We start from the raw sequence: 109,762 nt of genomic DNA, 5'->3' as shown, positions 1-109,762 counted from the left end.
GACCGTGAAACGACTCTACGCCGATGATAGTGCGGATTCCCGTGTGAAAGTAGGTAATCGTCAGGCTCCCTAAGCCAGAAACCCCCGCCCGAAAGGCGGGGGTTTTTGCATTTCAGCGGCGGAAATGTACGTGGGATCGGGGGATGGGCGGCAGGCCGAACACAGCTCCGCGTCACTCATATCTCCAGGCACGTTCCGCAGCGCGCCCCATCAATCTGGTTGGAATCGGGGCGTCGAATGCGCCGACTCAGCCTCCATTGTTCTTGAGCGACCAACGGCGCATCAGTGTCGTACTTGGTCGACCAGAACACGTCGCAAATACCATCTCATTCCACCTCAATGCAACCATCGCGGAAGCGCAAAAAATTTAGGTGCTGTGCGCCAAATTGCATGGTTCCCGAGAATGCAGACGTAAGGTATGGCCTGCCTCCAGGCCGTCGTGGCAATGTCATGCCGTAATATCCGGCTTCCGAATGAGACGATCGTACATGCAAGGATCACGGTCTTACGACGTCGCGCGCCCTATGTCGCATTTACGAATGACGTGTGCGATATAGACTGGGGATGAGTACCGGGAACGCTCGAATTGCGAGAATGTTGACGTCCCGATTACGCTCAGGAGCGAGTGATTGATTCGAGTCCAACGCGCAGTGCCGGCGCTGTCTGGATTGAGCTGTCATCATTGGGAACACGCACGTGCGACGGCACGCGAGCCGGCTATCCGGTATTCAGCGTGGTAACGGAACGTTGCTCCGCCATATCGGTTATCCATTTAAGTTCGTAATCCTGATTGACTGATGGGTTATATCCTCATCGGACAGTCTTGTTGCGCGAATGCTCCGTAGTCGTCATCTGGCCATTATGGGCAAACGCGCGAGTGAGAATATCCATGGAAAAGTCATTTGGCGTACTCGGTTCGAGTCGAGTTTTCCTCCTGATTTGCACTGCATGTTTCGTCTCATCGTCTTCTGCAGTATTCGCGTCGGGAGGCACGTGGCAAGCACGCATGGCTCGCATCGCGCAGGCACTTACGGTTGTGACTGTCCGGCCAACGGCAAACGGCGGCGATCAGACCGACGCGTTGCAGGCCGCGTTCAATGCGTTGCTGCCGGGCCAGCGCTTGGTGCTTGCGCCGGGAACCTATGCCGTCAGCCGGTCATTGAACGTCGCGCAGGCGAACGTCGTGATATCAGGCTATGGCGCGACGCTGGTCGCCAGCAATCCGAATGACCAGACACTCGTAATGAGCGGCCGGGGCTCGACACTCGTCGGCGTCACGTTGATCGGTACGGGCACGACGCGGCTGGCGACGCGCGAGTCGACCAAGGTCGAGGTAACGGGCACGGACATTCAAGTGCTGGACGTGACGATTCGCGGCGGCGCCAGTGCAGGGATCTTCGTGTATGGCGGCACGAACGTCGCGATCGTGAACAATACAGTGCAGTCGACGCTGGCGGACGGCATTCATACGACCTATGGCTCGACCAACGTGCGAGTGGAGGGCAATACCGTGAAGGACACCGGCGACGACCTGATCGCCGTCGTCAGCTATCAGGCCGACGGTCGCATTAGCGGCAACGTGCTGATTGATCACAACTCGGTATCGGGCAATTACTGGGGGCGCGGTATCGCCGTGGTCGGCGGGCAGTCCGTGACAATCTCGAACAACACCATCGACGGCGTGCAGAAGGCGTCGGGCATCCTGGTCGCACAGGAAGCGAGCTGGAACACATACGATGCGACGAACGTGATCGTTAGCGGCAACACCGTGTCAAATATCCAGAACTCGAATGTGAACAATGGGCTACCGCCGACACAGCTGGGCGCGCTCCGCCTGAGCGCGTGGCCTGGAACGGTCTCGTCGGTTGCAGTGACCAACAACAAGGTGTCCGGCTCGGGATATGCCGGTTTCCAGGCGGAGGGGAATATCTGCCAGTTCAGCCTCACCGGCGACGCGTTTTCGTCGATTTCCGGCGTAGCAGTAGCGGTGCTGGCGAGTGGATGCACCCCCACGCAGATGGTCGTCGCCGGCAACACCCTGGATGGAGTCGCACTTGTGCCGCCGGTCGGAACCTCCAAGTCCGGGTTGATTCAGGTAAGTGGTGCGGCAACGGCGACGCTGCCGACGGTGCGTTGGAGCCTGATGCAGACAACAGGATCATCGGCGCGGATGCGGGAATGAGGCCGCTTTGACCTTACCCGAGATTCCCCGCCGCTATCCCGATCCTGGTGTTTTGAGGCAAGCCGATCATCGTGAGATACGATCGAGAACAGACCGCAGCACGGTGGGGGCTGGTGCGCCTTCGATACGACTCGACGTTTTACCGTGCTGAATCTGGATCGAGCCGGATGGCATGTCGGTCGCGGCTGGCGCCTCGACCGCTGTCGACGGCTGAGCTGGCGGCCTCGATTCTGTCGAGCTCGGCGCGGCACGGTGAGTCATGTCGCTGCGATTTCCCTCACGAGTCCATCGTGATCCGCAAGATCGGGAAAAACCTGCCCGGGACGACGCTCGATTCCTTTTCGCCAATTTTTTCAGCTCCGAGCGCCAGATAGAACGGAACCGCATTGGGATCTGCTTCGATCACGAAGCTTCTGATCCCTCTCGCGGCGCTCTCCCTGCGGACCGCTTCCCACAGTGCACGGGCCACTCCCCGCCCCATGTGGTCGGGATGGACGAACAGCCATCCGGGAGTCGGGTGATCCGATTCCGATGACGCCCTGACCCAGAACCCGATGATTGTCTCGCCGGATTCCACGACGTAACCGATCGACCCATCGATCGTCTCCGGTGCGATCGTGAGATCGCTCTGCCACAAGTCGAGCCAGTCCTTCGGATAGCCCCAGTGTGCCTTCGAAATGCGAGCCAGTCGCGTGAGTTCGTCCGCGTCTGCGGTACGGGCAGCACGTACGGTAAATGGTTTGTGCATGTCGTCTCCTGTCAGGGTCGACACTTTCGCCGAGGTATCGTCTGGCCCGCACCGATCCAACTCCGGATTCGCGGCTTACCGGTTTACCGGCTCGAAGGAAGGTCAAGCTCGACGCGGCTACATGACCTGCGATGCATGCCCGGCGACGACGCACCAGCCGGCACTTGATCGACGCCACAGCCGAGTATAGGCAAACACGCCGTCGAATGCCGTGCCGTCGAAATGGCCGGCAAGTGTCGCCTTCGTCGTGGTCAGGATCATTTCGCCTATCGCGCATGCACGCGTTTCCTGCACATCGAGCTTGTCGAGACGCAGCAGCTTCTCGCGATGCGCGGCCAGGTCATCTTCCTTCGAGATGACCTGGCCGGTCGGAACGGTGAACACCAGGTTGTCGTCCAGCAACGCATCGAGCGCCGCGACATCGTTGGTCAGCATCGCGCCACGAAGCGCGGCTTCGCTGGGTTCGATGGCGGTACGGATTGCATCCATTTAATGGCCTCGCATCGTCTCTGAAGGTTGGTGGTTCCGCTCATGCCGGCGAGCAACAGCAGCAAGCAACATACCTCACCGACGGCTACCGTCTACCGCGCGTTCGACAGCGATTGACGCCGGACGAGCATCACCGCGCAGATGCCGATCGACGCGATGACGTTGACGGCCGGATAGAACGCGACCGCGACACTCCACGTGCTCAGTGCCAGCAACGCAAGCGCGTACTTGAACACGCACAGCACGAAATACGCGAGGCTCTCGCTCCACGGATCGCGGATCGTCTTGCGGACGGTCGGGCCGAGGCCGGCAAGCTCGATCAGCGTGACCAGGCAGATCGAGATCGTCGGGTCGTCGGTCAGCATCCACAGCGGAATGGCCCACAGGGCCGCGACCAGGAAAAACCAGTCGACGCGGGTCCAGCCGCGTTCGCCGCGAAAGATGCTCGCCACCAGCGTCAGGAAACATGTAACGGCAATTGCTGCCGTGCACCACGCGGACGGCCCCGCACCCGCGACGAACTGGCCGGCAGCCGCGATTGCCGTGACGACCGACCACACGAGCCACGTGAACAGGTGCGGACGAACGGTGCGCCGGTAGATCGCGAACGCGTACGGAATCGCCGCCAGCAAAGACACGGCCGTTCCGATCACGCCAAAGATCGAAGCGGCGCCCTGATCGACATTCACCATCGACGCATCCTTGTTCGCACCGGCCGACCAGTATGTGGTCGGACGGGCCGTGGCGCAATGTCGTGCCGGCCAGATGTTGCCGCCGGCGCTACGTCGCGTCGCGCCGGCGAGCCGATGCGATCGCACGCAAACAAACGGCACCGGAACCGTAACGTGGCAGGAAAACCCACTGCGCGACCGAAGGATGAATAGAAATAACCTCTTCAATGAGAAGAAAAACTGTTCTTTCGAATCTCTTTTTGATGACCGACAGTTTGCCAACCGGACGACTGCGACGATGTACGGCGGTCATGGGCATCGGTCGTGCTCGCTGGCGTCTTTCGTCGGGTCGAGTTCAGGCGGAGAACAACGCACAAACGCCTGGTCGTCAAAAACGGAGTCTTGAATGAACCCAACTTCAGCAGACAATCATCAGCACGCGGACTGGAGACGTCTCGCGGCGCAAGTCGTCCCGAGAACGCTCGCGCATATCGGCGGCCGCAGCGTACCGGCTCGAAGCGGCCGGAGGTTCGCCGCGATCAATCCGGCCACCGAGGCCGTCATCGCGGAAGTCGCGTCGTGCGATGCACAGGATGTCGACGACGCGGTGCGTGCCGCGCGTCACGCATTCGAATCCGGCGTCTGGTCGCGCTGTGCGCCGGCAGAACGCAAGCGCGTGCTTTGCCGGCTTGGTGACCTCATCGCATCGCATGGAGCGGAGCTTGCGCTGCTCGACTCGCTCAACATGGGCAAGCGGGTGGCGGATGCGTTCAGCATCGACGTGCCGGCCGCGGGCGGTCTGTTCAGCTGGTACGGCGAAGCCGTCGACAAGCTGCATGGCGAAGTCGCATCGACCGACCCCGGCAACCTCGCGGTCGTCACGCGCGAACCGTTGGGGGTCGTCGGCACCGTGGTGCCGTGGAATTTCCCGCTCGACATGGTTGCGTGGAAGGTGGCGCCGGCGCTGGCGGCAGGCAACAGCGTCGTGCTGAAGCCGGCGGAGCAATCGCCGCTGTCCGCATTGCGTCTTGCGGAACTGGCGCTCGAGGCCGGCCTGCCGCCGGGCGTGCTGAACGTCGTGCCGGGCTACGGCGAGACAGCAGGGCGCGCGCTCGGGTTGCATCCCGACGTGGACGTGCTTGCATTCACAGGCTCGACGGCCGTCGGCAAGAAATTCCTCGAGTACGCCGCGCAGTCGAACATGAAGCAGGTGTGGCTCGAGTGCGGCGGCAAGAGTCCGAACCTCGTCTTCGACGATGCGGACGATCTCGACATGGCCGCGCGCAAGGCGTGCTTCGGCATTTTCTTCAACCAGGGCGAGGTGTGTTCCGCCAACTCGCGGCTGCTGGTTCAACGTTCGATTCACGATGCGTTCGTCGATCGGCTGATTGCGCATGCCGCCGCGTTCATGCCGGGCGATCCGCTCGATCCGTCGAGCGGGATGGGCGCCATCGTCGACGAGCAGCAGCATCGGCGTGTGCGCGAATGGATCGCGCGCGGCCGCGATAGCGCGACGCTCGCAATAGGCGGAGGCGCGCCGCGCGTCGACGGCAAGGGCTACTTCATCGAGCCGACGATCTTCATCGACGTGAAGCACGGCGATGCCATCGCACGTGAGGAGATCTTCGGGCCGGTGCTGTCGGTGATGGCGTTCGACACCGAGGACGAGGCCGTCCGGCTCGCGAACGATTCGATCTATGGCCTTGCCGCGTCGGTATGGACCGGCAGCCTGTCACGCGCGCATCGTGTGTCGGGCCGGCTGCGCGCCGGCACGGTGTCCGTCAATACGGTCGATGCGCTGAGCGCGCAGACGCCGTTCGGCGGGTTCCGCCAGTCGGGCTTCGGCCGCGATCTTTCGCTGCATGCGATCGACAAGTACACGGGCCTCAAGACGACCTGGATCAGCTACTGATTCGAAGCGGCGGGCCGCAGGCGGCTGCGCCGCGCAGCACGACAACGCTTTTCATCCACACAACGAACCGGAGACTCGCCTATGAATGCGCCCAACTTTCCGCATCGTACGACGCAGGACTATCAACGCAGCGACGCCGCGCATCACCTGCATGCGTTCGTCGACCAGAAGGCGCTGAACGAGGAAGGCGCGCGCGTGATGGTGCGCGGCGAAGGTGTCCATTTATGGGATAACGACGGCAACCGCTACCTGGACGGCATGTCCGGGCTGTGGTGCACCAACGTCGGCTATGGGCGGCCGGAGCTGGTCGACGCCGCCGCGCGGCAGATGAAGGAATTGTCCTACTACAACATGTTCTTTCATACGACGCACCCGTCGGTGATCGAACTGTCGGAGCGCCTGTTCGCGCTGCTCGGCAACCGCTTCAGTCACGTCGTGTATACCAATTCGGGATCCGAATCGAACGAAGTGCTGATTCGCACCGTGCGGCGGTTCTGGGACGTGATGGGCAAGCCGGAGAAGAAGGTGCTGATCGGCCGCGTGAACGGCTATCACGGGTCGACGGTGGGCAGCGCGTCGCTGGGCGGCATGGCGTTCATGCATGAAATGGGCGACCTGCCGATTCCGAACATCACGCACGTGGACGAACCGTACTGGTACGCGAACGGCGGCGACCTGAGCCCCGAGGCATTCGGCAAGCAGGCGGCACTGTCGCTCGAGCGCAAGATCCTCGAAATCGGCGCGGACCGCGTTGCCGCGTTCGTCGCGGAGCCTTTCCAGGGGGCAGGCGGGATGATCTTTCCGCCGGACGGCTACTGGCAGGAGATCGAGCGCATTTGCCGTCAGTACGACGTGCTGCTCTGCGCGGACGAAGTGATCGGCGGTTTCGGCCGCACCGGCGAGTGGTTCGCGCACCGTCACTTCGGCTTCGAACCGGACCTGATCTGCATGGCCAAGGGGCTGACCTCGGGCTATGTGCCGATGGGCGGGCTGATCATGAGTCGGCGCGTCGGCGATGCGCTGGTCGACAAGGGCGGCGTCTATGCGCACGGGTTGACCTATTCGGGGCACCCGGTCGCGGCCGCCGTCGCGCTGGCCAATCTCGACGTGCTCGAGCGCGAAGGCCTCGTCGAGCGCACGAAGACGGATACCGGCCCGTACCTGCAGAAGGCGCTGCGCGATGCGTTCGACGGCCATCCGCTCGTCGGCGAGATTCAGGGCGTGGGCGCGGTCGGTGCGATCCAGTTTGCGAAGAACAAGGCGACGCGCGAGCGCTTCGCGAACGAGGCCGACCTGACCTGGCACAGCCGGACGGTCGGGTTCGAACTCGGCGCGATCGTGCGTTCGACGAACGGCCGCCTGATCGTTGCGCCGCCACTGGTGATCGATCACGCGCAAATCGACGAACTGGTCGGCACGATGCGCAAGGCGGTGGATGCCACCGCGCGCGAAGTGCTCGGGATCGACTGCTGACAGGTTGAGCGACGCGCTTTCGTCCGGTGAGAGCTGGGCGGGAGCGCACCGAGCCACAGGATCCGCTTCGGAGACGGGCTGGCTGCGTGCGGCCACCGGAGCGGCCATCTGACAGGTTGAAGATTGGGCGTCGTGGGCGGTGGTCGCGATAAAGCAATGTGCTTTAGGCCGCTTATTGATAAGGAATGCAAATAGTGTGAATCGCATATTGAAGCGCACGCGCTTTGAGTCGGCCACGCATTCCCGATCACCCGTCAGCCCCAGAATCCACGCACATCACAATAGAAACAAGGAGACGAAATGAGTCAGGGCGAGTCCATTGCTCATCTCGAGGAAAGCACCATCCAGCCGATTCCGCTGACCGAGCGGCACGGCAGCGCGAAGGATCTGTTCACGATCTGGTTCGGGTCGAACATCATGATGCTGACGATCGTCACCGGTTCGCTCGCGACCACGGTGTTCAAGCAGCCGTTCTGGTGGGCGGCGCTCGCGACGCTCGTCGGCAGCCTGATCGGCGCGGTGTTCATGGCGCTGCATTCCGCGCAGGGGCCGCAACTCGGCGTGCCGCAGATGATCCAGACCCGCGGGCAGTTCGGGTCGTTCGGCGCGCTCCTCGTGGTCGCACTGGTCGTCGTGATGTATGTCGGCTTTTTTGCGTCGAACTGCGTGTTCGGCGGCCAGGCACTGCACAGCCTGAGCGCCGACATGCCGCTCGAGGCGGGCGTCGTGGTGATCGGCCTGATCAGCCTGCTCGGATCGATCTATGGCTACAAGCTGATCCACGCGTATGCGCGGCTGTTGAGCTGGTGCTCGGGCAGCGTACTCGTGCTGGCATTCGTGTGGATCATCTTCGTACATGGATTGCCCGCCGACACGTTCTCGAAGCATTCGCTGAACCTGTCCGGCTTCCTGGGTGCGATGTCGGTCGCCGCGCTGTGGCAGATCGCCTATGCGCCCTACGTGTCGGACTATTCGCGCTACCTGCCGCCCGATACCGGGCCGCGCACGGCGTTCTGGTCGAGTTACTGGGGCTGCGTGCTCGGCTCGTTCTTCCCGATGCTGCTCGGCTGCCTGGTGGGCCTCGCGACGCCCGACGGCAATGTCGTGAGCGGCCTCACCGGCCTCACGCAAGGGATCAGCGTGCTGGTAATCGTCGTGCTGTCGTTCGGCATCGCGGCCAGCAATGCGATGGAGCTGTATTGCGGCGCGCTGTCGGCCATCACCGTGCTGCAGACGCTCTTTCCGTCGTGGTCGGGCAAGGCGCGTGCGCGGGCGATCACCGCGATCGTCCTGTGCGGCATCGCGCTCGCGATCGCGCTGTTCGGGCACGACAATTTCCTCGCCGGCTACACGAACTTCATCCTGCTGCTGCTGTACGTGCTCGTGCCGTGGACCGCGATCAACCTCGTCGATTACTACCTCGTCTGTCACGGCGAGTACGACGTCGATTCGTTCTTCCGGCAGGACGGCGGCATCTACGGACGCTTCAATTCGATCGCGGTTGGCTCGTACTTCATCGGCATCGTTGCGCAGGCGCCGTTCATGGCCACCGATCTCTATACGGGTGAACTGGCGAGCCGGCTCGGCGGCGCGGACGTGTCGTGGATCGTCGGTCTCTCGCTGACGTCGCTCGTCTACTACGCGGGTTGCAAGCTGTTCTCGCGGCCGATGCAGGGTGTTGCCGCGAGTGTTGACGGGGCTTCCCGGTGAGTACGCGTCACGTTACGGCACGAATGTCCGCAGGCGTTCAGCGTGGGCTTCGAGTCCGTCGAGGCCGAGATAGTGGCTGAGCTTGCCGGTGCGGACTTCAGCGATGTCGGCGGTGAACGTGCGCAGCAGCGTTGCACTCGCCGTGCGGTAGGCGGCCGCCGCATCAACGCCTTGTGCCGCCAGTGCCGCACCGATCAGGCGCGCGCTGTCGGCGCCGCCGCCGGCGACACAGCGCGCCATCGCGTCGGCATCGGGTCGTACGCCGGCGTCGAGCAGTGCGCGCATCAGTGCGGCCGGCACGTTGCCGGACGCGGATGCCAGCGAATCGGGCGCGACCGGCGCACCGGATTCGAGCAACGCGGCGGCGGCGGCAAATTTCTTGCGCCGCAGCGCATAGTCGGTCGGAATCGCGCTGCCTGCGAGCGCGGTGCCGAGATTCGCGACGAGCGGTGCCAGTTGCACGGTGAGCGCTGCATCGTCGTGGTCGATCGCATGTCGCAACGCCTGGCGCGCGAGCACCGGCTGCGCGGCGAGCGTGCCGTCGGCGAGCGGTGTGCGCCAGTCGATCATGGCGCGGCGATAGAACGCGATCAGCTTGTCTGCCAGCGGCGCCGGCAGGCCATGCTCCGTCCGGCGTTCGTCGACATACTCAAGAAACGTCATGCCGGTTCCACTGTCGCCGGGTTCCAGCGGATCCGCATTGAGCTGCAGTGCGCCGAATGCCGCGTACAGGTCGGGGGCGACCGTCGCGAGGCCATCGTCATGCATCGCGCCGCGCCACGCGGGCGGCAGCCCCTGTTTCCAGGCGAGCACGTGGCCGCAATCCTTTGCGTCGGGCTCCGTCACGATGTAGATGCGATCGCAGTACTCGAATCCGCCGAACGGCAATACGTCGAGCTTGCCGCTCCAGGGGCGTGAATTCTCCTCGACGGCTTCTTCGGCCAGTTCGAGTTCGTGGTCGATCCAGCCTTCCAGGTCGCGGTAGCCGTTGCTGCCGTTGTAGAACAGCTCACCCCAGCTGATCCCTTCGATATGCCCGTTCATCTCCAGCGTCAGGTCGTAGTCGAGGCTGCCGCCGGCCGTCGTGCGCCACAGGTCCAGCAGCGCGGGCGGGAGGTCGCCGTGGCAGCGGGCCTGCACGGCCGCGATCTGGTCGGCCGGCATCGGCGGCTGAGCGTCGAAGATCACGCGGCCGGCAAACAGCACGATGCCGTGCGCGCGCAGGTCGGCCAGTTCAGCGTTGGAAAAGAGGGTGGCTTGCATCGGTGCGGGAGCGGTGATGGTGGGTCGGGTGCTTGCCGTCGACTATCGATAACGAACGGCAGTTGGCAGATCGCATCGTATCAGCGCCGCGTGAGCGTTTCCGTGTCGGCCGTGCACGCCGGTTGACGACGGCCTTCGGCATCATCCGCTCGCACCCCCCGGTTCCGCCTCCGCCGCATGCACGTCCCGCCGGAACGCGCCGGGGCTCGTGCCCGTCCATTTCCGGAACGCGCGATGAAACGCGCTCGGCTCGGTGAAACCGAGCTCGACTGCGATCTCCGCGACGCTGAGCGCATCCCCGCGCAGCAGCGACTGGGCCAGCGCGCCGCGCAGCTCGTCCTTGATTGCCGCGAAGCTTTGCCCTTCACTGCGCAGACGCCGCCGAAGCGTCGCGGGCGTCGTGCCGAGGCGCACGGCCAGCGTATCGAAGTCGGGCCATTCCGCGGCCGGCAGCGTTTTCAGCTGCGCGCGCGTCTTCGAGACCCAGCCCGTATCGTGCCGGTAGCGGACGAGCAGGTTGCCGGGCGCGCCGCGCAGGAAGGTCTTCAGCGCCTGCTCGGAGCGGATCGTCGGCAGCGCGAGGTACGCGGCGTTGAACGTGAGCCGGCTGTCGGGCCGGTCGAAATGCACGGGCACGCCGAAGAACTGGTGATAGTCGCTGCGCTGGTCGGGGCTCGGGCACGCGAAGTCGATGCGCTGCAGCGGGATGCGTCGGCCGATCAGCCAGCATGCGACGCCAAGGAGGATCAACCAGAACGTCCGGTACGCGAACGCCGGGTAGGGCGCGCCCGTTTGTGTCAGCACGATCTGCGCCTGCCCGTCGGCCACGACGAGCTCACCGTGCGGCTCGTCCAGCACCACGCGCAGGAATTGCAGCGCGCGCCGCAGCGCCTTGTCGAGCGTGCCGGCGTGCAGCACCGCATGGCACAACAGCGTGAAGCTGCCGCGCCGCATCGGGCGCGCGGCGAGCCCGAAGAACTCGTCGTCGAGCGCACCGGCGATCGCGAGCCACAGCCGGCCGTACTGCTGCGGCGTGACGGGCTCGCGCACGGCGGCCGGCAGGCCAGCGGCGCGCAGCACGGGCTCCGTCGGCAGGCCTTGCCGGCGCAGGCACGCGAGCGCGTCGTCGACGAAATCCGGCGAAATCATCTGCGGCCCCATTTTCCTGCATCCTCCCGACATGGCAAAAGCGATCACGATTCTAGATTCTGTTTGTCATTGATTGCAATGTACGGGCTGTCTACTATCGAACTATCCCCGTCGCGCCCCGGCTCGACGGCGGCCATAACGCACAGGAGACACGCATGCCTGATGGAGCTACCGCCCGGGCGGTGCCGGCCTACGCCGACGCCGTCGCCCGGTTCAGTATCGAGACCGCCGCGCTGCAACTGCACGGCGACCTGGAGCGCGGCCTGAACGCGTGCGTGGAATGCTGCGACCGGCACGCATCGGCGGACGCGATTGCGCTCGACTGGATCGACGCCGGCGGGCAGCACCGCAGCTACACGTTTGCGCAGATGAAGGCGCTGTCGGCACGCGTCGCGAACCTGCTGGTCGCACAGGGCGTGAAGCCAGGCGACGTGGTGGCGGGCCTGCTGCCGCGCACGTCCGAACTCGTCGCGACGATCCTCGGCACGTGGCGCGCGGGCGCCGTCTACCAGCCGCTGTTCACCGCGTTCGGCCCGAAAGCGATCGAGCACCGGCTGCGCATGAGCGACGCGCGCCTGGTCGTGACCAACGTCGCGAATCGCGCGAAGCTCGACGAGATCGCCGGTTGCCCGCCCGTTGCGACGGTGCGCGAGCCGGGCGAGACGCTGCCGGAACGCGACATCGATTTCCGCTCGGCGCTCGAGGCGCAGTCCGACACGTTCGAACCGGTGCCGCGCAAGGGCACGGACCTGTTCATGATGATGTCGACGTCGGGTACGACGGGTTTGCCGAAAGGCGTGCCGGTGCCGCTGCGCGCGCTGCTTGCGTTCGGTGCCTACATGCGCGAAGCAGTGGACCTGCGTGCTGGCGACCGGTTCTGGAACATCGCCGATCCGGGGTGGGCGTACGGCCTCTATTACGCGATCACGGGCCCGCTGCTGCTCGGCCACGCGACGACGCTCTACGAGGGCGGTTTCACGGTCGACAGCACGTACGACGTGATCGAACGCCTCGGGATCACGAGCCTCGCCGGCTCGCCGACTGCCTACCGGATGCTGATGGCGGCCGGGACGGAAGCGGCGGCGAGGCTGAAGGGCAAGCTGCGCGTGGTCAGCAGCGCGGGCGAACCGCTGAATCCGGAAGTCGTGCGCTGGTTCGACGCGGCACTCGGCGCGCCGATTTACGATCACTACGGCCAGACTGAACTCGGGATGGTCGTGAACAACCACCACGGCCTCGCGCATGTGGTCCACGCCGGCTCGGCAGGCTTTGCGATGCCCGGCTATCGTGTCGCGGTGCTCGACGAGGCGAGCCGCGAGCTCGGCCCCGGCGAGCCCGGCAACCTCGCGATCGACATCGCTCGCTCGCCGCTGCTGTGGTTCCACGGCTACTGGCAGCAGGACACGCCGGCGATCGCGGGCGGCTATTACCGGACCGGCGACAACGTCGAGCTGGAGCCGGACGGCACCGTGAGCTTCATCGGCCGCGCGGACGACGTGATCACGTCGTCCGGCTACCGGATCGGCCCGTTCGACGTGGAAAGCGCGCTGATCGAGCATCCGGCCGTGAGCGAGGCCGCCGTCATCGGCGTGCCCGATGCGGAGCGCACGGAGATCGTCAAGGCGTTCGTCGTGCTGTCGAAAGACTACGACGGCACGCCGGCACTGGCCGAGGAACTGAGCCTGCACGTGAAGCGGCGGCTGTCCGCTCACGCCTATCCTCGCGCGATCGACTTCGTCGATGCGCTGCCGAAAACCCCGAGCGGCAAGATCCAGCGCTTCGTATTGCGCAAGATGGAAGCCGAGAAGGTCGCTCAACCCTGAATACAACCTGTACGGACTGCGAATGGATATCAAGGATCGTGTTTTTCTGATCACGGGCGCCGGTTCGGGCCTCGGCGCCGCGGTGGCGCGCATGGTGGTCGCGGAAGGCGGCAAGGCCGTGCTGCTGGACGTCAACGAAGAGGCTGGTGCGGGCCTCGCGCACGAACTCGGCGCTGCCGCACGCTTCGTGAAGACCGACGTGACGAGCGAAGCCGACGGCCAGGCGGCCGTCGCCGCGGCGCATGACGCGTTCGGTCGCATCGACGCGCTCGTGAACTGCGCGGGCGTCGCGCCGGGCGAGAAGGTGGTGGGCCGCGACGGCCCGCACTCGCTCGATCGTTTCGCGCGCGCGGTGTCGATCAATCTGGTCGGCACGTTCAACATGATCCGGCTGGCCGCCGAAGCGATGTCGAAGCAGGACGCCGACGCGGAAGGCGAGCGCGGCGTGATCGTCAACACCGCGTCGGTCGCGGCGTTCGACGGGCAGATCGGGCAGGCCGCATATGCGGCGTCGAAGAGCGGCGTGGTGGGCATGACGCTGCCGATCGCGCGCGAGCTCGCACGGTTCGGCATTCGTGTCGTGACGGTCGCGCCGGGCATCTTCGCGACGCCGATGATGGCCGGCATGCCGCAGGACGTGCAGGACGCGCTCGGCAAGAGCGTGCCGTTCCCGCCGCGGCTCGGCCGCCCGGAAGAATTTGCGGCGCTGGTGCGCCACATCGCCGAGAACACGATGCTGAACGGCGAAGTTATCCGTCTCGATGGCGCGTTGCGCATGGCACCGCGCTGACACTGGAGGAAGCGAATCATGACGACTCAGGATCCGATCGTAATCGTTGGTACGGCGCGTACGCCGATGGGTGGTTTTCAGGGCGACCTGGCGGCAGCCAGCGCGAGCGACCTTGGCGCGGTAGCGATTCGCGCGGCGCTCGAGCGCGCGAACGTGCCGGCCGAGCGTATCGATGAAATCGTGTTCGGCTGCGTGCTGCCGGCGGGCCAGGGCCAGGCGCCGGCGCGGCAGGCCGCGCTGAAGGCCGGGCTGCCGCTCGCGGCGGGTGCGACCACGGTCAACAAGATGTGCGGCTCGGGGATGAAGGCCGCGATGTTCGCGCACGACCTGCTGCTGGCGGGTTCGGCAGGTGTAGCCGTCGCGGGCGGGATGGAGAGCATGACGAATGCGCCGTACCTGCTGCCGAAGGCGCGTGCGGGGATGCGGATGGGTCACGGGCAGGTGCTCGACCACATGTTCCTCGACGGGCTCGAGGACGCGTACGAGAAGGGCCGCCTGATGGGCACGTTCGCCGAGGATTGCGCGCAGGCGTACCAGTTCACGCGCGAGGCACAGGATGCGTTCGCGATCGCATCGCTGACGCGCGCGCAACGCGCGATCGCCGAAGGGCATTTCGTGTCGGAGATCGCGCCGGTGACCGTGAAGGCGGGCAAGACCGAAACCGTCGTGTCGATCGATGAACAGCCGGGCAACGCGAAGCTCGACAAGATCCCGACGCTGAAGCCGGCCTTCCGCGACGGTGGCACGGTGACGGCCGCCAATGCGTCGTCGATCTCGGACGGCGCGGCCGCGCTCGTGATGATGCGCCGCTCGGAAGCCGAGCGCCTGGGCCTCACGCCGAAGGCCGTGATCGTCGGGCATTCGACTTACGCGGACAAACCGGGCCTGTTTGCAACCGCGCCGATCGGCGCGCTGCGCAAGCTGTCGGAGAAAACCGGCTGGAACCTCCGCGATGTCGACCTGTTCGAGATCAACGAAGCATTCGCGGTGGTGCCGATGGCCGCGATGCGCGATCTCGACTTGCCGCACGAGAAGGTCAACGTGCACGGCGGCGCGTGTGCGCTCGGCCATCCGATCGGCGCATCGGGTGCGCGCGTGATGGTGACGCTGCTGGCCGCGCTCGAAACGTACGGCATGAAGCGCGGCGTTGCGTCGCTGTGTATCGGCGGTGGCGAGGCGACCGCGATCGCGATCGAGCGCATCGCGTAACGCATCACGCGTAGCCGCACGCAGCGATGCGTACGACGGGTATCGAACGGGAAACACCTGTGCGATACCCGTTTTGTTTTGGGCGGATCGCGTTGTCGCGCTACGCCTTCGCGTGCGGCGACACCGCCCCGCACGCGCGAATCACAAGCTGCACGACCTGCTCGGTCTTCTCGTCGAACGCTTTCTGCGTGAACGTACGCTTGCCGCTCAGCGCGCGGATCTGCGCATCGAAATCCGCGTAGTGCTGCGTGGTTGCCCAGATCAGGTACATCAGCGCATGTGCGTCGATCGGCGCGAGCAGCCCGCGGGCGATCCAGCCGTCGATGACCTTCACGCGCGTATCGAACCACGGCTTCACGCGTTCCGACAGGATGTCCTGCATGTGCTCCGCGCCGTGGATGATCTCGTTGGCCCAGACCTTCGAGCCGAGCGGGCGCCGCCGCGACAGCGCCATCTTCGCGCGCACATAGCCGCGGATCGCTACCACCGGATCGTCGTCGGCTTCGAATGTGCCGGCCGCGCGATGCCAGTCTTCGAACAGGTCGTCAAGTACGCGGCGGTACAACGCGAGCTTCGTCGGGAAGTAGTAATGCAGGTTGGCTTTCGGCAGGCCGGCGCGCTCCGCGATCATCGCGGTGCTCGCACCGTCGAGCCCGCGTTCCGCGAACACGGCCTCCGCACAGGCGAGCAGATGCGCTTCGTTGGACTCGCGGATGTGCGCCTTGCGTCGCCGCAAAGGCGCGGGCGTTTCGTCGCTGTCGGTGGCGTCGGTTGCCGCCTCGTCATGTGTCATCGTTGCCCTCGCGCGGCGGGCGTGCCGCGTTGGGCTTCATTCTAGCCGCTGATTCGCATCGAACGCACGTGTGCGGACATGGCGCATTCATTGTCATGCTGCGTTGCGATGGCACGTTTCTCGCTCTATTCACTCACGCAAGAAAGACATTGATTTGGTCATTTTGATCGTCTAAAACCTGTCCAATCGGACAGGATTCGACGAACGGCAAAAACCTTTCATCCCGATTCGTCGGACGATCTTCGCGAACGATCTGGGCATGCACCGCGCTTGGGCGGCGTTGCCCCGAAACAGGCAGGACACGCACCGGCACAGACCGGGCTGACGACATCACCGACCCCACAGGAGCGATACGAATGGACGCGGTATCGGAAACAGTGAAGCGGGCAGCTTTCGACACGTCGATCAAGGTCGACGGCAAGCGGTTGTGGGAAAGCCTGATGGAAGTCGCGAAGATCGGCGCGACGCCGAAGGGCGGCGTGTGCCGCCTCGCGCTGACCGATCTCGACAAGGCCGGCCGTGACCTGATCGTCAGCTGGGCGAAGGCCGCCGGCTGCACGGTGACGGTCGATACGATGGGCAACGTGTTCATGCGCCGCGCGGGCCGCGTGGCCGATGCGGCGCCGGTCGTCACGGGTTCGCACGCGGATTCGCAGCCGACGGGCGGCCGCTTCGACGGCATCTACGGCGTGCTCGGCGGCCTCGAGGTGATTCGCAGTCTCAACGATCACGGCATCGAGACCGAGCATCCGGTCGAGGTCGTGATCTGGACCAATGAAGAGGGCTCGCGCTTCGCGCCCGCGATGGTCGCCTCCGGCGTGTTCGCGGGCGTGTTCCCGCTCGAATACGGGTTGTCGCGCAAGGACGTGGACGGCAAGACGATCGGCGAGGAACTGGCGCGCATCGGCTACGCGGGTGACGTGCCGTGCGGCGGGCGCAAGCTGCATGCGGCGTTCGAACTGCATATCGAGCAGGGGCCGATTCTCGAGGCGGAGTGCAAGACGATCGGTGTCGTGACCGACGCGCAGGGCCAGCGCTGGTACGAGATCACGTTCACTGGCCAGGAAGCGCACGCGGGGCCGACGCCGATGCCGCGTCGCCGCGACGCGCTGCTCGGCGCATCGCGTGTGGTCGATCTCGTCAACCGGATCGGCCTCGATCATGCGCCGTTCGGCTGCGCGACGGTCGGCATGATGCAGGTCTACCCGAACTCGCGCAACGTGATTCCCGGCCGCGTGTTCTTCACCGTCGATTTCCGTCATCCGGACGACGCGGTGCTCGCGAAGATGGATGCCACATTGCGCGATGGTGTGGCGCGCATCGCAGCCGACATCGGGCTCGAGACCGAACTCGAGCAGATTTTCTATTACAAGCCGGTCGCGTTCGACGCTGCCTGTGTGGAAGCCGTGCGCAGTGCGGCCGACCGCTTCGGCTTCTCGCATCGCGACATCGTGTCCGGTGCCGGCCACGATGCGTGCTACCTCGCGCAGGTCGCGCCGACGTCGATGGTGTTCGTGCCGTGTGTCGACGGCATCAGCCACAACGAGATCGAGGACGCGACGCCCGCATGGATCGAGGCCGGCGCGAACGTGCTGCTGCACGCGATGCTGTCGCGCGCATGCGAGCCGGCTTCATGACGCCAGGACCGTAGCAGCCGGCAGGCTGCTCGACGCCTGACAGCCTGACCGTAGCATTCCTAAGAATGACCGCCCCGACTGTGCATTCACAGCCGGCGGGGACGGCTTTGTCTCCACCCAGTCGAAGGAACGCGTATGACCACCAAGCCAACCGGTGATATCGCCGCGCATCGCCTGTCGTCCACGCAACTCTCGTGCGAATTCACCGATATCGCGCCGCTGCTCGATCCGACGGCCGCCGCGGCCGCCGCCAGCCGCTGCCACTACTGCTACGACGCGCCGTGCGTGCAGGCCTGCCCGACGCAGATCGACATCCCGAGCTTCATCCGCAAGATCGGCAACGGCAACCTGAAGGGCGCCGCGACCGACATCCTGTCGGCGAATCCGCTGGGCGGGATGTGCGCACGCGTGTGTCCGACCGAGATCCTGTGCGAGGGCGCATGCGTGCGCAACCACCAGGATGCGCAGCCCGTCGCGATCGGCGCGCTGCAGCGGCATGCAACCGACTGGGCGATGGAGACCGGCGCGGTGCGCTTCACACGCGCGCCCGACACGGGCCGCCACGTCGCGGTGGTCGGTGCGGGGCCGGCCGGGCTCGCGTGCGCGCACCGGCTCGCGCTCGCCGGGCACCGCGTCACGCTGTTCGACGCGCGCCCGAAGGCAGGTGGCCTCAACGAATACGGGATCGCCGCCTACAAGACGGTCGACGATTTCGCTCAGCGTGAAGTCGAGTGGCTGCTGTCGGTGGGCGGCATCACGCTGAAAGCCGGCGTCGCGCTTGGCCGCGACATCACGCTCGACGCGCTGCGCGAGCAGCACGACGCGGTGTTTCTCGCGATGGGCCTCGGCGGCGTGCGCGCGCTCGCGATCGACGGGGAGCAACTGGCCGGCGTGATGAATGCGGTCGACTTCATCGAGCAGGTGCGGCAGGCCGATGCGCTGGAGAACGTGCCGGTCGGGCGGCGCGTGGTCGTGATCGGCGGCGGCAATACGGCCATCGATGCGGCGGTGCAGAGCCGCAAGCTCGGCGCCGAGCGCGTGACGATGGTGTACCGGCGCGGTGTGGACGCGATGAGCGCGACGTGGGCCGAGCGCGAGTTCGCACAGAAGAGCGGCGTCACGCTCGTCACGCACGCGAAGCCCGTGCGCATGGCGGGCGCGAACGGGCAGGTGACGGGTGTCGAGTTCGAGGCGGCATCGGGCGAGCGCTTCACCGTCGATGCGGACATGGTGCTGAAGGCGATCGGCCAGACGCTGGTGCCGGACGCCATCGACGCCACGCTGCTGACGGCGGACGGCGCGCGCATCGCGGTGGACGCGGACGGGCGCACTGGATGGCCCGATGTGTGGGCCGGCGGCGACTGCGCGGCGACGGGCGGCGTCGACCTCACGGTGCAGGCCGTGCAGGACGGCAAGCGCGCGGCCGCGTCGATCGACGCGGCACTCGCGCAGCGCGACGCGAAGGCTGCGTGACCGCGCAACGCGCGTCACACGCCACGAGCACAACGAACACGACCCCACTCTCACGGAGCCGAACATGGCCGACCTTCGCTGCACCATCGCGGGCATCACTTCGCCGAATCCCTTCTGGCTGGCATCCGCGCCGCCGACCGACAAGGCCTACAACGTGAACCGCGCGTTCGAGGCGGGCTGGGGAGGGGTCGTGTGGAAGACGCTCGGGCTCGATCCGCACGTCGTCAACGTCAGTTCGCGCTACGGCGCCGTGCAGTGGAACGGCCAGCGCATCGCTGGACTGAACAACATCGAGCTGATCACCGACCGTCCGCTGGACGTGAACCTGAGAGAGATCGCGCAGGTGAAGCGCGACTGGCCGGATCGTGCGCTGATCGTGTCGCTGATGGTGCCGTGCAACGAGCGCGACTGGAAATGGATCCTGCCGCTCGTCGAGGATACGGGCGCCGACGCGGTCGAGCTGAACTTCGGCTGCCCGCACGGGATGAGCGAGCGCGGGATGGGGGCGGCAGTCGGACAGGTACCCGAATATGTGGAGATGGTCACGCGTTGGGTGAAGGAAGGCACGAAGCTGCCGTGCCTCGTGAAGCTCACGCCGAACATCAGCGACATCCGGATGGGGTCGCGCGCCGCGTACAAGGGCGGCGCGGACGGCGTGTCGCTGATCAACACGATCAACTCGATCGTCGCGGTCGATCTCGACCACATGGCGCCGATGCCGACCGTCGACGGCAAGGGCACGCACGGCGGCTATTGCGGCCCGGCGGTCAAGCCGATCGCCCTGAACATGGTCGCGGAGATCGCGCGCGATCCGGAAACGCCGAACCTGCCGATCTCGGGCATCGGCGGCATCTCGTCATGGCGCGACGCGGCGGAGTTCATGGTGCTCGGCGCCGGCAGCGTGCAGGTGTGCACCGCCGCGATGCATTACGGCTTCCGGATCGTGTCGGACCTGGCCGACGGGCTGTCGAACTGGATGGACGAGAAGGGCTACGCGACGCTCGACGACATCCGCGGCCGCGCGGTGCCGAACGTGACCGACTGGAAATACCTGAACCTGAAGTACGACATCAAGGCGCGCATCGACCAGGACCGTTGCATCCAGTGCGGGCTGTGCCATATTGCGTGCGAGGACACGTCGCACCAGGCGATCACGGCGACGAAGGACGGCGTGCGGCACTTCGAAGTGGTCGATTCGGAATGCGTCGGGTGCAATCTTTGCATGCACGTGTGTCCGGTCGAGCAATGCATCACGATGGAGCGTGTCGATTCGGGCGATTACGCGAACTGGACCACGCATCCGAATAATCCGGCGAGTGCGGACGCGGGTGCGGGTGCAGGCGCGGCGGCACCCGAGAAGCACGCGAAGAAGGCTGCTTGACGGCGTCCGGCGGCGCGGGGCATCCCGCACCGTCGCTTTTCGTTCCACCCGGGCCGGCATCGCAGGATGCCGGCGCTGACGTTTTCGTGGAGTGAGTTCGATGAATCACGCAGCGAATCCCGCCGATCCCGACAGCGCCGCGGCGCAGGGCGGCAGCCTGTACAACGACGACCTCGCGCCGACGACGCCGGCGCAGCGCACGTGGAGGTGGTATCACTTCGCGGCGCTATGGGTCGGGATGGTGATGAACATCGCGTCGTACATGCTCGCGGCCGGGCTGATCCAGGAAGGCATGTCGCCGTGGCAGGCCGTGACGACCGTGCTGCTCGGCAACCTGATCGTGCTCGTGCCGATGCTGCTGATCGGCCATGCGGGCGCGAAGCACGGGATTCCGTACGCGGTGCTCGTGCGTGCGTCGTTCGGCACGCAGGGCGCGAAGCTGCCGGCGCTGTTGCGCGCGATCGTCGCGTGCGGCTGGTACGGGATCCAGACCTGGCTCGGCGGCAGCGCGATCTATACGCTGTTGAACATCCTGACCGGCAACGCGCTGCACGGCGCGGCGCTGCCGGTCATCGGCATCGGGTTCGGGCAGCTCGCGTGCTTCCTCGTGTTCTGGGCGCTGCAGATCTACTTCATCTGGCACGGCACCGATTCGATCCGCTGGCTCGAAAGCTGGTCCGCGCCGATCAAGGTCGTGATGTGCGTGGCGCTCGTGTGGTGGGCGACGTCGAAGGCGGGCGGCTTCGGCACGATGCTGTCGGCGCCGTCGCAGTTCGCGGCGGGCGGCAAGAAGGCCGGGCTGTTCTGGGCGACCTTCTGGCCGGGCCTGACCGCGATGGTCGGCTTCTGGGCGACGCTCGCGCTGAACATTCCCGATTTCACGCGCTTCGCGCATTCGCAGCGCGACCAGATGATCGGGCAGTCGATCGGGCTGCCGCTGCCGATGGCGCTGCTGTCGGTGGTATCGGTCGTCGTGACGTCGGCGACCGTCGTGATCTACGGCAACGCGATCTGGGATCCGATCGACCTGACGAGCCGGATGACGGGTATCGGCGTGGGCATCGCGCTCGTGATCCTCACGCTCGACACGATGTGCTGCAACCTCGCCGCGAATCTCGTCGGCCCCGCGTACGACTTCTCGAGCCTGTGGCCGAAGGCGATCTCGTACCGCACGGGCGGAATGATCACCGCGACGATCGCGATCGTGATGATGCCGTGGAAGATCCTCGCGACGACGGACGGCTACATCTTCACCTGGCTCGTCGGCTATTCGGCGCTGCTCGGGCCCGTGGCGGGGATCCTGATGGTCGACTACTTCCTGATTCGCGGCACGCGGCTCGACACGCGCGCGCTGTTCGACGAACGCGGCGGCTTCAGCTACGCGCGCGGCTGGAATCCGGCCGCGCTGGCCGCGCTCGCGGTCGGCGTGCTGCCGAACCTGCCCGGCTTCCTGCACACGGCCTTTCCGGCGTCGTTTCCTAACGTGCCCGCGTTCTTCAACACGCTTTACACGTACGCGTGGTTCGTCGGCCTCGTGCTGGCGTCGTGCGTGTACGGCACCTGGATGAAGTGGCGCGCCGGACAGCGCGCGCAGATCGCGAGCGCATGACGCACAGGATGCGTGCGATGCATGTGATGCGGCACCCGACAGTCAACGAGGAGGCAACCCAATGGCAATCCTGATTCGTGGCGGCACCGTGGTCGATGCGGACCGTTCCTATCGCGCGGACGTGCTCTGCGCAGCTCCGGAATACGGCGGCACGATCCTGCAGATCGCCGAGCAGATCGATGCACCGGCCGGCGCGACCGTCGTCGACGCGCACGACCAGTACGTGATGCCGGGCGGCATCGATCCGCATACGCACATGGAACTGCCGTTCATGGGCACGACCGCGAGCGACGATTTCTACTCGGGCACGGCCGCCGGGCTCGCGGGCGGCACGACGAGCATCATCGACTTCGTGATCCCGAGCCCGAAGCAGCCGCTGATGGACGCGTTCCAGGCATGGCGCGGCTGGGCCGAGAAGGCGGCGGCCGACTACGGCTTTCACGTGGCCGTGACGTGGTGGGACGAGAGCGTGCATCGCGACATGGGCACGCTCGTGCGCGAGCATGGCGTGTCGAGCTTCAAGCACTTCATGGCGTACAAGAACGCGATCATGGCCGACGACGAGGTGCTCGTGAACAGCTTCTCGCGTTCGCTCGAACTCGGTGCGCTGCCGACCGTGCACGCGGAGAACGGCGAGCTCGTGTTCCAGCTGCAGAAGGCGCTGCTCGCGCGCGGGATGACAGGGCCGGAGGCGCATCCGCTGTCGCGGCCGCCGGAGGTCGAGGGCGAGGCCGCGAACCGCGCGATCCGCATCGCGCAGGTGCTCGGCGTGCCCGTGTATATCGTGCATGTCTCCGCAAAGGATGCGGTCGACGCGATCGCGCGTGCGCGCAGCGAAGGGCTGCGCGTGTTCGGCGAGGTGCTGCCGGGCCACCTGGTGATCGACGAGGCTGTGTATCGCGATCCGGACTGGACGCGTGCGGCCGCGCACGTGATGAGCCCGCCGTTCCGCTCTGCCGAGCATCGCGAGGCGCTGTGGCGCGGGCTGCAGGCGGGGCAGCTGCATACGACGGCGACCGACCACTGCGTGTTCTGCGCGTCGCAGAAGGCGATGGGCCGCGACGATTTCACGAAGATCCCGAACGGCTGCGGCGGTGTCGAGGATCGCATGTCGGTGCTGTGGCATCACGGCGTGAATCATGGCCGCATCACGCCGAACGAGTTCGTGCGGATCACGTCGACGAACGCCGCGCAGATCTTCAACCTGTATCCGCGCAAGGGTGCCGTGCAGGTGGGCGCCGATGCCGACCTCGTCGTGTGGGATCCTGCCGCGACGAAGACGATCTCGGTGAAGACCCATCACCAGCAGGTCGACTTCAACGTGTTCGAGGGGATGACGGTGCAGGGCGTCGCGACGCACACGCTCACGCGCGGCGCACTCGCGTGGGCCGACGGCGATCTGCGCGCCGTGCGCGGCGCGGGCCGCTACCTGAAGCGCCCGCCGGCGGCCAGCTACTACGAGGCCGCGCGGATCGCGAACCGGCTGCGCGAACCGCATCCGGTCGAGCGCGCCGGCTGAACCTCGCGTATCGCGCGGGGCGTGTCGGGTCGAACGGCACGCCCCACGCTTGAATCTGCTTTCCCGTTCGTGCGGGCACCCGTCCGGCCCGAATCTCCCCTCTCCGCATCCCGACAATTCTCTCAATATTTGGGACGGATTGCGTGTGATCTCGTCTTTCCGATCCACCAGTACATAGAAGAACTGAGCAAGTTGATGCAACACGCGACGGCGCGCAAGCGCGGCCATTTTGTTTGCGTTGTCGGCGTGCATGACGGCGAGTAATATCCACCGACGGCGTTGCGCAGGCGTGCCGGGCCGCCCGCCGAACAGTCCAACAACATTGAGAGCAAGGAGTACGAGGTGGATATTCTGCGCAGTCTCCTGGGTATGCTGTTCCTGCTGCTGGTTGCCTATCTGCTGTCGAACAACCGGCGCGCGGTGAGCCGCCGGACCATGATCGCCGCACTGTGCACGCAGCTGGCGATCGGCGCGCTGGTGCTGTTTGTGCCGTCGGGCCGCACGGCGCTGGCGGCAGCCGCGAACGGCGTCAATCGCGTGCTCGACATGGGCAATCACGGCATCGCGTTCGTATTCGGCGGGCTGGTCGACAGCCGGATGTTCCAGCTGTTCGGCGACGGCGGGTTCGTGTTCGGCCTGCGCGTGCTGCCGATGATCATCTTCGTGACCGCGCTGATCGCGGTGCTGTACTACATCGGCGTGATGAAGTGGATCGTCGCGATCCTCGGCGCGGCGCTGGCGAAAGTGCTCGGCGTGAGCCGCATCGAGGCGTGCTCGGCGGTGGCGACGATCTTTCTCGGGCAAAGCGAGATGCCCGCGCTCGTGAAGCCGTTCGTGCGGAACATGACGAGCGCCGAGATCTTCACGGTGATGGCGAGCGGCATGGCGTCGGTCGCGGGCTCGGTGCTGGTCGGCTACGCCGGTCTCGGCGTGAAGATGGAATACCTGCTCGCCGCGTCGTTCATGGCGGTGCCCGGTGGGCTGCTGTTCGGCAAGCTGCTGTATCCGACGGTCGAGCCGAGCCGCGTCGTGGTCGACGGGCTCGACTTCGACGACAAGCGCGCCGCCAACGTGATCGAGGCGGCGGCGTCCGGTGCGGCGGTCGGGATGCGGATCGCGATCAACGTCGGCGCGATGCTGATCGCGTTCGTGGGGCTCATCGCGCTGATGAACCTCATCGTCGGCGGCGTGGCCGCGTTCGCGGGCTTTCCGCAGATCACGCTCGTGGGTATCATCGGCCACCTGTTCGCGCCGCTCGCGTGGATCATCGGCGTGCCGTGGCACGACGCGACACTGGCCGGCAACTTCATCGGCGAGAAGCTGATCTTCAACGAGTTCGTCGCGTATGGCGACCTGTCGCCGTACCTGAAGGGCGGTGAGCACGTCGCGGCCGCCGGCCTGCAGGTGCTCGACCCGAAGACGCTCGCGATCGTGTCGTTCGCGCTGTGCGGCTTCGCGAACTTCTCGTCGATCGCGATTCTCGCGGGCGGCTTCAGCGCGGTCGCGCCCGAACGCCGCTCGGAAGTCGCGCGGCACGGCCTGCGCGCGCTGACGGCCGCGACGCTGTCGAACCTGATGAGCGCCGCGATCGCCGGCCTGTTCTTTTCCCTGCATTGAGCCCGACGCGGCCACTGACCGATCAAGGAGAGGCAACGATGTTTTTACCGCAGGAATTCATTCGCCAGAAGCGTAACCGGCAGCCGCTCGATCGCGACGGGATCGCCGCGTTCGTGCGCGGTGTGACCGACGGCAGCGTGACCGAGGGCCAGGTGGCCGCGTTCGCGATGGCGGTGTACTTCAACGACCTGAGCGTCGACGAGCGCGTTGCGCTGACGCTCGCGCAGCGGGACTCGGGCGACGTGCTCGACTGGCGCGCGCTCGAGCTCGACGGGCCGGTGATCGACAAGCATTCGACCGGCGGCGTCGGCGATGTCGTGTCGCTGATGCTCGGGCCGATGGTGGCCGCGTGCGGCGGCTACGTGCCGATGATCTCGGGGCGCGGGCTCGGCCATACCGGCGGCACGCTCGACAAGTTGAGCGCGATTCCAGGTTACGACGTGACGCCCGATACGGACGCGTTTCGACGCACGGTGCGCGACGTCGGCGTCGCGATCATCGGGCAGACCGCGCGGCTGGCGCCGGCCGACATGCGCATCTATGCGATTCGCGACGTGACGGCGACCGTCGAGTCGGTCGCGATGATCACTGCGTCGATCCTGTCGAAGAAGCTCGCGGCCGGTCTCGACGGGCTCGTGATGGACGTCAAGGTCGGCTCCGGCGCATTCATGCCGACCGCCGAGCAGTCGGCGGAACTGGCCCGCAGCATCGTCGACGTCGGCAACGGCGCCGGCATGAAGACGACCGCGATCCTCACCGACATGAACCAGTCGCTCGCACCGTGCGCGGGCAATGCGCTCGAAGTGGCATGCGCGATCGACTACCTGACGGGCAAGTCGCGTCCGGCGCGCCTGCACGACGTCACGATGGCACTTTCCGCAGAGCTGCTCGTCACCGGCGGGCTGGCACGCGACGTCGCGGACGCGCGCGCGAAGTTGCAGCACGCGCTCGATTCGGGTGCGGCGGCGGAACGCTTCGCGAGGATGGTCACGGCGCTCGGCGGCCCTGCAAACCTGATCGATGCGCCCGCGCGTCATCTTGCGCGGGCGGAGGTGGTCGTGCCGGTTCCGGCGCGCGCGAGCGGCGTGGTGCAGCGGGTCGATTGCCGCGCGCTCGGGCTGGCGGTCGTCGCGCTCGGGGGCGGCCGCACACGCGCGGCGGATGCGATCGACTACAGTGTCGGCCTGACGGCGCTCGCGGAGATCGGGCAGCGTGTCGACGCCGGCCAGCCGCTCGGTTACGTGCATGCCCGCGATGCTGCCTCGGCGGCGCACGCGGTGGACGCGATCCAGCGCAGCTACGTGCTGGGCGAGACGGGCGACGCGCCACCGACCATTTATCAGCGGATCGGCTGATCCGATCGCCGGTGCCGACACTGGCGATCGCTTCACGTCACGGGCGCATCGTGACGGCCGGGATTCGGCCGCGCCGAACTATCCCGGCACACAATCGGAGGCACGACGAGATGGAACGACATGAACTGATCGAAGCGGCGAAGGCGGCGCGTGAACGCGCGTATGCGCCGTATTCGCGCTTTAAGGTCGGCGCGGCGCTGCAGGCGCGCGACGGGACGATCTTTCACGGCTGCAATGTCGAGAACGCGTCCTACGGACTCTGCAATTGCGCGGAACGCACGGCGATGTTTTCGGCCATCGCCGCCGGCTATCGTCCGGGGGATTTCACGCGGCTCGCGGTCGTGGGCGACACCGACGGCCCGATCGCGCCGTGCGGCGCGTGCCGCCAGGTGATCATCGAAATCGGCACGCCCGACATCGAAGTGATCCTGGCCAACCTGAAAGGGGCCGTCGAGGTCACGACGGCCCACGCATTGCTGCCGGGCGCATTCCGGTTGTAACGGCGCGCGCGATGGCACGCCGCACGCATCACGCGCCGTCGCGCGCGTCGCGGATCGGAATCACCGTGCGCGCGCCGCACTGGCGCAGCAGGTCGCGCAGCTCGTTGATGACCGGAAACACCTCGTGGTTCCAGTCGGCGCCTTGGGCGTCGTGCGCTTCCTGCTCGCGCTCGACGATCCAGCGATCCTCGCGGAAGATGCGCTCGGTGAACCAGACGAGCAGCGGCCACGCGAGATCGAGCGCGAACGGGATGCCGGGCTTGTGGATCGACAGCAGTCCGAACGTGCGGTTGGTGCGTTGCTCGGCGTCGAGCGGCACGTAGACGATCCACAGGTCCATCACGAGCGTGCCTTCGCTCGAGCGGATCTGCAGTGTCTGGTACGGATAGCCGGTGCGTACCGTCATCACGCTCTTGTCGGCCTGGTCGGCCGGCTTCTTGCTCGCGCCGAACACGAGCGCCTCGCCGACCGGCTGCTTGCCTTCCATCCGCGCGAACGTGTAGTCGACTTCGACCCAGTCGTCGCCGCGGCGCCGGCCGACCGAGCGCGCGCGCATCTGCCCCATCTGCTTGCGATGCAGGAACTGATGGTTCATGTCCATCAGGTTCTCGTGCATGAACGAGTAGTGGCACTTGACCTCGCGGCCGAAGCGGCGCGTCTTGAACGCGCGGTCGTCCGCCGATTCGAGTGCGGGGAACGGCCGCGTGTCGGCGAGCGTCGCGTCGCCCGGGAACACGAAGATCAGCCCGTGCGCTTCGCGGCACGGATACGCGCGCACGCCGTTGGGCAAGCGCTCGCGGCCGAGGTACGGCACGTCGACGCAACGGCCGCTGTCGCACGCGTAGGTCCAGCCGTGATAGCAGCAGCGCAGCGTCTCGCCGCTCACGACGCCCGCGTGCAGCGGCACCTGGCGGTGCGCGCAACGATCCTCGAGCGCGTACACGGCGCCGGATTCGGTGCGCACGAGCACGATCGGATCGCCGGCGAAGCGCACGCCGAGCGTCTTGCCGCGTTTCAGCTCGCGCGACCACGCGAGCGGGTACCAGTGATCGGGATGAATCGGCACGCGGCGCAGGTCGCGCACGGCCGCGCCGGAAGAGGTTTCACCAAGGGTGCCGCTGTCAGGAAAGGGCACTGCGCGCATGCGTGACGCCTCCGGGCTGGACTGGGATTCCGGGCGCCGCATGATGCGGCGGGGATCTGGAGAAGTCTACGCGAAGTTGCCGGTCGCGGCGGACGCGATGCGGGTTTGCCCCGGCACGGCGGCCGCGGTTTCGTTGATGCAACGCAAACCGGGCCGAAGGCGGCGCGTGCTGGCCGTGCGTAGCCGCACCGGCCCCGGCCCGGGCCGTGCGGCGGGCGTCACCCCGTCACGCGGCTGCTTGCCGGTCACGAGTGCGCATCGCGCCACAGTACCGCGTCGGTGCGGTACAGCGCCGGGAAGTGCTGCTTCAGCCCGGCGATCTTCGGCATGTCGTTGTACGCGATGTACGGTGCGTCGGGATGCAGCTCGAGGTAGTTCTGGTGATAGGTCTCGGCCGCGTAGAAGCCCTTGTAGTCCTCGACGCGCGTGACGACGGGTGCCGGAAACACGTGCGCGGTGCCGAGCTGCGCGATGTACGCGGTCGCGACCGCACGTTGCTGCGCGGTGGTGGGGAAGATCGCCGACCGGTATTGCGACCCTTCGTCGGGGCCCTGCCGGTTGAGCTCGGTCGGATCGTGCGCGACCGAGAAGAACACCTGCAGCAGCCGGCCGTACGTGATCTGGGTCGGGTCGTAGACGATGCGAACCGATTCCGCGTGCCCGGTCAGCCCCGAGCCGACGAGCGCGTAGTGCGCGGTTTCGGACGCGCCGCCCGCATAGCCGGCCGTGACCTGCTTCACGCCCTTCACGTGCTCGAATACGCCCTGCACGCCCCAGAAGCAGCCGCCGGCGAGCACGGCCGTCTCGTCGTGCGACGCGCCGGGTGTTTCGTCGAGCGTCGGCGCGGGCACGGTGCGCATCGGCTCGGCGGAATTGACGATGCGCTGGTAGCCGAACACGGCGGCGGCCGCGATGGCAATGGCGCCGATGCGGCGCAGCATCGCCGTGCGCCGTTGCGGCGCGGGACCGCGGGGGGAGGTGGTGTTCACGGTGTGCTCCTTCGAAAGGCGGTGTGGAAAGCGGGTGGTCCGGAAGCGGCACCGGTGCGCCGCGTCCGGCCCGGATCAGCCGAACGTGAACGCATACGCATTCACGCCGGGATCGAGAAACTCGATCGCAAACGTGCGGTCGGCGATCGCGCCGGGCTGCCGGACCAGCTGGTACAGGCGTTGCGCGGTCACGGTGCCGTAGCCTTGCGCGTCGACGTCGGTGCCATGTGCGGCACCGGGCGCCGCGCCGTCGATCGTCACGCGAAAGCGCACGGGCTGGCCGTCCGCTCCCGGCCCGAGCACGAGGTGCAGGTCGCGCGCGTGGAAGCGGTAGACGATCCGTCCCGACGGCGCGGCGAGCGACGCGCGTTCGGCGCCGACCTGCCACGTGCCGGCGAGGCCCCAGTCGTTGAGATCGGGGTGCGCCGGCGCGTCGTAGCGGTGCGCCGCATCGCGCACGACGCCGCCCGGCGACGTGAAGCTCTCCGCACGCGCATAGCCGACATAGGTTTCGGGCGAACGGACGTCCACGGCGTCAGCCGCCGCGAGCGCACCCTTCGCCGGTGCGCCGGCGAGCCCGAGCGGCACGTTCAGCGCTTCCGGATGGCCGGCCTCGGCGAGCAGCGACTGGATCGCGCGCTCCGACTGAGCGTATTCGCCTTCGCCGAAGTGGTGATGGCGGATGCGCCCTTGCGCGTCGATGAAGTAGTGCGCGGGCCAGTATTCATTGCCGAACGCACGCCAGATCGAATAACCGTTGTCGATCGCGACCGGGTAGCCGATGCCGAGGTCGTGCACGGCTTTCTTCACGTTGCCGATGTCGCGCTCGAACGCGAACTCGGGTGCGTGCACACCGATCACGACGAGCCCGTACGGCGCGTACTTGCGTGCCCAGGCGGTCGTGTACGGCAGCGTGCGCAGGCAGTTGATGCACGAATAGGTCCAGAAATCGACGAGGACGACCTTGCCGCGCAGGCCGGCCGCCGTCAGCGGCGGCGAGTTCAGCCACTGCACGGCGCCGTCGAGCGACGGCAGCGTGCCTTCGACGGGCAACGCGGCCGGCGTCGCGCCGGCCGCGCGCATCATCGCGCTGCCGGCCATCGCTCCGCCGCCGGCCTGCGCGCCATCGGCAGCCGCGGTCATCATCGCGCCGCCGCTCGTGTCGTCGGTGGCGTTGCCCGTCGCTGCGGCCGCCGCCGGCGCGCCGTTCGAACGCCCGCCGAGCCGGTCGACGAGCTTCGTTTCGAGCCCGCCCGTCGTGACGGTCGACAACTGGGCGAGCGCACCCGTATCGAGGCCGAGCGCGATCGCGCCGACGCCGGCCAGGAGCGCCACGCCGATCCCGCGCTTGATCCATTCGCCGGCGCCGAGCGAGCGCTTCATCGCGGCGAACACCTTGCCGCCGATCACGAGCGCGACGCCGAGCGACGTCGCCGCGCCGGCCGCATACGCGACCAGCAGCAGCGTCGTGCCGACGCTGGCGCCGCGCAGCGCGGCACCGGTCAGCACGAGCCCGAGGATCGGGCCCGCGCACGGTGCCCACAGCAGGCCGGTCGCGACGCCGAGCAGCAGCGACGACGCGGGGCCGGCCGGGCGGCCGTCGCGTTGCGCGAAGCCGGTGAGCCGGTTGCCGGCGGCGACGAGCGGGCGTGTCAGGTGCTCCGCGAGGCGCGGCATCAGCAGCGTCAGGCCGAATACCGCCAGCAGCACGATCGCGACCCAGCGGCCTGCCTGGTTGGCCTGCGCGACCCACCCGCCGCCGACGGCGGCGAGCGTCGCGACGACGGCGAACGTGAGCGCCATGCCGGCGAGCAGCGGCAGGCCGGAGCGCACGAACGGCTGGTCGGCGCGCGCGAACACGAACGGCAGCACGGGCAGGATGCACGGGCTCAGGATCGTGAGTACGCCGCCGAGGTAGGCAAGGACGATGAGCAGCATGGTGCGTTCTCCAGTCGGTCGGGAGTGGGGCCGGATCAGGCGGCGACGGGGTGGAAGGCGAGCGCGAGGCCGTTCATGCAGTAGCGCAGGCCGGTTGGCTGCGGGCCGTCGTCGAACACGTGGCCGAGATGGCCGCCGCAGCGGCGGCAGTGCACTTCGGTGCGGATCATCCCGAACGACGCGTCGGTGTGGGTGCCGACCGCGTGGTCGAGCGGCTTCCAGAAGCTCGGCCAGCCCGTATGGCTGTCGAACTTGGTGGCCGACGAGAACAGTGCGAGGTTGCAGCCGGCGCACGCGAACGTGCCTTGCCGGTGCTCGTCGTTCAGCGGGCTGGTGTACGGCCGTTCGGTGCCGGCTTCGCGCAGGATCGAGTACTGGGCGGGCGTGAGCCGGCGATGCCATTCGGCGTCGCTGAGGGTGACCTCAAAAGGGGCGGCCGTCTGCGGGGTGGCTGGCGGCGCGGCAAACGCACGGCCGACCAGCGCGCGGCGGCCGACGGACGACAGGGTCGCGAGCACGGCGAGGCCGGTGGCGCCGGCGAACAGCAGATGTCTGCGGGTGGGCATGATGGGCTCCTGGCGGCAGGTCCTGAAAACATGCGCCCATCGTAGTCAGCGGTCGGTGTCGAAGTCCTCACGGAAAGTTAAATGAATTGTGAAGATTTTCCGGATGATCCGATGTGATCCGCTGAAATCCATCCAATCCCCGTCGGACAAGGGTTTGCGGGGAATTGATGGTCTGCCGGCTTTCTCTGAAATCCGCCACGAGCCGTGACTTTCTAGTGTCTTAGTCGTGTACGTAGTGTTGGGAGGCTCTGCTTTGGAGGCAAGGGCCAATCGGATGTCGTTGAGTACCAGTCCAACCCGAAGGCAAGGACTTACGAGGTTCCGAAGAAGTGGAACTGCGCGAGTGGCCCGGCGTGTATTCAATACGTTCACTGCCGGCGCAAAGCAGGCGGTTTGCCCTATCGCACCAATACCGCCTTCACGCAGACCGGACCAAGTGGCTCGCCGTTATCGGAGAACGCCCGGAGAGGGTATACCGCGACATACATGCGTTGCCGCTCGAAAGAATCGAAGATCCTCCGACTGTGTTCACCATAATGGGTGTGGCGACTGAACCCCATCGATTCCAGTGCCTCCGTGAATTGAGCGAAATTGGGTTCACACGTCGTCAACGGAGATGCCTGCGTACCGGGAATCGGATCAAACATCAGATCCACACGCGGACCGATCTCACCGATCGTCACCCGCTGGATACTGAATGCCCAGTTGCCCGGCAAGCGTTGACCATAGCCGAACTGATCCTTGCCAATCGCTGTGGTCTGCACGCCAAAGATGCGGTGTACCGTTTCGGGCGTGATGTCGGTAACCTGGCTGCTTGCCTGAATCAGCGCCAGCATGCGTTGTAGCGCTTGCGTCGTGCTCAGGTTCGCCGGCGCTTGAGATTCGACAGGCGATTTGCCTGCGCGGTCTGCCGTGGCCGCGTCCGCAGGTTGTCCGTGCACGCTGCCAAACGGCATGCATAAACTCAATGCCGCCACGACAATCCGCGTCGTGACGAACATGCTGCCAGTGCGCCTGACTGCAAATTCGAGACTTCTGCTTCGTGTCTGCATCATGCCGAATCCTTGTCATGGTTTTCGTTTCTCAACGCTGACGGACGCGCCCGATGCGCGCGGTTTTCAGCGCGTTGCGCGAGGGTAGCGGCTGTCGGTCAGGCAGGCACGTAGCCAGCCCGTGTCTTCCGTGCCAAGTTCGGCTTCGGCATCCAGCTTGGGTAGCGCCGTTGGCGCCAGGGCCGGGCGGCCTGGATGGAGATTCCAGCCGGCGGTCGACTTGCGCGGCTCATCCGCATCCGGACACGGGCTGCCGCCTTCGGAACCGTCGCCGCATGTCGCAATGGTTTCCAGCCTGTCCTGGACCACGATACCGACCAGGCGCGTCTCGTAATAGCCGCCGCTCGCCCAATCGTCTTGCAGCGTGCAGATCCTGTCCTGGTGCTGATAGCGGCGTTCGCTGAAGCATCCGTAGCTCAGTTGACCATCGTGGGGGAGGAAGTCGCATCGGGTTTCGAACCCGGCGAACGGGCCGCCCGTGAATTGCGTCAGAAATTTGCGCTGCGCAAGGGCCGTTTCAAGCAGGCGCGGCGCGGCCTTGCCGCGTTCGCTCAATGTCTCGGTGCGCTGGCGGATCGCCTGGAGCAGGCTTGCACGCAGGGCCTTGGTATTCGGTGCGCCGGGAAAATCGACCGGATCCGCGAAACGCTTGTCACGAGCCTCGAGCCAGCGTTTCTGACTGCGTACCAGCATCGCGCGCAATTCGCCATCGTTGCCCGCTTGCTGCATGATGGCCGTATAGGTTTTGCCCATTTCCGCATCGGCGGCCTTGAGTTTTTCATCGGCACAGATCGTGTGCTCGACGCGGTTACTGGCCTTCTTGCAGTCGATTGCATGTGCAGAAGCCGCGGTGAAGAGCAGGGCGACACAGGTGACGTGCTGGATGGTGGGTTTCATGCTGGTTTCCGTGCTGATTCAGTTGTTCAAGGCCCGGGTGAGGCCGCGCTTCATGTGCGACTCTTCCGCGCAGTCGTGACCCTTCGGCGATACCCGCGCGAGGGTTTCACGACGTGACGCAGTGTCGGACGGCCAGCATCGTCGTGCCGATCAAACGGCCAGTCTTGTCGAGCACGAGCAGATCGAGACGGCCTTCCGATTCGCCGAGCGTCGCATCCTTGACGAAGGGCACTGCGGCGAGCATCAACTCGGGGTGGTCGGGCCAGATGCGGCACACGATGTGTGCGGTTTCGCCGTCGGGGTCGCCTGCGGGCGTCACGATGGTCAGGCCATCGAGCGTAAAGTTGCCGTTGCCGGGCCTGGCGTTCGGGTACGCGTTGCGCACGATGGCAGCGGCGCGATTGCCGCACGTATCGCTGTCGGCACGCGCAGCCTGTGCATTGAGCAGCAGCGCGGCCATCAGGAACAGGCTGCGTGCAATGGACGGTTTGGCGGTCATGGCAATTTCCGGAGCGAGGTTCGGGGCATGCGCTCAACGCACGCCGAGCGAATAGTCCTGGCCGTACACCGAGCGAAGTTCACCCGGCTTGCCCAGGAGCTTGAGCGGGCGATACCTGGCGTTGGACAGAATGCGCGTGGCGCGCGGGTAGAACCCCGGGTCGGATGCCAGCCCCTGTACGTGCGCCATGTCGGCCGGGATGCGAGTGAGGGTATAGCGCGTCAGGTCGCACTGGATCTGGCCGCTGACGATCTCGCAGGCTTGCTTGTCGTAGTCCGCGTTGGGCGGCGTGGGGTACAGCCCGTCAATCACGATGGCTTCGCCCGGCGCGACGCTGAACGAAGCAAACTCGCGCTTGAGCCTGGTCGAGACCGCCAGCCCGTCGACGGACTTCTCCCGGGTGACGGACTTCCATCCGGCAGGCTCGGTCATCTCCGATACCGTTCTCTTCTCCGTCGCCCAGAATGCGCAGCCGCCACCCTGGACGAAGATCGACGAGCAGTACGTATCCGTGACCTCACGGTCACGATACTGCGCGTTGAACCATTCCTGCGACTCGATGAAGTCGGTGTTCTTCTTGGGCAGCAACGAGATCTGCCCCAGCGGCGAACGCCCCGGCTTCTGCCGGGTGCCGAGTTGCGACATCGCGTCGGAGGTCGTCTCGTAGGTGTTGCCGGCGACGGTGTAGGTGCCCGGATTGACGATGTAGACGAAGTACTGGGCGTTGCCCGCCACGAAGGTCGATACATAGCCGTGCAGCCCCACTTCGTTGAAGGGTTCGTCCGGCCCCACTCGTATCACGTCATGGGCATTGGCCTTGTTTTGCCAGATGGTGGTGGCCGTCACGTCGGTACGGAACGCCCATTTCTTTTGGCTGACGGCTTCGTCGCCGGTGTACTTTCTGTCGAGGTTGATGGCGGGCACGATCACGAGGGACTTGCCGGCCACCACGGCGCGGTTGATCAACCAGTCGATGCCGGCGTGCCAGGTTGCCAGCTTGCGCTCGCGGGGCAGCGCCGGGGGCTCTTTCGATTCGCCCGGTGGTGCCGCGGTTGCGGCCGCGACAAGCGAGCAGATTTCCTTGCGCAGCGTTTCGTCGTCCATCTCCTGCTTCGGGTTGAGTCGGGCGACTACGGAGATCACGCCCAGCGACTCCTCCAGCATGAAGCGGATCGGGAATGAGCGCTTCTCCCCCTGGTCCGGGAGCGGCTGGACGATCGTGACTTCGGTCAGCGTGCCGTGTCGTTCGTTCGACGTCACGCTCAGCTTTGCTGCGGTGGCAGCTTGTGCCAGCCGAGAGGCCGCGTCCGCCGGGTTCAGCGCCTTGATCGGCAACCAGGTGGTGTAGTGGCGGCCGGTGACGCCATCCAGCGCGGGGCGGAAGTTGTAGGTGCAGGTGGTAAAGGCGGGCGCCCCCGGAAAGGCGTCGTTGGACGACGCGGGCGCCGTGGCAGCCACGCCGGTGCTCGCTGCGTTGCGGCTCATGTCGACGCGGCCGAGCATGCCGCACATGCCGCCCCGGATGGCTTCGGGTGCTGCCTGCATGCCTGGGGGCAACGTCGTAGCGACGGAAATGGTCTTCGTGTCCTGATTGGCCGTTAGCGTAATGGCGAATCCGCGGGCGCGGTCACTTTGCTTTTGCTGGATCGTCAGCTGGCCGGCGGAACCGGTGTAGTTCTCGTCGCCGATCAGGAAGCCGTCGCCCGCGGCAATCTGCTTGAGTTGCGCGATGGCGTTGCGTGCGTCCAGGCCCGGCACCGTGGTGAACGTCGAGAAGCGTGTGCCGGCACCGGTGTCGGCTTCACTCTTGAAATTGGCCTCGCAGCCGGCCGCGGCCGCGGCGTGGTGCGAGCCAAGGCCGAGCATCAGCCCAAGGAGGGCCAGGCGCAGGTGTGCGGAACGCATGATGCTGCTTCTCCCGTGTAGTGACGGCGTCAAGTCGATGTCTTCCATTCGATCAGCAGTCCGGATGGGTGGTGGAGTGCCCGAAACTTCGCTGCTTCGGCCGCCTTTGCGGCGGCAAGCAGGCCCTGGCATGCACTGCTCGTGCGAGCGTCCTGATGCCGAGCGCTCCTGCTCAGGCGCCTGCGCCCTTGCACTGCATGCGCGCGATACGTTGGTCCGGCCTGGTGCGGTAAAACACGAAGTTCGTCGCCCCCGGCCCCTGATTGCCGCCATCTTCATCGACGTAGGTTTCCGCGAACACCTGCACGGCAGCGTTGGCGATGCTGACCCGGTAGAACACATTCCTTTGTGTGTTCGGTGCAGTGGTGCCGTAGTCGAGCGCGCATCTGCCGGCGATGCGCTTGACCGCGGCATTGCCGCCGAACTGGCGCAGCAGAATGTCCTGCGTGTCGTCGCTCGGGTAGAACTTCCGCAGCGCAATCGACAGGACGGTAGCTGCATTGCCGTTGAGTACGACGCCGACGCGACCTTCGTTGTCCTTCTTGACGCCGGCTGCCTCGCCGACCTTGCCGTCCGGCACATCCACGTCGCCGAAGCCGGTGAGCAGCATGCTGCCGCCACGGTAGTGCGTGGCCTCGGGAGAATGGCTGTCGGGATTGCCTAGCGGCTTCGCGTCGCTCCAGTGCACGCCGGGCACGTTGTCGAACGCCGGCCAGGTTGCGGCCTTCGTCCTTCCGAATACGCCTAGCAGCGTTTGCAGCGGCGATACCGCAGCCGTTTCAGGCACATGGGCGGCCGGCAAAGGCGCAGCGGACGCGGGTGCCGCCGTCGGGCTGGCGGGCGGCGTGGTGCGCTCGCACGCGGTCAGGCCGATCAGCAGGACGCCGGCGGAGAGCGCAGGCCAGATGTGGGGCGGGGTTCGCATCGGCAGACGTTGCATGAGGCGCTCTCGGTTTTTGTGGTGGGCAGGGCGACGCAGCCAACGATGGATGATCAGCGGCACTTGACGTCGTAATCCGTGACGGATGGAAGGTCGCCGTCGCCTACGGTGGTCAACGTCGGCTTGCCGGCAGGGGCCGCGTACCCGAAGTCGCAAAAGCCGATGCCGGTGCCGGCGCAGAATCCGGTCTTGCCTGTCGCCGGCATCGCGAGTGTGTATTAACCGCCGAGCAGCGCTTTTGTGAAACGTGTTCATTTCCCAAATATTAGGAACGGGAAATATATCGCGAAGTAACAACACGGCGACCGTTGTGCCTGCGCCGATTGCTTCGACCTCACTGATCGCGATTCTAGTCAAAGTAGATCGACTAGTATACATTCATCATATCGTTCTTCTCGCTTCGTAAAGATGTGGATCTGATGCCACGCGGTGCGGGGGCGTCCAGTTCGGTATACGCAGGAATTTCACGATGACACTGACTGGCAGTATCAATGAGATTGCCCGTAGCCTGAACGGATTGGAGCCACCTTGGTTGCCCGCCTACGACATGCGGGCCTATGTAGAAAAGGTGGATTCGGAATGCGGATATAGCTCAGAAATGATGGTCGCCATCGAGATCAATACGAGAATGTTCGAGGAAGTCGTTGCGTTCGTGCATTTGTGCGGCGCGTTCGCTTCGCTGCATCCATCCACTGCGCGGCAGTACGAGTGCGTGCGCAACGACAAGGCCGAAATCGACGACGTGCTTGCACGCAATGCGACCGCGGCATGCCCGACATACACGGGGTTGCTGACGTCGCTCGTCGATCGGGGCATCCTCGCGCGATGTGCGCTGGACTGACGTTCAGCGCTCTATGAGCGCTTTGTGCCGATTTCATTACTACTGCGACGCATCGCATTCACAGTCGCGATCAGGACCTAGCTAAAAATGACCATGCCTTCCAGATACCGTGCCATGCAGACAAGCGCGATCAAGAAAACCACTGTTTTGTTCGCCTTGGTCAACCAGGTGATCGCGGATACGTCGCGTCAATGCCCGTCGGCTGTGCGCGCGACAGTCGGGCTATTGCTTGTCGCCAGCGTGCTTTCGGGGTGTGCGCCCCTATCGGCGTCTGCGCCGACGGATCCTCAACAACAGTTCGCCGCAGAGCAGCGGAATGCGAATGCGTTGTATAGCCGGAAGGTGTTGGCATATAAGCCGATGTTCGAGAATCCTGGCGGCTATGGTCGAGCGCAGATACTGGAAGCGTACGAGGCGGTGCTGCAGCAGTACTCCGTCGCCGCAATCGCCTATGCCCGCACCATCTATCCCGAGGCTCGACAGACGCTGCCACCTTCCCTGCAGCCATTGCCGGCGCCGTCGGGGCCGGTCACGCTGGCGGTCGTCAATCGCGACTACGAACATGTGCTCGGAATGGACGCCGCCTTGTGGGAGATGGATATGGCGGCGAACTTTGGCCGGCCATCCAGGTTGCCGATACCGAAATACACCGGCCCTGTGCTCATCATGCCGCCTGCGCCACCGTTTCCGCCCCTGCAGGATGTTCGCGATCCAAAGTTCGCACGGCTCGTGACCATGACGAAGAAACTGGACGATGCGCAGAAGGCAGATCTGGCACGCGAGCATGCCGCGATCGAGCAACAGTATGCCGAGCAGGCCGCGTGGAGGGCTCGACACCCCACGGGTCAGTATGATCACATCGATCCGAGGACCGGACTACCGTATGCGCCCCCGCCACAGGAGACGCAGCGATGGTGCATGATGGGCGGTGGCCGGGTGCCTTGCTGAAACATCTGCGAGCAGCGGCAATTGCGATCCGATTGGATGCCAGCCGGGCTGGCACACACTCCCGCGTGGAGTCATCTGCGTCAAAACCCGTACTCGATGGTTGTGTCGGCTCGGGTGACGATGTTCGCTGACGGCGTATCGGTTGCGAGTCTTGATCCGTTGGCGCCGTCGCGGTGAAGTGATCCCGTGTTGCCGAAGCCGGCAGTTTCCCTTGACTTCGTGGTGGCTGACGATGTCTGCCGATTCACCCGGAACGTCATGTCGCAGCGTTCCTGCCCGCGGACCCTCCGGACATCGTGCGTGATAGCGTTTCCCGAGTACTCGGAGCCGACTGCTTGCTGTCTATCCCACGCCCCCGGCGTATCGCACGAACAGGCACTAACGTTGCCGCGTACAACTTTTCGCCGGGATTCCTGAGCGCCCCGGTTCTTGTCTGGCGCAAGACGAATGAGAGGGGCGTGGAGGACGCAGCATTCACTGCGCTGAATCGCGAGAGCGTATCCGGCAGTCGGCAACGCTTGCCCTACAGGCTGAAAGGAGCCGTGCTGGCGGCGGTGCTAAGATGCCGCCCTGTAGTCAGGAGATGCATGAATGCGCGCGAGCAAACGCCAGCAGGTGGTCGACAAGGCAGGGGAGTTGTTTTCCCTCCATGGTTTTCATCCGGTCGGCATCGACTGGATCATCGCCGAAGCGGACGTTGCCCGCATGACGCTCTACCATCACTTCGCGGGCAAGGACGATCTCATCAAGGCAGTGCTGGAACAGCGCTACACCTTCATCATGGAGAGCATCGCTGCCAAGCTCGGCCCCATGCCGCACGCCACTGCGCGCCTGAAGGGGATTTTCGACTGGTACGGCACCTGGTTCAGTAGCCCGGCGTTTGCGGGCTGCCTGTTCGAGCGCGCGCTGGCCGAGTTCGGTGCGACCTGCCCCAAGGTGACCGACGTGGCGGTGCGCTATCGGGATGACTTGCTGGCCCTCATGGAGCAACTGCTCTCCGAGATCGTTCCGCGTCGCCGGGCGCGTCAGCTTGCAGGCGTGTACGTGATGTTGCTGAGCGGGGCGACCGCGGATGCGCGTGCGATCGGGGATCCGCGTGCTGCCGCAAGGGCGTGGCAGGCGGCGGAGATGCTGCTGAACGAGTCGAAAGTCGCAGCTGAAAGCATGCGCAAAGCCCGTAGCCGTCAGGCTTGATCGTTTGTGGACCCTGCCTTTGGCTCTAGCAAGCGACGCGTCACAACCTCTGTGTCGGAGAAGCAGTCGCCGTAGGCGGCACGTCGACAGACGTCGTGGCGCCAGGGGCGCTGAGACCGAAGCAAGCACCACGGATTTTCATCGGGATACGCGGGCTTGCTCCATCGCTCAGAACGTGTCGCGTCTGCCTTTTAGTGCTCGAACCGGGCAACGCAACGGTGTGTTCGTGCCGCGTCCCGACCTTTCATTTCCTGCGGCGAACGCAGTTCATTCAAATCCTTCCACGATCATCAGATCGGCGACCGCCTTGCCATCACGATAAGACTTTGCCGCTTGATATTCAGGCGAGTTGTAGCACGCCAACGCAGTTTCCATGCTGTCAAACTCGATCACCACGTTTCGCGGCCGCTGCTGTCCTTCCAGATGCCGAGTGAATCCTCCTCTCGCCAACGGCTTCCCGCCATATTTCTCAAAACTCTCCGTCGCTCCCTTTGCATAGATCGCATAGGATTCGGCGTCGAAAACTTCCACATGCGCAATCCAGTAGGCCTTGGCCATGACAGTCTCCTTGCTTAGTCGGGTTGTGGGTTTCTGTAGTAAAAATTCTGGATGCTGGATATGTCGAGAAGCGAGTTATCGTCATTCGCTTCGTCATGCAAGGCAAACAGGTTTCGTGCCAATGCCCCAAGCGGAACGCTCGCCTGTGCTGTCTGCGCGCAGTTCAATGCCAGACCCAGATCCTTGAGCATGAGATTGACCTGGAAGCCGCCGTTGTATGCATGACTGGACGGTACGTCCGGCAGTACGCCGGGCCACGGATTCCACCGGTCCACCATGAAGTTGCGACCGCTGCTATTCCGGATCACATCCGACAGGATGCGAGGCGAGAGCCCATTCCTGGCGCCCAATGCCAACGCCTCGGCAGTACCGGCCATCAAGACGGCTGCGAGCAGATTGTTGCAGATTTTCGCCAGCTGTCCCGCGCCATGCTCGCCTGCATGGATCACGGTCTTGCCCATTGCACGAAGAATCGGATCGATTTTCTCTACGGTTTCCGTTTTGCCGCCGACGATGAAACATAGCGTTCCTTCCCGGGCGCCCATGATCCCGCCGGACACGGGCGCGTCGACTACCTCGCGGCCGTGCCGATTTGCTGCGTCTGCGATCGTCCTCGACGAGCTCGGGTCGATCGTCGAGCAGTCGATATAGACCGGATTGCGGTTCGCAGTCCATAGTATTCCGTTTTCGCCGAGGTAGGTCGACTCGACGATGTTGCCGTTCGGCAGCATGGTGATCACGGCGTCCACATCCTGTGATGCATCGATGGCATGTGCTGCGACCTCGGCGCCAAATTCTGCGGCCGCTTCCAACGCAACCGGATTCAGATCGAACACCTTCAAACGATGGTTGGCCCTGAGCAAGTTCTTTGCCATCGGCAGTCCCATATTGCCAAGCCCAATGAACCCGATGTCCGACATGGATGTGTCTCCGTATGTTGAATTCATCGACTGGCGCGACAAAATTGCAGTACGTACCTGAATTTTGTATTGCGCATATCAGCCCGTATTTCCGTCATGTGATTGAACGTATCATGAGGAAAACGTCGGAGGCAGATGGGTAGGGTGCACAATCGATGTGCAGAATTGCACGCCGCATCATGTGGAGCGTGCGTTGAATCGGAATGACCTCAGATTCTTGCTGGCGCAGGCGCGCACCGGGAAGCTCACCTTGGTGTAGAGCACTCGCCGCTGGTGCGGCGAATTCAGGCGTTGGAAAAGGCGGTCGTTCGAGCGCCTTTTGCCCGCGAGGCAAGTGGCCATGAGCTCAAGGAAGGCGGAGCTGAACTGCTCGCGAAAGTGGAAGACAGGGAGCGGGCGGGTGTAGCGGTGGAGGCAAGTCTGCCTTCATCGGAAATCAGGGGGCTGATCGACGTCGTTGCGATTCGGAAAAGCGACCGGATCACGGCGCACGCCGAACGGCGAAACATCCGGAGATCCCAAAAAGTCAGGCGGATGTTGCGTCATGACGCTCGGCGCGACCGACATCCGCTGCTGCGATGAGTCGCGGATCGCTCCCGCCATCCGCTCGCGTTGTCGAGTGCCGTGGGTCAAGCGTCGCTACCGCTGTCGCCCTTGTCGGTTTGCCGGTATTCCAGGATCGCTTGCTCATGCGCGGCACCCCAGTCGCGCATCGCGCTGATCAGCGGAGCCAGCGTCTGGCCGAGCGGCGTCAGCGAGTACTCGACCTTCGGCGGTACTTCCCGATAGACCTCTCGTGCAACGACGTTGTCGGCTTCGAGTTCACGCAGCTGCAGGGTCAACATCCGCTGCGTCACCTCGGGCATCAGGCGCCTCAACTCGTTGAATCGACGCGTACCCGACATGAGGTGATAGAGGATCAGGGACTTCCACTTCCCGCCGATGACCTCGACGGTAAACGTAACGGGACAGGCGAATGCCTCAACCTCTCCATGCGGAATTCCGAGCTTCATCTGACGCGCCTCACGTGACTAGTGGTATCCAAACTGTGCCTACTGCACAAAACTGTGCGTACTTACGAAAACTGCGGGTTAAGTTTAGCATCGGCTCCACATCAAAACCTGACGGAGTCGTCGAGATGAGTCTGTTGTTATCGCCCTTTGAAATCAAAGGTCTGAAGCTGAAGAATCGCGTCGTTATGTCCCCGATGTGCATGCATAGTGCGGGGGAGGACGGGTTGGTCACCGCATGGCATCACGTTCACTATGGCGCCCGCGCGTTGGGTCAGGCCGGCCTGATCTTTTTCGAAACCCTGGCCGTGCACAAGGACGCCCGCATCGGTCCCGGTGATCTCGGAATCTGGAGCGACGATCATGTCGCCGGGTTGCGCGACCTGGTTGATCTGCTGCATGGATACGGCGCCAAGGTCGGTGCCCAGATCGGACACGCGGGCCGAAATGCGGATTTGCCGGGCGTGGTTCGTATCGCCCCTTCGTCCATTCCCTTTACGCCGGAAAGTCCGGTTCCGCGCCAGATCGCGCTCGATGAAATTCCGGAACTCGTCAAGTCGTTCGGCCGTGCGGCGCGGCGCGCCCGCGAAGCCGGTTTCGATGTGCTGGAACTCCACACCGCGCATGGCTATCTGCTGAACGAGTTCCTTTCGCCACTGGCAAACACACGGGATGACGAATACGGTGGCGATGCGCAGCGGCGCTATCGGATCGTGCGCGAGATCATCGAAGAGGTGAAGCTTCATTGGGGTGATCGTCCGCTGTTTGTCCGAATTTCCAGTACCGACTACACCGACGGCGGCAACACCCCGGAGTCGTTCCTGGAATATGGTCGCTGGATGAAGGAACAGGGTGTGGATCTCATCGATTGCAGTTCCGGCGGTATCAAGATGGTCAAGGTGCAGACCTATCCCGGATATCAAGTGCCGGCTGCCGAGCTGCTTCGCAAGGAGGTCGGTATTGCCACCGGAGCGGTCGGGATGATCACGAACGGCCGGCAAGCCGAAGAGATCCTGCGGAACGGGCGAGCGGATCTCGTTTTCGTCGGTCGGGAAATGCTGCGAGATCCGTTCTGGGTGCGTAGTGCTGCGGACGATTTGAAGGAGTACATAGAAATTCCCCGTCCGTACACCCGGTACGGGTCGGTCTGGCTGGATACCAGAGAGGCTGCGTAACGCCGGCAGCGACCGAGACAAGATCGGTACTCCAAATGGCTCGCCTGAGAACTGGCGGGCCATTTTTTTTACACGCGCGGCCGTCGACGGATCGAGCCGCCACTTCCGGCATTTCTGCACAGCCGTTGGCCGCTCGTGCGCTGTGCACCCCATATTCCCGATCCTAAGATTCCTCACAGGCTCGGAGCATGCCCTTGTCCAGGAGACGCAGGGACCGAGCGATTCAGACTTCGTTGCGACTACCCACATCGTTAGAAAAGGAGCACCGTCATGCCCACTATTGCGTGGATCGGCCTCGGCCTGATGGGTAACCCCATGTCCAGACACATGGTCAGATCGGGCTATACCGTTCGCGGCGTAGACATCGATGCCACTGCGCGCCGGAACGCCGCTGCCAATGGCGTACAGGTAAGCGAATCGATCGCGGACGCATGCAAGGACGCCGACGTGGTGTACACCATGCTGCCTTCGGGCGCAGACGTCCACGATGTCATGACGGCTGCCGATGGTGTATTTGCAAGCGCGCGTCCCGGCACGATCGTGATCGACTGCTCGACGATCGGCATCGACTACGCGCGCAAGCTGCATGCCGCCGCGGCAAAGGCCGGTATCGTCTTCGTCGAGGCACCGGTATCGGGTGGAACCGAGGGCGCGCGCGACGGCACGCTCACGTTCATGATCGGCTGCGACAACGCGTATGCGGGGCAGGCCACCGAATTGCTGCAACCGCTTGGCGACTACATTGCGTACGTCGGTGGCCCGGGTGCAGGCCAAGCCGCCAAGGTTGTGAACAATCTCATCATGGCCGTCAGCGTCACGGTCAACTGTGAGGCAACGGCATTGGGACAGCGGCTCGGCCTCGACATGAAGGCATTTTTCGAGATCGCGACGCGTTCGTCTGCCGACAACTGGTCTTTCCGTCTGTGGAACCCCGCACCCGGTGTCGTCGATGCATCGCCTGCGTCGAACGGGTACAAAGCGGGCTTCAAGACCTGGCTGCTCGCCAAGGATCTGAGCCTTGCCGTCGAAGCGGGGCGCGAGGTCGGTGCGCGCCTCGAAACCGCAGAAACCGCATACGCGCTGATGACGAGGCATGCGGAAACAGGCGGTGCCGATCTCGACGCGACATCGCTCGTTCTTCATTTGTCAAAAAACGCCTAGCGATTTTCCAGCGCCAACGGCGGCGATCGGCGCCAAGCGCCGTCCGCCGTCGACGCTGAGATTCAGCGAGCATCAGGCGCGCTGCGTCAGCCCGTTTGCGCGCCTGATGCAAGCCATCGCGCACAGGCCGCGACGCGGCATCTAAAGGAAAGTGACTCATGAAAGTCACTTCCAATACGGAGACACACCATGATCAGCACGGCAATCGACAGGTCGGCACGGCCCGAAGAGATGACGGTCCGCAGCCGAACCGTAGTGTTCGCGTCATCGTTGGGGACCATCTTCGAGTGGTATGACTTCTTCCTGGCGGGCGCGCTTGCGCCCTTCATCAGCAAGGCCATATTTTCCGGAGTCAGCCCGTCGGCTGCTTTCATCTTCACGCTGCTCAGCTTCGCCGCGGGCTTTGCCGTGCGGCCGCTCGGCGCCGTCGTGTTCGGTCGTCTGGGCGACAAGCTGGGTCGCAAATATACGTTCCTGGTGACCATCCTGCTGATGGGGGCGTCAACGTTCTTCGTGGGGCTGCTGCCGGGGTACGCCACGATCGGCATTCTGGCGCCGATCCTCTTCGTTGCCATGCGGCTCGTGCAGGGGCTGGCACTGGGTGGAGAGTACGGCGGCGCGGCAACGTACGTGGCCGAGCACGCGCCGGCGAATAAGCGGGGCACCTGGACGTCATGGATTCAGATGACCGCCACGCTGGGCCTGTTCCTTTCGTTGCTCGTGATTCTTGGTGTGCGCACCTTGATCGGAGAGGAGCGATTCGGTGCCTGGGGTTGGCGCATTCCGTTCCTGCTTTCGATCGCATTGCTGGGCATCTCGGTATGGATTCGCATGAAGCTCAGCGAGTCACCTGCATTCCAGAAGATGGTGAACGAAGGCAAGACGTCAAAGGCTCCCGTCAAGGAGGCCTTCGGCCAGTGGAAAAACGTCCGGTTGATGCTCATTGCCCTGTTCGGCGTCACGGCAGGGGAAGCCGTGGTCTGGTACACCGGGCAGTTCTACACGCTGTTCTTCCTGACCGAAACGTTGAAGCTGCATGGGGCGATGACGAACACCATCCTCATTGCCGCGCTCCTGATTTCCGCGCCGTTCTATGTCGTTGCCGGGGCGCTTTCCGATCGAATTGGCCGCAAGCCGATCATGTTCGTCGGTTGCCTCCTTGCCGTGCTGACTTACATGCCGTTGTTCAAGGCGTTGACGCACTACGTCAATCCTGCACTGGAAGCCGCGCAGACGCGTTCGCCGATTGTCCTCATCTCCGATCCGAAGGCGTGTTCGTTCCAGTTCAATCCGGTCGGTACCGCGAAGTTCACGAGCGCTTGCGATGTGGCAAAGGCAGCGTTGTCGAAAGCGGGGGTGAGCTATGAGAACCAGGTAGCGCCGGCAAACCAGCCGGCCGTGATCGTGGTGGGCTCCGTCCGGATTGAATCCTATGACGCGACGTCCGCGAATGGCACGGCCAGGGCGGATGCGTTCAACTCCGCACTTCGAAGCGCGTTGACCGACGCCGGCTATCCCCATGCGGCAGATCCGGCGCGTGTGAACGTGCCGATGACCATTCTCGTCCTCGTGGTGCTCATGCTGTACGGCACGATGGTCTACGGGCCGATGGCTGCCATGCTGGTCGAGTGCTTCCCTGCACGCATTCGCTACACCTGCCTGTCCGTGCCGTACCACATCGGCAACGGCTGGTTCGGCGGCTTCCTGCCTGCATCGGCATTTGCAATCGTCGCGGCGCGAGGCAACGTCTATTCGGGATTGTGGTACCCGATCGTGATCGCTGCGATGAGCTGCGTCGTTTGCCTGTTCTTCGTTCGCGAGACACGTGGCGCGAGTATCGACTAGGTGCACCGTATTAGCGGCTCGTGCAGACCAGCGGGGCGCTTGCCCGTGCCGGTTTCGTCACGAGCCTGACCGAGCGTTCATCATAAGGAGTGCGTCGTGAATATCGCTGTTGAAACCAACCACCGTGCCGCGCAAGGCCTTCGCAGCGCAAAGCTGCTGATCGACGGCGTGTTCGTCGAATCGAAAAGCGACGAATGGCACGACATCGCTAACCCGGCGACGCAGGAGGTCATTGGCCGCGTGCCTTTCGCCACCACGGCCGAACTGAATGATGCAGTAGCGGCCGCAAAGAAGGCGTTCCGTACGTGGAGCGTGACGCCGATCGGCACGCGTATGCGGCTGATGCTGAAATTCCAGGAGCTGGTTCGCCAGAACATGAAGCGCCTTGCGCAGACGCTGACTGCCGAACAGGGCAAGACGCTCGCCGATGCCGAGGGCGACATCTTCCGTGGCCTCGAAGTCGTCGAGCACGCTTGCTCGATCGGCACGCTGCAACTGGGGGAGTTCGCGGAGAACGTCGCGGGCAAGGTGGACACGTATACGCTGCGGCAACCGATCGGCGTGTGTGCAGGCATTACGCCGTTCAACTTTCCGGCGATGATTCCGTTGTGGATGTTCCCGATGGCGATCGTCTGCGGCAATACCTTCGTCCTCAAGCCGTCGGAGCAGGATCCCCTTTCCACGATGGAGCTGGTGGAGCTTGCGATCGAGGCGGGCGTTCCGGCGGGCGTCCTCAATGTGGTTCATGGCGGGAAGGATGTCGTGAATGCCATTTGCACGCATCCCGATATCAAGGCGATTTCGTTCGTGGGATCTACTCACGTCGGTACGCATGTCTATCAGCTCGGCAGCCAGCACGGAAAGCGAGTCCAGTCGATGATGGGCGCGAAGAACCACGCGGTGGTTCTGCCGGACGCAAACAAGGAACATGCGCTCAATGCGCTGGCGGGCGCCGGCTTCGGTGCGGCAGGACAGCGGTGCATGGCTACGTCAGTGGTGGTGCTGGTCGGGGCATCGAAAGAATGGCTGCCGGAGCTCGTGGATCGCGCGCGTCAGCTCAAGGTCAATGCCGGCACGGTTCCGGGTACCGACGTCGGGCCGGTCGTATCCCGTGCGGCCAAAGCGCGGATCCTCGGCTTGATCGAGGCCGGCGTGAAGGAAGGCGCGACGCTCGCGCTCGACGGGCGCGATATTGAAGTCGAAGGCTACGGGGACGGCAACTTCATCGGCCCGACGATCTTCTCGGATGTGACGCCGGGCATGACGATCTACGAGACGGAGATATTCGGCCCGGTGATCTGCGTCATGGAGGCGGATTCGCTGGACAGCGCCATCGATCTGATCAATCGCAATCCGATGGGAAATGGCGTCAGCATATTCACGCAAAGCGGCGCGGCGGCGCGCAAGTTCCAGAGTGAGATCGATGTCGGGCAGGTCGGCATCAATCTTCCCATTCCCGTGCCGGTGCCGATCTTCAGCTTTACGGGATCGCGCGGCTCGAAACTCGGCGATCTGGGCGCGTACGGCAAGCAGGTGATCCACTTCTATACGCAGACGAAGACCGTGACGGCGCGCTGGTTCGACGACGCGGCGGTCAGCGAAGGCGTGAACACCACCATTGCACTGAAATAACGGAACGCAGCAAGGCCGGGGGGGCGGGCGAACGAACCGCTCGCGCGGGTTGCGTTGCCCGGCCCACTGCTACGAAAAGGAGCGACATCATGCATTTCGTCATCTATTGCCTGGATGATCCGGCGAAGCCGTACGCACGTGACCAGCACTATGCGGCGCATCGTGCCTATCTTGCGTCAGCACCCGTTCCGATCGTTGTTGCCGGACCGCTGACCGACGTGGCAGGTGAGCGGCGGATCGGCAGCATGCTGCTGGTCGACGCGCGCGATCTCGATGAGGCGCGTGCCTTTGCGGCAGGCGACCCGTTCCACGTCAACCAGGTCTGGAAAGACGTCGCCGTGCATCCGTTCATCAAGGCGATCTGAGCCATTTCGGCGGGTATCGCGCGAACCGTAATCGTCTCGCGACGCCTGCCGGCATCCCGGCTCTTCGATCAGACTCGGGACGGATACGACGGCGTGCTCCCGCGCGCCCGACTCGAGCGGCATTCCTGCAACACGTGCAGCACAACCCTGCATGGGCTGCTATTGATCATCGCGGTTCGAGTGCTTACTGTAGATGCAGATGGCTTCATTCACGGAATACAAGGAGCAGACGAATGGCAGTGACGGTTCGGATCGCTGGAACAGGCGACGTGGAAGTGCTGGAATGTCTCGAGGTCGGCCGCGAGAGCCCGGGGCCGGGTGAAGTCTGGCTCGAGCAAGAGGCGATCGGCGTCAACCCGCTCGATCTCAGTCAACGCCGGGGAGATGCGCCGGTGACGCTTCCGTCGGGCCTCGGTCTCGAGGGGGCCGGCATCGTTGCTGCGGTGGGCGATGGCGTCGTCGATTTCCGCGTGGGGGACCGTGTCGGTTATGCAACCGGCCCGCTGGGCGCCTATGCAAGCGGCAGACGATATCCGGCGGAGCGACTGGTTGCGCTTCCGGACGCCGTCAGTTTTGACGACGCGGCTGCCGTGCTGTTCAAGGGGATCACCGCGCAGTATCTGCTGACCACGACCTTTCCGGTTCGCGACGGCAGTGTCGTCGTCATCTACGGCGCAGCCGGAGCGCTCGGCCAGATCATGGTGCCTTGGGCCAAGCATCTGGGCGCGCATGTCATTGGCGTCGTGTCGCGACCCGGGAGTGTCGAGCGTGCGCGCCAGGCCGGTTGCGATCATGTGCTGGTGTTCGACGCGGCGACGCTGGGCGAACAGGTGACCGACCTCACCGAAGGCCGGAAAGCGGAGGTGGTGTACGACGGTGTGGGGAAGGTGTCTTTCGATGCATCGCTCGACTGTCTTCGTCCGCGAGGGCTCATGGTTTCGTTCGGCGCGACCTCCGGTGCACCGTCGCCCGTCAGCGTGTCGACGTTGAACGCAAAGGGTTCCCTGTACCTGACTCGCCCGTCGCTGGCAGCGCATACGGCGTCGGCCGACGTGTATCGCCAGCGTGCGCATGCAGTGCTCGATGCGATCCGGGCGGGATTCATCCACGCCAATCCGCGGCACCTATTCCCGCTCGCCGATGTGCGGAAAGCCCACGCACTGCTGCAGCAGGGTAAGACGGAAGGGGCCGTTATACTGAAACCCTGAAATCACCGGGAGCCGATTCAACGGCGACGTATGACATCTGCCACAACGATGAGTGCATTCGGAAGTCAGTACGCGGATCAAATCGGAGCGCTGCTGGCCTTGCATGACGGCGGTACGTTTGCGCAGGCCGGGAAGATTCTGCAACGACATCCGACCGTGATTTCGAAGCGTGTCTCGGAGCTCGAGGCGAGGCTCGGCGTCCGGCTGGTCGAGCGATCGACACGGCATGTCCGCTTTACCGAAGCGGGCGCGCGCTTCATCCAGCGATTGCGCGAAGCGGAGGCGGTACTGACGGACGCTGAACGGGAAGTCTCTGAATCGGCGATACGGGCGACGGGGTCGCTTCGTCTCGCCTTCCCGAGCGCGCTCGGGCGGATGTGGCTGGCGCCATTGATTGCCGAGTTTGCGTTGGCCAATCCCGATCTGATCGTTCACGTGGAATACTCGGAGCAGTTCGCGGACATCATCGGCGAGGGTTTCGACGCGGCGATTCGTGTAGGCAGCCTGAGCGACAGCCTTCTACGCGCCAGGAAGCTCTGCGACCACCAACGGATCCTCTGTGCTTCGCCGGCGTATTTGCGGGCGCGCGGTGTACCGGAAACGCCGCGTGATTTGAGTCGCCACAATTGTCTCGGGTTCACCGGTCTTGCCACCTATCCCGCTTGGAAGCTCTCGAACGGAAGCCAGACGGAGACGGTCACCGTGCGCGGCAACCTCTCCAGCAACGAGAACTCGACGTTGCTTCTCGCCGCGGTGCGAGGGGTGGGCATCGTGGCTGGCGGCGACTGGCTGATGAGCAGAGATCTTGCATCGGGGCGGCTCGTCAGGGTGCTGCCGCAATGGCATCTCGACGAGCGTTCGGGCGTGTACCTGGTGACGCCGTCGATCAAGCACACGCCGGCGAAGTTGAAGCTGTTCAAGCAATGGATCGAGGCGCAGTTCACGCCAAAGCCGCCGTGGGCATCGACGTGAAATCGGCGGGACGCTGCCTCGGGAACGACCGCGTAGTCGACGAAGGTGCATCGTGGCAGCCAGAAAGTTATCGGAAAACTGGGACGACTATCGCTACTTTCTTGCCGTCGCGCAAACCGGAACGCTTTCCGCCGCTGCGGAGCGACTCGGCACGGAGCACACAACGGTGTCCCGAAGAATTCGCGCGCTGGAAACCGTACTGAACAGCCGGCTGTTTCACAAAAGCACGACAGGTTATGTTCTCACGCCGGAAGGGGCGCGTGTACTCGAGGTCGTGCAGGGAATCGAGCGTGCGTTTCATGCGTCGCGCGCGATCGCGGCTGCCGATACCGATGGGGTGGAAGGGATCGTGCGTATCGGCGCCCCTGATGGTTTTGGTTCGATCTTCCTTGCGCCGCGCGTTCATGAGCTGACCGCACTGCACCCGCGTCTGGAGATTGAAATCCTCGCCGCGCCAAGGATCTTCAGCTTGTGGAAGCAGGAAGCGGATATTGCGGTCAGCCTGTCCGGCGCGCAGCATCTCCGGGTGGCGTCACGGCGGCTCACCGATTACCGGATGTTCGTGTACGGTTCCAGAACCTACCTCGATCGTGCGGGACCAATCAACGCAATCCAGGACTTCAGGAAGCATCCCTTTATCGGCTACGTCGAAGAGGGCCTTTTCGCGCCGGAGCTGAACTATCTGCACGTCATGGATGCAGATATTCAGCCACGGATACGGAGCTCGGCACTGTTACCCCAAGTCTTCGCAACCGCGGCCGGACACGGCCTCGGGGTCCTGCCGGCCTATGTTGCCGAGTCGCTTCCGAATCTCGTGGCGGTGCTTCCCGCCGAGTTCAGCCTGACGCGTTCGTTCCACATGCACGTGCATGAGGATCATCGCAAGGCCGCGCATATTCGAGTGGTGGCCAACTTTATCGCGAAGGCGGTCCAGGAAAACGCAGCACTGTTCATGCGAGATGCATAGCCGTGGTGCCTGGCGCGATGGTGAGGCTTCGAGCCACCTCGACTTCGCGGGGGCGTGACATTTCGCGGATTTCCGGGCTGAAGTCGCGACGTCGTTGCTCGTTCGCGGACATCCTCCGCGACCGTGACCGGACATCGCCGGGATCCGGGGATGTCGCGGCGCGGCTGCGGCGATGTCGACGACTGCGCGGCTTCGCGCCTGTCCGTTTTGCCGCCGGAGCGACATTTACTTCGAAACGGCTGCGGTCGCGTCGAGGATCACTTTGGCGATGTCGGACGGCTGCGACAAGTGCGGCGCATGGCTTGCGCGCAGCGTCGTGACATGCGCTGAAATCTTCTTCGCCATGGCAACCTGCAAAGCCGGGTCAAGCATGTGGTCTTGCTCGCTGACCACGTACCAGGACGGCTTCGTTTTCCAGGCCGCGGCCGTCACCTTCTCCTCGAAGTTCTTGCCGCGGGTAGGCGTTTGCGTTGCATACATCAGCCTCGTTTGTTCCGCCGGAACGTCCTGCGCGAGATGCTTTTGCACGCCCTCCAGGCTCAAGGTCAGAAACCCGTCCTTATCCGCAACGATGTGGCTGAAGCCGGACGGAGTCGGGTAGTCCTTCGAAACATCGGCAACCGACTGTCCTTCGGACGGAGCGAATGCAGCTACATAGACGAGGGCTTTGACGTTGTCCCGCTCTCCTGCCTGAGTAATGACCGCACCGCCCCACGAATGAGCCACGAGAACGACCGGGCCCGTTTGCTGGTCGAGAACGCGTTGCGTTGCCTTGACGTCGTCGGCCAGCGAACTCAGCGGATTTTGCACGGCAACGACGTTCAGTCCTTTTTCCTGAAGCAGGGGAATGACCTTGTTCCATGTCGAACCGTCCGCAAACGCCCCATGAACGAGTACGACGGTGGGTTTCTGTACTTCTGCCGCAACGGCGGACGTGGAATTCGAAACGACTGCTGCGCTCCCGAGCGCGGCAGCGACGATCGCTGCCTTTGAGATGGACATCTGATTTCCTTGGAGATGGGTCTGAGGAAGCCGCCGGGCAACATCGCGCCGACAGCGAGATTGCACTTTAGACATGAAACAAATTGAGTACAATTTGCGTATCATTTCCATACTAGAAACAAAATATTTCTAATGGACAGACTGGCATGCATGAAGGTCTTCGTCAGGGCCGTCGAAGCGGGTTCGATCTCGTCAGCCGCCAACGAAATGAATATGTCGCCGCAACTGGCCGGCAAACAGATACGCGCGCTGGAAGAAGGGCTGGGTATCAAACTGCTGAGTAGAACGACACGCCGGCAAAGCCTTACCGACAGTGGCCAGCTGTTTTACGAGCGTGCGAAAAGCATCCTCGCCGAGATGGAAGCGGCCGAGGCGCTCATGGCGGAAACGCGATCGGAACCGAGAGGCAGGCTGCGCATCAGCGCGCCCATCACCTTCGGGAGTCATGGGCTCGCGCCCGAGATTCCCGAATACCTCCGACAACATCCGGAGGTTTCGGTGGACCTCAACCTTTCCAATCGCACGGTCGACCTGGTGGAAGAAGGTTTCGATGTCGTCTTCCGAACGGGCGATCTTCCCGACAGCAGCTTGATTGCGAGGCGCCTGGGTTGGTATCGCCTGGTGCTCTGTGCGGCACCCGATTACATCAGGTCTGCGGAAAAGATACGCAGTCCGGAGGATCTTGCGAAGCACGAATGTCTCGTGTTCTCGCACACTGCGCTGCGTACCCAGTGGACCTTCGACGGCCCGGATGGGCGGGTGTCCGTGCCGATCAAAGGCCGCTTCTCCACCAATAGCGGAGAAGCGCTGCGCTCGACGGCAGTCGCAGGCATGGGCGTCCTGCTGCAGCCGTATGAACTGGTGGAGGACGAAATTGCGGCAGGACGACTGGTACGGCTTCTGCCCGAGTACGAGCCGCCGGCTCGTGCGCTGCATGCGCTGTACGCATCAGACCGGCAGATGACGCCGAAGCTGCGGAGCTTTCTGGAGTTTGCAGTCCAACGGTTCGGCGAGAGGCGGTAGCCGCAAGGACTGCATGGCCGTGTTCGAGTTGGGGCTGCCTTTTTATCCACAGCAGAGGATTTGTGGCGAGGCACTGCGGCGTAGCAGGCCTTGAAATCTCGCGGACTTTCGCCAGCGCTCACTGTTTCCGCTACTTGGTGTCCATTTAGTGATTGTGCTGGCGGACGAAAATCATCCTCGAAGCGGCAGATCGAAGGGGCGTGCCGATATTGGCTCCCGGTATGCGGGGCAACCTTGGTTAAATGAAATGTGATGGTTGGCGGCGTGGTCAACTATCCGTGGCAGTAGCGCGGCGCTTTCCAACGCCGCGCTGAACGCCGAGTTACAGTGTGGATCGATCTCTGTCGTCGTAGCGACGGGCGCAGCGCCTTCGAGCGGCTACGAGCTGTCGCGAAACCGTGATGTCGTATCGAAGGTCGATCGGGCGTTGTGCGTGCGCCAGTCGTCGAGGGGGTCGATGCCGGCCACACTCAGCAAGCCGGCATCGACAACGCATCAAACGTCAATACGTCAAACCGTATCCAAACGGATACAACGGATGCGCGGTATCGTGCGGCACGTCTTCCCGCTGCGCCGCGACTTCCGCCATCGACGACGGCAACTCGAACGGCAGCTTCCCTTGCGGTTGACCTTTCCCCGTCAGCACGTCGAACAACGCGGCATCGGTCACGCCGAAGTTGGCGAGGATCGCGGTGGCCTTGTCCTGAACGTTGGTCAGGATCGCGGGGCGATCCATGTACACGGAGACGATCGACTTCGGCGCAAGCGCGGCCTGCTTGATTGCCTCGTAGTCCGCACTGCCGTCGACGAACGCGAGACTGCCTTCATGCTGCATCGAGCCGAACATGTAGTTCGGGTGCAGCGTTTGATAGGGCGTGCTCACGCGGAGAATTGCAACGTCCGCGGCTTGCGGCGTATCGACGACCTGATACCCATATTGGCGTGCGACCGCGGGATCGATGCCGTACAGCCAGGCTTTCTTGCCGGACGCCCTCATCGGCAGCAGCTTGCCGTTGTTTTGCAGCAGCACCATCGAGCGGCGCTGCGCATCGAGTGCCTGGGCCTGGAAGTCGGCGTTTCCGACGATCTTGCCGGCTGCGTCCGCATCGACATACGGATGGTCGAACAAGCCTTGCTGGAATTTCTGCAGCAGGACGCGATAGGCGGATTCAGACAAACGGTCTTCCGACAGCTGCCCGCGGTTGACGGCGTCGATGAGGTCGCTCGGATCGTCGTCTCCGCCGAACTGGTCGATGCCGGCGGTGACCGCCCGCGCGAAACGCTGCACGCGGGTCGCGCCTTCCATCCCCCAGGGCATGCCCAGTCCGACGAACGACGGGGACCCTGACGACACGCCGTTGATGCAATTCGCGTCGCAGTCGTCGGCGATCAGCCAGTCGGACACGATCACGCCCTTGAAGCCGTATTTCCCGCGCAGCAGGTCGGTCAGCAACGCCTTGTCGTAAGCGCCGCCGACGGGCTCCAGCGTGATGCCGTCGACCGTTACCGTCATGTCCGGTTCGGAATAGGTCGGCATGACCGAGCCGACGTTGGCGGCGAACGCGCCTTCGAACGGCTTCAGGTGATACGCAAAGTTGTTGCCCGGGTAGGTCGCGTAGCGGCCGTAGTAATTGTGGCTGTCGAAGCCGAGTTTCTGCGCGCCATATCCGGCCCAGTGCTTGACGACGGCGATGACGCTATTGGCCTGAATGCCGTTGCTGCCGCCCTGGAAGCCTTCGATATAGGCCTGAACCTGCGTGCGCGCGAGATCGGCGTCTTCGCCGAAGGTGCCGTTGATGCGTGACCAGCGCGGCTCGGTCGCCAGGTCGGCTTGCGGCGACAGCGCTTCGGTCATGCCGACCGCGCGATACTCCTGGCGCGCGATATCGCCGAATTTTCGCGTGAGTGCCGCGTCGCCGATCGCGGCGAAACCGAGCGTTTCAGGCCACTGCGAGAAACCGCTGCCGCCTGCGCTTGCGCCGAGCGTGTACTGGAAATGGTTGCGCGGGTCGGAACTGATCGACACCGGGATGCCGAGCCGCGACTGCTCCGCCAGCGTCTGAATCTGGTTGGCCTGGTCGGCCATGGTGTGCGCATCGGCACTCATGCGCGTGATATAGGTGTTGACACCCCGCTCATTGATGAGCGTCTTGAGCGCTGCCAGATCGTAAGCGGAGCCGGTGCCTGAACCGGTCGTGTCGTTCAGCACCGGCGCGGTGCCGTGCATCATCAGGCCTGCTTTCTCGGCCAGCGTGAGGCGGCCGACCAGGTCCCGTGCCCGCACTTCGGCACTCAGTCGCCAGTCTTCGTACGGCTCGAGCTGACCGCTCTTGTTCATGTCCTTGAACTTCAGGCCGTCCTTGGCGATCAGGTTCAACGTCGTATAGCCGAAGTCCTGTTGCGTGACAGGCGTGGAAGGCGAGTCGACGCCGCCGCAGGCAAACAGCCCCAGGGTGAGCGCGGTGCCCGACGCGGTCAATGCCGACCGGCGCATGGCGGATCTCGTGAAGCGTTGCATTTACGTCTCCTGAATCGGTTGTTTTAGGCGCGGCCGTGATGCATTACAAATAGCCGCTGGCCACTTTACCGATCTGTTTCAGGGGACGTTTTGCCGCCGGGTGCAGTTTTTGCCCCGATGGAGCACGATGTGTCAGGCAATGCGGGGCGTCGGGATTTCAAGGCCGGCAGGTGCGCCACCCGACGCGCCCTTGCGTTCGTCCGAGATCCAGCCGCCGAACAGCTGGATCTTCTGCTGCTGTTCGGCCCCGTCCGGATACACGAAGTAATAGCCCATCCCCGTCGGCAACGAGATGTCGAACGGCATCACCAGCCGGTGCGCCGCCACGCTTTCGTCCGCGAGCGTCCGGTCGCCGATCGCGACGCCGTAGCCGTCGATCGCCGCATGCGTCGCGAGATCCAGCGTTTCGAAGCTCAAGCCGCGCGTCGAGTCGACGTGCGGTGCGCCCGCATGGTCGAGCCACCGCTTCCAGTCCCGGTGATCGCGGGTCGGATGCAGCAACGTGTGACCGGCCAGGTCGTCGAGACTCGCGAGCGGCTGCCGGTCCGGCAGGCTCGGGGCGCAGACCGGCGTCAGTCGTTCTTCGAACAACGGGATCGCATGCATGTCGGGGCCGGCGCCGGCCGCGTAGATCACCGCGGCGTCGAACGGCTCCATGCGGAAGTCGACCTGATGATCCCAGGTGGTGGTGATCTGCACCTGGAGTTCGGGATGCTCGGCCTGGAACCGCATGATGCGCGGCAGCATCCACTGCATCATGCAGGTCGGCACCTTCAGGGCGAGTTCGGTACGCCTGCGCGAGAGGTGCATCGATACCTCCTCGATGCGCGCGAAGCTTTCGCGCACGGTCGGCAACAGGAGTTCACCTTCGGCCGTCAGCGTCAGCCCCTTGGGCGTGCGCTTGAACAGCGCGAACTGATAGAAGCTCTCGAGCGCGAGGATCTGCCGGCTCACGGCCCCCTGGGTCAGGCACAGGTGCTCGGCGGCGCGCGTGAAGCTGCCGTGACGGGCAACGATGTCGAAGACCTGCAGCGCGTTGAGGGAAGGAAGTCGTTTCATCGGGAGAGTCGGGGTGGAACGGGCGCGTGACGGCGCGCCGCGGTATCGCTCAGTGCAGGATCTTCGCGAGGAAATCCTTCGCGCGTTCCGATTTCGGATTCGAGAAGAAATCGTCCTTGCGGTCGTCCTCGACGATCGCGCCCTTGTCCATGAAGATCACGCGATGGGCGACCTTCTTCGCGAAGCCCATCTCGTGCGTGACGACCATCATCGTCATCCCTTCCTGCGCGAGTTCGACCATCACGTCGAGCACTTCGTTGATCATCTCGGGGTCGAGCGCGGACGTCGGCTCGTCGAACAGCATCGCGATCGGATCCATCGACAGCGCGCGCGCAATCGCGACACGCTGCTGCTGGCCGCCCGACAGCTGGCCCGGGAACTTGTGCGCATGCGCCTTCAGGCCGACGCGGTCGAGCAGCTTCAGGCCCTTCTCGTTCGCCTCGTCCTTGCCGCGGCCGAGCACCTTGACCTGCGCGAGCGTCAGGTTCTCGGTGATCGACAGGTGCGGGAACAGCTCGAAATGCTGGAACACCATCCCGACCTTCGAGCGCAGCTTCGACAGGTTCGTCTTCCTGTCGCCGACCGACTGGCCGTTCACGAGGATTCCGCCCTGCTGGAACGGCTCGAGGCCGTTCACGGTCTTGATCAGCGTCGACTTGCCCGAGCCCGACGGGCCGCACACGACGACCACTTCGCCTTTCTTGACCTCGGTCGTGCAGTCGGTGAGGACCTGAAACTGGCCGTACCACTTCGAAACGTTGCTGATGGAAATCATGGGAATCCCTGGATCGTAATGACGCGCGCGGCGCCGGTTCAGCGTGCCTTCGCGACGCGATAGCGACGTTCGAGCACGCGGGCATACCACGTCAGCGGGAAGCACATCGCGAAGTAGAGCAGTGCGACCATCGCGTAGATCGGAAACGGCTTGAATACGGCGTTGGTGATGATGTTGCCCGTCTTGGTCAGCTCGGTCAGCCCGATGATCGACGTCAGCGCGGTGCTCTTCACCGCCTGCACGAGGAAGCCGACGGTCGGCGGCAGCGCGATCTTCCATGCCTGCGGCCACACCACATAGCGCAATTGCTGGGTCCACGTCATGCCGAGGCTGGCCGCCGCGTTCCACTGGCCGCGCGGTACCGCGTCGACGCAGCCGCGCCAGATGTCGGTCAGGTACGCGCTCGCGTTCAGCGTCAGCACGACCGACGCGGCAACCCATGGCGTCACGTCGATGCCGACGAGCGGCAGTCCGAAGAAGCCGAGGAACAGCTGCATCAGCAGCGGCGTGCCCTGAAACAGCTCGACGTACAGGATCACGAAGCGGCGCAGCGCGACCGACGCCGAGATGCGCATCGCCAGCAGCGCGAACCCGGCGGCGCTGCCGCCGACGAACGTGATCAGCGACAGCAGCACGGTCCAGCGCGCGGCGAGCAGCAGGTTCCACGCAATGTCCTGGAAGGTGAATTCGATCATCGTGCACGCTCCGTGGGAAGGCGGGTGTCGGGAGAGCGGGCGCGCCACGTGAAGCGCGCAAACCGGGTGCGCGGCGGCGTGGCTGCCGCGCCGCGCTGCGTGCGGCCCGAGAACAGCCGCCGGCCGACGCGATTGAGCAGCATGCGCAGCGCGATCGACAGCAACAGGTAGATCGCGGTCACGACGATGTAGATCTCGAACGCACGGAAATTGCGCGACTGGATGAAGTTTGCCGCATACGTCAGGTCGGGTACCGAGATCTGCGAGACGACCGCAGAGCCGAGCATCACGATCAGCACCTGCCCGAGCAGCGCGGGATACACGTTCGCGAGCGCCTGCGGCAGCACGACGTGACCGAACACCTGCCGGCCGTGCAGCCCGAGCGCGCGCGCGGCCTGCACTTGCCCGTGCGGCACCGATTCGATGCCGGCGCGCAGGATCTCGACCGCGTACGCGCCGAGGTTGACCGTCATCGCCAGCACGGCTGCCTGTGCTTCGTCGATGTGCACACCGATCCCGGGCAGTCCGAAGAAGATGAAGAACAGCTGGACCAGGAACGGCGTATTGCGGATCAGCTCGACGTAGGCCGCGACGAGCGCGCGCGCCCACCGCGGCCCGGCGAGCGCGACCCACGCGCCGGCGGTGCCGATCAGGCCGCCCAGCACGGTGGAGGCCGCGGTGAGGCCGAGCGTCACGCCGATGCCGCGCGCGAGCATGCCGGCGTACAGGCCGAAATCGCTGAAGTCGAACACGTAGGTCATCGCGATGCCTTTCGTCGTGAATGCGGGGCGGGGGCGGTGCGCATTACAGGTCGGCCGGCAGTGCCGCGTGCAGCCACTTCTGCGACAACGTATTCAGCGTGCCGCTCTTCCGGGCGCCGGCGATCGCGTCGTTGACCTTCTGCATCAGGCGCGGCTCGTTCTTGTTCAGGCCGACGTGATCGGGCGAGCTGAACAGCGAGAACTTCTGCTCCGGGTCGATCGACGGATGGCGCGCGATGATCGTCGCGCCGACGTCGTTGCCGACCACGAGCAACTGCGCCTGTCCCGACAGGAACGCGGCGATCGCGCCGTTCGGGTCGTCGAAGCGCTTGATCGTCGCGGTCGGCGGCGCGACCTTGCTGACGCTCAGGTCCTCGAGCGTGCCGCGCGCGACAGCGACCGACTTGCCGGCGAGATCGGCGTTGCCCTTCACGGCCAGCGACTTCGGGCCGAACACGGCGAGGTAGTACGGTGCATACGCGTTCGAGAAGTCGATCACCTTCGTGCGTTCCGGCGTCTGTCCGACCGACAGCAGCATGTCGGTCTTGCGGTCGGCGAGATAGGCCATCCGGTTGTCGCCGGTGACCTGCACGAGTTCGACTTTCGCGTTGAGCGCCTTGCCGATCAGGTTCGCCATGTCGATGTCGTAGCCTTGCGGCTTCATGTCGGGGCCGATCGAGCCGAACGGCGGGTAATCCTCGAACACGCCGATGCGTACGACGCCCGATTTCGCGATCGTGTCGAGTGCATCGGCATGCGCGAGCGGCGCGAACGCGGCCAGGGCCGCGGTGCCGGCACAGGCGCAGAGGAGGGCGGTACGGGCGAGCAGGCGCTGCACGTGGCGGGTGGCTTGGGACGTTGCGTTCATGGTGAGATCCTCGTTGCTGCGCTGGAGAAAGGAACAGACATCAGGCGCCGCGGGCGGCGATGAGCTTGCAGGCATGGGCGGGTAGTTCCGCGAGTACCGGCATGCCGACATGGAGGTCGGGCGTCTCGCGCGGCGTCGTCGCGGCCGTCAGCGTGAAGCCCTGGCAGTCGATCGTCGCTTCGATCGACGCGCCGACGTCGCGCACGAACGTGATCGTGCCGGCCAGCGTATTCGGTGCCGAAGCCGGTTGGCCCGGACGCACGCAGATATCCTCGGGACGAATCAGCAGGCGCACGTCGTCGGTCGCGCGTGGCGTGTCCGGCGCGCGCCGGATCGCGAGACGCTGCCCGCCCGGCAGGACGATGGCGTCGTCGCCGTCGCACGCGATCGGCAGGATGTTGCCGAGGCCGATGAAATCGGCGACGAATTCGTTGACCGGATCGCGATAGATGTCGAGCGGCCGGCCGACCTGCTGGATCCGGCCTTGCTCCATCACGACGATCTCGTCGGCCATCGTCATCGCTTCGCGCTGGTCGTGCGTGACCATGATCGTCGTGATGCCGAGCCGTTGCTGGAGCAGCCGGATCTCGACCTGCATCGCCTCGCGCAGCTTCGCGTCGAGTGCCGACAACGGCTCGTCGAGCAGCAGCAGGCGCGGTGACGATGCGATTGCACGCGCAATCGCGACACGCTGGCGCTGCCCGCCCGACAGTTGCGTGACGAGCCGGTCGGCCATGTGCGGCAGCTGGATCAGCTCCAGCAGCTCGGCCACGCGCCGTGCCTGCGCGGCCTTGTCCGTCTTGCGCAGCCGCAGCGGATACGCGATGTTCTGCGCGACCGTCATGTGCGGAAACAGCGCGAGCGACTGGAACACCATGCCGAAGTCGCGCCGGTTGGCGGGCACGTGCGTGAGGTCGCGGCCGGCGAACGTCAGCGTGCCGGAGGTCGGCGTTTCGAGGCCGGCGATGATCCGCATCAGCGTGGTCTTGCCGCAGCCGGACGGGCCGAGAAAGCAGACGAGTTTGCCGTCCGGTACCGACAGATCGACGTGATCGACCGCATACGCCTGATGGAAGCGCTTCGTCACGTTCTGGAGGATGAGCTGGTTCATGAGGGTTCCTTGCACGGGCGAGGGCGGGGCAGCGTGCGCGTCAGAGCGCGACACCCTTGTCGCCGACGAGTTTTTCGAGCATCCAGATCAGCGCGAAATCGATCGCGACGGTGAACACGGCGAAGCAGAACACGGTCGGGTCGAGCGACGAGACGGTGCGGCTGTAGAGCCAGACCGGCAGGGTCATCGTGTCGATGCTGTACAGGAAGAACGTCACCGTGAATTCGTTGAACGACACGATGAAGGCGAACAGCATCCCCGCGAGGATGCCGGGCCGCATCAGCGGCAGCACGACGTCGACGAGCGCGCGGCGCGGGCTCGCGCCCATCAGGCACGCGGCTTCCTCGAAGTCGGGGCCGATCGACGCGACCGAGGCCGCGCAGTTCTTCACCGTGAACGGCAGCGTCAGGATCACGTGCGCGACGACGAGCCGCACGATGCCGAGCTCGACCGGCAGCGCGTTGAACACGATCAGCAGCGCGAGGCCGAGCATCACGAGCGGGTAGACGATCGGCAACGCGACGAGCTGCTCGACGAGCGTCTTGCCGCGGAAGCGGTAGCGGGACAGCGCGTATGCCGCGGGTACCGACACGGCGGTCGCGATCAGCATCGTCGCGACCGCGACGACGAGGCTCGTCGTCAACGCGGCGCCCATCGACTGGGCACTACCCGCATCGGACGACACGAACGTCTGCCACGCAGTGCGATACCAGTGCAGGCTGAATTCGCGCGGGGGGAATTCGAGCGTGCCCGATGCGCCGAACGACATCGTGATCATCGTCAGGATCGGCAGCGCCGCGAGCAACAGCACGAGCGTCGCGAGCGCGCCGGTCACGCGTCCGAGGCGGCCGGGCATCGGCGCGCGCAGGAGCAGGGCATTCATCGGTTCACCTCGTCGGCACGTTGCAGGGTGCGCACGAGGCGCTGCGACACTGCCATCACGACGAGCGTCGCACCCATCAGCACGACGCCGGATGCCGACGCGGCGGGCCAGTTGAGCAGCGGTGCGACCTGGTCGTGCACGAGCACCGCAAGCATCGGCACGCGCCGGCCGCCGAGCAGCAGTGGCACCGCGAATGCGCTGGCGTTGTACGCGAACACGAGCAGCGCGCCGGAGACGAGGCCGGGCATCGCGAGCGGCAAGGTCACGTGCCGTAGCGTCTGCCAGCGGCTCGCGCCGAGCGTCGCGGCGGCTTCGTCGTACGCGCGGGACACCGCGCGCAGCGCGCTCGACAGCGGCAGCACGGCGAGCGGAAACGCGGTCTGGATCAGTCCGAGCAGCACGCCGTGCTCGCGGTACAGCAACTGCAGCGGCCGCCCGATCACGCCGGTGGCCAGCAGCGCGCGGTTGAGCAACCCGGCCGGGCCGAGCATCACGAGCCAGCCATAGCCTTGCAGCAGCAGGTTCACGAGCAGCGGCAACAGGACACCGGCGAGCAGCAACCGGCGCGCGAGCCGCGATTCGGTCCGTGCCATCGCGAGCGCCACCGGGATCGCGAGCAGCACCGCGCACACCATGCTCTGGAACGCGAGGCGCAGCGTGAGCCACAGCGACTTCGTGAAGTACGGGTCCGCGAGATCGAGGTAGTTCTGCAGCGTGAAGGTCCGCCATTCGTCGCCGGACACGCCGACGCTCATGCGCAATACCGTGACGGTCGCGGCGGCGAGCACCGCGAGGAACGCGAGGATGGGCGCGAGCAGCAGCCAGGGCGGCACGCCGGGCAGCGCGGGCGCATCGGCACCCGCGCCGGCCGCGCCTGCGACGGCCGGCCCTGCATCGTGGGGTGAGGACAGGGAGGCCATGTCGTTATGCCGAGAAGAGGCCGGTGTAGCGCTTGATCCATGCCGGCTGGACGGCCGCGAGCGCCTTGTCGTCATGCAGCACGGCTTTCTCCGCGATCTGCTGCGGCGACGGCACGAACGCGCGGCTTTCCGCCGGAATCACGGCCTTGCCGTTCACGGGGCCGTTCAGGACGTCGGCCGCCATCCGGCCTTGTACGCCCGCGTCGAGCGAATGATTGATGAACGCGTGGATCAGGTCGAGGTCGCCCGGGTGTGCCTTCGGAATCACGGTGAACATCAGCTGCGTCGCGAAGCCTTCCTTCATCCCGTACGTCACGCCCATCTTGTAGTCGGGCTTGCGGATCTGGTCCGGGAAGAACGCGGGCGAATAGATGCCGCCGATGTCGAGCGAGCCCGTGCGGAACAGGTCGGCGATCTGGTTCGGGTTTTCGCCGAGGGTCATCACGCGATCCTTCAGTTGCGCGAGCTTCCTGAATCCCGGATCGATGTTCTGCTGCGACCCGCCGGCCAGCTTCGCCGCGATGATCGCGAGGTCGACCGCTTCGGCCCACTCGGGCGGCGGCAGGAACAGGCGGCCCGCATACTTCGGATCCCACAGGGCCTCGTAGCTCGACGGTGCGCTCTTCACGGTCGCCGTGTTGTAGATCAGCCCGTCGGACCACAGCAGGTAGCCGATGCCGAAGCCGTTCGCGCCGGTGCGGTATTGCGGCGCGACGTCCTTCAGGTTCGGCAGCCGGTTCAGGTCGGGTTTCGCGAGCAGGCCGGCGTCCGCGAGACCGGCCGCACCGACGCCGGCGAGCGTGATGACGTCGTAGGTCGGCCGCTCGCCCGCGGCCTTGACCTTCGCGACCATCCCCGACGTGCCGTCCGCGCGATCGGCGATCACGCGTGCGCCGGTCTGCTTGCTGAAGCTCTCCGCGATGTTGCGCAGCGCGGCCGCGCCGGTATCGTCGGACCACGTGAGCAGGCGCAGCGTCTTGCCCGCGAAGCTGGTCGTCTGTGCCTTCGCAGTACTGATGAATGGCATCGGAAGGGCGGATGCAGCGAGTGCCGTGCCGAGGGTTTTGATCACCTGCCTTCTTCCCGCCTTGAAGTGTTGCATGGCCGTCTCCTGATGAACGATGCCGTGTGGTCCGATGCCGGTCGCCGAACTGCGGCGCGGGGTGTGGATGAACTGTAGGGAGGTCAAATTTCCGCAACAAACGAAATATCCGCATGCGCGGCATGACATAAACGCATGGCCCGGCGACCTCAGCCGGCCGGCATCATGACCTGCTTGATCTCCTGGAACGCGGCGAGCCCGAACGGGCCCAGCTCGCGTCCGATGCTGCTGCGCTTGTAGCCGCCCCATGAGGTTTGCGGATAGATCAGTTGCGGCGTGTTGATCCACACGACGCCCGCCTCGAGCGCGCCGGCCACCCGCCTGGCGCGCGCCGTGTCGCGCGTGACGACGGTTGCGACGAGCCCGTATTCGGTGTCGTTCGCGGCCGCGATCGCATCCTCCTCGGTGTCGAATGCGCGGACGCACAGCACGGGTCCGAAGATTTCTTCACACCATAGTGCGCTGTCGGCCGGCACGTCGGCGAACAGCGCGGGACGGATGAAGTAGCCGGGGCCGTCGAGCGCATTGCCGCCCGTCACGAGCCGCGCGCCGTCGGCCCGGCCCTGTGCGATGTGGCGCTGCACGCGCTCGTATTGCGCGCGATTCGTCAACGGGCCCATTTGCACGCCGGGGGCGAACGGCGGGCCGACGACGATCGCGTCGATGCGCTGCGCGAGGCGCGCGATCAGGTCGCCGGCAAGCGGCGCGGCGACGAGCACGCGCGAGGTCGCAGAACACATCTGCCCGGCGTTGAACAGGCCGCCGCCCGTGACGAGTTCGACCGCGTGATCGAGATCGGCGTCGTCGAACACGACAATCGACGATTTGCCGCCGAGTTCGAGGCCGACGCCCTTGATGGTGTCCGCAGCCGTCTTCATGACCTGCGCACCGACCGCGGTGCTGCCGGTAAACGACACCTTCGCGACGAGCGGATGCGCGCACAGGCGGGCGCCGACGTCGTGGCCGGTGCCGGTCACGACGTTCAGCACGCCGGGCGGCAGCCCCGCTTCGGCGGCGATCGCTGCGAGTTCGAGCTCGGGCAGCGGCGTGATCTCGGACGGCTTCAGCACGACGGTGCAGCCGGCCGCGAGTGCGGGTGCGAGCTTCCATGCCGTCGTCACCATCGGGAAATTCCACGGCACGATCAGCGCGGCGACGCCGGCCGGCTCGCGCCGGATCCACGCGCGATGGTCTGCGTCGGGCAGCGCGATCTCGGTTTCGCCGTCGGTGTCGAGGCGCTCCGCGAGGCTCGCGTAGTAGTCGAAGGTGGCGATCACGTCCGCGACGTCGATCTCGGCTTCGGCGAACGGCTTGCCGTTGTTGAGCGACTGCAGCGTGGCGAGCCGCGTGCGACGTGCGTCGACGCCGCGCGCGATCGCGCGGAGCAGCGCCGCACGCGTGGCGCCCGTCGTGCGTTTCCAGCCGGGAAACGCGCGCGACGCGGCTTGCACGGCGTGCTCGACGTCTGCCTCGCCCCCTGCGCTGACGTGGGCGAGAACGGCTTCCGTCGACGGATCGACGACGGGCAACGTCGCGCCGTCGACGCTCGCACGCCAGGTACCGTCGATGAAGTGGCGCGTGTGTAGCGGCGGATCGAACGCGAGATCGGGTGTCGTGCTCATCGCTGCACCTGTCCGAACCAGGTTGCCTCGTCGATTTCGATCACGGTCGGGATCGTGCGCGCCGCGGCATCGCGTAGCGCGGCGGCCAGCGCGCCGGGTGTCGCGGCCGTGTGCGCCGCGCAGCCGAAGCCGCGTGCGAGCGCCTGGAAATCGGGCGTATACGGATCGACGCCGACCGGCGTGATGTCGCGCGCAACCATGTATTTGCGGATCTCGCCGTAGCCGCGATTGTTCCAGACGATCACGATCACCGGCAGCCGTGCCTCGACCGCGCTCGCGAGCTCCGGCAACGTGAACTGCAGGCCGCCGTCGCCGATCAGGCACACGACCGGGCGCGCGGGCACGGCGAGCTTGGCACCGATCGCGGCGGGCAGCCCGTAGCCGAGCGTGCCGTAGCCGGTCGACGAGTTGAACCAGCTGCGCGGCGCCGGCGCATCGTGGGTGAAATTGCCGACGTAGACGGGGCTCGTCGAATCGCCGGCGATGATCGCGCCGGGCAGCGTGGCGACGATCGTGTCGATCAGCAGCGCCTGCGACTGCGCGGCGCTGTCATGCGTGGATGCGATCGCGGCGCGCACGGCGGCCACGCGCAGCGCGCCCCAGTCGGCGTCGGGTGTCGGGGCCGGCGTTTCGTGCAGGCGGGTCGACAGCGCGCCGAGCGCCAGCTGTGCATCCCCGGCGATGGCGATCTCGGCGCGGGCATTGCGCATCAGCTGCTGCGCGTCGATGTCGATGCGGATCAGGCGGCCGTCGATCGCGAAGCCGCCGTCGAACGTGACGTCGTAATCGGTTTCGCCCAGTTCGGTGCCGACGGCGAGCACCACGTCGGCATCGCGGATCGCCGCGCGGGTGGCCGGCAGCGACTGGGTCGAGCCGATCAGCAACGGGTGGCCGGCCGGCAGCAGGCCTTTCGCGTTGATCGTCAGCGCGACGGGCGCGTGCAGTCGTTCGGCGAGCTCGCGCAATTCCGCCGCCGCGTGGATGGCGCCGCCGCCTGCCAGGATCAGCGGCCGGCGCGCGTGCGCGAGCAGGTCGGCGGCGGCGGCGAGCGCATTCGCATCCGGCGCAGGCCGCGCAGGCAGCGCGGGCGGGGCGTCGGACAGCGCGGGCGCCGGCATCACGATCACGTCGAGCGGAATCTCGATATGCACGGGCCGCGGCCGCGCGCTGGCGAAGACCGCGAATGCGCGCGCGAGGACCTGCGGCAGGTCGGCCGCGTCGAGCAGCGTGTGCGAGAACGCGGTGAGGCCCGCGAACACGTCGCGCTGGGACGGCAGCTCGTGCAGGCGGCCGTCGCCGCTGCCGAGCTCGCGTCGTGCGTTGACGCTCGAGATCACCAGCATCGGGATCGAATCCGCATAGGCCTGTGCCATTGCGGTCGCGATATTGGTCATCCCCGGCCCGGTGATGATGAAGCAGACGCCCGGCCGGCCCGTGACGCGCGCATAGCCGTCGGCCATGAAGCCGGCTCCCTGTTCGTGGCGCGGCGTCACATGGCGGATCGACGATGCGGCGAGGCCGCGATAGAGCTCGACGGTATGCACGCCGGGAATGCCGAACACGCATTCGACACCCTGGCGTTCGAGGAGGTCGACGAGCGCTTCGCCGCAGGTGCGGGGGCGGGCATGGCCGGGCGCCGCCGCGGCCTTGCGGGCCCCGGCGATGGAGGAGACGGTGGCTGAATGGTTCATGGATCGTGTTGTGCCGATTGGGAGGGTGAGTGGCCCGAACCGCAAACGAGGGGGCATGACGCGGATTGTCGGCGTCGATCCGGGGTGCCAACAATCGATTAGTTTTCATGCGCGGCATGAGTGCCGTGCATGGCGGCGTTGATTCGCGGTGTGGGCGGCAGATCGCGTGTTTTCACGGCAGCGCGGGTTGCAACGCGCTTCGCACTGGCATCCCGTCGCTGCATGACGGCATCGACATGCGTTGCGCGAAAGGGGCGCGAATCGACGAGGTGCCCGCCGGTCAGCGCGGGTTGTCGCGCACCCGGCGCATCGTGAGCGGCTGGTGCGTGAATGGCGCGCAGGCGGATGAACAGGCACGCGGCGCAACCGGTGCAACCGGCCTTTTGAGCGGAGATTCCGCCGACAATTGCGGGCCCGCGCTCGCCGCGCACGGGACGCCAGTCGGCATGTGCAATCGCATGGTCAACCTGAATATCCGCGGAGAGTGGCGCATAATATTTTGATGTCGACCCTTGGCCGGAAGAGGGTTTTATGCGCTGCGCCCTATGCGGTTCCGAGAATCCTCCCGGTGCGAGGTTCTGCCAGGAATGCCAGGCCGTGCTGTCCCGCACGTGTCCGCAATGCGGACATGACGTAGAGCCGGCGGCCCGCTTCTGCAGCAACTGCGGGGCGGCGCTGGCCGCGCCCACGGCGTCGTCGCCACCGTCCCGGCCCTCGGGACGGGAGCCGCCGCCGACTCCCGTTCATTACACGCCCGATCATCTTGCCGAGCGCATCCGTGCCGAACACGCGGCCATGGAAGCGCGCGGCGAACCCGCCGGTGAGCGCAAGACCGTTACCGCGTTGTTTGCCGACATGGCCGGGTCGACCGCGTTGATCCACGATCTCGATCCCGAAGTGGCGCATCGCCTGATCGTGCCCGTCGTCGAGCTGATGATGGAAGCGGTCCATTACTACGAAGGGTACGTAGCCAAATCGCTCGGCGATGGCATCCTCGCGCTGTTCGGCGCACCGATTGCCCACGAAGACCATGCACAGCGCGCGCTGTTCGCCGCATTGCGCATGCAGCAGGCAATGCGACAGCATGGCGATCGCATTCGTTTGCTGGAAGGCATTCCTCTGCAGATTCGCGTCGGCGTTCACACCGGCGAGGTCGTCGTACGTTCGATCCGCACCGACGACCTGCACACCGAGTACGATCCGCTCGGGCATACGATCCACATCGCGTCGAGGATCGAGGGCATCGCCGCACCGACGTCGATTCTCGTCAGCGAGTCCACCCACAAGCTGGCCGAAGGCTATTTCGAGTTCAAGGCGCTGGGGGCGACGCAGCTCAAGGGTATTCCCGTGCCGCTGTGCGTGTACGAGGTGCTTGGCCTGGGTGCGTTGCGCACGCGCCTGCAACGGGCGGCGCACCGCGGTCTCGCGCGCTTCGTCGGCCGCGAAACGGAAATGGAACACCTGAACCGGGCCCTGGAGACCGTAAGGGCCGGGCAGGGGCGCGTGGTCGGCGTGGTGGGCGAGGCCGGCGTCGGCAAGTCCCGCCTGTTCCACGAGTTCAAGGAGCGTTCGAGGCGTGGCGCGCTGGTGCTGGAGACGTTTTCCGTATCGCACGGCAAGGCGTATTCCAATTTGCCGCTCATTGAACTGCTGAAGAATTATTTTCAGATCACGACACAGGACGACGAGCGGCGCTGCCGCGAAAAGGTCATCGGCAAGGCGCTCACGCTCGAACGCAGTTTCGAGGATCTCGTGCCGTACGTCCTCTATCTGCTCGGCATTGGCGAAGGCGGGCCGGTACTCGTCGAGATGGATCCGCAGATCCGGCGCGAGCGGACCTTCGATGCGATCAGGCAGCTTCTCGCGCGAGAGAGCCAGAATCAGCCGGTCCATTTGCTGTTCGAGGACCTGCAATGGCTGGACCGTGAAACGGAAGCCTTCCTCACCTACCTGATCGACCACGTGCCGGACGCACGCATCCTGCTTCTGGTGAACTACCGGCCCGAGTATCAGCCCGCGTGGGCTCTTGCGGCGCATTGGAGCACACTGCGGCTCGAGCCGCTTGGCACGGCCGATGCGCAAGGGCTGCTCGCGGCGTTGCTCGGCGAGGATCGCTCGCTCGTGCCGCTGAAACAGCTCATCCTGGAGAAGACGGAGGGCAACCCGTTCTTCATGGAGGAAGTGGTCCAGACGCTCGCCGAGGAGCGGTCGCTGCTCGGCGAAGCCGGGCGCTATCGCATCGTCGAGACGCCGGCGACGCTGCACATTCCGACTACCGTGCAGGGCGTGCTCGCCGCCCGGATCGACCGGCTTCCGATCGACGAAAAGGAACTGCTGCAGGCACTCGCGGTGATCGGCCACGAGTTTCCGTTCAGCCTGATCCGGCGAATTTGCGGCGAGGCGCCGGCGCGGGACGACGAACTGCGGCGTCTGCTCGCGCATCTGGAAGCGGCGGAGTTCATCTACGAGTGCCCCGCGTTTCCGGAAGTCAATTACTCGTTCAAACACGCGTTGACCCAGGAGGTCGCAGGGCGCTCGTTGCTCACGGAGCGGCGTACCACGCTGCACGAGCGTACCGCGCAGGCGATCGAGGTGCTGTTCCCGACACGCATCGCCGATTACTGCAGCGAACTCGCGCACCACTACAGTCAGAGCGGCAACATTCTCAAGGCGGTCGAATACCTGCATCGATCGGCTCAGCAGGCGTTGCGCCATGCCGCCCATCACGATGCGATGAATCACCTCGACGCGGCGCTGGCGTTGCTGAAGGGCTTGCCGGACACACCGGTGCGCGCGCATTGGGAACTGACATTGCTGCTTTCCCTCGGGCCGGTGCTGATGGACGTGCGCGGGTATGGTGCGAACGAGGTGGGCGAGACCTATATGCGCGCACTCGAATTGTGCGAGCGCACCGGAGAGGCGTCGCAACGCTTCGCGACGCAGTTGGGATTGCGGATCCATCACGGGGTGCGCGGCGAGCATGCGCGCGGCCTGGAGCTGGGCATGCAGATGCTCAGGACGGCGCGGGATGCGAACGATCCGGGCCTCCTCATCGAGGCGCATAGCGCGCTGGGTTCGTGCCTGTATTTGCAGGGCGATTTCGGCGCTGCCCGCACCCACACGGAACAGGCGCTTGCGCTCTACGATCCGGAGCAGCATCAGGCCCACGTCTTCGCACACGGGGTGGATCCCGGCATCCGGGCACTCTGTTTCCTGGTGCTGACGTTGTGGATTCAGGGGTATCCCGACCAGGCGCTCAAACGCAGCGTCGAAGCGCTTGCGCTCGCACGGAACCTTGCTTATGGGCCATCGCTGGCGTTCAGCCTGACCTACACGGCGCACTTGCATCAGCTGCGGCGGGAGCCGAGGCTGGCCGCCGAGCGCGCGGAAGCGGTCATTGCCGTATCGACCGAGCACGGATTGCCGTACTGGCTCGCGTGGGGGACGCTGCTGCAAGGCTGGGCGACGAGCGTGCAAGGCGACATCCAGGACGGCATTGCACAGATGCGGCTGGGCCTCGACGCGCAGCGGGCAGCCGGCGGCGAAGACCAGCGTCCCTATTCTCTCGCGTTGCTCGCCGACAGCTACTGGCGTGCGGGAGACAAGCGGGCGGCAATGGGCATGCTGGAGGAGGCCATGGCGATCGTCGAGAAAACCGGCGAGCATTGCTACGAGGCCGAGCTGTACCGGCTCACGGGAGTCTATCTGGCCGGCGGGGCCGGCAAGGCAGGCACGGCACCTGAACGGGACGCCGAAGCCGCCGACTGCTTTCACAGGGCGATCGCGCGGGCACGCCAACAGGGTGCCAGGGCGCTGGAGCTGCGGGCCGCGTCGGATCTCGCCAGGCTATTGCAGCGGCAGGGCAAGACCGCGGAGGCCACGCAAGCACTGTCCGACGTATACGCCTGGTTCACGGAAGGCTTCGACACAAGCGACCTGCAAGAAGCAAAAGCGCTGCTGGAGGCATTGGGCGCACACGCAGGATGAATGGACCTGCGGCGTACGACGACGCATCGTGTGACCACGTGCCGTCCGCGAACTGCCGCTGCTCGAGGAGACGGGCATGACGACCACGCATACGAGACGCCGCCACGATGGTCCGCGCAAACCGATCGCGCTGGCGCTGCAGGGTGGCGGGATGCACGGCGCATTTACCTGGGGCGTGCTTGACCGTCTGCTCGAAGACGGCAGGCTCGAAATCGAGGGTGTCTGTGCAACCAGCGCCGGCGCGATGAACGCCGCCGTGCTCGCGTGCGGGCTGCTGAAGGGGGGCGAGGACGGTGCGCGGCAGGCACTGCACGACTTCTGGCAGGCGGTCGCGCGATCGGCGGAGCGCTACAACCCGTTGCGCTGGGTGCCGTGGCTGAAGGGGACGCACAGCTTCGGGCTCGATCATTCGCCGCTTTATGCGTTCACCGACATGATGCTGCGCGTCTTCTCGCCGTATCAGTTCAATCCGAACAACCTGAATCCGCTGCGCGAAGTGCTCGAGAGCCAGGTCGACTTCGACGCGCTGCGCAAGCATTGTCCGATCCGGTTGTATCTGTGCGCGACCAACGTCGAGACGGGGAAGATCCGCATCTTCACGGGCGAGGATGTGTGTGCCGACGCGGTACTTGCATCGGCATGCGTGCCGACCCTGTTCCAGGCGGTCTCGATCGACGGCGAGTACTACTGGGATGGCGGCTACATGGGCAATCCGGCTATCTATCCCCTTATCTACAATTGCACGACGCGCGACGTCGTGATCGTGCACATCAATCCGCTCGTGCGCCGCGGTGTACCCGTCACGGCAGCGGAAATTCTGAACCGTATCAGCGAGATCAGTTTCAACTCGTCGCTGATGCGCGAGATGCGTGCCATCGCGTTCGTCACCGACCTGATCCAGCAAGGCACGATCAAGCGCGGCGAGATGAAGGAAATGCTGATTCATTCCATTCGCGCCGACGACGCGCTGAGCGCGTTGAGCGTATCGAGCAAGTACAACGCGGACTGGGGATTCCTGAGCGAGCTGCATGACCACGGACGACGCGAAGCGGATGCATGGCTCGCGCATCACTACGGCAACATCGGACAGCGGTCGAGCATCGACATCCGCAGGGAATTTATGTGAGCGCATTGCGGTAACGTCGGCCCGGGGCGATCGTGTAATGCCGACACGGGCCAAGGAGTGAACGTGAACCAGACGCAGGCGCGGTTCGTCGCGTTGTGGTCGGGCAGCGGCGGGACCCATGCCGAGGAGGTCTATCGCCTGTTGGCGGAAGGCTATTCGGAGCCGATGCGGCATTACCATACGCTGGTACACGTCAGACGCTGCTTGCGTCAGGTCGACCTCGCGCGCAGCGCGATTCCCGATCCGGATGTGGTCGAACTCGCGCTCTGGTTCCACGACGTGATTTACGTGCCCGGCGCGAAGAACAACGAGCAGCGCAGCGCCGACTGGTTCCGGCACCTGGCAGCGGGGCGAATCGGCGCGTGCGACCGGATCTGCGCGATGATTCTCGCGACGACCCACGTCGGAACCGTTGCGGAGCTGGATACCCGTTTCGTGTGCGACATCGACCTGGCGGTACTGGGCGCTTCACGCAGGCAATTTCGCGAAGACGGCCGCCGGCTCCGGGCCGAACGCGCCGATCTCGACGACCGGGCTTACGACCTTCATGAACGGACGATTCTTCGCTGGCTGCTCTCGCGCCCGCGCATCTATCTGACGGATTACTTCCATGCGCGCTGCGAGGCGCGGGCGCGCGGGAACCTGAGCTGGCGGCTGGGCTTGCCGCTTCGTGCGTGACGGCGGGCAAGCGCCGTTAGCGCTGAGGGGAAGTGGATACCGCGAGCATCATGTGCGCTCGCGGCTGCCCCGCCGTGGATGCGGTTTCGACGATGCAGCCCGCACTCACTATGCATGAACGGCCACCCGATACCGGGTGGTCTGTCGATAGACGGCGCCCGGGTAAAGGATCACGTCGTCGCGCAAGCCGGCCATGTTGACCTGATCCGGAAAGCCACCCGCTTCCACACACAGCGCCGCGTGTCGCGCGCAAAGCGTGCCGCCGCTCACGCGCACGCCATCGAGATAGTTTCCCGTATAGAGTTGCAGGCCCCGCTGATCGGTCGACACGATCAATTCGCGGCCGCTTTCCGGATCGTATACGCGTGCGACCGGCCTGACCTCGTGCGCGCGGTCGCCCAGCACGAAGCAGTGATCGAAGCCGTGCGCACGCGCCAGTTGCGCATTGGGCCAGTCGAGGCGCGCGCCGATCGGCGCGCTTTGCCGGAAATCGAACGCGGTACCCGTCACGTCGGCCGTACCGGTCGGGATCAGCGCGTCGTCCACTTCGAGGAACGCGTCGGCGTCGATGTGGAGCAGATGGCCGCGCACATCGCTGCCCGGGCGCCCGTTCAGGTTGAAGTAGCTGTGATTCGTCAGGTTCAGCGGCGTCGGTGCATCGGTCCACCCCGCATAGTCGATCGTCAGCGTGCCGTCGTCGTCGAGCGTGTAGCGAACCTGCACGGACACATTGCCGGGAAATCCCGCGTCGCCTTCCGGCGAATCGAGGCGAAGCGTCAGCCCGCCGCAGTCGTCGATCACGTCCCAGCGCGCGCGATGAAAGCCGTTCGCCCCGCCGTGCAGGAGGTTGCCGTTCTCGTTGCGGTCGAGCGGGTAGTCGATGCCGTCGAGTTCGAAGCGCGCACCGGCGATCCGGTTCGCCCATCGGCCGATCGTCGCGCCGAGGTAGGCACCGGATTCGAGGTACTCGGCCGGCGTGTCGTGCGCGAGCACGATATCGGCAACGCGCCCCGTGCGGTCGGGTGCGAGCCACGACACGATGGTCGCGCCGAGGTCGCTGACGCCGACGCGCATGCCGTGCGCGTTGCGCAGCGTGTAGCGCCGCACGGGCTCGCCGTCGGGCAACGTGCCCCACGGCTCGGAATGCACGCGGGCCACGCCGGGCGTCAGGGGTGAAGAGTCGGTATCGATGTGCATGGGTGGTTGTCAGTTTGGCGGCGGGCGTCAGTACAGGGCGGCCGCACGTTCCTGGTATTCGCGCGGCGTGCAGCCCAGCTCGCGCCTGAACACTGCGTACATGTACTGGAGCGACGTGAACCCGCAACGGATCGCGACCTCGGCGCTCGACGCCTGCCTGCCGGCGAGCAGTGCCTGCGCGGCCTCGAGCTTGTGCCGCAGGATCTCCTGGTGCACGGTGCGCTGCAGTTCGCGCCGGAAGTGGTCCTCGAGCAGCGAACGCGACACGCCGACATAGTCGGCGACCTGTTCGGTCTTGATCCCCTGGCACGCGTACTGGCGAATGAAATGGCGCGCGCGCATCACGTGCGGGCTTGCAAGCGGCTGGTGGCGCGTCGATTCGAGCACGTTGATGCCGACCGGCGGCACGAGAATGCGCTGCCCCGGAAAGCGCGCGCCGCGCAGCATCCGGTGCAGCAGGTGAGCGGCGGTACGGCCCATTTCCTCGGTGCCCTGGATGACCGACGACAACGGAATGCGCGTCAGCGTGCGCGTGAGCGGATCGTTGTCGATGCCGATGATCGCCACCTGTTCCGGCACCGCGATGCCCGCGATCAGGCAGGCCTGCAGCAGGTGCCGCGCGCGTGCATCCGTGACCGCGATCACGCCGACGGGCTTCGGCAGCGCATGCAGCCAGCCGATGAGTTGCTCGATCGCGTGATTCCAACCGGATGCGCTCGTCGACAGCCCGCGGTAGATCGGCGCATCGAGCCCGTCCGCGCGCGCGAGCCGGTCGAACGCGAGCTCGCGCTGCTGCGCCCAGCGGTTCTCCTGAGCGACCGGCAGGCTGTACATCGCGAAGTGCGCGAGCCCCGCGCCGATCAGGTGCGTGTAGGCGAGCGACACGAGCTTCGGGTTGTCGGTCGCAATATATGGGACATCGTCCGGATACTGCACCGGATCCTCGTACGACGAGCCGACCGCGACGATCGGCAGCCGCGAGCCGGCGAGCGCGTCGGCGACGGCGGGATCGTCGAAGTCCGCGATGATGCCGTCGCCGTCGAAGCGCTCGATGCCGGTGAGCCGGCAGCGGAAGTCGTCTTCGAGAAACAGGTCCCACACGACGCGCGTCGTGTGCAGGTACTGGCCGATGCCGCTGATGATCTCGCGGTCGTAGACCTTGTTCGCGTTGAACAGCAGCGCGATGCGATGCGGTGTCTGGGCGGAAGGGACGCGTGTCATCTCGATCTCGGGGCGCGCGCGTCGGGGCGACGCCGTGCCGTTGTCTCCGGGGCGCGCCCGTGGCGGCGGCGCGCGGTGGTCTGGTGTTGGGCGATTGTAGGACGGAACGTGCGCCGCACGTAGCGGCTGGCAAGAAACATTAAGCGTGCTGCGCAATTTCGCAATTGCCGGCCGGCAGGTGCGCGGGCACGATCCGGACAACCGAATTCGGCCACGTGCGTTGCTGCGACGCGCGTTGCGCCGCAACAAGACCCTGCACGGAGACGCCATGTCGTATTTCGAACACATTCCCGCGATTCGCTACGAAGGCCCGCAGTCGGACAATCCGCTGGCCTATCACTATTACGACCCGGCGAAGCGCGTGCTGGGCAAGACGCTCGCCGAGCATCTGCGGATCGCGGTCTGCTACTGGCACACGTTCGTGTGGCCGGGGCATGACATGTTCGGGCAAGGCACGTTCCGGCGCCCGTGGCAGCAGCCGGGCGACGCGCTCGAACGGGCGCGGATGAAGGCCGATGCGGCGTTCGAGTTCTTCACGAAGCTCGGCACGCCTTTCTATACGTTCCATGACACCGACGTCGCACCGGAAGGCGACAGCCTGCGGGAATATGCGGCGAATTTTGCGCGGATGGTCGACTATCTCGGCGAGCGTCAGCAGGCCAGTGGCGTGCGGCTGTTGTGGGGCACGGCGAACCTGTTCTCGCACCCGCGCTTCGCGGCCGGCGCTGCGACGAACCCGAACCCGGACGTATTCGCGTGGGCCGCGACCCAGGTGTGCCATGCGCTCGATGCGACCCACCGGCTCGGCGGCGAGAACTATGTGCTGTGGGGCGGGCGGGAAGGGTACGAGACGCTGCTCAATACCGACCTGAAGCGCGAACGCGAGCAGTTTGCCCGCTTCCTGTCGATGGTCGTCGAGCACAAGCACCGGATCGGCTTCACGGGCGCACTGCTGATCGAGCCCAAGCCGCAGGAGCCGGCCAAGCACCAGTACGACTACGACGTCGCGACGGTGCACGGCTTCCTCGTGCAGTACGGATTGCAGAACGAGATTCGCGTGAACATCGAGGCGAACCACGCCACGCTCGCCGGTCACTCGTTTCATCACGAGATCGCGAACGCGTTCGCGCTCGGCGTGTTCGGCAGCGTCGACGCGAATCGGGGCGATCCGCAGAACGGCTGGGACACCGACCAGTTCCCGAACAGCGTCGAAGAGCTGACGCTCGCGTTCTACGAAATCCTGCGTCACGGCGGCTTCACGACCGGCGGGATGAACTTCGATGCGAAAGTGCGCCGCCAGAGTGTCGATCCGGAAGACCTGTTCTACGGCCACGTCGGCGCGATCGACGTGCTTGCGCTCGCGCTCGAACGCGCGGCGGTGCTGGTCGAGAACGACCGGCTCGATGCACTGCGCCGGCAGCGCTACGCGCAGTGGGACGACGCGTTCGGCCGCAAGATCCTGTCGGGCGGCTACACGCTGGAGTCGCTCGCGGCCGATGCGCTTGCGCGCGGCGTGGACCCGCGGCATGCGAGCGGTGCGCAGGAGCGGCTCGAGAACATCGTGAACCAGGCGATCTACGGGCTGCGCTGACGCCATGTACATCGGACTCGATCTCGGCACGTCGGGCGTGAAGGCGGTGCTGCTCGACCGCGACGGCGCGGTGCGGGCCAGCGCGAGCCGCCCGCTCGCAGTGAGCCGGCCGCGGCCGCGCTGGTCCGAACAGGCGCCGCGCGACTGGTGGGATGCCGCATGCGGCGCGCTTGCCGCACTCGTCTCGGAGGCGCGCACCGCGGGCATCGATCCGCGCGACATCGACGCACTTGGACTGACCGGTCAGATGCACGGTGCGACGCTGCTCGATGCGCATGGCGACGTGCTGCGCCCCGCGATCCTGTGGAACGACGGCCGGGCGGACGCCGAATGCGCGGAACTCGAACGGCTTGCGCCCGCACTGCGCGCCGTGGCCGGCAACGTCGCGATGCCGGGTTTCACCGCGCCGAAGTTGCTGTGGGTACGTCGTCATGAACCTGACGTGTTTGCGCGCATCGCCCATGTGCTGCTGCCGAAGGACTATCTGCGGTACCGGCTGACCGGCGTATTCGCGACCGATCCGTCGGATGCCGCTGGCACGTTGTGGCTCGACGTCGCGAAGCGCGACTACGACGACGCGCTGCTTGCCGCATGCGGGTTGTCTCGTACGCAGATGCCGGCCGTGTTCGAGGGCAATCGCATCACCGGCACCCTGTTGCCGGCCGTCGCACGCACGCTCGGGCTGCGCGAGATTCCGGTGGTGGCGGGCGGCGGCGACAACGCGGCCGGTGCGGTGGGCGTCGGCATCGTGCGGCCCGGCGATGCGCTGCTGTCGCTCGGTACCTCGGGGGTCTATTTCGCGGTGTCCGACGGATTCCGTGCGAATCCCGAATCGGCCGTGCACAGCTTCTGTCACGCGCTGCCCGATACGTGGCATCTGATGTCCGTGATGCTGAACGCGGCCGGCTGTATCGACTTCACTGCACAACTGGCCGGCTACGACGGCGTCGCGGCGCTGCTCGACGATGCCGAAACGAACGCGCGCACGAGCCGCCCGTGGTTCCTGCCTTACCTGAGCGGCGAGCGTACGCCGCACAACGACGTGAATGCGAAGGGCGTGTTCTATGGGCTCACGCCCGACACGCAGCGTGCGGATCTCGCGAACGCGACACTCGAAGGCGTCGGCTTCGCGCTGCTCGACGGCATCGACGCGTTACATGCGGCCGGGTTTGCGCCCGAGAGCATCACGGTGATCGGCGGCGGCTCGCGCAGCGCGTACTGGACGCAGATGCTCGCCGACCTGAGCGGACGCGCGCTGACGCTGCGCGCGGGCGGCGAGGTAGGGCCGGCGCTCGGTGCCGCGAGGCTCGCGCGTCTCGCGCTCGAACCGGATGCGCCGCTCGACGCCGTGTGCCCGCAGCCGCCGATCGTTGCCGTGCGCGAGCCCGACATGGAACGCCATGCGTGGTATCGCGACGCGCGGCGGCCGACGTTTCGCGCGCTTTACCGTGCGCTCGCGCCGGTGTTTGCAACGGGCGTTTGACGGGAGGATCGCCGGCGCGATTCGCGTCGCGCGATCCCGTATATCGCAGTGACTCGATGCGGGCGGCGCATTTCGGCGTTCGCCCGGCGTTCGTGAAGTTGTCCAAAAACAAGGAGTTGGAGACATGAAATCCGTGACGCGTCGTACCGTATTGAGTTCGCTTGCCGGCGCCGCTGCGCTGGCGATCCTCGCGCTGGGCATGCCGCTCGCGCATGCGAGCAAGGACAAGCCCGAGATCGGCTTCTGCATCGACGACCTGCGCGTCGAGCGCTGGTCGCGCGATCGCGACTATTTCGTCGCGGCCGCGACGAAGCTCGGCGCTAAGGTGTCGGTGCAGTCGGCGGACGCGAGCGAGGAGCGGCAGATTTCGCAGATCGAGAACCTGATCTCGCGCGGCGTCGACGTGATCGTGATCGTGCCGTTCAATTCGAAGACGCTCGGCAACGTCGTCGCCGAAGCGAAGAAGGCCGGCATCAAGGTCGTGTCGTACGACCGGCTGATCCTCGACGCGGACGTCGACGCGTATATCTCGTTCGACAACCAGAAGGTCGGCGAGCTGCAGGCGCAGGGCGTCTACGATGCGAAGCCGAAGGGCAACTACTTCCTGCTGGGTGGCGCACCGACCGACAACAACGCGAAGATGCTGCGCGAAGGCCAGCTGAAGGTGCTGAAGCCCGCGATCGACCGCGGCGACATCAAGCTCGTTGGCCAGCAGTGGGTGCCCGAGTGGAGCGCGTCGACCGCGCTGCGGATCGTCGAGGATGCGCTGACCGCGAACAACAACCGGATCGATGCGATCGTCGCGTCGAACGACGGCACGGCCGGCGGCGCGATCCAGGCGCTCGCCGCACAGCATCTGGCGGGCAAGGTACCGGTGTCCGGGCAGGACGCGGATCTCGCGGCGGTCAAGCGCGTGATTGCCGGCACGCAGACGATGACCGTCTACAAGCCGCTCAAGCTGATTGCGAGCGAAGCGGCGAAGCTCGCGGTCGATCTCGCGAAGGGCACGAAGCCCGCGTTCAATGCGCAATACGACAACGGCAGGAAGAAGGTCGACACGGTGCTGCTGCAGCCGACGCTGCTGACCAAGCGCAACGTCGACGTCGTCGTGAAGGACGGCTTCTATACCCAGGCGCAGCTGGCGAGCCAGTAACGGCGCGACGCGTGGGCGGCTCAACGGCGCCCGCGCGCATCCTGCGAGGCATGAACGAATGACGGAACCCTTGCTGACGATGCGCGGCATCGTCAAGGCATTCGACGGCGTGAAAGCGCTCGACGGTATCGACCTCACCGTGCGTCCCGGCGAATGCGTCGGGCTGTGCGGCGAGAACGGCGCGGGTAAATCGACGCTGATGAAGGTGCTGTCGGGCGTCTATCCGCACGGTACGTGGGACGGCGAAATTCGCTGGGAAGGCACGCTGCTCGCGGCATCCGGCGTGCGCGACACGGAGCGGGCGGGCATCGTGATCATCCACCAGGAGCTGATGCTGGTGCCCGAGCTGTCGGTCGCCGAGAACATCTTCCTCGGCAACGAGATCACGCTGCCGGGCGGGCGCATGCACTTCGCGGCGATGGTCCGGCGCGCCGAGGAGCTGCTGCGCGAATTGCGGATCGATACGATCAACGTCGCGCAGCCGGTGATGAACTACGGCGGCGGTCACCAGCAACTGATCGAGATCGCGAAGGCGCTGAACAAGCGCGCGAAGCTGCTGATCCTCGACGAGCCTTCGTCGTCGCTGAGCGCCGCCGAGACGCGAATCCTCCTCGACATCGTGCGCGATCTCAAGCGCCGCGGCATCGCATGCGTGTACATCTCGCACAAGCTCGACGAGGTCGAGGCCGTCTGCGACACGGTCACCGTGATTCGCGACGGCCGTCATGTCGCGACCGAGCCGATGCGCGCGCTGACCACTGACCGGATCATCGCGATGATGGTCGGCCGCGAGATCCGCGACCTGTATCCGCGTGAGCCGCACGAGATCGGCGATGTCGTGCTGGAGGCGCGGAACGTGACCTGTCGCGATGTGACGAACACGCGCCGCAAGCGGGTCGACGACGTGTCGTTCAGCGTGCGGCGCGGCGAGATCCTCGGCGTCGCCGGGCTCGTGGGCGCGGGCCGCACCGAGCTGATGCAGGCGATCTTCGGCGCGTACCCAGGCGCGTGCACGGCGACCGTGTTGATGAACGGCCGGACGCTGTCGATCCGTTCGCCGGCCGACGCGATCCGCGCCGGAATCGCGATGGTGCCCGAGGATCGCAAGCGCCATGGCATCGTGCCGCAGCTCGGCGTGGGCCACAACATCACGCTGGCGGTACTGCGGCGCTTCGCGTCGCGCGGGCGGATCGACGCGGCCGCCGAACTCGATGCGATCCGCACCGAGATGCAGCGGCTGTCGGTGCGCGCCGCGCATCCGTTCCTGCCGATCGCGAGCCTGTCCGGCGGCAACCAGCAGAAGGCGGTGCTCGCCAGGATGCTGCTGGCCGAGCCGCAGGTGCTGATCCTCGACGAGCCGACGCGCGGTGTCGACGTGGGCGCGAAGGCGGAGATCTACCGGCTGATCTTCGCGCTTGCCAGGCGCGGCGTCGCGCTGATCGTCGTGTCGTCGGAACTGCCCGAGGTGCTCGGGCTGGCCGATCGCGTGCTGGTGATCGGCGAAGGCGAGTTGCGCGGCGATTTCGTCAACGACGGCCTCACGCAGGAACAGATTCTCGGCGCCGCGCTGAAGCCCGCGCGGCTGCCCACCGAACCCACCGCAGCGAGTGCGACATGAATTCCGAACTTTCTTCCTCGACCCCGGCGACGCCGGATGCAGACGCGCATCGTTCAGCCGGCCGCACGGCACGGCTGCCGTTGCGCCAGATATTCGCGCGCTACAAGCTGCTCGCGCTGCTGTTGGCGGTCGTCGTGATCTGGACGTTCTTCTCGGTGCTGACGGACGGCGCATTCGTCACGCCGCGCAACGTATCGAACCTGCTGCGGCAGATGTCGATCACCGGCATGCTCGCGTGCGGAATGGTGTTCGTCATCATCGCGGGCGAGATCGACCTGTCGGTCGGCTCGCTGCTCGGGCTGCTCGGCGGCGTCGCCGCGATCCTCGACGTCAACCGCCACTGGCCGGTCGCGGCGACAATCCCGGCCGTGCTCGCGCTCGGCGTGCTGATCGGGCTCTTCAACGGCTGGTGGTCGACCTATCGGCGCGTGCCGTCGTTCATCGTCGGGCTGGGCGGGATGCTCGCGTTTCGCGGGATCCTGCTCGGCGTGACGGGCGGCTCGACGATCGCGCCCGTGTCGGACGGCTTCGTGTTCATCGGGCAGGGCTATCTGCCGCGCCTGGTGGGAGACGGCCTCGCGATTCTGCTGTTCGTGCTCGTGTTGCTGCTGGTGGTGCGGCAGCGCGCGACGCGGCGGCGCTACCGGCTCGCGGTCGCGCCGCCGTGGCAGGACGTCGCGAAGGTCGTCGGCGCCGGTGCGGTGCTGTTCGCCTTCGTCGCGACGCTCGACCGTTACGGCGGTATCCCGGTGCCCGTGCTGCTGCTGCTCGTGCTGCTCGGTGCGTTCTCGTGGATCGCGACGCAGACCGTGTTCGGCCGGCGCATCTATGCCGTGGGTTCCAATCTGGAGGCGACGCGGTTGTCGGGCGTCGATACCGATCGCGTGAAGCTCGCGATATTTGCGCTGATGGGGTTGATGTGCGCGTTTGCCGGCCTCGTGAATACGGCGCGGCTGGCGGCGGGTTCGCCGTCCGCCGGCACGATGGGCGAACTCGATGCGATCGCCGCGTGCTTCATCGGCGGCACGTCGATGCGCGGCGGGTCGGGCACTGTCTACGGCGCGCTGATCGGAGCGCTCGTGATGGCGAGCCTCGACAACGGCATGTCGATGCTGGACGTCGATGCGTACTGGCAGATGATCGTCAAGGGTGCCGTGCTGGTGCTGGCCGTGTGGATCGACGTGGTGTCGCGGTCGAACCGGCGATGACGAACCTGTCGGCCGCGAGGCGGCAGGAGGACGAACATGGAAAGGAACACGATGCGTGTGCCGAACGTTTCCACGTTAGCGGAGGCGACACTCGGGGAACCGGATGTCGGTCCGGTGCTGGGCCTCGGTGATCCGCGCGACCGCCGGGTCATCGCGGATGCGCTGCGGGTGCTGCTGCGCGAGCGTTCCGAAGCGCTCGCGTTCGCGATGCGCATCGCAGACGAGTGCGGCCGTTCCCGGCCCGATGCCGCCGATTTCGCGCTGAGCGACATCATTCGGCTGGCGCGTATCGTCGAGCGGGTCGAGCGGGACGGCGCGTTGAAAAACGACGCCGCTCCAGCCGGCGCACGCTGACGGCGACGCCACTCACCGCGCTTGCTTGACAGGCGCGCCGCGCGCGCCGTTATCACGTCCGCCTCGGTGCGAGTCGCGCTCGCCGATTCCGGTGCGCGAAACGGTGCGGGCGCACATTGCCCCGAAACCTCGATCGCAGGCAGCGGCAACGCTTGCGCATCGGCGGTGCTCAGGCCGGCCGTGCCGACGACGACGGCGATCGGTGCGGCGCCCCGGTTCTTCCTGCTCATACCCCGTCCTTTGATGTGATCTGCGTTCGGGCACGGCCGATGACCTCGCGCCGACGTCTGTGTTCCAAACAGTACGTTTGTGCCGATATTCAAGGCAAACGAGACGCATGTGCAATCGCAAGGTGATGACGCCGCGTCCAATATGAAGTGGTCGGCAACGGGTCGGCGATCGAAGGCGTCTGGTCGATCGTGAGAATCGCAAAATTCCGAATTGCGGGAATCTGTTCAATTTTTGGAGATGCGCGAGAATCATGGGTGTGTGACGGTAGCCGATTGTTTGAGGAATCAATCGGGTAAACGTGTGTATGGCAGGCATGACGCGGGCGGTTTGGGTGTTTGACAAATCCCGTAATTCGGGATTACAGTAAAACCCATCTCATCCAAACCGTCGAGCGGCCGCATGAACATCCCACAGTTGGACACCGATACCGGAACCCGAAGCGGGGCGAGCGTCGTGCTCGAGACGGCGCGCGACGCCGGCGTCGACGTCTGTTTCGCCAATCCCGGCACCACCGAAATGCCGTTCGTCGGCGCGCTCGACACCGTGGCGGGCGTGCGCTCGATCCTCGGGTTGTTCGAAGGCGTGTGCACGGGCGCCGCGGATGGCTACGGCCGCATGGCCGGCAAGCCCGCGATGACGCTGCTGCATCTCGGGCCGGGCCACGCAAACGGCATCGCCAACCTGCACAACGCGCGCCGCGCCCGCACGCCGATCCTGAACATCGTCGGCGATCACACGCGCGATCATCTGAAGTACGACGCGCCGCTCACGTCGGACATCGAGTCGCTCGCCCGCCCCGTGTCGGTGTGGTATCGCAGCGTTGCGCGCGACTCGGATCTCGCGACGGATACGGCCGACGCGATCTCGGCTGCCATGGGCGCGCAGCGCGGCGTCGCGACGCTCGTGCTGCCGGTCGATCTCCAGTCGGCCAGGGTGCGCGATGCGGTGTCGCCCGCCGTCGTTCGCCCGGCTGCGGTGACGTTCGACTCCGCGCAGGTCGAGCGGGTTGCGGATCTGCTGCTCAGCGGCCATCGCGCGGTGCTGTTGATGGGCGGCCGTGCACTGTCGGCGCGTGGGCAACGCGCGGCGGCGCGCATCGCGGCGGCGACCGGCACGACCTGCTTCAGCGAAACCTTCCCGGCGCGCGCCGAGCGCGGCGGCGGCCTGCCGGACATCGATCGGCTGCCTTACTTCCCCGAGCCGGCGCTGGCCGCGCTGGCCTGCCGGCGCGTGGTGCTGGCTGGCGCGCTCGCGCCCGTCACCTACTTCGGCTACGAAGGCATTCCGGGCGAACTCGCGCGGCCCGAAGACATCGTGACGCTCGCCGCACCGGGCGACGCGGCCGACGATGCGCTCGAAGCGCTGGCGGACCGCATCGGCGCGCCGGCGCACGCCGACGGCGTGCCGGTCGAGTGCTGGCACGTCGAGGAGGGGCCGCTGACGCCGCAGGGCGTCGGCCGCGTGCTGGCGAATGCGTTGCCCGACGACGCGATCGTGTCGATCGAGGGCGGTACGTGCGGCTATCCGTTCGTGACCGCGTCGGCGCGCGCCCGTCGTCACACGATCCTCACGAATACGGGCGGCGCGATCGGCCAGGGTTTGCCGGTGGCGCTCGGCGCCGCCGTCGCGTGCCCGGAACGCCGCGTGTTCGCGCTGCAGTCCGACGGCAGTGCGCAGTACACGATCCAGGCGTTGTGGACGATGGCGCGCGAGCGTTTGCCGGTCGTCATGCTGATCGCGTCGAACCGGCGCTACGGGATCCTGCAGACCGAACTCACGCGTAGCGGCTTGCCGGTCGACACGCCGCACGCCAGCCGCCTGACGCTGCTGGACGATCCGCCGATCGACTGGCTCGCGCTGTCGCGCGGCTACGGCGTGCCGGCCGAGCGCGCGAGCACGACGCAAGCGCTGGTGCAGGCGCTCGACGATGCGCTCACGTACGCCGACGGGCCGACGCTCATCGAAATGTGCCTGTCCTGATCGCGCAACCCGCTTTCCCCTTCAATCCCGACTCTCACCTTTCATCGCTATGGATCTGCAACTCCACGGAAAAGCCGCGTTCATCACCGGCGGCAGCATGGGCATCGGCAAGGCCGTCGCGCTCGAACTGGCCCGCGAAGGCGTCAACGTCACCATCGCCGCGCGGCGCATGGAACACCTCGAAGCGGCCGCCGCCGAGATTCGCGCGGAACTCGCGCCGCTGGGCGATACGGCGGGTGCGATCCTGCCCGTCGCGGTGGACACGACCGACATGGGGTCCGTCGAAGCGGCGATGGCCGCGAGCGTCGAGCGCTTCGGCCGGCTCGACATCCTGCTGAACGGCGCCGCGCATCCGGGCGGCCTCGTGCGGGCCGAGCTGGAACACGCCAGCCCGGAGGGGCTGCTCCAGGACATCGACATCAAGGTGGTCGGCTACCTGCGCTGCGCGAAGGCGGCCGCGCCCTACATGCGGCGCAACGGCTTCGGCCGGATCGTCAACATCGGCGGCCTCACGGGCCGCGGCAGCAAGCAGCTGTCCGGCATGCGCAACGTGGCGATCGTGCACCTCACCAAGACGCTGTCCGACCAGCTCGGCCCGTCCGGCATCACGGTCAACACGATTCACCCGGGCGTCGTCGAGACGCCGCACATCCACGAACTCTACGAGAAAGAGGCGCAGAAGCAGGGGCTCACGGCCGCGGAGGTCGAGGCGAACTACGTGAGGGTCACGCCGATCCGGCGCGTGCTTCAGCCGGAAGAAATGGGGTGGATCGTCGCGTTTCTCGCGTCGCCGAAATCCGGCTCGATCACCGGCGAGTCGATCGGCTGCGACGGCGGCCTCACGCGCGGCATTTTTCTCTGACACAAGGAGCATTTCATGACCGCAACCGTACTGGTCGCCACGGCCGGGCAAGGCATCCTGCGCTCGAACGACGACGGCAAGACCTGGCATCGCCTCGGGCTCGCCGAGCCGATCGAATTCGACGGCATCGTGCGCGCGCTCGCGGTGGATCCCGCGACACCATCGCGCGTCTATGCCGGCGCCGATGCGGGGCTGTGCATCAGCGAGGATGGCGGCGCGCACTGGTTTCGTCCCGAGAACCTGCTGAACGGGCAGACGGTCTGGTCCATCGCGATCGATCCGGCGAACCCCGCGGTGCTCTATGCGGGCACCGGCGCACCATCGCGCGCCGCGCTGTACAAGTCGAGCGACGCGGGCCTGACGTGGGAGAGAACGGCGCCCGAGTTCCCCGAGTTCTGCGCGGGCGTCAATCGCCCGCGGTTGCTGACGATCTGCGTGGATCCGGACGACGGCCGCAACGTCTGGTACGGCGTGGAGGAGGGCGGCGCGTGGCGCAGCCGCGATGCCGGCGCGAGCTGGGCGCGCGTGGACGGCCCCGGCACGGCGATCCGCAACAGCGACATTCATGCGATCGCCGTGCTGTCCGCCACGGCGGACCGGGCGAAAACCACGGTGCTGCTGACGGTCAACGCGGTGTACGTGAGCGAGGACGACGGGCAGACCTGGGACGCCAGACAGTCGCGCGACCGCTTCGACGGGCTGTACTACACGCGCACGGTCGTGCAACTGCCGGAGCCGGAAGGCGACCTTCTGATGGCGATCGGCGACGGCACGCCGGGCACCCGCAGCCGCATCTACCGTTCGACCGATCGCGGCTACGCGTGGCATGAGGCGGACCTGCAGACGCCGCCGAATTCCACGTTCTGGGCGTTCGGTGTTCATGCGGCCCGTCCGGCGCTCGTCTATGCGGGCACCAAGTACGGGCACCTGTTCTGTTCGCGCGACGGCGGCCGGAACTGGGCCAAGGAGTGGCGCGATTTCAGCGAGATCACGGCCGTCGCGTGGACGCCGTTCGAAGCGCCGCTCGTCGCCCATGCGCAGTCGATCAATTGAGTGGAGCGAACGATGACACCGTCCGACATCCAGCGGCACGCCGAGCACGCGAACGCGAGCGGACTGCCGCTGCCGACCCCGCGCGTCCAGCGCACCCACCTGTCGTTGTTCGTGCGCGACCCCGTGCGCTCGAGCACCTGGTACGCCGAGGTGCTCGGCATGACGGAAACCGCGCGCGGCGAGCAGTGGGTGTTCATGTCCTTCGGCCAGAAGCACCATGACATCGCGCTGATTCGCGCGGCGTCCGACGCGGAGCTCGGCACGATCGGCCTGCAGCACTACGGGCTCGAAATCGCCGGCGGCCTGACCGAACTGCGTCGCCTGTACGGCATGCTGATTCGCCGCAAGGTGCCGATCGTCAAGATCACCGATCACAAGGTCGGGATCGGCGTGTACTTCACCGACCCGGACGGCAACCGCCTCGAATTCTTCTGCGAAACCGTCACCGACGACGAAGAGGGCAAGCGCGTGCTGCACCGGTACAACGCACCGAGCGACCCCGCGCAGCTCGAGCCGCTGTTCGACTGACGCACCGGTCTTCCATTTCCGCATAACCGACATTGAATAGAGGATTCCTGATGAGCAAGATCGCCAATTTCGAAGGTTTTCATATCCGCAAGTGGTACACGCAGATCGAGGATTCGCTCGCGAACGAATCCGGCCAGCTCGCCGACGGCGAGCCGCTGCGCAAGATCGTGATCGCCGCGGCCGTTCACAACCCGTATGCGGGGCGCTTCAGCGAAAACCTCGACGACCTCGTGCGCCCGTCGCCCGCGCTCGGGAAGGAGTTCGCGCGGCGCATCGAGTCGCTCGCCGCGGGCCGTGCGATCGAGAGCTACGGCAAGGCCTGCCTGGTCGGCTCGGCCGGCGAATACGAACACGGCAACGCGTTCCTGACGTCGATCTTCGCGGAGCCGATCCGTGCGGCGCTGGGCGGCGGGAAGTCGTGGGTGCCGTCGAGCGGCAAGCGCGGCCCGGTCAACACGGTGATCGACGTGCCGCTCGCGCACAAGGATGCGCTCTACGTGCGCTCGCACTACGACACGGTGACGTGCCTGTTCCCCGATGCGCCCAACGACGACGAAGTGCTGGTGATCTTCGCCTTCGCGACGCGCGGCCGCCTGCATGCACGGCTCGGCGGGCTGAAGGCGAGCGAGATCGTCGGCAACGACGGTCTGGTCTGATCGCGGATGCCGGCCGGGGAGGAGATGATGAATACGGCATCCGTCAAGGAGGGGTGGGTCGACAGCGACGGGCTGCGGCTGCGCTACGTGAGCTGGGGGCGTGACGATGCACCAGCCGTGGTGATGCTGCACGGCTTGCGCAGCTACGCGCATACGTGGGAGCCCGTCGCCGACGCGCTGGTCGACCGCTACCGGGTCGTCGCGCTCGATCAGCGCGGGCGCGGGCGCAGCGACTGGGATCCGCGGCGGGACTATTACGCGGCGGCCTACGTGCGCGATCTCGACGCGCTGGTGGGCGCGCTCGACCTGCCGCGGTTCGTGCTGGCCGGGCATTCGATGGGCGGCGCCAATGCGTTCGTCTATGCCGCCGCGAAACCGGAACGGCTCGCCGGTCTCGTGATCGAGGACATGGGGCCGGGCGCGTCGGCCGGTTCGCAGGGTTCGGAGCGCATCAGGCGCGAGCTGAAGGAAACGCCGGCTGCGTTCGCGTCGTGGGACGATGCGCGCGCGTTCTGGCGGCGCCAGCGGCCGAACATCACGGAATCCGCGCTCGATTCGCGCCTTGCGCACTCGCTGAAGGAGGACGAACCCGGGCGGATCGCATGGCGTCACGATGCCGACGGGATCGCGGCGGCGCGGCTGGCCGCCACGCCGGAGCAACTCGTCCACCTGTGGCCGCTGATCCTCAACCTGCACGTGCCGACCCTGCTGTTGCGCGGCGGCGAATCGGATTTCCTGTCCGCGGACGTGGCAGCCGAAATGACGGCCGCCAACGCGGGAATCGAGCGGATCGACATTCCCGGTGCGACGCATTACGTCCATGACGACCAGCCGGCCGCGTTCAATCACGCATTACGACCCTGGCTCGATCGTCTGGACGATCCGGCGTGGCGGGCGGGAGTCTGACGAATGAACCTGAACCATGCGAACCGGACGTCGGTCGCGATCGTCGGCGCGGGGCCGAACGGCGCGGCGATGGCGAACCTGCTCGGACTCTATGGCGTCGAGACGGTGATCATCGAGAAGGCGCCGCAGATCGTCGAGTTTCCGCGCGCGGTCGGCATCGACGACGAGGCGCTGCGGCTGTTCCAGACCGCGGGCCTCGCCGACGAACTGAGCCGCGACATCATCCAGAACGTGCCGCTGCGGATGTTCAAGGCGAACGGCGAATGCTTTGCCGACATCCGCCCGTCGATGCGCGAATTCGGCTGGTGGCGGCGCAACATCTTCATGCAGCAACTGGCCGAGCGAACGCTGCGCGACGGGCTGACACGCTATCCGCACGTGTCGTTGCGGACCGGCGAGGAAGTGGTCGGCCTCGACCAGGACGATGAACGCGTCACGCTGCAGGTGCGCCGCGCCGACGGGCAGCACTACGCGCTCGAGGCCGACTACGTGGTGGCGGCCGACGGCGGCCGCAGCCCGATGCGCGAGTGGCTGGGCGTCAAGCTGGCCGGCACCACCCATCCGATGAAGTGGGTCGTGGTCGACGTGAAGAACGCCGGGCTCGACCAGCCGTGCACCGCGCTGAACTGCGACCCGCGCCGCCCGAACGTCTGCATCTACCTGCCGTTCAATTTCCGGCGCTGGGAGTTTCTCGTGTTCCCGCACGAGGACGAAGAGGCGATCGCGAAACCGGAATCGATACGCGCGCTGATCGCGCCGTACGTCGACGACGTCGACCGCCTCGAGATCGTGCGTGCCAGGACCTACACGCACCATTCGCGCGTGGCCGAACGGTTCGTCGTCGGCCGCGTGGCGCTCATCGGCGATGCGGCGCACCTGACGCCGCCATGGATCGGGCAGGGCCTGAACGCGGGGTTGCGCGACGTGGGCAATCTCGCGTGGAAACTGGCGGGCGTCGTCAAAGGCGCGTTGCATCCCGGCGTGATCCACACGTACGAATCGGAGCGGCGCGATCACGCGAAGGCGATGATCGACCTCGCGGACACGTTCGGCGCGATGCTGATGCCGACCAGCCGGCTCGTCGCATTCCTGCGCGATCGTTTCCTCGGGCTCGCACGGTTTGCGCCGGGCCTGAAGGACTACATCCTGCAGATGCGCTTCAAGCCGATGCCGAGCTATACGCGAGGTGTCGTGCTGCCGGAAGCCCCGGAAGCCCCGGACACCGCGGTCGGCAGGATGATCGCGCAGCCCGACGTCGAGACGGCCGACGGCGTGTGCCGCAAGCTCGACGACGTGCTGGGCCCGTGGTTCTCGATCGTCGGCTGGCAATGCGATCCGCAGGCCTGCCTGAGCGACGAGGATCGGGCGTACTGGGCGGCGCTGGGTGCGACGTTCATTCAGGTCAATCGTTCGCGCAGCGGCACCGGCCGCGCGGGGCGGCTGGCCAGCGGCTACGGCAGCACGTGCGTCGAAGACGTCGACAACGCACTGGCTGCCTGGTTCGACAGGCATGCGGGCCCGCTCGTGGTGGTGCGCCCCGATCGCTACGTGGCCGCGCAGACGGATGCCGTGGGGATGGCCGGCGTGACGGCAGCCTTTCAGGCGTTCGCGCCGCGACAACGGGAGGTAGCCGATGTTTGTTGAGCAACGCACCTACACGCTGGTGCCGGGCGGCGTCGCCGAATATCTGCGGCTGTACGCGGAAGGCGGGCGTGCGGCGCAGGAGCAGGCGCTCGGCACGATGGTCGGCTGCTTTGCGACCGAAGTCGGGCCGCTGAACCAGCTCGTCTATCTGTGGGCGTTCGATTCGCTGGACGATCGTGCGCGGCGGCGTGCCGTGCTGATGGCCGATCCCGAGTTCAGGACGTTTCGCGGCAAGGTCCGGCATCTGCTCGTCAGGCAGGAAAACCAGATTCTCCGGCAGGAAATCGGCGGCCTGCTGCGTGCGCCGAACCCGGCCGCGTGATGCGATCTTCGCAGCGTCCGCGCCCATCGTGCAGTCTCTACCGAGGTATCCGTCTTGATTCCGTTTACACCGCTGACGTCGCACATGACGCCTGACGCGCCACGCGATTACGCTCCGCTCCATCTGTATGTCGATGGCCGGTTCCTGCAGGCTGACGGCCGGCGCACGCAGCCCGTTCTCGATCCGGGAACCGGCCGCGTGCTCGGCGAACTGCCGCATGCGACACCCGGCGATATCGACGCCGCGGTGCACGCCGCGCATCGCGCATTCGCGGCGTGGCGGCGCGAGTCGCCGCTCGTGCGCTCGGACATCCTGCGCCGTGCCGCCGCGCTCGTGCGAGAGCGCGCCGAAGCGATTGGCCGGCACATCACGATGGACCAGGGCAAGCCGCTTCGCGAGGCGATCGCCGAGGTCGTGTCGTCCGCCGAACAGCTCGAATGGCATGCGGAGGAGGGGCGCCGCACCTACGGCCGCGTCGTGCCGTCGCGTTCGCCCGACGTCGCGCAGACGGTATTGCGGGAACCGATCGGCGTGTGCGCGGCGTTCTCGCCGTGGAATTTCCCGTTCAGCCAGGCCATGCACAAGATAGCGGCCGCGCTCGCGTCCGGGTGCACGCTGGTGCTGAAAGGGCCCGAGGAATCGCCGAGCGCGATCGTCGCGCTCGCGCGCATCTTTCACGATGCCGGATTGCCCCCGGGGTGCCTGAACATCGTCTGGGGCGTACCGGGCGACGTGTCGAAGCAGCTGATCGAGTCGCCGCTGGTGCGGAAGATTTCGTTCACCGGCTCGGTGCCGGTCGGCAAGCAACTGGCCGCGCTTGCCGCGTCGCACATGAAGCGCATGACAATGGAACTGGGCGGGCATGCGCCGGTGCTCGTCTGCGGGGATGCGGACATCGAGCGCGCCGCGCCGATGCTTGCCGCGTACAAGTTTCGCAATGCCGGGCAGGTCTGCGTGTCGCCGACCCGGTTTTTCGTGCAACGCCCGGTGTTCGACCGGTTCGTCGCCGCGTATCTCGATGCGGTCGGCAAGATTCGCGTCGGCTACGGGCTGGAAGAGGCGACTACGATGGGGCCGCTCGCGCATGCGCGACGCGTATCCGAGATCGACGCATTCGTCGCCGACGCCAGGGCGAAAGGGGCGGAGATTGCCGCGGGCGGAACGGTCCTGCCGGGGCCGGGGCACTATTTCGCACCGACGGTCGTGCTGGGCCCGGCGCGCGACACGCGCCTGATGAACGAGGAGCCGTTCGGGCCGATCGTCGGGATCGTGCCGTTCGACGCGCTCGACGATGCGCTCGCCGAGGCCAACCGTTTGCCGTTCGGTCTCGCGTCGTATGCGTTCACCGAATCGGCGCGCAACGCGCACCGGATCAGCCGCTCGCTCGAAGCCGGTATGGTCAACATCAATCACTTCGGGATGGGGCCGGCGGAGATCCCGTTCGGCGGCGTGAAGGACAGCGGCTTCGGCAGCGAGGGCGGAACGGAGACGTTCGACGGTTACCTGGTCACCAAATTCATCACGCAGATGAATTGACCACGTGCACGTCGGCCTTCACGCATCGCATCGTATGCGACGGCGCGCGAATCGTCAGGTGGCGTCGCCGATCTGGGCGGTGGCGTCGATCAGGAGCTTGCCGAGCACGTGCTCGTCGAATAGCGCGAAGTGTTCGGCGCGAAAGACCAGCGACAGGCTGCTGTTGATCTCGCCGCTGCTGGCGGTGCGGATCGGCGCGGCGATGCCGACGAATCCTGCGTCGAGTTCGCCGCGCGAGATCCAGTATCCCGCGTCGGTGATCTGCTGGCAGGCGCGCCAGAACTGCGTCCAGTCGGCCGCGAACTCGCCGAGCTCGTCGTTGTGTCGTTCGTGCAGGCGCTTCAGGCGCGCACGCGACATCGCGGCCACGATCACTTTCGACGACGCACCCAGGAACAGCGGCATGATGCGGCCGCGGCCGAATCCCAGCTGCAGGTTCTCCGCGCCGGTTTCATGCATGACGTTGATGATCTGCTCGTCGAACAGCGTCGACACGAGCGCATCGCCGCCGGTGACCTGAACCAGCTTCTGGATGACGGGCTTCGCGGCGGTGAGCGTCGGGTCCGACTGCCGCATGTTGTAGTCGAGATGGATGATGCGCGGGCCCAGCGTATAGCGCCCGTTGCTGCCGACGAGCAGGCCGACGGAGGCCAGTTCCTTCACGTAGCGGTAGCACGTGGTGCGCGAAAAGCCCATGTGTTCGGCGATCTCCTCGGCCGTCATCGACGTCGCGGACGAAGAGAAGACGTCGAGGATGGACAGCATTTTGGTGAGGCTCGACATGACGTGATCCGGGATTCAGGCGGCTTGCGGCAATGAAACGGGAAGGACGAACGCGGTTCGCGCGGCCGGGCTGCGGCACCGCGGACGACAGGGTCGTAGTCTAACTTAAGTCGCGCAGGCGGTAACCGGAGCCGCGCCGGCGAATCTCCGGGAGGCGGGCCGGCCGCGATGCAGCGGATCGATGCACCGTCTATTGATACGGATTCCTATTTTAATCGGGAAAATCATGACGGATCGATGTCGTTGCCGTGCCGGCCGGTTCACGGGCGCATCGACCGGGAAAATTCGATGAGGAGAAGAAGATGAAAGCGTGGTTCCGGATGGTGGCATTGTGCGGTTGCGGTGCGGCTGCACCGGCGTTCGCCCAGTCGAGCGTGACGCTCTACGGTTCGCTGGACACGGGCGTGACCTATACGAGCGACGTGGCGTCTGCCGCGCGTGGCGGGCGCCAGCTCGCGTTGCAGGCGGGCGTGTCGCGCAACGACGTGTGGGGCCTGACGGGCAGGGAGGATCTCGGCGGCGCCAATTTCGCCGTGTTCCGGCTCGAAAGCCAGTTCCAGACGTCGGACGGTACGCTGACCGTGCCGGGTTCCGCGTTCAGTTCGCAAGCGTACGTCGGGCTCGGCGGCGACTGGGGCACCGTGACGCTCGGGCGCCAGTTCGATTTCGTCGGCGATCTCATGCCGTCCTTCGCGATCGGCGCGAACACGCCGGCCGGCCTGCTCGCGTGGGGGTTGCCGGCGAATGCGTCGACAGGCGGTGCACTCGACAACCGCGTGTGGGGCGTCCAGGTGAACAATGCGGTGAAGTACGTGAGTCCGACGTTCGGCGGTATCGCGTTCGGCGGCATGTGGGGCTTCGGCAACGTGCCCGGCTCGGTCGCGCGCAGCAGCGTGCAGAGCGCGATGCTGTCCTACACGCAGGGCGCGTTCAGCGCCGCGCTCGCGTATTTCGGCCAGCACGACGTCACCGCCGGCGGCAATCTGCGCAACTTCTCGGGCGGGGCCGGCTACAACTTCGACCGGTTTCGCGTCTTCGGCATGGTGTCGGACGTGCGGATCGGCGCTGCGGCACCGCTGCGGGCAACCACCTACGACGCCGGGCTGACCTGGTCGGTCACGCCGTCGTTGCAGCTGGGCGGCGGTTTCCAGTTCCAGCAGCGCGGCGGCGACGTCGGCTCGGCCAATCAGGTCACGCTGAGTGCCGACTATTCGCTGTCGAAGCGTACCGGCCTGTACGCGGTGCTCGCACGCGGGCACGACAGCGCTTACGGTGCCCAGGTCGAGGCCGCGCTCGGCGGCGCGGCGGCCGGCTCGACGCAGACCGCGGTGCGCGTCGGCTTGCGGCATCAGTTCTGACCGCACGGGACAGCACGGGCTGCCGCATACCTGATGCGCGAGCCCGTGCGTCAACCGCCGCGTTCAGAACCGATGCATCATCCCGACGCGCAAGGCCAGCTGATTGCGGCCCGACGACTGCCCGGCGGTGCCGAGCACGTGCGCGTAGTCGAAATCCGTGCCGGTGTGGCCGGTTGCGTGCTGGTATGCGCCCTGGATGTACGTCGAGGTCCGCTTGCTGAGGTCGTAGTCGAGCATCATCGACAACTGGTGCCAGCTCGGTGATGCATCGCCCGCCGCCGTCGTGACATGGGCGTGCGTATAGGTGTACGCCGCGCCGAGCCAGACGTCCGGCCGGAAGAAATACTGGCCGTTGACCTCGAAGTTGTCGAATTTCCACGCGTGCTGCGAGCTCGCCGCCGGCTGGTTCGCGAAGTAGAGATTCGACTCGGGGTTGGTCACGTCGACGTGCGAATACGCGGCGGACAGCGTCAGCTTGTCGCTGAACTTGTACGACGCGCCGGCATCGATGTTCTGCTGCGAGCGGCCGCTGAAGACCGTATCGTCGCTCGACAACGCGCCGCCCGCGGTCGCGCCGCCGTTGTTGGCCCTCAGGTACGCGACGGCAGCGGAGAACGCGCCCATCTGATATTGCGCCGCGGCACTGTAGACCCGGTTCCGGGCGAAGCCGCCCGCCTGGTTCGAGAGCCCGTAGAGCACTTCGCCCTTGAAGCCGGCGTACGCGGGCGACACGTACTTGACGCTGTTCTGGATGCGGTAGTCCCAGTCGGCATTGTCGTTGTCGTACGGGTGGGCGCCGAAATCGCCGAGCCAGTTGCCGGTGGCCGTGAACGGGCTCCACATGTCGAGCGTGGGATCGTACTGGCGGCCGAGCGTGAGCGTGCCGAACCGGTCGGAATCGAGCCCGACGTACGCCTGCCTGCCGAACATCCGCGACGTCACGCCGAGCGCCCCGGTGCTCGCGTTGAAGCCGTTCTCGAGCTGGAAGAGCGCCCTCAGCCCGCCGCCGAGATCTTCCGTGCCTTTCAGCCCCCAGTTGCTGCCAACGGTGTCGCCGCTCACCATCTGGTAAGCCTTGCTGCCGCCCGCGTTGCCCGTGAAATTGATGCCTTCGTCGATCAGGCCATAGAGCGTCACGGTGCTTTGCGCATGGGCAGTGAGGCCGAATCCCATGGCGCCGGCGGTCGAAACGACCGCAATCATCCTCTTCATTGTCGATCTCCAGGTGAGTGCCGGTAGGGCGATGCGATACCGTTCCCGATGGCGTGCCGGTGCGCCGGACGCTCGGGGTGGTCCGCTTATAATTAGTAAAACGAAATGACCGGATAAAAATGGACCGGGCGCCACGATCGGGCGGCCCGGGTGCCGAACGTTGCCGGGATTCCGGCAACGGGTCGGAGCGGTGTTACAGCATGCGCCGCAGTACGTCGTTTTCGCGGTTCGAGTCGAGGAACCGGTGTTTCAGCGCGGCGAGAATATGCAGCACGACGAGCACGAGCAGCGTGTAGGCCAGTGTCCGGTGCAGCCACTGGAATGCCTCGAACCAGTGGTCGTTCTTCGGCAGCAGCTCCGGTACGCGGAAGAAGAAAAACGGCACGCCGTCGCTCTGCGTATACGTGCTGGACATCGAATAGCCCATCAGCGGCACGATGATCGCAAGCGCATACAGCAGGGTGTGCGCGATCTTGGCGAGCTTGCGGTCCAGCTTCGGCAGGCTCGACGGCAGCGGCGGCAGCGGCTTCATCGACCGGATCGCCAGTTGCGTCAGGACCACCAGCAGCGTGAGCACGCCGAACTCCTTGTGCGTCGGGTAGTACCAGTCGAACTTGGCCGGCAGGTTGTCGTCGAGCCGGACCATCGTCCATCCGGTCCAGAGCTGCGCACCGATCAGGATCGCCCTGACCCAGTGCAGCAGCCGCAGCACGAGCGGATATTTCTCGACCGTGAATGCAATGGCCTGGTTTTCCATTTGGTTAGTCTTCCTTGAAAGCGAAATTGCGACGGGCGGGACGCCGATCGTCGACGTCGATGCCCCGCGGCGATCTTCGTCGAGCCCGTGCCGGATGGCGATGCGCACGAACCTTCGACGAAAGATCCGTACGCCCGGCTGGCGGTGCGATCAGGCGATCGATCGCGAATCCGCGCAGCACTCCTGCAGCGCCTCGCGCAACGTCACCGCGATGAAGTCGGCCTCGTCCTGCTGCAGCGTCAACGGCGGCGACATCACGACCTTGTTGGCGATCGCCCGGACCAGGACCCCGCGCCGGCGCGCGGCATCGGCCACGCGTGCCGCGAACCCCTTGCCCGGATCGAGCGGCGTGCGGCTGGCCTTGTCGGTGACGAGATCGAGCGCCAGCATCAGCCCCTTGCCACGGACGTCGCCGACGGTCTCGAAGTCGGCCTTCAGCGGCAGCAGTTGCTCGAGCAGGCGCTGGCCGACCCGTGCCGCGTTACCCGGCAGATCCTCGGCCTCGACGATGTCGAGCACCGCGAGCGATGCGGCGCACGCGAGCGGATGCCCGCTGTACGTATAGCCGTGCATGATCACGTGGGAGAAGCCCGCGCCGTGTTCGATCGCCTGCGCGATGCGCCCGTTGTACAGCGTCGCGCCGAGCGGGACGTAGCCGGCGGAAATGCCCTTGGCGACACACAGGATATCGGCGGCGACACCCCATCCGCGGCTGCCGAGCAGGCTGCCGGTGCGGCCGAAGCCGGTGACCACCTCGTCGGCGATCAGCAGGATGCCGTGGCGGTCGCACACGGCGCGCACGCGCGCCCAGTAGTCGGCGGGCGGGACGATCAGGCCTCCCGCGCCCTGTACAGGCTCCGCGACGAACGCGGCGATGGTCTGCGGGCCATGGAACGCGATCGTTTCCTCGAGCTGCCGGATGCAATGCTCGACGAGTTGCTGCGGATCGTCGCAGTTCCACGGGTTGCGATAGAGCCACGGCGTGTCGAGCAGCACGCAGCCGGGCAGCAGCGGGCCGTGATTGTAGTGGTAGACGCCGTTGCCGCCGAGCGACGTGCCGCCGACGTGCACGCCGTGGTAGCCGTTGCGCAGCGACAGGAATTTCGTGCGCGACGGCTCGCCCGCGGCGACCCAGTACTGGCGTGCCATCTTGAGCGCCGTCTCGATCGCGTCGGAGCCGCCGCTGCCGAACATCACCCGCTGCATGTCTTCCTGCGCGAACATCGCGCACAGGCGGTCGGCGAGGTCGTACACGCGCGGATGGGCGACGCCGTCGAAGGTCTGGTAGTAGGACAGCTCGTCCATCTGGCGAGCGATCGCGGCCTTCACTTCCGGCCGGTTGTGGCCGACGTTGACGTTCCAGAGTCCGCCGACGCCGTCGAGCATGCGGTGGCCCTCGACGTCGTATACGTAGTTGCCGTCGCCGCGCTCGATGATCACGGTGGGGGTCGTGTGCCCGGCGGCTGCCGAGCTCATCGGGTGCCAGAATCGCTTTTGTCGCTTTTGGTAGTCCATGGTCTTTCTCTCGTGAAGTGCTTGAACACGGTGCGGCGCGCTGTGCGCCGCGGGATCACAGGGCTGCGCTGATGATCTTTTCCTCGAGGTACGAGTCGAGCGCGGCCTTCGACAGGTCGCGCCCCATCCCGCTCTGCTTGGTGCCGCCCCACGGCAGGCGCGCGTCGATGGGGCTCCATGCGTTGATGGCGACCGCGCCGACGTCGAGCCGCTCGGCGACGCGGTGCGCGGTGCCGACGTCCTGCGTCCAGACCGAAGCGGACAGGCCGAACGGCGTGTCGTTGGCGATGCGGACGGCCTCGTCCTCGGTGTCGAACGGCATGACCATGCCGACCGGGCCGAACACTTCGTCGCGGGCGATCCGCATGCCCGGATGCACGCCGCCGAGAATCGTCGGGCGCATGAAGCAGCCGCGTGGCGGCACCTGTTCGTCGCCCGCGAGCATGACCGCACCTTCGGCGAGCGCGCCTTCGACGTGCGCGCGCACGCGTGCGAGGTGGCGCGGGTTGATGAGCGCGCCCATCTGCACGCCGGGTTCCGACGGCGGGCCGACGTGGAGGGTGCGGGCCGCATCGGCGAGCCGTGCTTCGAGTGCATGCGCGATCGAGCGGTGCGCGAGCACGCGCGAGCCGGCCGCGCACGTCTGGCCCTGGTTCGCGAACATGCCGGCCATCAGCGACGGGATCGCACGGTCGAGATCGGCATCCGCGAAGACGATCTGCGCAGCCTTGCCGCCGAGCTCGAGCGTGACGCGCTTGAAGGTCCGGGCCGCTTCGGCGGCGATCGTCCGGCCGACTTCGGTGCTGCCCGTGAAGCTGATCTTGCTGACGAGCGGGTGCGCGACCAGCGCGGCGCCGACTTCGGAACCGACGCCGTGGACGATGTTGACGACGCCGGCGGGCAGGCCGGCTTCGCAGACGAGTTCGCCCAGACGCGCGAGCGCGAGCGGCGTGTCCTCGGACGGCTTGATGACTACCGGGCAGCCGGCCGCGAGCGCCGGTGCGAGTTTCCACACGGCGATCATCAGCGGCGCGTTCCACGGGATGATCTGCGCAGCGACGCCGACCGGCGCACGCCGGGTGTAGTTGAGGGTCGGGCGGCCCATGAAGCCGTCGGTCGGAATCGTGCGGCCCTCGAGCTTGTCGGCCCAGCCGGCGAAGTAGCGCAGCGTGTCGATGCTCATCGGGATGTCCATCATGCGCATCTCGGCGAGCGGGCGTCCTTGTTCGACGGCCAGGCATTCCGCCAGCGCGTCACGGTCGCGCTCGATCAGGTCGGCCAGCCGGAGCAGCCAGCGCGCCCGGGCTGATCCGCCCGCGCGTGCCCATGCGTCATCGTGCAGCGCACCGTGTGCGGCGCGTACCGCGCGATCGACGTCTTCGGCGGTCGACGCCGGCACGGCGGCGACGTAGTCGCCGGTCGCCGGCGCCAGCTTTTCGAAGGTACGGCCGGCAGCTGCGTCGCAATGCCGGCCGCCGATCAGGTTCTGAATTTTCATCATGATGTCCGTGTTTCACAGGGGCGAGTCGTCGGGCCGCGCCGGTCGTGGCGGTGAGGGCTGCCACGGCACGGCTTCGACGTCGGGTTCACTGTATGTCGATGAAACGGCGGGCCTTGTCCGCTATCGGCAATCGTTGCCGCGTGACCGGAATAGGGAATACCCGCGCGGGGGCCGTGCCGGCGCGATGCATCGAGGCGTCGCGTGCCGATTGCGGGACAGCGTCAGGGGTGGGGCAAGACGATGCCGGTGCCGCAAGCGGCACCGGCCGGGCGGCGGTTACGGCGTGGCGCGTCCGAGTTCGCGATACAGGTCGGGATCGCTGCGCTTCAATCGCAAGGCGGCGCGGATGCCGAGCGCGCCGACGGCGACCAGGAAATACGGAAACATCGCGACGAAGGTCGAATCCGATCCGCTCAGCACGGACAGGTTGCGCACGACCAGCACGAGGCAGGCGCCGAGCGCGATCACGCTGACGAGCGGCGCGATCAGGCGGTGCACGAGGCCGGTGTCCCGGTGATCGCGCGCGAAGAACGCGATCACCGAGGCCGCCACGAGGATCTGCACCGCGATGATGCCGATCGTGGCCAGCGCGCTCATCCACGAGAACACGACCGCGAACGGATCGAGCCGGAAGGCGGCGGACCCGACGATGGCCGCGAGTGCGATCAGCGTCTGCACTTTCCCGGCGACGTCCGGGCAGCGATGCACGGGGCACGTATGGCCGAGTTTGCGCCACAGCACGCGTTCACGGCCCATCGCGTAGAAATAGCGCGTGATCGTGTTGTGGAACGACAGGATCGCCGCGAACAGGCTCGTGACGAGCAGCACGTTCATCGCGTCCGTCGCGATGCCGCCGAGCAGCCGGCCGCTGACGGCAAACCAGAGATTGGCGGGATCGTGCGCCGCCTGGGCGGCGATCTGGCTCTCGCCCCACGCCTCGACGATCGCCCACGACGACAGCGCGTAGAACGCCATGATGAGGACCACGGCCAGGTACGTGGCGCGCGGGATCGTGCGTTTCGGGTCGCGGGCTTCCTCGGAGAAGATGGCCGTTGCCTCGAACCCCATGTACGAGCCGAGCACGAACACGAGCGCGGTGCCGAGCCCCGGTGCGAACACCATCGCCGGGCTGAACGGCTTCGCGCTGAAGCCGCCGGTGCTCGCGCCGTGCGCGACGATCGCGAGATCGAGCAGCATCACGATCGCGATCTCGCCGATCATCAGCATGCCGAGCAGCCGGCCGCTGAACTCGATGCGCCGCGCGCCGCAGAAATGCACGGCGACGACGCACGCGAGCGCGAACGCCCACCACGGCACGTCGACGCCGTAGTGCCGCTGGATGCTGTCGTTCAGGAAGAAGCCGAACATGCAGTAGATCGCGATCTGCACGGCGTTGTACGCGACGATCGCGACGAACGCGCCGCCCACGCCGGCCGGACGCCCGAGCCCGTTCGCGATATACGCATAGAAGGCACCTGCATTGGAGATGTGCCGGCTCATTGCCGCGTAGCCGATGCTGAAGATCAGGTACATGACGCCCGCCAGCACGAACACGCCGGGCACGCCGGGACCGTTGCCGAGCGAGAACGCCGCGGGTGTCGCGCCGACCATCGCGGTGAGCGGCGCGGCGGCCGCGACGACGAAGAAGACGATGTGTGAAAGTCCGACGGCGTTCTTGCTGAGGCCCGCTTCGGACCGGGGTGACGATTCGTTCATGAGTAGTCCCGCTGACCGGATCGTCCGTCAGGAGTCGACACCGGCATGCCTGATCAATATCCCTGTGCCGCGGGCCGATCCTGGCGGACCGGCCATGGATGCTGACGTCCGACGACGGCACAGGTGTGCGCTTGGACGGCCGCCCGGTACGGTGCAGTGCGATGCGGAACAGGCCGACGACAAAATTTACGGTGCCGAAAAAGCGGGCGTTGTCCGCTATCGGCAATCCGCATGCGCCGGGCGGCAGGGGATTACCCGGATGTGCGGCCGCGACGCGTTCGCGGGCTCAGCTCAGGCGCGGCGTGTGCGACGGCAACTCGTGGAAATGTTGCTGGTAGTACGCGGAAAAACGCCCGAAGTGGCAGAAGCCGAATTGCGCTGCCGCGTCGCCGATCCGCATCGTTTCGGGCGTCGTCCTCAGGAAGCGCCGCACGGCGTTCAGCCGGATCGAGCGGAGGTAGGCCGTCGGCGTGGTGCCGACGACGTTCTGGAAGCTGTATTGCAGCGTGCGGCGGCTGATTCGAAGGTGATGACAGAGATCGATGACCGTCGGCACGTCGTCGCTTTCCAGTGCGATCTCCTGGCTGCGGCGAACGATATAGCTTTGCGTCGATGCCGACGGCAGCGCACCGGCATCCGGATCGTCGGACTGCACGAGGTCGAGCAGGATGCCGACGACGCTGTGCGCGAGCACGCGTTCGTCGAACCCATCGCGGGCCGTGAGCGAACCGTTGTCGAGTGCCTGGCAGAGCACGCGTTCGAGGCCGTCCAGCGCATGGCGGTAGCGCGTGGGCGAGATCGGCAGCACCGGCTGCTTCAGGACCCGAGCGGGCAGGTTCGCGAGTTCGTCCAGTTCGCGATCGGCCGTGAGCGTGCGATCGATCGTGAAGGCGAGCACTTCCGTGTCGCACGGCAGGTGGGCGACGAACTCCTCGCCGCCGCGCAAGGTCAGCAGGCTCGGGCGCTCGACGGTGCGCCCCTGGACCACCGGCGCGACGGTACTGGCAATCGGCAGCGCGAAGCAAAGGCGGTCGCGCGGCGCCAGGCCGTGCTGCATCACGCGCTGGTTGATGCGTTCGCGAAAGACGTGAAAGCGCTGGCCGGCGACCTGGCGCAGCGTGGTCGTGGCCGTGCCCGGACTGATCTGGTCGTAGTGCTGCGACCAGTTCACGATCGCCTGGGAATGGAGGAACACATCCGAGAAGCACAGTGTTTCAGCGTGCAGGTTCATGGTGTGGCTAATGCATCCCGTCTCGAAATCGATGCCGGCCGAAGCCGGCTCATGCTGCCCGGGCGCGGGTAGTACGACCGCGCCATGCGCGATCCGCCTGGATGACTTCCGGCAGGTCGGTGCGACACGCCCGGTCCGGCCCACGATCATATCCAGAAAAAAACACCGGGTGACGCGGAAGAAAAACCGCGTTGCTGCTCACCGGGCGAGCGCGTCGCGCAGGGCGGCTGGCGTCGCAATGAAAATGAAAGAAAAACCGTAATTCAGGACTATCAAGAATATTGACTGGATATATGTGCTGATATGGTTAATAAAATCCCATTATAAGGGATTTTAGTCTGTGCTGAGATGGGGTTTACGCAGAGTGCCGCGTGATGCGACGAGGATGAAAACCGCGCGCTTCGGACGCGCGAAGATGCGCGCGAATGGCCGATCAGCCTGCAACGCCAGGAGGACATCCTCGCGCTCCCGCACGGCGCCGGTTCAGGTCGGCGGACGCTCGGTGCGGCCGCGCGTTGCTGTCGCGATCGGGGCACGGCGGCGCCCGCTCGCTTCGCCTGAGCCGAAGCCCCAGCCCCAGCCGAAGCCGCCGTCGGGCGGCCTCGCTGCCGGGATCGATGCCCGATGCCGGTTACGCCGCCGACAGCACGATCGACACGCCCGTCGCGGTATAAACGGGCGTTGCCTTGAACCCGTCGACCGTCACCATCGAGAACTTCGCCGCACCGGCCGCGCCGTCGATCAGCGCGATGGTATCGCCGGCCTTCGGTGCGTAACCGTTCACGAATTTCACGCGCAGCGTGCCGCCCGTGACGGTGAGCGGGCCGCCCACGCGCAGGCGTCCGCCGCCGTTGCCGTCGATGTCGAGTTCGAGCGTCGTGTTGTCGAGTTGCGTATAGCGGGTCGCGATCGTCACAGGTGCACCGGCCGCGATCTTCACGCCGCCGCCCGAGCCGACGTACACGTCGCCTTTGCCGAACGCCGTCGTCGACGCGGCCGCCAGCGTGCCGCCGCTCACCTGCGTGCCGCCCGTGTAGCTGTTGTTGCCCGCCAGCGTCAGCGTGCCGCTGCCTTGCAGCGTCAGCTTGCCGGCGCCCGCGACGTCGTTGCGCCACAGGTCGGCCGCATTGAGCCCGCCCTGCGACGCATCCATCGACACGATCACGTTGCCGTTGAACGTGCCGTAGCCGTCGGCTGCCGCGAACAGGTTCAGGCGCCCCCAGCCTTCCGCATCGTCCATGACCGGATAGCCGGACGGCAGTTCGGTGGTTTTCAGCACGACGCGCCGCTGGTCGGCGCTCAGGTACGGGAAGCGCGTCTGCAGCAGGATCTCCGCGCCCTTCGGCACGACCGGCGGCGCGTCCGTCGATTCGATTGCGCCGAAGCCGAACGTCATGCGGCGCAGGAACGCGGCCTTGTTCGTCGCGTAGTCGGCGAACCGGTCGGTCGTCGCCGTGCCGGAGTGCGCGAATGCGGAGAACGTCGTGGCGCTCGTCCCCGTCAGCTGCTGCAGCGCCTGGTGGGCCTGCGTGTACGCGGTCTGCGCATCGCTGGCGTATGCGGTCAGGTTCGCCGCGCTGACCGCCAGCGCGAGCATGCGGCCGCCGATCACGTCGAGCGGCGAGTGCATGCCGGCGAGGATCCGGTTCTCGCCGAGCTCGAGGCCGCGACCGACCATCTCCTGGAAGCGCTCAGGCACGAGCCACGCCATCGTCGTTGCATCGCGCATCGCTTCGGCCTCGTGGCCGCTGATGAAACCGCCGTCGGTCGCGGGCGTCGTGCTTTCCGCCGGAACGAGCGTCGGCGCGACCACGACGTTCGTGCTCCAGCGGTACGGGCGCGCGTACTTGAAGAAGCGCTTCGAGGGCTCGGTCGACGCGTTGTTGCCCATTTCGTTGAGCAGGTCGACGACTTTCCCGAAGCTCGCGTTCGTGCTGCTGCCGACACCGACGTTATTGCCCGAGTCGTTGTACAGCACCGTCGTCGCGTCGGACGGAATGCTGGTGATGCTGGTCGTCTGCTGGGCCGCGGTGCGCCATGCGGCGGTGAGCGGGCCCATGCCGTCGGTCACGCTGAATCCCTTGCCGCGCCGGTCGTCGTAGTACGCGGCATCGGCCTGCTGTTGCGTGCGGGCGGTCGTCGCGTTGACCACGTACTGCACGTTGGCCGACAGCACGGTGTCGTTCAGGATCGTGCCGCACGGCGTGCCGTTGCCGGGCAATCCGGAGCAGGTGGACGGCGAGATGGCCGGAAACGCGCCGTTCGCAGGCGCGCTCACGCCCGCGTCGACCAGCATTGTCGACGGCTGCCAGAGATCGAGGAAACGGCTCACCACGCGCACCGCGGCATTGGTCGACAGCGTCGCATAGCGCGCATCGCCGCGCTGGTTGGTCGCGATGTTGTCGACGAACGCGGGGACGCTCGGTAGCGGTGCGCTGTCGACGAAGCCGGGGTCGGCGGGCGGCGCCGGAATGGCCGCCGCTGGGGTGCCGGTCGACCTGACATCGTCGCCGCCGCCGCAGGCAGCCAGCACGATCGCACTCGACAAGGCTGCGACGTGCAGCGGGAAACGGCTTCGTGACGCAGACATGCAAGACTCCATCCTGATGGTCGAAGATGGCGAATTGTGGTGATCGATCGTTACGCGGCCGTTACGGATTTGTTTCGCGTCGAATGCAATGCGCGCGAATTCCCACTATCTGGTTAATTCCCGGTGCTGAACATGTCGGGCGTCGGATTCGATGCACCCGTCGCGGCTCGGTGGCGGCGGACGACTACGCGCCGGCTTCCCTGCTTTTCGGGCGAATTCGATGCGAAGGCTGCCTGGAGACGAGCAGCATCACGCGCGTCATGAGTCAGGCAGCCGAGCGTGCGCACGGCTCCGTGTCGGCGCAACACACCCGGTTGCGGCCTTCGCGCTTCGCACGATAAAGCGCCATGTCCGCCTGACGCGACAGCGCATGCACGGACGCGGGGCGCGCGCGATGGCCGGTCGCGCAGCCGATGCTGACGGTGAAGGCCGGAACGGTTTCCGCAAACCCGTCGAGCCGGTTGCGTTCGACTTCGCGGCGAATCGCCTCCGCGACCTGCGCGGCACCGCTTTCGTCCGTATCCGGCAGCACCGCGACGAACTCCTCGCCGCCGTAGCGCGCGGCGAGATCGCCGCGCCGTCGCGTGTGCGTGCGGATGCATTCAGCGAGAAAGCGCAGCGCCGTATCGCCTTCCGCATGCCCATGCCTGTCGTTGTACTGCTTGAAGTGGTCGGCATCGATGAACAGGATCGACAGGCTGCCGTTGCTGCCCCGCTGCAGCCGTTCCCATTCGTCGGCCAGCGCGATATCGAGGGCGCGGCGGTTGCACAGGCCCGTCAGCGGATCGGTCCGCGTGAGATCCGTGAGCAGCGTCTGCTTGCGCAGGTTGTCCCGTAGCGCAAACGCAAGCAGCCATACCACCGCGCAGAAGAGTGCGCTGATCACGGTTGCGGACACACCTACCGTCCACGACAGGCGTGTAATGCTCGCCAGCACGTCGCGCTCGGCCGGTGCGACGACGGCAATCAGCGGCGTGCCCGGCACCCGCTGGTACGTATACAGCCGCATGGTGCCGTCGATGGTCGAACGAGCGGGATAGAAGCCCGATACACTGTGCACCATCCGATCGAAGGCTTTCGAGTGACGCAGGTGGTTCATCTGGCTGTCGTTCAACGACGGATTTCTCGCGAGGATCGCGCCGTCCGCGCGCAGGATCGCGCTGACCCCGTTCGGCCCGACATCGAGACCGGACAGGAGCTGCTCGAAATAGGCGATGTCGATGGCGACCACCGCGATGCCGTTGAACGTATGATCCGGCCGGTCGATGCGCCGCGACAGCGCGATGGATTCCTTGCCGCCGCGCGAGCGCGCACGATAGGCCTCGGACACGTAGAGGCCAACGTTGTCGGCATCGCGATGGACCTTGAAGTAGTCGCGATCGCTGAAATCCCAATGATGGGTCGTGCCGCAGCAACCGTCGATCATCTGGCCGCGCCGGTCGGTCACGCCCATGCCGGTCACATATTGCGCTGCGGTGCGCTCGAACAGCAGATCGTGCCGCAGCCCGGCATCCATCCGCCGCACCGCGGGCTTGCCGAGATCGGACGCGAGCGCGACCAGTGCGTTGTTCGACGTTTCGACTGTGCGCGCGATCTGGCTCACCAGTACGGCTGCGACGTTGCGCGACGTCTCGTGTGCGTGTTCTATCACTTCGCTGCGCCCGGCCCACAGTGTCGCCGCGCTGATCCCGAGCGCCGCCAGCGACATCAACGTACCCAATGCGCCAACGGCGAGATGGTTGCGTCCGGCCCAGTCGGCAATTTTCTCGATCGAGGTGAATGCGCGCATGCTCGTGCTCGTATGGGAGGCCGGCGGCAATGGCTCCGGCGCGGGTCAAATCACGGTTAACGGCACGGTTAACAGAAAATCGAGGCCGGCATGGCAGCCAGCGGGCGAGTGCGATCGCACACGGGAGCGCAAACGTATGCGAGTTCGCCTGGCCGGTCCTGCAAAGCCTTGCATCGGGCGCGTGCCGCCGCCGGGAACGATGTGCGATGACACGCGCCGCTGGCACTTCGATTGATAACGAATCAACATCAATCCTTCCAAAAATTGCACTTATCGTTTGACCGGCGCCGAGCGAACATGCCGGAAAACGACAATCGCCTCGCCCCTCTCGCGTATTCCAGGATTTTCAGGAGACACCCCGATGCACCCCTCGTCCAGCCTTCCGACCGAACGTTCGAAGGCCGCCGCGGTTTTCCGCGTCACAGCCGGGAATTTTCTCGAGCAGTTCGACTTCTTCCTGTTCGGCTTCTACGCCACGCAGATCGCCAACGTCTTCTTTCCCGCGCAAAGCGAGTTCGCATCGCTGATGATGACCTTCGCCGTGTTCGGCGCCGGCTTCCTGATGCGGCCGCTGGGCGCGATCGTGCTGGGCGCGTACATCGACGACGTCGGCCGGCGCAAGGGTCTGATCGTCACGCTGTCCATCATGGCGAGCGGCACCATCCTGATCGCGTTCGTGCCGGGCTACGCGACGATCGGCCTGCTGGCGCCCGCGCTCGTGCTGCTCGGCCGGCTGCTGCAGGGCTTCTCCGCCGGTGCCGAGCTGGGCGGCGTATCGGTCTATCTCGCCGAGCTGGCGACGCCCGGCCGCAAGGGCTTCTACACGAGCTGGCAGTCCGCCAGCCAGCAGGTCGCGATCGTCGTCGCGGCGGGCCTGGGCTTTGCACTGAATCAATGGCTGAGCGCGTCGGCCATCGCCGCATGGGGATGGCGCGCGCCGTTCTTCGTCGGCTGCATGATCGTGCCGTTCATCTTCATGCTGCGCCGCAACCTGGAGGAAACCCAGGAATTCAAGGCGCGCAAGCATCGTCCGGGCATGAAGGAAGTGTTCGGTACGCTGGTGCAGAACTGGGGTGTCGTGGTTGCCGGCATGATGCTGGTCGCGATGACCACCACGAGCTTCTATCTGATCACGGTCTACGCGCCGACCTTCGGCAAGACGGTGCTGCATTTGAGCACCGCCGACAGCCTGCTCGTGACGCTGTGCGTCGGCGTGTCGAACTTCGTGTGGCTGCCGATCGGCGGTGCGCTGTCCGACCGGATCGGCCGCCGGCCGCTGCTGGTCGGCATGACGGTGCTCACCGTCGTGACCGCCTACCCGGCGCTGTCGTTGCTCGCGCACGCGCCGTCGTTCGTCAACATGCTGCTCGTCCTCCTGTGGCTCTCGTTCATGTACGGGATCTATAACGGTGCGATGGTCGTGGCGCTCACGGAGGTGATGCCGGTGCAGGTGCGCGTCGCAGGCTTCTCGCTCGCGTACAGCCTCGCGACGGCCGTGTTCGGCGGCTTCACGCCGGCCATCTCGACCGCGCTCATTCACATGACGGGCGACAAGGCCGCACCGGGATACTGGATGAGCTTCGCCGCGGTGTGCGCGCTTCTTGCGACGTTCGCGCTCTATCGTCACCGTACCGCGACGCTGACGCCGGCGCATTGACGGCCGGCCCATCCGGAATGTTCAGGAACCCACACGAACCCACGCGAATCCGTACGACCATGACCATGAGAAACCTGCTCCTGAAAATTTGTGCGACCGCGCTGGTCGTCACCACGGCGGTTGCGGCCAACGTGCAGGCCGCCGAACTTCACGTGATGAGCTCGGGCGGCTTCACCGCCGCCTACAAGCTGCTCGGCCCCCGGTTCGAATCGACGACGGGCCATACGCTCGATACCGCGCTCGGCCCGTCGATGGGCAAG

Annotated in this window: 93 protein-coding genes and 1 pseudogene (1 of these 94 only partly in view); 50 read left to right on the top strand and 44 right to left on the bottom strand. The window is 65.8% G+C overall.

Translation table 11 applies throughout. The annotated features are described in order from the left end of the window. The first annotated feature begins 1,006 nt into the window (after nt 1-1,006). Nucleotides 1,007-2,182, top strand: coding sequence for a right-handed parallel beta-helix repeat-containing protein (locus BCO18175_RS33025; protein ID WP_254608214.1), 1,176 nt, complete (start codon nt 1,007-1,009; stop codon nt 2,180-2,182). A 277-nt stretch (nt 2,183-2,459) separates the two neighbouring features. Here the strand turns inward: BCO18175_RS33025 and BCO18175_RS33020 are convergent, their stop codons facing one another. The 4 genes from BCO18175_RS33020 to BCO18175_RS33005 form a co-directional block, all read right to left on the bottom strand. Then, nucleotides 2,460-2,930: a GNAT family N-acetyltransferase gene (locus BCO18175_RS33020; RefSeq protein ID WP_174987194.1), complete on the bottom strand. Its 471-nt coding sequence runs from the start codon at nt 2,928-2,930 to the stop codon at nt 2,460-2,462. A 117-nt stretch (nt 2,931-3,047) separates the two neighbouring features. Then, nucleotides 3,048-3,419 (bottom strand): nuclear transport factor 2 family protein, encoded by a 372-nt coding sequence (locus BCO18175_RS33015; RefSeq protein ID WP_174987192.1) that lies wholly within the window; start codon nt 3,417-3,419, stop codon nt 3,048-3,050. Between the two features lie 92 nt (nt 3,420-3,511). Continuing rightward, entirely contained in the window at nt 3,512-4,111 is a 600-nt protein-coding gene (locus BCO18175_RS33010) for a hypothetical protein (RefSeq protein ID WP_174987190.1), read from the bottom strand. 88 nt (nt 4,112-4,199) lie between these two features. Next, nucleotides 4,200-4,403 (bottom strand): hypothetical protein, encoded by a 204-nt coding sequence (locus BCO18175_RS33005; RefSeq protein WP_174987188.1) that lies wholly within the window; start codon nt 4,401-4,403, stop codon nt 4,200-4,202. A gap of 93 nt (nt 4,404-4,496) precedes the next feature. Here BCO18175_RS33005 and BCO18175_RS33000 point away from each other — a divergent pair, with 93 nt between their 5' ends. The 3 genes from BCO18175_RS33000 to BCO18175_RS32990 all read left to right on the top strand — a co-directional run bounded on the left by BCO18175_RS33000 (nt 4,497) and on the right by BCO18175_RS32990 (nt 9,185). After that, nucleotides 4,497-6,002 (top strand): aldehyde dehydrogenase, encoded by a 1,506-nt coding sequence (locus BCO18175_RS33000; RefSeq protein WP_174987186.1) that lies wholly within the window; start codon nt 4,497-4,499, stop codon nt 6,000-6,002. A gap of 81 nt (nt 6,003-6,083) precedes the next feature. Further along, on the top strand, nt 6,084-7,475 hold the full coding sequence (locus BCO18175_RS32995) for an aspartate aminotransferase family protein (RefSeq protein WP_174987184.1): 1,392 nt from the start codon (nt 6,084-6,086) through the stop codon (nt 7,473-7,475). Between the two features lie 300 nt (nt 7,476-7,775). After that, a complete protein-coding gene (locus tag BCO18175_RS32990) occupies nt 7,776-9,185 on the top strand; it encodes a purine-cytosine permease family protein (RefSeq protein ID WP_174987182.1) in 1,410 nt (469 codons plus the stop codon). Nucleotides 9,186-9,197: 12 nt separating this feature from the next. On the opposite strand, the gene BCO18175_RS32985 is transcribed toward BCO18175_RS32990, so the two are convergent. Then, the gene (locus tag BCO18175_RS32985) at nt 9,198-10,448 is read right to left on the bottom strand and encodes an SMI1/KNR4 family protein (protein ID WP_174987180.1); all 1,251 of its coding nucleotides are present in this window, start codon (nt 10,446-10,448) and stop codon (nt 9,198-9,200) included. 141 nt (nt 10,449-10,589) lie between these two features. Continuing rightward, nucleotides 10,590-11,609, bottom strand: coding sequence for an AraC family transcriptional regulator (locus BCO18175_RS32980; protein WP_174987178.1), 1,020 nt, complete (start codon nt 11,607-11,609; stop codon nt 10,590-10,592). Nucleotides 11,610-11,752: 143 nt separating this feature from the next. Between BCO18175_RS32980 and BCO18175_RS32975 the strand changes: the two genes are divergently transcribed. The 3 genes from BCO18175_RS32975 to BCO18175_RS32965 are packed head-to-tail and all read left to right on the top strand — an operon-like array spanning nt 11,753 to nt 15,419. Next, entirely contained in the window at nt 11,753-13,420 is a 1,668-nt protein-coding gene (locus BCO18175_RS32975) for an acyl-CoA synthetase (protein ID WP_174987170.1), read from the top strand. A gap of 22 nt (nt 13,421-13,442) precedes the next feature. Continuing rightward, complete coding sequence (locus BCO18175_RS32970) at nt 13,443-14,210, top strand: 3-hydroxyacyl-CoA dehydrogenase (protein ID WP_174987168.1); 768 nt, start codon at nt 13,443-13,445, stop codon at nt 14,208-14,210. Nucleotides 14,211-14,228: 18 nt separating this feature from the next. Continuing rightward, entirely contained in the window at nt 14,229-15,419 is a 1,191-nt protein-coding gene (locus BCO18175_RS32965) for an acetyl-CoA C-acetyltransferase (protein ID WP_174987166.1), read from the top strand. 100 nt (nt 15,420-15,519) lie between these two features. Here the strand turns inward: BCO18175_RS32965 and BCO18175_RS32960 are convergent, their stop codons facing one another. Then, nucleotides 15,520-16,212 carry a TetR/AcrR family transcriptional regulator gene (locus BCO18175_RS32960; RefSeq protein WP_174987164.1) on the bottom strand — a complete coding sequence of 231 codons (693 nt, stop codon included), beginning with the start codon at nt 16,210-16,212 and terminating at the stop codon, nt 15,520-15,522. Nucleotides 16,213-16,568: 356 nt separating this feature from the next. Here BCO18175_RS32960 and BCO18175_RS32955 point away from each other — a divergent pair, with 356 nt between their 5' ends. The 8 genes from BCO18175_RS32955 (at nt 16,569) to BCO18175_RS32920 (ending at nt 27,303) form a co-directional block, all read left to right on the top strand. After that, the gene (locus BCO18175_RS32955; protein WP_174987162.1) at nt 16,569-17,849 is read left to right on the top strand and encodes a Zn-dependent hydrolase; all 1,281 of its coding nucleotides are present in this window, start codon (nt 16,569-16,571) and stop codon (nt 17,847-17,849) included. A 135-nt stretch (nt 17,850-17,984) separates the two neighbouring features. Beyond that, complete coding sequence (locus BCO18175_RS32950; RefSeq protein ID WP_174987160.1) at nt 17,985-19,322, top strand: NAD(P)-dependent oxidoreductase; 1,338 nt, start codon at nt 17,985-17,987, stop codon at nt 19,320-19,322. 64 nt (nt 19,323-19,386) lie between these two features. Further along, entirely contained in the window at nt 19,387-20,703 is a 1,317-nt protein-coding gene (gene preA, locus BCO18175_RS32945; protein WP_174987159.1) for an NAD-dependent dihydropyrimidine dehydrogenase subunit PreA, read from the top strand. A 100-nt stretch (nt 20,704-20,803) separates the two neighbouring features. Beyond that, nucleotides 20,804-22,312 (top strand): NCS1 family nucleobase:cation symporter-1, encoded by a 1,509-nt coding sequence (locus tag BCO18175_RS32940; protein ID WP_174987157.1) that lies wholly within the window; start codon nt 20,804-20,806, stop codon nt 22,310-22,312. A gap of 61 nt (nt 22,313-22,373) precedes the next feature. Continuing rightward, nucleotides 22,374-23,831: a dihydropyrimidinase gene (hydA, locus tag BCO18175_RS32935; protein WP_174987155.1), complete on the top strand. Its 1,458-nt coding sequence runs from the start codon at nt 22,374-22,376 to the stop codon at nt 23,829-23,831. A 342-nt stretch (nt 23,832-24,173) separates the two neighbouring features. Next, a complete protein-coding gene (locus tag BCO18175_RS32930; protein WP_174974135.1) occupies nt 24,174-25,448 on the top strand; it encodes a NupC/NupG family nucleoside CNT transporter in 1,275 nt (424 codons plus the stop codon). A gap of 38 nt (nt 25,449-25,486) precedes the next feature. After that, entirely contained in the window at nt 25,487-26,803 is a 1,317-nt protein-coding gene (deoA, locus tag BCO18175_RS32925) for a thymidine phosphorylase (protein WP_174987153.1), read from the top strand. A gap of 110 nt (nt 26,804-26,913) precedes the next feature. Next, nucleotides 26,914-27,303: a cytidine deaminase gene (locus BCO18175_RS32920; protein WP_043185533.1), complete on the top strand. Its 390-nt coding sequence runs from the start codon at nt 26,914-26,916 to the stop codon at nt 27,301-27,303. 28 nt (nt 27,304-27,331) lie between these two features. Here the strand turns inward: BCO18175_RS32920 and BCO18175_RS32915 are convergent, their stop codons facing one another. The 9 genes from BCO18175_RS32915 to BCO18175_RS32875 form a co-directional block, all read right to left on the bottom strand. Beyond that, nucleotides 27,332-28,447, bottom strand: coding sequence for an aromatic ring-hydroxylating oxygenase subunit alpha (locus BCO18175_RS32915; protein ID WP_174987151.1), 1,116 nt, complete (start codon nt 28,445-28,447; stop codon nt 27,332-27,334). 245 nt (nt 28,448-28,692) lie between these two features. Beyond that, on the bottom strand, nt 28,693-29,388 hold the full coding sequence (gene msrA / locus BCO18175_RS32910; protein WP_174987217.1) for a peptide-methionine (S)-S-oxide reductase MsrA: 696 nt from the start codon (nt 29,386-29,388) through the stop codon (nt 28,693-28,695). A 123-nt stretch (nt 29,389-29,511) separates the two neighbouring features. Further along, nucleotides 29,512-31,374 carry a cytochrome c biogenesis protein DipZ gene (locus BCO18175_RS32905; RefSeq protein WP_174987149.1) on the bottom strand — a complete coding sequence of 621 codons (1,863 nt, stop codon included), beginning with the start codon at nt 31,372-31,374 and terminating at the stop codon, nt 29,512-29,514. Between the two features lie 35 nt (nt 31,375-31,409). Next, nucleotides 31,410-31,940, bottom strand: coding sequence for a peptide-methionine (R)-S-oxide reductase MsrB (gene msrB, locus BCO18175_RS32900; protein ID WP_174987147.1), 531 nt, complete (start codon nt 31,938-31,940; stop codon nt 31,410-31,412). Nucleotides 31,941-32,338: 398 nt separating this feature from the next. Then, entirely contained in the window at nt 32,339-32,995 is a 657-nt protein-coding gene (locus BCO18175_RS32895) for a hypothetical protein (RefSeq protein WP_174987145.1), read from the bottom strand. Nucleotides 32,996-33,058: 63 nt separating this feature from the next. Beyond that, nucleotides 33,059-33,889: a lysozyme inhibitor LprI family protein gene (locus BCO18175_RS32890; protein ID WP_174987143.1), complete on the bottom strand. Its 831-nt coding sequence runs from the start codon at nt 33,887-33,889 to the stop codon at nt 33,059-33,061. Between the two features lie 106 nt (nt 33,890-33,995). Next, the gene (locus BCO18175_RS32885) at nt 33,996-34,388 is read right to left on the bottom strand and encodes a hypothetical protein (protein WP_174987141.1); all 393 of its coding nucleotides are present in this window, start codon (nt 34,386-34,388) and stop codon (nt 33,996-33,998) included. A gap of 33 nt (nt 34,389-34,421) precedes the next feature. Continuing rightward, nucleotides 34,422-36,341, bottom strand: coding sequence for a hypothetical protein (locus BCO18175_RS32880; RefSeq protein WP_174987139.1), 1,920 nt, complete (start codon nt 36,339-36,341; stop codon nt 34,422-34,424). A 124-nt stretch (nt 36,342-36,465) separates the two neighbouring features. Then, nucleotides 36,466-37,233, bottom strand: a complete 768-nt coding sequence (locus tag BCO18175_RS32875; protein ID WP_174987137.1) for a hypothetical protein — start codon at nt 37,231-37,233, stop codon at nt 36,466-36,468. Between the two features lie 469 nt (nt 37,234-37,702). On the opposite strand from BCO18175_RS32875, the gene BCO18175_RS32870 reads away from it, so the two are divergent. From BCO18175_RS32870 to BCO18175_RS32860, 3 genes are all read left to right on the top strand, one after another. After that, on the top strand, nt 37,703-38,074 hold the full coding sequence (locus BCO18175_RS32870; RefSeq protein ID WP_174987135.1) for a hypothetical protein: 372 nt from the start codon (nt 37,703-37,705) through the stop codon (nt 38,072-38,074). Nucleotides 38,075-38,161: 87 nt separating this feature from the next. Then, on the top strand, nt 38,162-39,022 hold the full coding sequence (locus tag BCO18175_RS32865) for a hypothetical protein (RefSeq protein ID WP_174987133.1): 861 nt from the start codon (nt 38,162-38,164) through the stop codon (nt 39,020-39,022). A gap of 591 nt (nt 39,023-39,613) precedes the next feature. Beyond that, the gene (locus BCO18175_RS32860) at nt 39,614-40,216 is read left to right on the top strand and encodes a TetR/AcrR family transcriptional regulator (RefSeq protein WP_174987132.1); all 603 of its coding nucleotides are present in this window, start codon (nt 39,614-39,616) and stop codon (nt 40,214-40,216) included. A gap of 267 nt (nt 40,217-40,483) precedes the next feature. Here the strand turns inward: BCO18175_RS32860 and BCO18175_RS32855 are convergent, their stop codons facing one another. Together BCO18175_RS32855 and mmsB (BCO18175_RS32850) are read right to left on the bottom strand one after the other, a co-directional pair. Next, the gene (locus tag BCO18175_RS32855; RefSeq protein WP_174987130.1) at nt 40,484-40,774 is read right to left on the bottom strand and encodes a DUF1330 domain-containing protein; all 291 of its coding nucleotides are present in this window, start codon (nt 40,772-40,774) and stop codon (nt 40,484-40,486) included. Between the two features lie 14 nt (nt 40,775-40,788). Further along, nucleotides 40,789-41,694 carry a 3-hydroxyisobutyrate dehydrogenase gene (gene mmsB, locus BCO18175_RS32850; RefSeq protein ID WP_174987128.1) on the bottom strand — a complete coding sequence of 302 codons (906 nt, stop codon included), beginning with the start codon at nt 41,692-41,694 and terminating at the stop codon, nt 40,789-40,791. Between the two features lie 291 nt (nt 41,695-41,985). Here mmsB (BCO18175_RS32850) and BCO18175_RS32845 point away from each other — a divergent pair, with 291 nt between their 5' ends. Continuing rightward, nucleotides 41,986-42,276, top strand: a complete 291-nt coding sequence (locus BCO18175_RS32845; RefSeq protein WP_174987126.1) for a hypothetical protein — start codon at nt 41,986-41,988, stop codon at nt 42,274-42,276. A gap of 47 nt (nt 42,277-42,323) precedes the next feature. Here the strand turns inward: BCO18175_RS32845 and BCO18175_RS32840 are convergent, their stop codons facing one another. Next, the gene (locus BCO18175_RS32840; RefSeq protein WP_174987124.1) at nt 42,324-42,707 is read right to left on the bottom strand and encodes a winged helix-turn-helix transcriptional regulator; all 384 of its coding nucleotides are present in this window, start codon (nt 42,705-42,707) and stop codon (nt 42,324-42,326) included. A gap of 125 nt (nt 42,708-42,832) precedes the next feature. On the opposite strand from BCO18175_RS32840, the gene namA reads away from it, so the two are divergent. The 8 genes from namA to BCO18175_RS32800 all read left to right on the top strand — a co-directional run bounded on the left by namA (nt 42,833) and on the right by BCO18175_RS32800 (nt 52,029). Beyond that, nucleotides 42,833-43,879, top strand: a complete 1,047-nt coding sequence (namA, locus tag BCO18175_RS32835; RefSeq protein WP_174987122.1) for an NADPH dehydrogenase NamA — start codon at nt 42,833-42,835, stop codon at nt 43,877-43,879. Nucleotides 43,880-44,149: 270 nt separating this feature from the next. After that, a complete protein-coding gene (mmsB, locus tag BCO18175_RS32830; RefSeq protein WP_174987120.1) occupies nt 44,150-45,040 on the top strand; it encodes a 3-hydroxyisobutyrate dehydrogenase in 891 nt (296 codons plus the stop codon). A 231-nt stretch (nt 45,041-45,271) separates the two neighbouring features. Then, a complete protein-coding gene (locus BCO18175_RS32825) occupies nt 45,272-46,885 on the top strand; it encodes an MFS transporter (protein ID WP_174987216.1) in 1,614 nt (537 codons plus the stop codon). Between the two features lie 102 nt (nt 46,886-46,987). Next, nucleotides 46,988-48,517 (top strand): CoA-acylating methylmalonate-semialdehyde dehydrogenase, encoded by a 1,530-nt coding sequence (locus tag BCO18175_RS32820; RefSeq protein ID WP_438820523.1) that lies wholly within the window; start codon nt 46,988-46,990, stop codon nt 48,515-48,517. An 89-nt stretch (nt 48,518-48,606) separates the two neighbouring features. Continuing rightward, entirely contained in the window at nt 48,607-48,882 is a 276-nt protein-coding gene (locus BCO18175_RS32815) for a YciI family protein (RefSeq protein WP_174987116.1), read from the top strand. A gap of 233 nt (nt 48,883-49,115) precedes the next feature. Further along, on the top strand, nt 49,116-50,090 hold the full coding sequence (locus tag BCO18175_RS32810; protein WP_174987114.1) for a quinone oxidoreductase family protein: 975 nt from the start codon (nt 49,116-49,118) through the stop codon (nt 50,088-50,090). Between the two features lie 48 nt (nt 50,091-50,138). After that, complete coding sequence (locus BCO18175_RS32805; RefSeq protein ID WP_174987113.1) at nt 50,139-51,062, top strand: LysR family transcriptional regulator; 924 nt, start codon at nt 50,139-50,141, stop codon at nt 51,060-51,062. A 52-nt stretch (nt 51,063-51,114) separates the two neighbouring features. Continuing rightward, on the top strand, nt 51,115-52,029 hold the full coding sequence (locus BCO18175_RS32800) for a LysR family transcriptional regulator (protein WP_254608213.1): 915 nt from the start codon (nt 51,115-51,117) through the stop codon (nt 52,027-52,029). A 225-nt stretch (nt 52,030-52,254) separates the two neighbouring features. Here BCO18175_RS32800 and BCO18175_RS32795 read toward each other — a convergent pair whose 3' ends face one another. After that, the gene (locus tag BCO18175_RS32795) at nt 52,255-53,031 is read right to left on the bottom strand and encodes an alpha/beta fold hydrolase (RefSeq protein ID WP_174987111.1); all 777 of its coding nucleotides are present in this window, start codon (nt 53,029-53,031) and stop codon (nt 52,255-52,257) included. A 132-nt stretch (nt 53,032-53,163) separates the two neighbouring features. Here BCO18175_RS32795 and BCO18175_RS32790 point away from each other — a divergent pair, with 132 nt between their 5' ends. Further along, nucleotides 53,164-54,054 (top strand): LysR family transcriptional regulator, encoded by an 891-nt coding sequence (locus BCO18175_RS32790; protein WP_174987109.1) that lies wholly within the window; start codon nt 53,164-53,166, stop codon nt 54,052-54,054. Nucleotides 54,055-54,556: 502 nt separating this feature from the next. Here the strand turns inward: BCO18175_RS32790 and BCO18175_RS32785 are convergent. From BCO18175_RS32785 to BCO18175_RS32730, 12 genes are all read right to left on the bottom strand, one after another. Further along, entirely contained in the window at nt 54,557-56,572 is a 2,016-nt protein-coding gene (locus BCO18175_RS32785; RefSeq protein ID WP_174987107.1) for a glycoside hydrolase family 3 protein, read from the bottom strand. A gap of 132 nt (nt 56,573-56,704) precedes the next feature. Then, nucleotides 56,705-57,631: a LysR substrate-binding domain-containing protein gene (locus tag BCO18175_RS32780; RefSeq protein WP_174987105.1), complete on the bottom strand. Its 927-nt coding sequence runs from the start codon at nt 57,629-57,631 to the stop codon at nt 56,705-56,707. 49 nt (nt 57,632-57,680) lie between these two features. After that, nucleotides 57,681-58,406: an amino acid ABC transporter ATP-binding protein gene (locus tag BCO18175_RS32775; protein ID WP_174987103.1), complete on the bottom strand. Its 726-nt coding sequence runs from the start codon at nt 58,404-58,406 to the stop codon at nt 57,681-57,683. 38 nt (nt 58,407-58,444) lie between these two features. Beyond that, on the bottom strand, nt 58,445-59,101 hold the full coding sequence (locus BCO18175_RS32770) for an amino acid ABC transporter permease (protein WP_174987101.1): 657 nt from the start codon (nt 59,099-59,101) through the stop codon (nt 58,445-58,447). Next, a complete protein-coding gene (locus BCO18175_RS32765) occupies nt 59,098-59,862 on the bottom strand; it encodes an amino acid ABC transporter permease (protein ID WP_174968740.1) in 765 nt (254 codons plus the stop codon). The genes BCO18175_RS32770 and BCO18175_RS32765 overlap by 4 nt, the downstream gene beginning before the upstream one ends. Before the next feature lie 43 nt (nt 59,863-59,905). Then, entirely contained in the window at nt 59,906-60,730 is an 825-nt protein-coding gene (locus BCO18175_RS32760) for a transporter substrate-binding domain-containing protein (RefSeq protein ID WP_174987099.1), read from the bottom strand. 40 nt (nt 60,731-60,770) lie between these two features. Then, nucleotides 60,771-61,841, bottom strand: a complete 1,071-nt coding sequence (locus BCO18175_RS32755) for an ABC transporter ATP-binding protein (RefSeq protein WP_174987097.1) — start codon at nt 61,839-61,841, stop codon at nt 60,771-60,773. A gap of 40 nt (nt 61,842-61,881) precedes the next feature. Further along, complete coding sequence (locus BCO18175_RS32750) at nt 61,882-62,724, bottom strand: ABC transporter permease (RefSeq protein WP_174987095.1); 843 nt, start codon at nt 62,722-62,724, stop codon at nt 61,882-61,884. Beyond that, on the bottom strand, nt 62,721-63,644 hold the full coding sequence (locus tag BCO18175_RS32745; RefSeq protein ID WP_438820319.1) for an ABC transporter permease: 924 nt from the start codon (nt 63,642-63,644) through the stop codon (nt 62,721-62,723). The genes BCO18175_RS32750 and BCO18175_RS32745 overlap by 4 nt, the downstream gene beginning before the upstream one ends. 4 nt (nt 63,645-63,648) lie before the next feature. Next, a complete protein-coding gene (locus BCO18175_RS32740) occupies nt 63,649-64,746 on the bottom strand; it encodes an ABC transporter substrate-binding protein (protein WP_174987093.1) in 1,098 nt (365 codons plus the stop codon). A 149-nt stretch (nt 64,747-64,895) separates the two neighbouring features. Further along, nucleotides 64,896-66,368, bottom strand: a complete 1,473-nt coding sequence (locus BCO18175_RS32735; protein ID WP_174987091.1) for an aldehyde dehydrogenase family protein — start codon at nt 66,366-66,368, stop codon at nt 64,896-64,898. Further along, a complete protein-coding gene (locus tag BCO18175_RS32730) occupies nt 66,365-68,059 on the bottom strand; it encodes a 5-guanidino-2-oxopentanoate decarboxylase (protein WP_217483938.1) in 1,695 nt (564 codons plus the stop codon). The genes BCO18175_RS32735 and BCO18175_RS32730 overlap by 4 nt, the downstream gene beginning before the upstream one ends. A 107-nt stretch (nt 68,060-68,166) precedes the next feature. On the opposite strand from BCO18175_RS32730, the gene BCO18175_RS32725 reads away from it, so the two are divergent. The 4 genes from BCO18175_RS32725 (at nt 68,167) to BCO18175_RS32710 (ending at nt 73,850) form a co-directional block, all read left to right on the top strand. Further along, nucleotides 68,167-68,562, top strand: a complete 396-nt coding sequence (locus BCO18175_RS32725; protein ID WP_174987089.1) for a hypothetical protein — start codon at nt 68,167-68,169, stop codon at nt 68,560-68,562. Between the two features lie 28 nt (nt 68,563-68,590). Then, complete coding sequence (locus tag BCO18175_RS32720; protein ID WP_174987087.1) at nt 68,591-72,046, top strand: adenylate/guanylate cyclase domain-containing protein; 3,456 nt, start codon at nt 68,591-68,593, stop codon at nt 72,044-72,046. Nucleotides 72,047-72,122: 76 nt separating this feature from the next. Continuing rightward, nucleotides 72,123-73,172 carry a patatin-like phospholipase family protein gene (locus BCO18175_RS32715; protein WP_174987085.1) on the top strand — a complete coding sequence of 350 codons (1,050 nt, stop codon included), beginning with the start codon at nt 72,123-72,125 and terminating at the stop codon, nt 73,170-73,172. Between the two features lie 138 nt (nt 73,173-73,310). Next, on the top strand, nt 73,311-73,850 hold the full coding sequence (locus BCO18175_RS32710; protein WP_438820248.1) for an HD domain-containing protein: 540 nt from the start codon (nt 73,311-73,313) through the stop codon (nt 73,848-73,850). 108 nt (nt 73,851-73,958) lie between these two features. Here the strand turns inward: BCO18175_RS32710 and BCO18175_RS32705 are convergent, their stop codons facing one another. Together BCO18175_RS32705 and BCO18175_RS32700 are read right to left on the bottom strand one after the other, a co-directional pair. Continuing rightward, the gene (locus tag BCO18175_RS32705; protein WP_174987081.1) at nt 73,959-75,047 is read right to left on the bottom strand and encodes an aldose epimerase family protein; all 1,089 of its coding nucleotides are present in this window, start codon (nt 75,045-75,047) and stop codon (nt 73,959-73,961) included. Between the two features lie 27 nt (nt 75,048-75,074). Further along, the gene (locus tag BCO18175_RS32700; RefSeq protein WP_174987079.1) at nt 75,075-76,268 is read right to left on the bottom strand and encodes a XylR family transcriptional regulator; all 1,194 of its coding nucleotides are present in this window, start codon (nt 76,266-76,268) and stop codon (nt 75,075-75,077) included. A gap of 268 nt (nt 76,269-76,536) precedes the next feature. Between BCO18175_RS32700 and xylA the strand changes: the two genes are divergently transcribed. The 6 genes from xylA (at nt 76,537) to BCO18175_RS32670 (ending at nt 83,675) form a co-directional block, all read left to right on the top strand. Beyond that, nucleotides 76,537-77,859, top strand: a complete 1,323-nt coding sequence (gene xylA, locus BCO18175_RS32695; RefSeq protein WP_174987077.1) for a xylose isomerase — start codon at nt 76,537-76,539, stop codon at nt 77,857-77,859. A gap of 4 nt (nt 77,860-77,863) precedes the next feature. Beyond that, nucleotides 77,864-79,342 carry a xylulokinase gene (gene xylB / locus BCO18175_RS32690; protein ID WP_174987075.1) on the top strand — a complete coding sequence of 493 codons (1,479 nt, stop codon included), beginning with the start codon at nt 77,864-77,866 and terminating at the stop codon, nt 79,340-79,342. Nucleotides 79,343-79,466: 124 nt separating this feature from the next. Continuing rightward, the gene (gene xylF, locus BCO18175_RS32685; protein ID WP_174987073.1) at nt 79,467-80,495 is read left to right on the top strand and encodes a D-xylose ABC transporter substrate-binding protein; all 1,029 of its coding nucleotides are present in this window, start codon (nt 79,467-79,469) and stop codon (nt 80,493-80,495) included. 58 nt (nt 80,496-80,553) lie between these two features. Next, entirely contained in the window at nt 80,554-82,113 is a 1,560-nt protein-coding gene (gene xylG / locus BCO18175_RS32680) for a D-xylose ABC transporter ATP-binding protein (protein WP_174987071.1), read from the top strand. After that, the gene (locus tag BCO18175_RS32675) at nt 82,110-83,321 is read left to right on the top strand and encodes a sugar ABC transporter permease (RefSeq protein ID WP_174987069.1); all 1,212 of its coding nucleotides are present in this window, start codon (nt 82,110-82,112) and stop codon (nt 83,319-83,321) included. Before xylG ends, BCO18175_RS32675 begins: the two co-directional genes overlap by 4 nt. 36 nt (nt 83,322-83,357) lie before the next feature. Further along, nucleotides 83,358-83,675 (top strand): hypothetical protein, encoded by a 318-nt coding sequence (locus tag BCO18175_RS32670; protein ID WP_174987067.1) that lies wholly within the window; start codon nt 83,358-83,360, stop codon nt 83,673-83,675. Between the two features lie 50 nt (nt 83,676-83,725). Here BCO18175_RS32670 and BCO18175_RS41050 read toward each other — a convergent pair. Next, a pseudogene (locus BCO18175_RS41050) lies at nt 83,726-83,905 on the bottom strand (hypothetical protein); the annotation flags it as partial. Between the two features lie 400 nt (nt 83,906-84,305). Here BCO18175_RS41050 and BCO18175_RS32665 point away from each other — a divergent pair. The 9 genes from BCO18175_RS32665 to BCO18175_RS32625 all read left to right on the top strand — a co-directional run bounded on the left by BCO18175_RS32665 (nt 84,306) and on the right by BCO18175_RS32625 (nt 93,393). After that, a complete protein-coding gene (locus BCO18175_RS32665) occupies nt 84,306-85,886 on the top strand; it encodes an acetolactate synthase large subunit (RefSeq protein ID WP_174987065.1) in 1,581 nt (526 codons plus the stop codon). 49 nt (nt 85,887-85,935) lie between these two features. Next, nucleotides 85,936-86,748 carry an SDR family NAD(P)-dependent oxidoreductase gene (locus BCO18175_RS32660; protein WP_174987063.1) on the top strand — a complete coding sequence of 271 codons (813 nt, stop codon included), beginning with the start codon at nt 85,936-85,938 and terminating at the stop codon, nt 86,746-86,748. Nucleotides 86,749-86,763: 15 nt separating this feature from the next. Further along, the gene (locus tag BCO18175_RS32655; protein ID WP_174987061.1) at nt 86,764-87,801 is read left to right on the top strand and encodes a WD40/YVTN/BNR-like repeat-containing protein; all 1,038 of its coding nucleotides are present in this window, start codon (nt 86,764-86,766) and stop codon (nt 87,799-87,801) included. A 12-nt stretch (nt 87,802-87,813) separates the two neighbouring features. Then, complete coding sequence (locus BCO18175_RS32650) at nt 87,814-88,329, top strand: VOC family protein (protein WP_174987059.1); 516 nt, start codon at nt 87,814-87,816, stop codon at nt 88,327-88,329. A gap of 50 nt (nt 88,330-88,379) precedes the next feature. Continuing rightward, nucleotides 88,380-88,985, top strand: a complete 606-nt coding sequence (locus BCO18175_RS32645; protein WP_174987057.1) for an amino acid synthesis family protein — start codon at nt 88,380-88,382, stop codon at nt 88,983-88,985. A 27-nt stretch (nt 88,986-89,012) separates the two neighbouring features. Beyond that, nucleotides 89,013-89,891 (top strand): alpha/beta fold hydrolase, encoded by an 879-nt coding sequence (locus BCO18175_RS32640; RefSeq protein ID WP_174987055.1) that lies wholly within the window; start codon nt 89,013-89,015, stop codon nt 89,889-89,891. A 3-nt stretch (nt 89,892-89,894) separates the two neighbouring features. Continuing rightward, nucleotides 89,895-91,535: a bifunctional 3-(3-hydroxy-phenyl)propionate/3-hydroxycinnamic acid hydroxylase gene (locus BCO18175_RS32635; RefSeq protein ID WP_174987053.1), complete on the top strand. Its 1,641-nt coding sequence runs from the start codon at nt 89,895-89,897 to the stop codon at nt 91,533-91,535. Continuing rightward, entirely contained in the window at nt 91,525-91,857 is a 333-nt protein-coding gene (locus BCO18175_RS32630; protein WP_174987051.1) for an NIPSNAP family protein, read from the top strand. The genes BCO18175_RS32635 and BCO18175_RS32630 overlap by 11 nt, the downstream gene beginning before the upstream one ends. Nucleotides 91,858-91,941: 84 nt before the next feature. Next, nucleotides 91,942-93,393: an NAD-dependent succinate-semialdehyde dehydrogenase gene (locus tag BCO18175_RS32625; protein ID WP_174987210.1), complete on the top strand. Its 1,452-nt coding sequence runs from the start codon at nt 91,942-91,944 to the stop codon at nt 93,391-93,393. Between the two features lie 54 nt (nt 93,394-93,447). Here BCO18175_RS32625 and BCO18175_RS32620 read toward each other — a convergent pair whose 3' ends face one another. Further along, nucleotides 93,448-94,176, bottom strand: a complete 729-nt coding sequence (locus tag BCO18175_RS32620; protein ID WP_174987049.1) for an IclR family transcriptional regulator — start codon at nt 94,174-94,176, stop codon at nt 93,448-93,450. Between the two features lie 302 nt (nt 94,177-94,478). Here BCO18175_RS32620 and BCO18175_RS32615 point away from each other — a divergent pair, with 302 nt between their 5' ends. Further along, nucleotides 94,479-95,534 carry a porin gene (locus tag BCO18175_RS32615; RefSeq protein ID WP_174987047.1) on the top strand — a complete coding sequence of 352 codons (1,056 nt, stop codon included), beginning with the start codon at nt 94,479-94,481 and terminating at the stop codon, nt 95,532-95,534. Nucleotides 95,535-95,597: 63 nt separating this feature from the next. Here the strand turns inward: BCO18175_RS32615 and BCO18175_RS32610 are convergent, their stop codons facing one another. The 8 genes from BCO18175_RS32610 to BCO18175_RS32575 form a co-directional block, all read right to left on the bottom strand. Further along, nucleotides 95,598-96,746, bottom strand: coding sequence for a porin (locus BCO18175_RS32610; protein ID WP_174987045.1), 1,149 nt, complete (start codon nt 96,744-96,746; stop codon nt 95,598-95,600). Nucleotides 96,747-96,939: 193 nt separating this feature from the next. Continuing rightward, complete coding sequence (locus BCO18175_RS32605) at nt 96,940-97,503, bottom strand: cytochrome b (RefSeq protein WP_174987043.1); 564 nt, start codon at nt 97,501-97,503, stop codon at nt 96,940-96,942. Nucleotides 97,504-97,653: 150 nt separating this feature from the next. Next, complete coding sequence (locus BCO18175_RS32600; protein WP_174987041.1) at nt 97,654-99,018, bottom strand: aspartate aminotransferase family protein; 1,365 nt, start codon at nt 99,016-99,018, stop codon at nt 97,654-97,656. A 55-nt stretch (nt 99,019-99,073) separates the two neighbouring features. Then, complete coding sequence (locus BCO18175_RS32595) at nt 99,074-100,519, bottom strand: aldehyde dehydrogenase family protein (RefSeq protein WP_174987039.1); 1,446 nt, start codon at nt 100,517-100,519, stop codon at nt 99,074-99,076. A gap of 276 nt (nt 100,520-100,795) precedes the next feature. After that, nucleotides 100,796-102,235, bottom strand: coding sequence for an APC family permease (locus BCO18175_RS32590; protein ID WP_174987037.1), 1,440 nt, complete (start codon nt 102,233-102,235; stop codon nt 100,796-100,798). Between the two features lie 286 nt (nt 102,236-102,521). Then, nucleotides 102,522-103,466, bottom strand: coding sequence for a helix-turn-helix domain-containing protein (locus BCO18175_RS32585; RefSeq protein WP_174987035.1), 945 nt, complete (start codon nt 103,464-103,466; stop codon nt 102,522-102,524). A gap of 631 nt (nt 103,467-104,097) precedes the next feature. Continuing rightward, complete coding sequence (locus BCO18175_RS32580) at nt 104,098-106,056, bottom strand: phosphatase PAP2 family protein (protein WP_174987033.1); 1,959 nt, start codon at nt 106,054-106,056, stop codon at nt 104,098-104,100. Between the two features lie 265 nt (nt 106,057-106,321). Next, nucleotides 106,322-107,845 (bottom strand): sensor domain-containing diguanylate cyclase, encoded by a 1,524-nt coding sequence (locus tag BCO18175_RS32575; RefSeq protein ID WP_174987031.1) that lies wholly within the window; start codon nt 107,843-107,845, stop codon nt 106,322-106,324. A gap of 361 nt (nt 107,846-108,206) precedes the next feature. On the opposite strand from BCO18175_RS32575, the gene BCO18175_RS32570 reads away from it, so the two are divergent. Beyond that, nucleotides 108,207-109,502 carry an MFS transporter gene (locus BCO18175_RS32570; RefSeq protein ID WP_174968718.1) on the top strand — a complete coding sequence of 432 codons (1,296 nt, stop codon included), beginning with the start codon at nt 108,207-108,209 and terminating at the stop codon, nt 109,500-109,502. Nucleotides 109,503-109,567: 65 nt separating this feature from the next. After that, a protein-coding gene (locus BCO18175_RS32565; RefSeq protein WP_174987029.1) for a substrate-binding domain-containing protein crosses the window boundary here: on the top strand, nt 109,568-109,762 show its start. It continues 588 nt past the right edge of the window; only the first 195 of its 783 coding nucleotides appear in the window; the start codon lies at nt 109,568-109,570; the stop codon falls past the right edge of the window.

The organism is Burkholderia lata, from assembly GCF_902499335.1.
In the GTDB taxonomy this organism is placed as follows: domain Bacteria; phylum Pseudomonadota; class Gammaproteobacteria; order Burkholderiales; family Burkholderiaceae; genus Burkholderia; species Burkholderia lata_B.
Note: the sequence above shows the minus strand (reverse complement) of the source record. Positions and strands in the feature narration are given on the sequence as shown.

What these genes read in the sequence shown, in the direction of transcription:
- BCO18175_RS32675 (WP_174987069.1), top strand. Translation starts at nt 82,110, where the DNA reads ATGAATTCCGAACTTTCTTCCTCGACCCCGGCGACGCCGGATGCAGAC.
- BCO18175_RS32890 (WP_174987143.1), bottom strand. Translation starts at nt 33,889, where the DNA reads ATGAAACCCACCATCCAGCACGTCACCTGTGTCGCCCTGCTCTTCACC.
- BCO18175_RS32795 (WP_174987111.1), bottom strand. Translation starts at nt 53,031, where the DNA reads ATGTCCATCTCAAAGGCAGCGATCGTCGCTGCCGCGCTCGGGAGCGCA.
- BCO18175_RS32775 (WP_174987103.1), bottom strand. Translation starts at nt 58,406, where the DNA reads ATGATTTCCATCAGCAACGTTTCGAAGTGGTACGGCCAGTTTCAGGTC.
- BCO18175_RS33025 (WP_254608214.1), top strand. Translation starts at nt 1,007, where the DNA reads ATGGCTCGCATCGCGCAGGCACTTACGGTTGTGACTGTCCGGCCAACG.
- BCO18175_RS32955 (WP_174987162.1), top strand. Translation starts at nt 16,569, where the DNA reads ATGGACGCGGTATCGGAAACAGTGAAGCGGGCAGCTTTCGACACGTCG.
- BCO18175_RS33000 (WP_174987186.1), top strand. Translation starts at nt 4,497, where the DNA reads ATGAACCCAACTTCAGCAGACAATCATCAGCACGCGGACTGGAGACGT.
- BCO18175_RS32700 (WP_174987079.1), bottom strand. Translation starts at nt 76,268, where the DNA reads ATGACACGCGTCCCTTCCGCCCAGACACCGCATCGCATCGCGCTGCTG.
- BCO18175_RS32940 (WP_174987157.1), top strand. Translation starts at nt 20,804, where the DNA reads ATGAATCACGCAGCGAATCCCGCCGATCCCGACAGCGCCGCGGCGCAG.
- BCO18175_RS32995 (WP_174987184.1), top strand. Translation starts at nt 6,084, where the DNA reads ATGAATGCGCCCAACTTTCCGCATCGTACGACGCAGGACTATCAACGC.
- BCO18175_RS32895 (WP_174987145.1), bottom strand. Translation starts at nt 32,995, where the DNA reads ATGATGCAGACACGAAGCAGAAGTCTCGAATTTGCAGTCAGGCGCACT.
- BCO18175_RS32825 (WP_174987216.1), top strand. Translation starts at nt 45,272, where the DNA reads ATGACGGTCCGCAGCCGAACCGTAGTGTTCGCGTCATCGTTGGGGACC.
- BCO18175_RS32595 (WP_174987039.1), bottom strand. Translation starts at nt 100,519, where the DNA reads ATGATGAAAATTCAGAACCTGATCGGCGGCCGGCATTGCGACGCAGCT.
- BCO18175_RS32865 (WP_174987133.1), top strand. Translation starts at nt 38,162, where the DNA reads ATGACCATGCCTTCCAGATACCGTGCCATGCAGACAAGCGCGATCAAG.
- BCO18175_RS32750 (WP_174987095.1), bottom strand. Translation starts at nt 62,724, where the DNA reads ATGAATGCCCTGCTCCTGCGCGCGCCGATGCCCGGCCGCCTCGGACGC.
- namA (WP_174987122.1), top strand. Translation starts at nt 42,833, where the DNA reads ATGAGTCTGTTGTTATCGCCCTTTGAAATCAAAGGTCTGAAGCTGAAG.
- BCO18175_RS32985 (WP_174987180.1), bottom strand. Translation starts at nt 10,448, where the DNA reads ATGCAAGCCACCCTCTTTTCCAACGCTGAACTGGCCGACCTGCGCGCG.
- preA (WP_174987159.1), top strand. Translation starts at nt 19,387, where the DNA reads ATGGCCGACCTTCGCTGCACCATCGCGGGCATCACTTCGCCGAATCCC.
- BCO18175_RS32840 (WP_174987124.1), bottom strand. Translation starts at nt 42,707, where the DNA reads ATGAAGCTCGGAATTCCGCATGGAGAGGTTGAGGCATTCGCCTGTCCC.
- BCO18175_RS32625 (WP_174987210.1), top strand. Translation starts at nt 91,942, where the DNA reads ATGACGCCTGACGCGCCACGCGATTACGCTCCGCTCCATCTGTATGTC.
- hydA (WP_174987155.1), top strand. Translation starts at nt 22,374, where the DNA reads ATGGCAATCCTGATTCGTGGCGGCACCGTGGTCGATGCGGACCGTTCC.
- BCO18175_RS32785 (WP_174987107.1), bottom strand. Translation starts at nt 56,572, where the DNA reads ATGCAACGCTTCACGAGATCCGCCATGCGCCGGTCGGCATTGACCGCG.
- BCO18175_RS32810 (WP_174987114.1), top strand. Translation starts at nt 49,116, where the DNA reads ATGGCAGTGACGGTTCGGATCGCTGGAACAGGCGACGTGGAAGTGCTG.
- BCO18175_RS32975 (WP_174987170.1), top strand. Translation starts at nt 11,753, where the DNA reads ATGCCTGATGGAGCTACCGCCCGGGCGGTGCCGGCCTACGCCGACGCC.
- BCO18175_RS32880 (WP_174987139.1), bottom strand. Translation starts at nt 36,341, where the DNA reads ATGGAAGACATCGACTTGACGCCGTCACTACACGGGAGAAGCAGCATC.
- BCO18175_RS32640 (WP_174987055.1), top strand. Translation starts at nt 89,013, where the DNA reads ATGAATACGGCATCCGTCAAGGAGGGGTGGGTCGACAGCGACGGGCTG.
- BCO18175_RS32590 (WP_174987037.1), bottom strand. Translation starts at nt 102,235, where the DNA reads ATGAACGAATCGTCACCCCGGTCCGAAGCGGGCCTCAGCAAGAACGCC.
- BCO18175_RS32635 (WP_174987053.1), top strand. Translation starts at nt 89,895, where the DNA reads ATGAACCTGAACCATGCGAACCGGACGTCGGTCGCGATCGTCGGCGCG.
- BCO18175_RS32670 (WP_174987067.1), top strand. Translation starts at nt 83,358, where the DNA reads ATGGAAAGGAACACGATGCGTGTGCCGAACGTTTCCACGTTAGCGGAG.
- xylA (WP_174987077.1), top strand. Translation starts at nt 76,537, where the DNA reads ATGTCGTATTTCGAACACATTCCCGCGATTCGCTACGAAGGCCCGCAG.
- mmsB (WP_174987128.1), bottom strand. Translation starts at nt 41,694, where the DNA reads ATGTCGGACATCGGGTTCATTGGGCTTGGCAATATGGGACTGCCGATG.
- BCO18175_RS32725 (WP_174987089.1), top strand. Translation starts at nt 68,167, where the DNA reads ATGCGCGGCATGAGTGCCGTGCATGGCGGCGTTGATTCGCGGTGTGGG.
- xylF (WP_174987073.1), top strand. Translation starts at nt 79,467, where the DNA reads ATGAAATCCGTGACGCGTCGTACCGTATTGAGTTCGCTTGCCGGCGCC.
- BCO18175_RS32605 (WP_174987043.1), bottom strand. Translation starts at nt 97,503, where the DNA reads ATGGAAAACCAGGCCATTGCATTCACGGTCGAGAAATATCCGCTCGTG.
- BCO18175_RS32585 (WP_174987035.1), bottom strand. Translation starts at nt 103,466, where the DNA reads ATGAACCTGCACGCTGAAACACTGTGCTTCTCGGATGTGTTCCTCCAT.
- BCO18175_RS32660 (WP_174987063.1), top strand. Translation starts at nt 85,936, where the DNA reads ATGGATCTGCAACTCCACGGAAAAGCCGCGTTCATCACCGGCGGCAGC.
- BCO18175_RS32815 (WP_174987116.1), top strand. Translation starts at nt 48,607, where the DNA reads ATGCATTTCGTCATCTATTGCCTGGATGATCCGGCGAAGCCGTACGCA.
- BCO18175_RS32965 (WP_174987166.1), top strand. Translation starts at nt 14,229, where the DNA reads ATGACGACTCAGGATCCGATCGTAATCGTTGGTACGGCGCGTACGCCG.
- BCO18175_RS32705 (WP_174987081.1), bottom strand. Translation starts at nt 75,047, where the DNA reads ATGCACATCGATACCGACTCTTCACCCCTGACGCCCGGCGTGGCCCGC.
- BCO18175_RS32875 (WP_174987137.1), bottom strand. Translation starts at nt 37,233, where the DNA reads ATGCAACGTCTGCCGATGCGAACCCCGCCCCACATCTGGCCTGCGCTC.
- xylB (WP_174987075.1), top strand. Translation starts at nt 77,864, where the DNA reads ATGTACATCGGACTCGATCTCGGCACGTCGGGCGTGAAGGCGGTGCTG.
- deoA (WP_174987153.1), top strand. Translation starts at nt 25,487, where the DNA reads ATGTTTTTACCGCAGGAATTCATTCGCCAGAAGCGTAACCGGCAGCCG.
- BCO18175_RS32805 (WP_174987113.1), top strand. Translation starts at nt 50,139, where the DNA reads ATGAGTGCATTCGGAAGTCAGTACGCGGATCAAATCGGAGCGCTGCTG.
- BCO18175_RS32960 (WP_174987164.1), bottom strand. Translation starts at nt 16,212, where the DNA reads ATGACACATGACGAGGCGGCAACCGACGCCACCGACAGCGACGAAACG.
- mmsB (WP_174987120.1), top strand. Translation starts at nt 44,150, where the DNA reads ATGCCCACTATTGCGTGGATCGGCCTCGGCCTGATGGGTAACCCCATG.
- BCO18175_RS32730 (WP_217483938.1), bottom strand. Translation starts at nt 68,059, where the DNA reads ATGAACCATTCAGCCACCGTCTCCTCCATCGCCGGGGCCCGCAAGGCC.
- BCO18175_RS32620 (WP_174987049.1), bottom strand. Translation starts at nt 94,176, where the DNA reads ATGTCGAGCCTCACCAAAATGCTGTCCATCCTCGACGTCTTCTCTTCG.
- BCO18175_RS32870 (WP_174987135.1), top strand. Translation starts at nt 37,703, where the DNA reads ATGACACTGACTGGCAGTATCAATGAGATTGCCCGTAGCCTGAACGGA.
- BCO18175_RS32990 (WP_174987182.1), top strand. Translation starts at nt 7,776, where the DNA reads ATGAGTCAGGGCGAGTCCATTGCTCATCTCGAGGAAAGCACCATCCAG.
- BCO18175_RS32885 (WP_174987141.1), bottom strand. Translation starts at nt 34,388, where the DNA reads ATGACCGCCAAACCGTCCATTGCACGCAGCCTGTTCCTGATGGCCGCG.
- BCO18175_RS32855 (WP_174987130.1), bottom strand. Translation starts at nt 40,774, where the DNA reads ATGGCCAAGGCCTACTGGATTGCGCATGTGGAAGTTTTCGACGCCGAA.
- BCO18175_RS32630 (WP_174987051.1), top strand. Translation starts at nt 91,525, where the DNA reads ATGTTTGTTGAGCAACGCACCTACACGCTGGTGCCGGGCGGCGTCGCC.
- BCO18175_RS33015 (WP_174987192.1), bottom strand. Translation starts at nt 3,419, where the DNA reads ATGGATGCAATCCGTACCGCCATCGAACCCAGCGAAGCCGCGCTTCGT.
- BCO18175_RS32760 (WP_174987099.1), bottom strand. Translation starts at nt 60,730, where the DNA reads ATGAACGCAACGTCCCAAGCCACCCGCCACGTGCAGCGCCTGCTCGCC.
- BCO18175_RS33005 (WP_174987188.1), bottom strand. Translation starts at nt 4,403, where the DNA reads ATGACCGCCGTACATCGTCGCAGTCGTCCGGTTGGCAAACTGTCGGTC.
- BCO18175_RS32715 (WP_174987085.1), top strand. Translation starts at nt 72,123, where the DNA reads ATGACGACCACGCATACGAGACGCCGCCACGATGGTCCGCGCAAACCG.
- BCO18175_RS32915 (WP_174987151.1), bottom strand. Translation starts at nt 28,447, where the DNA reads ATGCGCGCAGTGCCCTTTCCTGACAGCGGCACCCTTGGTGAAACCTCT.
- BCO18175_RS32920 (WP_043185533.1), top strand. Translation starts at nt 26,914, where the DNA reads ATGGAACGACATGAACTGATCGAAGCGGCGAAGGCGGCGCGTGAACGC.
- BCO18175_RS32645 (WP_174987057.1), top strand. Translation starts at nt 88,380, where the DNA reads ATGAGCAAGATCGCCAATTTCGAAGGTTTTCATATCCGCAAGTGGTAC.
- BCO18175_RS32770 (WP_174987101.1), bottom strand. Translation starts at nt 59,101, where the DNA reads ATGATCGAATTCACCTTCCAGGACATTGCGTGGAACCTGCTGCTCGCC.
- BCO18175_RS32650 (WP_174987059.1), top strand. Translation starts at nt 87,814, where the DNA reads ATGACACCGTCCGACATCCAGCGGCACGCCGAGCACGCGAACGCGAGC.
- xylG (WP_174987071.1), top strand. Translation starts at nt 80,554, where the DNA reads ATGACGGAACCCTTGCTGACGATGCGCGGCATCGTCAAGGCATTCGAC.
- BCO18175_RS32655 (WP_174987061.1), top strand. Translation starts at nt 86,764, where the DNA reads ATGACCGCAACCGTACTGGTCGCCACGGCCGGGCAAGGCATCCTGCGC.
- msrB (WP_174987147.1), bottom strand. Translation starts at nt 31,940, where the DNA reads ATGCCCACCCGCAGACATCTGCTGTTCGCCGGCGCCACCGGCCTCGCC.
- BCO18175_RS32570 (WP_174968718.1), top strand. Translation starts at nt 108,207, where the DNA reads ATGCACCCCTCGTCCAGCCTTCCGACCGAACGTTCGAAGGCCGCCGCG.
- BCO18175_RS32615 (WP_174987047.1), top strand. Translation starts at nt 94,479, where the DNA reads ATGAAAGCGTGGTTCCGGATGGTGGCATTGTGCGGTTGCGGTGCGGCT.
- BCO18175_RS32665 (WP_174987065.1), top strand. Translation starts at nt 84,306, where the DNA reads ATGAACATCCCACAGTTGGACACCGATACCGGAACCCGAAGCGGGGCG.
- BCO18175_RS32740 (WP_174987093.1), bottom strand. Translation starts at nt 64,746, where the DNA reads ATGCAACACTTCAAGGCGGGAAGAAGGCAGGTGATCAAAACCCTCGGC.
- BCO18175_RS32980 (WP_174987178.1), bottom strand. Translation starts at nt 11,609, where the DNA reads ATGGGGCCGCAGATGATTTCGCCGGATTTCGTCGACGACGCGCTCGCG.
- BCO18175_RS32860 (WP_174987132.1), top strand. Translation starts at nt 39,614, where the DNA reads ATGCGCGCGAGCAAACGCCAGCAGGTGGTCGACAAGGCAGGGGAGTTG.
- BCO18175_RS32780 (WP_174987105.1), bottom strand. Translation starts at nt 57,631, where the DNA reads ATGAAACGACTTCCTTCCCTCAACGCGCTGCAGGTCTTCGACATCGTT.
- BCO18175_RS32905 (WP_174987149.1), bottom strand. Translation starts at nt 31,374, where the DNA reads ATGCTGCTCATCGTCCTTGCCTACCTCGGCGGCGTACTCACGATCCTG.
- BCO18175_RS32765 (WP_174968740.1), bottom strand. Translation starts at nt 59,862, where the DNA reads ATGACCTACGTGTTCGACTTCAGCGATTTCGGCCTGTACGCCGGCATG.
- msrA (WP_174987217.1), bottom strand. Translation starts at nt 29,388, where the DNA reads ATGCTGCGCCGCATCGGCGCCATTGCCATCGCGGCCGCCGCCGTGTTC.
- BCO18175_RS32755 (WP_174987097.1), bottom strand. Translation starts at nt 61,841, where the DNA reads ATGAACCAGCTCATCCTCCAGAACGTGACGAAGCGCTTCCATCAGGCG.
- BCO18175_RS33020 (WP_174987194.1), bottom strand. Translation starts at nt 2,930, where the DNA reads ATGCACAAACCATTTACCGTACGTGCTGCCCGTACCGCAGACGCGGAC.
- BCO18175_RS32600 (WP_174987041.1), bottom strand. Translation starts at nt 99,018, where the DNA reads ATGGACTACCAAAAGCGACAAAAGCGATTCTGGCACCCGATGAGCTCG.
- BCO18175_RS33010 (WP_174987190.1), bottom strand. Translation starts at nt 4,111, where the DNA reads ATGGTGAATGTCGATCAGGGCGCCGCTTCGATCTTTGGCGTGATCGGA.
- BCO18175_RS32610 (WP_174987045.1), bottom strand. Translation starts at nt 96,746, where the DNA reads ATGAAGAGGATGATTGCGGTCGTTTCGACCGCCGGCGCCATGGGATTC.
- BCO18175_RS32950 (WP_174987160.1), top strand. Translation starts at nt 17,985, where the DNA reads ATGACCACCAAGCCAACCGGTGATATCGCCGCGCATCGCCTGTCGTCC.
- BCO18175_RS32720 (WP_174987087.1), top strand. Translation starts at nt 68,591, where the DNA reads ATGCGCTGCGCCCTATGCGGTTCCGAGAATCCTCCCGGTGCGAGGTTC.
- BCO18175_RS32790 (WP_174987109.1), top strand. Translation starts at nt 53,164, where the DNA reads ATGGACAGACTGGCATGCATGAAGGTCTTCGTCAGGGCCGTCGAAGCG.
- BCO18175_RS32735 (WP_174987091.1), bottom strand. Translation starts at nt 66,368, where the DNA reads ATGAGCACGACACCCGATCTCGCGTTCGATCCGCCGCTACACACGCGC.
- BCO18175_RS32745 (WP_438820319.1), bottom strand. Translation starts at nt 63,644, where the DNA reads ATGGCCTCCCTGTCCTCACCCCACGATGCAGGGCCGGCCGTCGCAGGC.
- BCO18175_RS32575 (WP_174987031.1), bottom strand. Translation starts at nt 107,845, where the DNA reads ATGCGCGCATTCACCTCGATCGAGAAAATTGCCGACTGGGCCGGACGC.
- BCO18175_RS32580 (WP_174987033.1), bottom strand. Translation starts at nt 106,056, where the DNA reads ATGTCTGCGTCACGAAGCCGTTTCCCGCTGCACGTCGCAGCCTTGTCG.
- BCO18175_RS32970 (WP_174987168.1), top strand. Translation starts at nt 13,443, where the DNA reads ATGGATATCAAGGATCGTGTTTTTCTGATCACGGGCGCCGGTTCGGGC.